Raw genomic sequence first — 113,286 nt, forward strand, 5'->3', positions numbered from 1 at the left:
GTGTGTCCGAGGTCGACGGCGTCGGCGCCCATTTCGATGGCCAGCGCGGCCTCCGAGATCAGGTCGCCCGCGTTGGTGCCGACGATGCAGCAGCCGATGACGCGGTCATCCTCGGGGTCGAAGAGGAGCTTTGTCATGCCTTCGCTGCGGCCGTTGGACAGGGACCGCCCCGATGCGGCCCAGGGGAAGACGCCTTTTTCGTATTTGACGCCCTGGGCCTTGGCCTCGGTTTCGGTGAGCCCGCACCAGGCGACCTCGGGGTCGGTATAGGCGACCGACGGGATGAGCTTCGCGTCGAAGAACCGCTTTTCACCGGCACAGACCTCGGCCGCGACCTTGCCTTCGTGCACCGCCTTGTGCGCCAGCATCGGCTGGCCCACGACGTCGCCGATGGCGAAGATATGGCTGACACCGGTGCGCTGCTGGTTGTCCACGGCGATAAAGCCGCGGTCGTCCACAGCGACCCCCGCCGCCTCGGCGTCGATCAGCTTGCCGTTGGGCTTGCGGCCCACGGCCACCAGCACCTTGTCGAACGTGTCGGTGGATTCTTCGCCCTTGTCGTCCTCGAACGTCACCTTGAGCCCGCCTTTCTGGGCCTCGACGTTCTTGACCTTGGTCTTGAGCAGGATGTTCTCGTACCGGCCCTTGATCCGGGTCATCAGCGGCTTGACCACGTCCTTGTCGGCGCCGGGAATGATCTGGTCCATCAGTTCGACGACCGTGACCTTGGACCCCAGCGCGTCGTAGACGCAGGCCATTTCCAGACCGATGATGCCGCCGCCCAGAACCAGCATCCGTTTCGGGATGTCCTTGAGTTCGAGCGCGCCGGTGCTGTCGATCACCCGCTCGTCGTCATGCGGGATGAAGGGCAGCTCCACCGGCTCGGACCCGGCGGCGATGATGCACTGGTCGAAGCTGACGGTCTTGGTGCCGTCATCGCCCTCGACCTCGATCATGTTGGGGCCGGTGAACTTGCCATAGCCCTGCACGACCTGCACCTTGCGCGCCTTGGCGAGCCCGGAAAGCCCCCCGGTCAGCTGGTTGACGACGCCGTCCTTGAAGTCGCGCAGATCGTCGAGCTTGATCTTGGGCTTGCCGAAGCTGATGCCGTGGCTGCCCATCTCCTCGGCCTCGGTGATGACCTTGGCCACGTGCAAGAGCGCCTTGGACGGGATACAGCCGACGTTGAGGCAGACACCGCCCAGGGAGGGGTACTTTTCAATGAGCACGACGCTCTTGCCCAGATCCGCCGCACGGAAGGCCGCGGTGTAGCCGCCGGGGCCGGAGCCCAGAACGACAACCTCGCCATGCACATCGCCCTTGCCCGACGCGGTGCCCGAGGCGGCCACGGATTTCGGGGCTTCCCTGGGCGCCTCATCGGCCCCTTTCGGCGCCTCCTCGGCCTTGCCGTCATCGGCGTCGGCGCCTTCGAACACCATGATGACCGATCCCTCGGACACGGTGTCGCCTTCGCTGACCTTGATCTCCTTGACCGTCCCGGCGGCGGGCGACGGCACTTCCATCGTCGCCTTGTCGCTTTCAAGCTCGATCAGCGCGTCTTCCTTTTCGACGGTGTCACCGACCGACACGAGGATCGAAACGACCGGCACATCGGTGAAGTCGCCAATGTCAGGTACCTTGATATCCATCTCTATCCCCTCACCACATCAACTTGCGCATGTCGCCGAGCAGCGTCTTGAGCGTCACGCAGAAGCGTGCGGCAAGCGCCCCGTCCACCGCGCGGTGGTCATAGCTCAGCGACAGCGGCTGCATCAGCCGCGGCGCAAACTCCTCGCCGTTCCAGACCGGCGCCATCTTGGACCGCGTCAGGCCCAGGATCGCCACTTCGGGCGCGTTGACGATGGGCGTGAAGGAGGTGCCGCCGATCCCGCCCAGCGACGAGATCGTGAAGGTGGCGCCCTGCATGTCCTTGGACTTCAGCTCGCCATCGCGGGCGGCCTTGCTGAGGCTCATCAGCTCTTTCGAGATCTCCACCAGCCCCTTGCGGTCGGCATCCTTGATCACCGGCACCATCAGGCCGTTGGGCGTGTCCGCCGCGAAGCCGATGTTGTAGAAGTCCTTCCTGATCAGCTTGTCGCCATCGGGGTGGATCGAGCTGTTGAACTCCCAATGCTGCTTGAGCGCCGACACGCTGGCCTTGATCACGAAGGACAGCAGCGTCACGCGGTAGCCGTCCTCCTTGGCCTGGGTGTCCATCTCCTTGCGGTACTTGTCGAGCTCGGTGATGTCCGCCTCGTCATTGTGGGTGACATGCGGGATGTTGAGCCAGGACCGGTGCAGCGCGGGGCCCGAGATCTTCTTGATCCGGGACATTTCCACCTCTTCGACGGGCCCGAACTTCGAGAAGTCCACCGCCGGGATCGGCGGGATGCCCATGCCGCCCGAGACGGCACCGCCGCCCGCCGCCGCCGGAGCGACCTGGGACTTGAGCGCCTTTTCCACGTCCTCGCGCAGGATGCGGCCCTTGCGGCCCGATCCGTTGACCTTGTTCAGATCCACCTCGACCCGGCGGGCATAGGCGCGCACCGACGGGCTGGCATGGACCTTGGAAAAGCCCGCGTCGGTCACCGGCGCAGAGGAGGCCTCGGACTTCGGGGCCTCGGACTTGGCGGCCTGCTCTTTCGGGGCCTCGTCCTTCGGCGCCTCTTTCTTGTCTTCCTTGGCGGGCGCGTCGCCGCCGCCTTCGGCCTCCTCGAAGACCATGATCACGGTGCCCTCGGACACGGTGTCGCCTTCGCTGACCTTGATCTCCTTGACCGTCCCGGCGGCGGGCGACGGCACTTCCATCGTCGCCTTGTCGCTCTCAAGCTCGATCAGCGCATCCTCTTTCGCCACCGTGTCGCCCACGGCCACAAGAATGCTGACCACCGGCACATCACTAAAATCGCCGATATCGGGGACTTTCACGTCTGTTGTCATCTTTTCTGTCTCCTCGTTCCGCGTTCTCAGACCAGGCGCGGGTTCGGCTTGCCGCCGTCGATGTCATATTTGGAAAGGGCTTTTTCGAGGTCCTTCTCGGACACCGTGCCCTCGCGATACAGATCCACCATGGCGGCCGCCGCGATGTGGTTGGCATCCACCTCGAAGAAGCGCCGCAGGTTCACCCGGCTGTCCGAGCGGCCAAAGCCGTCGGTGCCCAGAACCGTGAACCGCCCCGGCACGAAGGCACGGATCTGTTCGCCGTAGGTCTTGATGTAGTCCGTGGCGCAGATCACCGGCCCCTTCACCCCGTCCAGAAGCTGCGTGACATAGGGCACGCGCTCTTCGGCGATGGGGTTGAGCCGGTTGTGCCGCAGACAGTCCTGCCCGTCGCGCGCCAGCTCGTTCAGGCTGGTCGCCGACCAGATGTCCGAAGTGACGCCGAAGTCCTCTTTCAGCATGTCGGCGGCCTTGATCGCCTGCATCAGGATCGTGCCCGACCCCATCAGGTTCACGTGCTTCTTCGCGGGCTTGGCGGTCTTGCGCATCCGGTAGAGGCCCTTGACGATGCCCTCTTCGGCGCCCGTCGGCATTTCGGGGTGCTGATAGTTCTCGTTCATCAGGGTCAGGTAGAAGAACACATCCTCCTGATCGACAAACATCCGCTGCAACCCGTGCTGCACGATCACCGCGACCTCGTAGCTGAAGGTCGGGTCATAGCTGATGCAGTTCGGGATGGTGCTGGCCAGGACGTGGCTGTGCCCGTCCTCGTGCTGCAGACCCTCGCCGTTCAGCGTCGTGCGCCCCGCCGTGCCGCCCAGCATGAAGCCGCGCGCGCGGCTGTCGCCCGCCGCCCAGGCCAGATCGCCGATCCGCTGGAAGCCGAACATCGAGTAATAGATGTAGAACGGGATCATCGGCACGCCGTGGGTGCTGTAAGAGGTCGCCGCCGCGATCCAGTCGGCCATGGCGCCGGCTTCGTTGATGCCCTCCTGCAGGACCTGGCCGTCCTTGCTTTCCTTGTAGAACATCATCTGGTCGGCATCCTGGGGCGTGTAGTTCTGCCCCAGCGGGTTGTAGATGCCCGCCGACCGGAACAGACCCTCCATCCCGAAGGTGCGGCTCTCGTCCGGCACGATCGGCACGACGTTCTTGCCCACCTTCTTGTCCCGCAAGAGCGTGGTCAGGATGCGCACAAACGCCATCGTGGTCGAGATCTCGCGGTCGCCGGTCGATTCCAGCTGGCCCTTGAACGCGCTCAGCGCCGGAATTTCCAGCTTCGGCGCATCGCGCCACTCGCGCTTGGGGAACGCGCCGCCCAGCTCCTTGCGGCGTTCGGTCATATAGGCCTTCTGCGCGTTGTTCAGGCTGACGAAGGGCGCGTTCTTGATATCCGCGTCGTCGACCGGGATCTTGAACCGGTCGCGCATGGCGCGCAGCTGGTCCTCCTGCATCTTCTTCTGCTGGTGGGTGGTGTTCTGCCCCTCGCCCGCGGTGCCCATGCCGTAGCCCTTGACCGTCTTGATCAGCAGGCAGGTCGGCTGGCCCTCGGTCCGGGTGGCGCGCAAAAAGGCGTTGTAGACCTTCTTGGGGTCATGCCCGCCGCGCCGCAGCGCCCAGATCTGATCATCCGTCCAGTCGGCGACCAGCTCGGCCGTCTCGGGGTATTTGCCAAAGAAATGCTCGCGGATATAGGCCCCGTCCTTGGATTTGAACGTCTGGTAATCGCCGTCGATGGTTTCATCCATCAGCTGGCGCAGCTTGCCGCTGGTGTCCTTTTCCAGCAGCTCGTCCCAGCCGCGGCCCCACAGCAGCTTGATCACGTCCCAGCCGGCGCCGCGGAACGCGCCCTCAAGCTCCTGCACGATCTTGGAGTTGCCGCGCACCGGCCCGTCAAGCCGCTGCAGGTTGCAGTTGACCACGAAGATCAGGTTGTCGAGCCCCTCGCGCGCCGCAAGGCTGAGCGCGCCCAGGCTTTCGGGTTCGTCCATCTCGCCGTCGCCCAGGAAACACCAGACCTTGCGGTCGGCCATGTCGATGTGACCGCGGTTGTGCATGTATTTCATGAACCGCGCCTGGTAGATCGCCATCAGCGGCCCCAGCCCCATCGAAACGGTCGGGAACTGCCAGTAATCCGGCATCAGCCAGGGATGCGGATAGGACGACAGCCCGCCGCCGCCCACTTCGGACCGGAACTGTTCCAGCTCTTCCTGGCTGATCCGCCCTTCCATGAACGACCGCGCGTAGATGCCCGGCACCACATGGCCCTGGAAAAACACCAGATCGCCGCCGTGCATGGCCGATTTGGAACGCCAGAAATGGTTCAGCCCCACATCGTAAAGCGCCGCCGAAGAGGCAAAGGACGCGATATGCCCGCCGTATTCGCTGCTCTCCTTGTTGCGCCGCACAACCGTCGCCATCGCGTTCCAGCGGTTGATCGTCCGGATCCGCCACTCGGTCTCGTAATCGCCCGGCATGTCGACCTCGTCATCCGGCGAAATCGTGTTCTGATAGGGCGTCGTGGCCGAAAACGGCAGCAACGCACCCGCAGCACGCGCCTGCTGAACCGCCTTGTCCAACAAAAAATGCGCGCGGTCAGGACCGTCGCGCATAATCACATCCTCAATCGCCTCCTGCCACTCGGCAGACTCAACAGGATCTACATCGTTCTGACTGTCTTTCATGGGCCCTCTTCCCTTCGTCGCGGTGCGCCCATACGGAGCGCGGATTGGTTCAACGGTAAACCATATTCATTTCGGCGCCGGTTCCGGCAGAAGAAATCTTACGATCAAGCGGTTTGGCACGGCCTAACACGGGGGGTGACCCTATGGCAGGTCCACACATGCATAGCCTGTCTGCGCCACGCGCATAGCAAATTAGTTTAACGCTAAGCGTTTTCCAGGCCGCACTCTGACAACTGATAGATTCCTCCCTTTTCACAAGCAGAGCATGTGTGACGCATGGAATGCAAGTAAAGGACAGGAATCTCTGGCAAAACGACCGCGCGGCGGCGCGGTCAGTTGACGGGTTTGCTCAGGGGCACGACGCGCGACTCGTCGCTGGCTTCGAGCTCTTCGAAGTCGAAATTGTCCAGTCTGCGCGCGCGCCGACCGGCCTTGTCGGCGCTGATCTTGATCTCGGCGATGTCCTTGGACGCCTGTCCGAAGTGCCGGTCGAGATTCTCCACCCGGCTGCCCAGCCGGTCCACATCGGCGTAAAGCAGCCCCAGTTCACGGCGAATCGCGCCGGCCTGTTCCTGCATGCGTGCATCCTTGAGGATCGCGCGCATGGTGTTGAGCGTGGCCATGCAGGTGGTGGGCGACACGATCCAGACCCGGGCGGCAAAGCCGTCGCGCACGATCTCGGGAAAATTCGCGTGCAGTTCGGCATAGACCGCCTCGGACGGCAGGAACATCAGCGCCCCGTCGGCGGTCTCGCCGTCGATGATATAGCGCTCGGCGATATCCTTGATGTGCTTGCGCACCGCCAGCCGCAGGGCCTGCGCGGCGCGGTTCAACTGGTCCTGCGTTTCGGCCCGGCGCAGCTGTTCATAGGCCTCGAGCGGGAACTTGCTGTCGATGCAGATCGGCCCCGGCGGGTTCGGCAGGTGAATGAGGCAATCGGCCCGGCGGCTGTTCGACAGCGTCGCCTGCAGAGTATAACTGTCCTTGGGCAGCGCCTTGCCGACGATATCGGTCAGCTGGATCTCGCCAAAGGCGCCGCGGGTCTGCTTGTTCGACAGGATGTCCTGCAACGACAGCACGTCGCCCGAAAGCTTGGTGATATTGGCCTGGGCCTTGTCGATGCTTTCCAACCGCTGTTGCAGATCGCCCAGGGATTGCGCGGTACGCCGGGCCGAACCGTGCAGGTTCTCGGTCATCTGGGATTGCACTTGCGCCAGACGCTGCTCCATCAGCTGCAGCATGGCGGTCTGGCTTTTGGCCTGCGCCTCGCTCACGTGGTGCAGGCCGCCCGCCAGCCGTTCCTGGCCGTCGCCCAGGCCTTTGACCGTCTGCCCCAGCTGGCCGATCTGCGCCGCCAGCGGTTCGGCCATCCGCGCCGCCCGCGCCGTCGCCCGCAGCGACAGGATCAGCAGCAAGAGCACGAGCAGCAACGCCGCCATGCCCGCCAGCGCCAGCATCGTCGCGGGATCGTTCAGGTCAATCGCGGTGTCTCCGATGGTGATCATGTGCGCCCAAACAGTCTTTCGATGTCGCTGAGTTTCAGCTCCACATAGGTGGGCCGCCCGTGGTTGCACTGCCCGGAATGCGGCGTCGCCTCCATCTCGCGCAGGAGGGCGTTCATCTCTTCCGCGCGCATGACCCGGCCCGACCGGATGGAGCCGTGGCAGGCGACGCGGCTGAGGATCGCATCGAGCTTTTCCTGCACCAGCGCGCTTGATCCCTGGTCGGCCAGTTCGTCCAGCACATCGCGCAGCAGCGCTTCGGCATTGACCGGCCCCAGTATCGCGGGGGTTTCGCGCACCGCGATGGCCGATCCGCCGAAGGGTTCGATGCCCAGCCCGATGCGGTAAAGATCGTCCGAGATGTCGAGCAGCCGGGCCTGGTCGTCGGCGCTGAGTTCGACGATTTCGGGGATCAGCAGCGCCTGCGCCGCAACGCCGGTGTCGGCCATCTGGCGTTTGAGCTTTTCATAGACGAGCCGTTCATGTGCGGCGTGCTGATCGACAATCACAACCCCGTCTTCGGTCTGGGCGATGATGTAGTTTTCATGCACCTGGCCCCGGGCCGCGCCCAGCGGGTGGGCCGTCTCCTCAAGCCCTTGCGGGCTTTCCTCGACCGGCTCGACCACCCGCCCGCTGAAGCTCTGCGGCAGATCGGCAAACCCCGGCGCCTGTGCGGCATGGGCCATCTGCCGCGCCGCGGGTCCGGGCCGGTCCATCTGGTAGACACGCGCGCCGGTCGGTTCAGGACGCAACGCGCCCAGCGTCGCATCTGCCAGGGTGCTGGACGCGCGATGCCCGGCCTCGGCCAAAGCATGGCGCAAGGCCGAGACGATCAGCCCGCGCACGATCCCCGGATCGCGGAACCGCACCTCGGATTTTGCCGGATGCACGTTGACGTCGACCCGGTGCGGATCGCAATCGACGAAAAGGGCCACCGCAGGATGCCTGTCGCGGCTCAGGAAATCCGCATAGGCGCCGCGCAACGCTCCGATCAGCAGCTTGTCCTTTACGGGCCGACCGTTGACGAAAAGATGCTGCGCAACGGCCGAGCCGCGCGAGTAGGTCGGCAGGGCCGCAAGGCCGGTCAGCCGGACGCCCTCACGCTCTGCATCGATGGCCAGCGCGTTGTCGACGAATTCGCGCCCCATGACCTGCCCCAGCCGTCCGCGCAGCGCGTCGAAAAGATCGCCGGTCACCGGATCGGCGCGAAAGGTCACGCGACCCTCGCCGCCGCCCGACACGTCGCGCAGGGTGAAGCCGACCGCAGGTTCGGCCATGGCCAGACGGCGCATCACCTCGCCCACGGCCTGGGTTTCGGCCCGGTCGGTGCGCAGGAATTTCAGCCGCGCGGGCGTGGCGTAGAAGAGATCGCGCAGCGTCACCACCGTGCCGGTGCTCAGCGCGGCGGGCCGAACCTTGCCGATCGTGCCGCCATCGACCGCGATTTCGCAGGCGGGCGCGCCCTGCGCACGGCTGCAGATCCTGAGCCGACCGACCGCGCCCAACGACGGCAGCGCCTCGCCCCGAAAGCCGAAGGAGTGGATGTTGAGCAGATCGGCGCCGTCGATCTTGGAGGTGGCATGTCGCGACAGCGCCAGGGGAAGATCCTCGGCGGTCATGCCACAGCCATCATCGGTGACCCGGATCAGGGTCTTGCCCCCATCGGCGATATCGACGCTGACGCGCCGCGCACCCGCGTCGATGGCGTTTTCCACCAGTTCCTTCACCGCTGACGCAGGCCGTTCCACCACCTCGCCCGCGGCGATCCGGTTGACGGCGGCATCATCCAGTTGTCGGATCTGGGGGCGCATATTGGGGGCGTGCGTATTCATACCCCAAGACCTAGCAGGGTGGTCCCGATTCTGAAACGGCAGATTTCGCTTTGGGTCGACCTTGGGCCGCGAAACTCACGCCAGATTTCAGGCGCAACAATAGTTCATTCGTATTAGTGGATATTTACGATTATTGCGTTAGCTATTGATCGACGTCGGATCACACCAAAGGAGACGAACATGCCCGTTCCGCTGATCACCTATGAAACCATCGAAGCCGTTTATGGCGCGCAGTTCGCCCGCGCCTGGTTCACGCCGGTATCGCTCACCCATCGCTAGGTGGGCTTAGCCGCCTGTTGCGGCGGCATACCAGGCACGGATCGCCGCGCGCTCGTCCTCTTCGATGTAGCTCACGTTGGCGGGTGGCATCGCGTGTGTCAGCCCCGCCTGCAGGTAGATGGCGCTTGCATTGGCCACGATCTGCCCGGGCGTGTCGAGCCGCACGCCCTTGGGCGCCCAGAGGATTCCGTCCCAGAACGGTTCCGCCGCATGGCACATCGAACAGCGGCCCATGACGATATCCTGCACATGATCGAACCCTTCGGCCTGGGCAAAGCGCTGCCCCGGGCCACTGGCCATGTCCGCGTCATCGCCGCGGAACATCGGCGCGGTGCTGAGCCACATGATGATCAGGAACAGGATCGCGGTGGCGGCCCAGGTCCAGGTCGGTTCACCTTTGCGGGCGTGCATCGAATTGAAATAGTGCCGGATCGTCACGCCCATCAGGAACACCAGCGACGCGATCAGCCAGTTGTACTGCGACGCAAAGGCCAACGGATAATGATTGCTGAGCATCAGGAAGATCACCGGCAGAGTCAGATAGTTGTTATGGGTCGACCGCTGCTTGGCGATCTTGCCATATTTCGCATCCGGCGTGCGGCCGTTCATCAGATCATCCACGACGATCTTCTGGTTGGGGATGATGATGAAGAAGACGTTGCCCGACATGATCGTCGCGGTGAAGGCGCCAAGGTGCAGCAGCGCCGCGCGGCCCGAGAAGACCGAGGTGTAGAAATAGGCCATCGCCACCAGCACGGCGAACAGTGCGACCATCAGCACGGTCTGGTCAGCGTCGACGAACCACTTGCAAAGCTGGTTGTAGACCACCCAGCCAAACCCTAGCGACGCCAGCGAAATCAGCACCGCCTGCCACTGCGCCAGCGCCATCACCGCAGGGTCGATCAGATAAAATTCCGCGCCCAGGTAATAGACCAGGAACAACAGGGCAAAGCCCGACAGCCAGGTCGAATAGCTTTGCCATTTATGCCAGATCAGCCCGCCGGGCATGTGGTCCGGTGCGACAAGGTACTTCTGGATATGATAGAACCCGCCGCCGTGCACCTGCCATTCCTCGCCATCCGCGCCCGACGCGAGGTTGCGGTCGCGGTGCAGGCCAAGGTCGAGCGCGATGAAGTAGAAGGATGAGCCGATCCAGGCGATGGCGGTGATCACGTGCACCCACCGCACGGCAAATTCCAGCCACGCCCCCATTGCCGCCAGATCGTACATTGCATGCTCCCCTTCCGCAGTTGCGACTACGCTATACGGGCGGGCACTTGTTTGTTAATCCTGCAAAAGCCCAAGCACTTTCAAAAAGCGCCGATAAATCATCATGGCCTACGTAAACAACATCCGCATGTTCCTGCGTGTCTATGAATTGGGCAGCATGTCGGCGGCGGCACGGGACCAGCGCACGTCGCCCGCGGTCGCGTCAAGCCGCATCGCGGAGCTTGAGAAACACCTGGGGGTGCGGCTTTTCAACCGAACCACCCGCGCGCTGCACCCGACAGAGCATGGTCAGCTTTTCTATGACGGCGCGCGCGCCATCGTCGACGCGATCACCTCGGCCGAGGCATCGGTGATGGAGGCGGCGAAGACCCCGCGCGGCACGCTCTTCGTGTCGGCGCCGCTGGTGGTCGGTCGCCGGATCATCGCCCCGGCGATCCCGGAGTTTCGCGCCCAATATCCCGAAATCAACATCCGCCTGCGGCTGTCGGACCGGGTGGTCGATGTGACCGCCGAAGGGCTCGACCTTGCATTCCATCTGGGGCCGCTGTCGGACTCGGACCTCAAGGTGCGGATGATCGCGGATTGTCCGCGTCTGCTGCTTGCCTCGCCCGCCTATGTCGCGCGGCGCGGCTTGCCCGCCGACGGGGCGGCGCTTGTCCGCGACGGGCACGATTGCCTGAACCTGCGGTTTCCCGGGGCGCGCGAATTTCAATGGACCCTGCAAACCGATGACGGACCGCGCCGGTATGAAATTTCGGGGCCCGTCGAATGCGACGACGGTGACGTGCTGACCGACTGGGCGCTGGCGGGGTGCGGCATCGTCATGAAACCCCGGTTCGAGGTCGCAGACCACCTGCAAAGCGGCGCGCTGGTGCCGGTGGCCGAGGCAACGCCGCCCTATGCCACGCAACTGGCCTGCCTCAGCCCGTCTCGCCGGTTCCGCGACCCCAAGGTCCGCCTGTTCAGCGATTACATGATCGCCCGCTGTCGCGAAGATATCGCCGCCGCCTGACCCTTGACCTTCACTTATATTCCATTATCTGAATTTGATTGCAGCGAAAACGGAGGTCGCCATGTTCACCCGCACCAGCCCGTCCCGGGGCCCCAACTCGCCCAGGGTCGACGGATTTTACGACAAGGCCACCGGATCGGTTCAATACGTCGCCAGCGACCCCGCCACCGGCAAGGCGGCATTGATCGACACGGTTCTGGACTTTGATCCGCGCAGCGCCGCGACCGCGACGGACAGCGCGCAGACAGCGCTGGATTTCATCGCAAGCGAAGGTCTGAGCGTGGAGTGGATCCTCGACACCCATCCGCATGCCGACCACATGATGGCGCAGGCCTGGCTGAAGGAGCAGACTGGCGCACCCACCGGCATCGGTGAAAAGGTCCGCGAGATCGCGGCGCTGTGGGAGGATATCTATCACCTGCCGGGCGCCTTCGATCCCGACCGCGACTTTGATCGCCTCTTTGCAGATGGCGACCGGTTCGCGCTGGGATCGCTTGAGGTGCAGGTGATCCTGTCGCCCGGTCACACGCTGGGGTCGGTGACCTATCTGATCGGGGATGCCGCCTTTGTGCACGACACCTTCATGCACGTGGACGTGGGCACCACCCGTGCCGATTTCCCCGGCGGGTCGTCGGCAGAGCTTTATGCCTCCTTGCAACGCCTGCTCAGCCTGCCGGACGACACCCGGCTTTTCGTCGGGCACGACTATCCGCCGGTCGACGACCGCACCGATCCGGCGTGGGAGGCATCGGTCGCCGATCACCGTGCACACAACCCGCATGTCGGCGGCGGCGTTTCCGAGGCCGCGTATTGCAAGCTGCGCGACGAACGCGACGCGACCCTCGCCCTGCCCGACCGGATGCTGCACGCGCTGCAGGTCAACCTGCGCGGCGGTCGTCTGCCAGCGCCAGAGGCCGACGGGCGCAACTATTTCAAGATCCCCGCGAACCACTTCTGAAAGGAATGATCATGCAGACCGAAACCATCGGAACCGCCACGCTGGAAACCTGGACCCCGGAAGAGGTCGCACAGGCGCTGGAGGCGCACGAGATCGTGCTGATCGACGTGCGCACCCCGCAGGAATACATGTTCGAACACATCCCCGGCGCGCTCTTGATGCCGATGGCGTTCTTTGAGCCGGCCAACCTGCCCGGACAAAGCGACAAGCGCATCGTCCTGCACTGCGGGTCGGGCCTGCGCTCTGAAAAGATGGCGCGCATGGCGCTGGAGGCGGGGTTCGAGAAGCTCGCGCATCTGGGCGGTGGCTTTGGCAAATGGAAAGAGGCCAAGCTGCCTTACATGGGCACCGACATGGCCAGCGGCGCACCGAAACGCGTCACGCCCTGACCGACCGGGCGGACAGCGCTTCATCCTCCGGCATGCCGCAACAAAAAACCCGGGCGCGAACGCCCGGGCAGTTGGTCACAAAAGACTGACGGAAGGAGGATAATCAGCCTTTGGAGAAGTCCGGATAGGCCTCCATGCCCAGTTCGGCCATGTCGAGACCGTTGATCTCGGCCTCTTCGCTGACGCGGATGCCCATGGTCGCCTTGAGGATGAACCACACCACGGCGGACACCACGAAGACGAAGATACCGATCGAGATCACGCCGAGCGCCTGGATCGCGAACGAGGTGCCTTCGGTGTAGAACGGCACGGCCAGGGTGCCCCAGATACCGGCGATCAGGTGGACCGGGATGGCGCCGACGACGTCGTCAATCTTCATCTTGTCCAGCATCGGCACGGTGAAGACCACGATGATACCACCGACGGCACCGATCCAGAGCGCGCCGAACAGCGACGGGTCAAGCGGACCCGCGGTGATCGACACCAGACCGGCCAGTGCGCCGTTCAGGGTCATCGTGAGGTCGGGCTTCTTGTACATGACCTGCGTCAGGATCAGCGCCGCGACGGCACCGGCAGCGGCGGCCATGTTGGTGTTGGCAAAGATGCGCGACACATCGGTGATGTCACCCACGGTGCCCGCAGCCAGCTGCGAACCGCCGTTGAAGCCGAACCAGCCCAGCCACAGGATGAACGTGCCCAGCGTGGCGAGTGCAAGGTTCGAACCCGGCATCGGAACGGTGCGGCCATCCTTGTACTTGCCGATCCGCGGACCCAGGATCAGGGCACCGGCGAGGGCTGCAAAGCCACCGGCAGCGTGCACGAGCGTCGAGCCTGCGAAGTCGGAGAAGCCTGCTTCGGACAGCCAGCCGCCGCCCCACTGCCAGGATGCTTCGATCGGGTAGATGAAGCCGGTCAGCACGATCACGAAGATCAGGAACGGCCAAAGCTTGATCCGCTCGGCCAGCGTACCGGACACGATCGACGCGGTGGTCGCGCAGAACATCAGCTGAAAGAAGAAGTCCGACCCGACCGACGCGTAATCCAGCGCCGCCGCAGAGGCATCAAGCCCCACGGGCTCCAGCACGGTGGGCGAGAACAGGATGCCGACATAGCCCGCGATGGTCCAGCCGTCGCCCGGGTACATCAGGTTGAAGCCCACGAGCCAGTACATGATCGCGGCAATCGAAAAGAGCGCGATGTTCTTGGTGAGCTGCATCGTCACGTTCTTGGAGCGCACAAGGCCCGCTTCGAGCATGGCAAAGCCCGCGGCCATCCAGAACACGAGGAAGCCGCCGATCAGGAACAGCAGCGTCGTAAAGATGTACGGATTGATGTCCGGGGCCGCCTCTGCGGCCTCTGCCGCCTCTTGCGCAAGGCCCAGGCTGGGCAGCGCGATCAGTGCCACGGCCGGGGCAAGTGTCTTGAGAAGTTTCATTGTGTCCGAGTCCCTACTCTTATTGCCGCGTTCAAAGCGCGTCTGCGTTGGTTTCGCCGGTCCGCACGCGTACGGCCTGCAGCACATCCAGAACAAAAATCTTGCCGTCGCCGATCTTGCCGGTCTGTGCGGTCTTCGAAATGGTTTCGACGACCTGGTCGGCCATCGACGCCGCCACCACGATTTCCAGCTTGATCTTGGGCACGAAATTCACGGCATATTCAGCGCCGCGGTAGATCTCCGTGTGACCCGATTGCGAGCCGAAGCCCTTGATTTCTGTCACCATCATGCCGCGGACACCGATAGAGGTGAGCGCTTCGCGGACCTCCTCGAGCTTGAACGGCTTGATCGTCGCAATGATGAGTTTCACCTTGGTCCCTTTCGGTTTGGCAGGTCGGGGCCTGCGATCTGTGTGAGCAGGAAGATGCCCAAAGCCCGGAGTTGAAAGGTCAGAAAGCCGAAGTGGGGGGCGTGGAAACCGCCTTGTTGCACAAAATTTGCACAAATCGCCAACAAAGCGCAAAATTTAGGCACAATAAAAAACTGCAAATGCGCGCAACACCGGTCTACAACCGCGCGCAATGGGTTTATTCTGCCGCCAAAGGGCAGAAAGCCGGGCAGAGATAAATGAGTGATTCAGGTCGTGGAAAAGGTCGGCTCGTGGCCGACCGCCGTTATCCCCGCAAAGCAGCAAAGAAACCCGCGCCGAAAAAGCGCAAGGCGACCAAACCGGCCCGCCGCAAGGCCGCTGCGCCCAAGGGTCTCTTCGGGCGGCTTGTGGCCTTCGTGCTGGGCATCTTCGGCTGGATTCTCGCCATTATCTGGCGGCTGACCTGGCGCCTGACGGCTGTGGTGCTGATCCTGTTGGGTTTGGGTGTGGGCTATGTCTATGCCACCCTGCCTGATGTGGCGCAGCTTCTGGACGGGCGCGCGCGCGGTTCGGTCACGCTGCTCGACCGGCGTGGCGACGTCTTTGCCTGGCGTGGCGATCAGTTCGGCGGCGTCGTGACCGCCGACAGCGTGTCGCCCTACCTGCGCGATGCGGTCATCGCGACCGAGGATCGCCGCTTTCACCTGCATCCCGGCATCGATCCCATCGGCATCGCCAGCGCCATCCGCATCAATCTGCGCGAAGGCCGGGGGCCGCTGCAGGGCCATGGCGGGTCGACCATAACCCAGCAGACGGCCAAGCTGCTGTGCCTGGGCGTGGAATTCGACCCCGATGTCTGGGAAACAGAGGCCGAGTATGTGGCCGACTGCCGCCGCACCTCTCTGGTCCGCAAAGGCAAGGAGGCGCTTTATGCGCTGGCGATGGAGGCCAAGTATTCCAAGGACGACATCCTGTCGATCTATCTCAACCGCGCCTACATGGGCGGCGGCGCCTACGGTGCCGAAGCGGCGGCACAACGGTATTTCGGCAAACCCGCCGCCGCCGTCAACGCAGCAGAGGCGGCGATGCTGGCGGGGTTGCTGACAGCGCCGTCGACGCTGGCGCCCACCGGCAACATCGAACGATCGCGCAATCGCGCCGCGACCGTGCTGCGGCTGATGGAGGATCAGGGATACCTCAGCAGCGCCGAAGCCGAGTCGGCGCTCGCGAACCCCGCCACCCTGTCCGACGCGGCAGAGGCCCGCGCCGGGGGATACTTCGCCGACTGGGTGATGGATACGATCCCCGATTTCGCATCGGTGGAATCGCGCCAGGATGTCGAGATTGCGACGACCCTGGATCAGCGCCTGCAGACCGCCGCCGAAGAGGCGATGAAGGTCATCTTTGAAACCAAGGTCAAGGAAGGATCGACCGCCCAGGCGGCCATCGTCGTGATGGGTGCCGATGGCGCCGTGCGGGCCATGGTCGGGGGGCGGAAAACCGGCGTGTCGGGCGTTTTCAACCGCGCGACGCAGGCCAAGCGGCAGACCGGATCGGCGTTCAAACCCTTTGTCTATGCCACGGCGCTGGAACTGGGCTACGGCCCCTACGACACCGTGGTGGACGAACCCTTCTGCATGAACATTCCCGGGTCCGGTCAGTGGTGCCCCGACAACTACACCAACGATTTCGCCGGTCGCATGACCCTGACCACGGCGCTGAAGGATTCGCGCAACATCCCGGCGGTGAAGATCTCCGAAGCTGTGGGGCGCGACCTGGTGCGGCGGGTGGCGGATGATTTCGGCATCAAGTCCGACCTGGCCGACACCCCCGCCCTGGCGCTTGGCGCCTCCGAATCCTCGCTGCTCGAGATGACAGGGGCTTATGCCGGCATCCTGAACGGCGGATCTTCTGTGCGGCCCTACGGCCTGCGTGAACTGCGCATCAAGGGCGATCCCGAACCGATGATCGGCGCGGGCGGCGGCATTGGCGAACGGGTCATCCAGGAAGAGGCGGCCCGCCAACTGATCTTCATGATGGAAAAGGTCGTGTCCGAAGGCACAGGCCGCCGCGCCCGGCTTGACGGACGCGAGGCCGCAGGCAAGACCGGCACCACCCAGGCGGCCCGCGACGCGTGGTTCGTCGGCTTCACTGCCGATTACGTCGCAGGTGTCTGGATGGGCAACGACGACAATTCACCGCTGACCGGCGTCACCGGCGGCGGCCTGCCTGCGGACATCTGGCGCGAGGTGATGGTCCGCGTGCATGACGGCCTGCCCGCCCGACCCCTGCCGATGATCGTACCGCAAAGGCCCCAGCCGACGCCTGCCCCCGCCCCGCAGGCCGCCCAGCAACAGCCGCAGCAACCCCAGCGCCAGCGCCGTCAGGAAGACCCGATCGAGGGCTTCGTGAACCAGCTGCTGCGCGATATCCTGGGCGGAAACTGACAATGCGCGGCCGCGCATGTGCCGCAAATGGTTTGGCAGCTCGCCCGCGATTGGCGTATCACCCTGAAAGGACCTTCCCTTGTCCATCGCTTTGCCGCAGTCCGGGGGCCTTTTTCTGACATGACACAAAATCGCCCCATGACCGGTCTCGAAGAGCTCAAGGCCGCACGCCGCCAAAGCCGCGCCTATTTCTGGTTCGTCGGCATCTTCAGCTTCTTCGTGAACATGCTGATGCTGACCGGCCCGCTTTACATGCTGCAGGTCTATGACCGCGTGCTGGGGTCGCGGTCGGTCGCGACGCTGATCGCGCTGTCGGTCATCGTGGTCTTTCTTTACGGCATGATGGGGCTACTGGACTATGTCCGGGGCCGGGTCATGGGCCGGGTCGCGGCGCGGTTCCAGGCCGCGCTTGACCTGCGGGTCTTCGACGCCGTGCTGCGCCGTGCCGCCGTGAAACCCGATGAGCTGTCGGCGACCGGCCTGCGCGATCTGGAATCGGTGCAGCGGCTGATGTCCTCGCCGGTGCTGATGGCGGTCTTCGACGTGCCCTGGACGCCGGTGTTCCTGTTCGGGATCATGCTTTTTCACCCCTGGTTGGGCTATCTGGCCGTGACCGGGGGCGCTGTTCTGATCGCCATCGCCGTGATCAACCAGATGGTGACCCGCAATCCGGGCCTCAAATCCAACATCGCGACCTTCAAGGCCGAGCAGATCTCTGACCAGATCCGCGGCGAATCCGAGATGGTGCAGGCCATGGGCATGCGCGGCGACGCCTTCCGCCGCTGGGAAGGCGCGCGCCGGGATGCGCTGCGCGGGCAGATCTCCTCGTCGGATCTGCTGGGCAGTTTCACCACGCTGACCCGTACGCTGCGGCTGTTGCTGCAATCGGCGATGCTGGGCTTGGGCGCCTATCTGGTGCTGCTGGGGGAACTGACACCTGGCGCGATGATCGCCGGTTCGATCCTGATGGGCCGCGCGCTGGCCCCGATCGAGCTGGCCATCGGGCAATGGGCCATGGTGCAGCGCGCGCGCAAGGGCTGGGCCAACCTCGCCCAGCTGCTGACCGAGGTTCCGCCCGAGGCACCGCGCACCGACCTGCCCAAACCACAGGCCAAGCTGGACGTGATGCAGCTGACCGTCGTGCCGCCGGGCGAACAGCAGGCGGCACTGCGGCTCGTGAGCTTCCACGTGCTGCCCGGGCAGGCGATCGGGGTGATCGGCCCGTCGGGGGCCGGCAAATCCACGCTCGCGCGGGCGCTGACCGGGGTCTGGCCCCCTGCCGGAGGCAAGATCCGGCTGGATGGCGCGTCGCTGGATCAATACGCGCCGGATGTGCTGGGCAAATACATCGGCTATCTGCCACAGCGGGTGACGCTCTTCGATGGCACCATCGCGGAAAACATCGCCCGCCTGTCATCCCAGCCCGATGCCGCCATGGTTGTCGAGGCGGCCAAGAAGGCCGCGGCGCATGACATGATCCTGAAGCTGCCCGACGGCTATGACACCCGCGTCACCGCAACCGGCGGACGGTTGTCGGGCGGGCAGATGCAGCGCATCGGCCTTGCGCGGGCGATGTACGGCGATCCGATGATCCTGGTGCTGGACGAGCCGAATTCGAACCTCGATAACGAAGGCTCCGAAGCGGTCAACGCCGCGATCCGCACGATGAAGGATCAGGGCCGGTCGGTGCTGATCATGGCGCACCGCCCCGCGGCGATCAAGGAATGCGACATGCTGCTGATGCTGGACGGTGGCAGCCGCGCCGCCTTTGGCCCCAAGGACGAGGTGCTGCGCCAGATGGTCAAGAACCATCATCAGATCCAGACCGCAACCACCCCGGGAGGCGTGCGATGAGCGACCGGTCGGACTTTCCGCTGCGCGGCCCCATGATCTTGGGCCTGGTCACCCTGCTGCTGCTCGTGGGCGGGTTCGGCACCTGGGCCGCGACGACGAACATCTCGGGCGCGATCATCGCGTCGGGGCAGATCGAGGTCGACCAGAACCGGCAGGTGGTTCAGCACCCCGATGGCGGCGTGGTGGCGGAAATCCTGGTCGACGAAGGCGATCTTGTCAGCGCGGGCCAACCGCTCTTGCGGCTTGACCCGAACCTGCTGCAATCAGAATTGACCATTGTCGAAGGACAGTATTTCGAACTGCGCGCCCGTCGCGCCCGGCTGGCGGCGGAACGGGACAATCAGGACAGCATCACCTTTGAAGACGACGTTCTGGAACGGGCTGAAACCGACCCCGAAGTGGCCGAACTGGTCGACGGACAGCGCAACCTCTTCAACGCGCGCCGCGATTCCGTCGCGCGCGAGATCGACCAGCTGGGCAAGCGCAGCCAGCAGATTGCGGATCAGATCACCGGGATCGAGGCGCAGCAGACGGCCCTGACCGAACAGCTGGCCCTGATCGAGGATGAGCTGACCGACCAGCAATCGCTGCTGGACCGGGGCCTTGCACAGGCCAGCCGCGTGTCGGCGCTGCAACGCGAACAGGCGCGGCTTTTGGGCAGTGTCGGAGAGTTGACCGCGCAGAAGGCCCAGGCCGAGGGCCGCGTGACCGAGATCGATATCGAGATCCTCAAGCTCGGCACCCAGCGGCGCGAGGAGGCGATCACAACCCTGCGCGATCTGCAGTACCGCGAACGCGAGCTGGGCGAGCAGCGGCGCGCGCTGCGCGAACGGCTGGCCCGGATGGAAATCACCGCCCCGGTGTCGGGCGTGGTCTACGGTTTGCGGGTCTTCACGCCCCGTTCGGTGATCCGGCCCGCCGATCCGGTGATGTTCCTGGTGCCGCAGGACCGCCCGCTGATCATCGCCGCCGAGGTTCTGCCGATCCACATCGACCAGCTTTTCCTCGACCAGACGGTGTCGCTGCGCTTTCCCGCGCTGGACCAGCGCCAGACGCCCGAACTTTTCGGGCGGGTCGTGCAGATCTCGGCGGATGCGTTTCAGGACGAAAATTCGCAGATCAGCTTCTACCGGGCCGAGATCGTGCTTTCCGAAGGGGAGGTCGACCGCCTGCCCGAAGGCAGCACGCTCATCCCTGGAATGCCGGTCGAGGCGTTCATCCGCACGGCGGACCGCACGCCGCTGGCCTATCTGGTCAAGCCCTTCACCGACTATTTCGCCCGCGCCTTCCGCGAAAGCTGAGGCGAGGACGCCCGCACGGGCGGAAGAGCCGCTCTTCGGCCCCTTGCGGGACCTCCTCGCAGCGCCTAGCGTGGCGGCTGACGCTACTGGAAAGGGCCGCACCATGACACTTGAAATCGAAACCCGACTGACCGAACTGGGGCTGACCCTGCCCGACGCCCCGGCCCCCGCCGCGAACTACGTTCCCTTCGTCGTCAGCGGCAACCTTGTCTATGTCTCGGGCCAGATTTCCAACAGCCCGGACGGGCTGATCAAGGGCAAGCTGGGCGATGACATGTCGGTCGAGGCTGGCGCCGAGGCCGCCAAATCCTGTGCGCTCAGCCTTCTGGCGCAGGTCCGCGTGGCCTGTGCCGGTGACCTCGGGCGGCTCAAGCAGGTGATCAAGCTCACGGGCTTCGTCAACTCCACCCAGGAGTTCACCGACCAGCCCAAGGTCATCAACGGCGCCTCGGACCTGCTGGTCGACATCCTTGGCGATACCGGCCGTCACGCGCGCTCTGCCGTATCGGCGGCCTCGCTGCCCATGGGCGTCGCGGTCGAGATCGAAGGCATCTTCGAGATCGAGTGACATGCCCGCCCTGCCCTCGGCCTTTCTGCGCAGGCCCCTTGCCCACCGGGCCCTGCACGGCCCCGGCGCGCCAGAGAATTCCCGCGCTGCGGTCCGGCGGGCCATCGACGCGGGCTACGGGATCGAGATCGATCTGCAGCTGTCAAGCGACGGCGTCCCAATGGTGTTCCACGACTACGATCTGCGCCGTCTGACCGCCGACACCGGCCCCGTGGCACAGCACAGCGCAGAAGCGCTCGCGGGCATTCCCCTGACCGGCGGGGATGAGGGCATCCCGACGCTCGACGACATCCTGGCGCTCGTGGCGGGCCGTGTACCGCTGCTGATCGAACTCAAGGATCAGGACGGCATTATGGGCGACCGGGTCGGTCGGCTGGAGGCCGCGACGGCCCGTACCCTGGACAGCTATGACGGCCCCGTCGCCGTCATGTCCTTCAACCCCCACAGCGTCGCCGAAATGGCCCGGTTGGCCCCCGGCGTACCGCGCGGACTGACCACATCCGCCTATGACGCCGACAACTGGCAGACCCTTCCGGCCCGGGTTCGAGATCACCTGCGCACCATTCCCGATTACGCACGCACCGGCGCGTCCTTCATCAGCCACGAGGCCGCCGATCTGGACCGCCCGCGCGTTGCCGAGATCAAGGCCCAAGGGGCCGCGATCCTGTGCTGGACCATCCGCAGCGCCGAAGCCGAGGCGACCGCCCGCCGTGTCGCCGACAATATCACGTTTGAGGGTTACGACGCTTGAACCCATCCGGCCAAGGCACAGATAACCCCGTGGAAGGGGCATCCATGATCAGGCCAGACAGCGAATCCACCATTGCCATCAACGTCCTGACCTCGTTGTCGCAGATCGACGCCGCGGAGTGGGACGCCTGCGCCTGTCCCGAGGCGGCGGATGGCGGCCGCCCTCATGATCCGTTCACCACCCACAGGTTCCTGCTGGCGCTGGAACAGTCCGGATCGGTCGGTCCGCGCACCGGCTGGGACCCAAGGTATTTCATTGCCGAGATGGACGGCCAGATCATCGCCTGCGCGCCGCTTTACGCCAAGGGGCACAGCCAGGGCGAATACATTTTCGATCACAACTGGGCGCATGCGCTCGAACACGCGGGCGGGCGCTATTATCCCAAGTTGCAGATCGCCGTACCCTTCACACCGGCGACGGGCAGGCGCTTTCTGACCCGCCCGGGGTTCGAGGCGGTGGGCATGTCGGCGCTGGTGCAGGGGGCCGTGCAACTGGCCGTGGACAACGAACTGTCGTCGCTGCACGTCACCTTCTGCACCGAGGCCGAGGCCGTCGCGGGCGAGAAGATGGGCCTTTTACGGCGCACCACTCAGCAATTCCACTGGGTCAACGAGGATTACGCTGATTTCGACGCCTTCCTTGCCACGCTGAGTTCGCGCAAGCGCAAGGCGATCCGAAAGGAACGCAGGGTTGCGCAGGATTTTGGTGGGCAGATCGAGGTGCTGACCGGCGACGATATCCGTCCCGAGCACTGGGATGCCTTCTGGATCTTCTACCAGGACACCGGCGCGCGCAAATGGGGCAGTCCCTACCTGACCCGACGGTTTTTCGACATCGCGCAGGAAACCCTGCGCGACGATATCGCGTTGATCCTTGCACGGCGCGACGATGCCTATGTCGCAGGGGCGCTCAACCTGATCGGGCGGGACACGCTCTTTGGCCGCTACTGGGGCTGTATCGAAGATCATCCCTGCCTGCACTTCGAGGCGTGCTACTATCAGGCCATCGACCTGGCCATCGCCATGGGCCTCGGCCGGGTCGAGGCCGGCGCGCAGGGCGAACACAAGCTCGCGCGGGGATACCTGCCCGTGCAGACCCATTCGCTGCACTGGATGGCCGACAAGGGCTTTGCCGAAGCGGTCGCGCGCTACCTCGAGGCCGAGCGCGCCGCCGTCGACGAAGACATCGAAATACTGACGGCCTACGGGCCGTTTCGCAAGAACCGTCAGGAGGAACAGCCATGACCGAACACCTGTCCGACACCGCCCGCAAGACCGTGTTGCAGCCGCTTTTCGACAGTGGTTGGGAAATGGTCGACGGGCGCGACGCGATCCACAAGACCTTTGAGTTCGACAATTTCGTCGATGCGTTCAGCTGGATGACCCGCGCCGCGATCTGGGCGGAGAAATGGAACCACCACCCCGAATGGTCAAATGTCTACAAGACGGTCGAGGTGACGCTGACCACCCATGACGTCGACGGGCTGTCGACGCTGGACGCGAAACTGGCGCGGAAGATGGACACGCTTTGACACGGAACGCGGCGGGCCGGGTCGGCCCCCCCCCACCGGGTGAGATTGCGCCCGCGCCCATGGGCGTTGGCCCAAACCGCCCCGGGGTCTTGTTCAAACCGGCGATATTGAGCCGCGAATCGCTGACCATGTAGATGCCATGATCGGCACGCAGTTTCTCGACCATCTCGGGGCTCGTCCCCAGCCGCGAGAACATCCCGCGATGCTGCGCGATGAAGCCGAAGCGGTCCGACCCGGACAGCCGCCGCAGTTCAGCCGCCAGATCCTCGCGCAGGCCCAGCATGGCGTTCCGCATCTCTTCGAGTTCGGCCATCCAATCGGCGCGCAGGGCATCGTCGTTCAGGATCATCGTGACCAGCCGCGCGCCGTGATCCGGCGGAAAGCTGAAGTTCTGCCTGTTGAGGTAATTCAGTGTGCCTTGGTTCAGCTTTTTCGCGCCTTCGTCCTGCGCCACGGCCATCAGCAGCCCCGTGCGTTCGCGGTAAATGCCGAAGTTCTTGGAACAGCTGGCCGCGATCAGGCATTCGGGCAACGACGAGGCCACCAGCCGCGTCGCCTCGGCATCGGCGTCCAGACCGTCGCCAAAGCCTTGGTAGGCGATGTCGATCATCGGCGTCGCGCCGGTCTTCTGCAGCGACGCCACGACCTCTTGCCATTGCGACATGTTGAGGTTGGCACCGGTCGGGTTGTGGCAGCAGCCGTGCAGCAGCACGATGTCGCCCTTGCCCGCCTTGCCGATATCTTCGAGCATCGCGTCGAAGGCAACGCCGCGGGTTTCGTCGTCGAAATAGCGATAGGGCACCATATCGATCCCCATGTGCTTGAGGATCGACAGATGGTTGGGCCAGGTCGGATCGCTGACGAACACCCGCGCGCCGGGGTTAGCCTGCCGGATCATGTCAAATGCCTGCCGCACCGCCCCTGTGCCGCCCGGCGTCGCCGCCGCGGCCACGTTGGCGCGCGGCACCGCGTCGCCCAGCACCAGCGCGACCATCGCATCGGCAAAGCCGGGATCGCCCGCAAGGCCGGTGTAGGCCTTGGTGGTCTCTGCTTCCAGCAGCTGCGCCTCTGCCGCCTTGATGGCGCGCATGATCGGGGTGTTGCCCGACGCGTCCTTGTAGACGCCGACGCCCAAGTCGATCTTGGTGTCGCGCGGATCGTCCTTGTAGGCCTGCATCAGCATCAGGATCTTGTCGGCGGGTTGCTCTTTGAGCGTTTCGAACATCAGGTGTCTCCGGTGGCCACGGGGCCGGTTTCGATGGGAAGGCCGGGGAACATGCCCCATTCGGACCAGGACCCGTCATAAAGCGCGTGATCGGTCTTGCCCATGCGTTCCATGGCAAGGCTGAGGATCGCCGCCGTCACCCCCGATCCGCAGGTGGTGATCGCGGGTTTGGACAGATCGACGCCCGCGTCCTCGAAGACGCGGCGCAGCGCGTCGGGGTCCTTCATGGTGCCGTCGTCGTTCAGAAGGCTGGCGTAGTGCACGTTCTTCGATCCCGGAATGTGCCCGGCGCGCAGCCCTTCGCGCGGCTCGGGCGCATCGCCTCGGAACCGCGCGGCAGAGCGGGCGTCGATAATCTCGGTGTCCTGCAGCTTCGACGCGGCGGACACCTGGGTCACATCCTTCACAAGGCTGTTCTGGCGGCGCACGGTCATGTGCCTGTCGCGCACGACGGGGGGCATATCCTCGACCTCGCGGCCCTCGGCCTGCCATTTCGGCAGACCGCCGTCCAGCACGGCGATATTGTCCTGGCCCATAAGCCGGAAAAGCCACCAGACCCGGGCGGCCGAAAACAGCCCCGCACCATCATAGACCACAACCTGATGACCGTCGCCCACACCCATTGCGCGCAGCCGCGACATGAATTTCTCGACCGGCGGGGCCATGTGCGGCAGGTCCGACCGCTGATCGCTGATGTCGTCCATGTCGAAGAAGCGGGCGCCGGGGATATGCGCCGCGTCGTATTCGGCGCGCGGATCGCGGCCCGCATCGGGCAGGTACCAGCTGGCATCGAGTATCCGCAGATCGGGATCCTTCAGATGTTGGGCCAGCCAGCCGGTCGACACCAGGGTCTTTGGATCGTCTTGAGACATTGCTTCCCCCTCAGCGGTGAACGCCCTGTGCATATGCCCGACGGGCACGGCTGGCAAGGGTCCGAGGGGTCAGCTGTGCTGACGCAAAAGCCGCTGTTTCTGGCGGGACCAGTCGCGTTTGGCCTCGGTTTCACGCTTGTCGTGGTTCTTCTTGCCCTTGGCGATGCCGATCTTGATCTTCGCGACGCCCTTGTGGTTGAAGTACAGCACCAGCGGCACGAGGGTCATGCCCTTGCGCTGCGTGTCGTTCCACAGCCGCGACATTTCCTTGCGATTGACCAGCAGCTTGCGGCGGCGGCGTTCGTCGTGCCCGAACATCGCCTTTTCGTAAGGCGCGATGTAGGAGTTCACGAGCCACAGCTCGCCCTCTTCGACGGCGGCATAGCTTTCGGCGATATTGGCAGAGTTCTCGCGCAGGGATTTGACCTCGGGCCCCTGCAGGACGATGCCGCACTCAAGGTCATCCTCGATGGCATAGTCATAGCGCGCGCGCCGGTTTTCGGCGATTACCTTGTAGTTCGAATCTGTCTTCGGTTTGGCCATGACGGTCTGGTTAGCCCCTGGTGCCTGCGCTGTCCATCACAGATAGGGCAGCCGCCCGCTGGCGAAAAGGGCCGGATCGGCGGCGCAAGCGTGCCATGCATGCGCCCCCCTTGGCAAGGGAGGCGCCTCAGCGTCATTCCTTGGGTACATCGGCATTCCGCCCGGCCAGCACCACGCTGACCGTATAGGCCGCCTGCGGGCTCAGCCCCGCCATGATCGCGGCGGCAGCATCCGCGCGCATACGGCCCAGGAACCCGGCGGCAAACTCCGGGTCCATCTGCTCGAACAGCGCCGCGGCCTGCTTGGGTTTCATGTTGGCATAGACATCCGTGAGCCGGGTCAGGTCATCTTCTGCCGCGGTCTGCGCCAGGGCCAGCGTCGCGCGCAGCTTGTCCTCGGCCGTTGCCATGGCCTCCAGCTTGCGGTCGATCTCCTCTTCGGCGACCGACAGCGCCTGGATACGCACGCGCAGGTCATTTTCGCGCTTCTCCAGCCGCGCCTCGCGGGACTTGAGCGCCTCCAGCATCGGCAGAAGCTCGGCCTCGGTCGTGGCCATCGCCGGGGCGTGGGCCGCGGTGTCGGCAGAGGCCGGCCCGCCGTGTTCCTCGGCCAGCGCCTGACCGGTTTCCGATCCGATCCGCACCAGCGCCGACCCGATCAGCAGCCCGCCGATCAACGCAAGCGATCCGCGCCCGCGCCTGTGCCCGGCGCCGGATTTCCGCAGCCCCCTCATCGTGATGCCGCCCGCTGTGCGCGGCGCACGAACACCGGCTCTGCCGGATCGGGGGCGGCGGCGGGCGGTGCGGGGGGCGGCGTGTCCGGCAGATCGTGCATCGATGCCATCATGAGCTCCAGCCGCTTGGCCACCTGCTCCGCCCGTTCGGTCAGCGCCTGCAGCGATTCGGTGGAGGATGCGGCGGTTTTCTGCGCCGCGCCCAGCGTGCGGGTCATGTCGTCGACCTGCGCCGACAGTACCGCAACGGCGCCGCCAACACCGTTTTCCAGGTCGTTGAACCGCGCCAGCCGCCGGGCCAGAACGAAGCAGTAGAACCCGGCCCCAAGGGCCCCCGCGGCCAGCAGGATATCCGCAATCATCGCCATGTCAGGCACCTCTTTCCGTCATATTCAATTCAGAACGAACTCCATCACCAGCAGGTCGCGCACGCGCCCCTCCCCGGTGACGAGCTGGATGCGCCGCAACATCTGCGCGCGCAGCTTGATCAGGGCCGACGGCGCTTCGAGATCGCGCGGCTCGAGCGCCCGCAGATAGCTGTTGAGCACATCGACAACCCGCGACTGGATGCTCTCGACCTCGCTCAGGTAGGTGCTGGGCACTTCGAGGTCGGCGCGAAAGATCAGATGTTCCTTGCTGGACCCGGGGCCAAGCGACACCACCAGCTGCGGCAGGGCAACAAAGCCGATGTCGGGCAGCGGCGTCACCTCTGGCCCATGCTCGGCCTCGGCATGTGCATCCGCTTCGGCATGGGCGTCGCCACCCAGGCCGGGAATCAGCCCGGACCAGGCCGCGTAAAAGCCGCCGCCACCGCCAAGAACCGCCAGAACGATCCCGGCGATGAGCGGCATTTTCGATGGTTTGCCAATGGCTTCCGGTTCCGTCGCGGTTGCGTCACTCATCCTCGACCCTCTCTGCTGTCGAGCTTTGTTTTAGCCGACAGGAACTAACGGGTTGTTAAGGCTGATGGGCCAAACAGGGCGCCGAGTGTAACGCCAGAACGGCGAAGCGGAGGTGGGTCTTGCAGCAGGTCCTGACGGTTTGGAACAGCCTTGGCGCAAAGCGCCGCATTTGGGTGATCGGCGCCACGGTTGCGGTCTTTGCCGCGGTGCTTGCGATGGCGCGAATCGCGTCCACCCCGAACCTGTCGCTGCTCTACGCGGGCCTCGAACCCGGCGCGGCGGGCGAGGTGGTGAGCGCGCTGGAACAGCGCGGCATCCCCTATGATGTACGCGGCGGTGCCATTTTCGTACCCGCCGCCGATCGTGACAGCCTGCGCCTGACCTTGGCGAGCGAGGGACTGCCTGCCAACTCCGGCCAGGGCTACGAGCTTCTGGATCAGCTTTCGGGCTTTGGCACCACGTCGCAAATGTTCGACGCCGCCTACTGGCGCGCGAAAGAGGGGGAACTGGCCCGCACGATCATCGCCAGCCCGCATATTGCAACCGCGCGAGTGCATATCGCCAATTCCGGCGCCAACCCGTTCCAGCGTGACGTGACGCCCTCGGCCTCGATCTCGGTCAGCACCACCGGCGCGGCGCTGACCCCGCCGCAGGCCCGCGCGCTGCGGTTTCTTGTCGCCTCGGCAGTGCCCGGGCTCGATGCCGCAGAGGTGTCGGTGATCGACGGGCGCGGCGGCCTGATCGGCGGGGACGAGGATGCCACCACCGGCAGCAATGCCGATGACAAGGCGCGGCAGCTGCGCGACCGCGTGCAGCGCCTGGTCGAGGCGCGGGTGGGCCTGGGCAACGCGGTGGTCGAGGTGAGCGTGGACACGGTGACCGAAACCGAATCGATCCTAGAACGCCGCTTCGATCCGGAAAATCGCGTGGTGATCAGCTCGGACACCGCCGAAACCAGCAGCCAGTCGCAGGATACCGGCGGCGGCGACGTCACCGTAGCCTCGAACGTGCCCGACGGCGCCGCCGCAGAAGGCGATAGTTCCAGCAGCCAGAACAGCGAAACCCGCGAGCGGCTGAACTTCGAAGTGTCTGAAACCACGCGGGAAATCACCCGTGCGCCTGGGGCGATCAAACGCCTGACAGTGGCGGTGCTGGTCAACGGCAGCTTCGAGACAGGGGCCGATGGCACGCCGCAATTCGTGCCGATGCCCGATCCGCAGCTCGAGGCGCTTCGCGATCTCGTTGCCTCGGCCGTCGGGTTCGAGGAGACGCGCGGCGACATGATCACCATCCGCTCTATGCCCTTCGAACGTCCCGACGGGCTGGGCACCGAAGCACAGGAGCCGGGGCTTTTCTCCACCGCGCTCGACACCATGGCGCTGATCCAGATGGCGATCCTTGGGGTTGTCGCTCTGATCCTCGGGCTGTTCGTGGTGCGCCCGATCCTGAGCGCGCCGCAGACGGCGGCCTTGCCCGCCCCGACGTCGCTCGACACATCCGGGGCGCTGCCTCCGGCCGCGACCGATGCCCTGACCGGAGAGATCGAACCCGAAGAGGGCTTTGGCAACCTGCCGGTGCTCGCCTCCGCATCGGGGGGCGGGGACAACGTGCTGGCCGATTTCAACACGCCGGTGTCGGACGATCCCGTTGACCGTCTGCGCGGCCTGATCGACCAGCGCCGGGAAGAGACGGTGGAAATCCTGCGCTCCTGGCTTGACGAGTCGGAGGAGGTACGCTGATGGCCCTGCGCGATCTGCTTGAGGATTTCGGCCAGTCCACCCCGCCCGCGACCGCCCCCGGCGGCGCGCCGTTGAACGATGTCGACCTGGAAGGGATCAAGCTTGAATCATTCGAGGACGGGTACAAGGCCGGGTGGGACGACGCGATACGCGCCCAATCCGACGACCGCACGCGCATCGCCAGCGACTTTGCCCAGAACCTGCAGGACCTGTCCTTCACCTATCACGAGGCCTATAGCCATGTGCTGGCCGCGATGACGCCGCTGCTTGATGACATGGTGCACGCGCTGCTGCCCGCGCTCGCCCGCGACGCGCTGGGGCTGCACATAGTCGAACAGCTGCACGCGCAGTCGAGGGCCATAGGCAACCTCAGCGTCGAAATCGTCGTCGCCCCGGAAAACAGGGACGCCGTGAGCGCGCTGCTGACCCGCGACTTCGGTTTCCCGCTCAGCGTCGTGGAAAGCGACACGATCGGCGAAGGCCAGGCCGACATCCGCTTTGGCGCGGTGGAACAACAGGTCGACCTGACCAGCGTCCTGAATGGCATCAACGAAGCCGTCACCGCCTTCACCTTTGATAACGCAAGGAAAACCGCCCATGGATAATGCACCCGATGCCCAGCCTCCGCGCGGCGACAGCAGCGCGCAGCTGACTTCGATCCCGATCGAGATCACCGTGTCCGTCGGGCGCGCCCGGCCCCTGGTCCGCGATCTGCTGCGGCTCGACGAAGGGTCGGTTCTGACGCTCGACAAGCGCGTGGACGACCCGGTGGAGCTTTACGTGGGCGACCGGCTGATCGGCATCGGTGCGCTCGAGGTGATCGAAGGCGACGAGAATGGCCAGCTTGCCGTGCGCATGACCGAAGTCGTCGACAGCCAGTCCGCCTCTTGACCCTGCGCCGCCGCCTTCTTCCGCTGCTGATCCTTGGCCTCGTGGCCGGGGCGGGGCCGGTTGCGGCGCAGGAGTTTTCGCTCGACCTGGGCGGCGACGGGTCGATCACCGCGACCAGCGTGCAGCTGATCGCGCTGATCACGCTGCTCAGCCTCGCGCCCGGCATCGCGATCATGATCACCTGCTTTCCGTTCATCGTGACGGTGCTGGCGATTCTGCGGCAGGCCATCGGGTTGCAACAATCGCCGCCCAACATGCTGATCATCAGCCTGGCACTGTTCCTGACCTACTTCGTGATGGAGCCGGTGTTTCAGGCCGCGTGGGACCAGGGCATTCAGCCCCTCATCAACGAAGAAATCCCCATAGAGGAGGCGTTTACCCTAGGACTGGAGCCGTTTCGCGGCTTCATGGCTGCGCGGACCGATCCAGACACCTTTACCGCCATGGCCGATCTGCGCCCCGATGCCAGTGGCGACCCGCTGGAACCGCAGGCCCCGCTGTCGGTGCTGATCCCGAGCTTTCTGCTGTCGGAAATCAGTCGCGCGTTCCAGATCGGTTTTCTGGTCTTTCTGCCATTCCTGATCATCGACCTGGTCGTTGCGGCGGTGCTGATGTCGATGGGCATGATGATGGTGCCACCCGCCATCGTATCGCTTCCGTTCAAATTGGCGTTCTTCGTCATCGCCGACGGCTGGTCGCTCTTGGCCAGCAGCCTGGTGCGCAGCTATTTCTAACGCGCGAGGGGGCCGGACATCTTCCCGGCCCCCCAAACGTTTCCTAACCCAGAACCTCGGCCACGGCCTTGGCGGTCTTGCCCGCAACCTCGTCGGCTTCGGCCTTGGTCAGGCAGAAGGGCGGCGCGAAGCCCAGGATGTCGCCCTGCGGCATGGCGCGCGCGATCACTCCCTGCTCCAGCAACGCCGCCGCCAGCCGCGCGCCGACCTTGTCGCCCGCGTCAAAGAAGGTGCGGCTGTCGCGGTCCTCCACGAATTCCACCGCGCACAACATGCCTTCGCCGCGAACCTCGCCCACATGGGCATGGGCGCCCACGGCGTCGGCCATGACCTTGTTGAGATAGGCGCCGGTCTCACCGGCATTCTGCACGAGGTTCAACTCGTCGATGAGCTTGAGGTTCGCGACACCCGCCGCGGCACCGATGGGATGGGCCGAATAGGTCCAGCCGTGGCCGATGGGGCCGTTTTCATCCGTGCCCTGCTCAAGCACCTTCCACATCCTGTCGCTGACGATCGACCCCGAGAGCGGCGCATAGGCCGAAGTCAGGCCCTTGGCGATGGTGATCAGATCGGGCTTCAGCCCGTAATGCTCTGACCCGAACATCGTGCCCAGACGGCCAAAACCGGTCACGACCTCGTCGGCGATCAGCAGGATATCGTGTTTCGCAAGCACCTCCTGGATCGCGGCCCAGTAGCCTTCGGGCGGGGGCACGATGCCGCCGGTGCCCAGAACCGGTTCGCCGATGAAGGCGGCGATGGTTTCGGGGCCCTCATCCTCGATCAGCGCCTCAAGTTCGGCGGCGCAATGGGCGACGAAATCCGCCTCGGACATCGCCATGTCGGGCCGCCGGAAGTAATAGGGCGCTTCGGTGTGGATGACCTGGCTCAGCGGCAGATCGAACTTCTTGTGAAAAAGCTCGAGCCCGGTCAGCGACCCGGTCATCAACCCCGACCCGTGATAGCCGCGCCAGCGCGAAATGATCTTTTTCTTCTCGGGGCGGCCCAGGATGTTGTTGTAATACCAGACCAGCTTGATGTTGGTCTCGTTCGCATCCGAACCCGACAGGCCGAAATAGACCTTGGACATATGCGCGGGCGCGCGGTCCATGATCATTTTCGCCAGCGTAATCGACGCCTCGGTCCCGTGGCCGACGTAAGAGTGGTAATAGGCCAGTTCGCGGGCCTGCGTGGCCATCGCCTCGGCAATGTCCTGCCGGCCATAGCCCACGTTGACGCAGTAAAGCCCGGCAAAGGCGTCCAGCATCCGGTTGCCGTCGCGATCTTCGATATGGCAGTTCGTCCCGCCGGTGATCACGCGCTGGGGCAGGTTGCCCCGGGCGAATTCCGCAAGGTGGGTCGAGGGGTGGAAGAAATTCTCACGGTCCCACTGCTCCAGCATATCGTTCTTCAGCATGTCTTGTCCTTTCCGCGGGTCGGCGCGCAGCCATTCCCCGTTCTTTCCTAGAAAACTCTCGCCGCAGGCGCCGGACTTTTCGGCCCGGGCCTTTGGGGGCGTGTGTGGCGCTCAGGCCCAGTCGCGGCACACATACTTGATTTCGGTGAACGCCTCCAAGCCCTGACGCGCGCCTTCGCGGCCCAGGCCCGATTGCTTCATCCCGCCAAAGGGGATTGGCGCGCCGGTGACCTTGGTGCGGTTGACGGCGACCATGCCGAATTGCAGCGCCCGGGCCAGACGGTAAATGCGCCGCGGGTCCATCGTGTGCACATAGGCGACAAGGCCATATTCGCTGTCATTGGCGCGGGCCAGAACCTCGTCCTCGCTGTCGAACGGCACGATGGCCGCGACCGGGCCAAAGGTTTCCTCGCGCAGGATCAGCGCATCGGCGGGAACATCGGCCAGAACCGTCGGTTCATAAAAAAGCGGCCCCAGCGCGTGGCGTTTGCCGCCGCAGACCAGCCGCGCGCCCTTCTCCAGCGCGTCGGCCACGTGCTCCTCCTGCTTGGCGACGGCCTTTTCGTTCATCAGCGGGCCGATCTCGGGATCGTCCATGCCGATGCCCAGAGTCAGCTTCTGCGTGGCGGCGGCGAACTTTTCGACAAAGGCGTCGTAGATGCCACGCTCCACGAAGATGCGGTTCGCGCCCAGGCAATCCTGGCCGGAGGTGGCGAACTTGGCCTTCATCGTCTCGTCGACCGCCTGGTCGAGGTCCGTGTCGCCGAAGACCAGCACCGGCGCGTGTCCGCCCAGTTCCATGATCAGCGATTTCACTGTGCCCGCGCACTGCTGGTACAGCAGCCGCCCGATTTCGGTCGATCCGGTGAAGGACAGCACCCGCACGCGGGCATCCTGCGTCCAGGGCGCGACCACCTCGGGCGCCTGGCCTGTCACGACGTTGAAGACGCCCGGCGGAAAGCCCGCGCGATCGGCAAGTTCGGCCAATGCCAGCGCGGAAAACGGTGTCTCGGCGCTGGGATGCGCGACCACCGTGCAGCCAGCCGCCAGCGCCGCGGCGGCCTTGCGGGTCAGCATGGCGCAGGGAAAGTTCCAGGGGGTGATGAGGGCCGCGACACCCATCGGTTCGCGCCAAAGCTCGACCTCGGCATCTGGCAGATGCGAGGTGACGCCCTCGATGTTCGGACGGCGGGTTTCCTCGGCGTAGAATTCCACGAAATCAGCGGCATAGGTGATCTCGCCCCGCGCTTCGGAAATCGGCTTGCCCTGTTCCAGAACCATGATTCGCGCCAGGTCTTCGCGGTGTTCGATCATCAGGTCGTACCAGCGGCGCAGCAGGCGCGCGCGGTCCTGCGGAAGGGTGGCGGACCAATCGGCAAAGGCGGCCTGCGCCACATCGACGGCACGGGTGGCATCCTTGCCCGAAAGCTGCGCGACCTCGCCCAGCCATTCACCGTCGGCGGGGTTGGTCACGGCAAAGGCCGCGCTGTCGGCGCCGCTGCACCACTTTCCGCCGACATAGGCAAAGCTGCGCACAAGGCGTGCGTCACCAATCTGCGACAGGGGCGTTTTGGGTAGGGTTCGATGGACGGTCATGGGGGTTTCCTCCTTGGCCTGACTGCGGTCAGACTAGGACGCCCTCACCAGAGGGTGAGACCAAATTCACTGCCCCGGGCAGAGGATTCCTCTGCCCCGGCGCGGCTTGCCAGACCATTCCTCTGCCGCGCACCGTTCCCGGCCTTTTCAGTCGTCCAGCAACAGTCCGAGCGGTAGCCCGACCGAGGATTTAACCGGTTTCGTGACGATATAGGTGTAGTACCGCGCCAGCCCGACCCGCGCTTCGAGCAGCGCGTCGATCAGGCGCTGGTAGGCATCGATGTCGCGAGTTACGACCTGCAGAAGGTAATCGAATCCGCCGCCCAGCGCCCAGGCCCAGGTGACCTCTTCATAGCGTTGCACCGCCCGCTCGAAGGCCTGGAAATGCTCGGCCTTGTGGCCCTCAAGCTCGCAGGCGACGAAAACCACCACATGCGGGCCAAAGGCGCGCAGCGACAGGCGCGCACCGTAGCCTTCGATGATTCCCGCGGTTTCGAGCTTTTTCAGACGCTCCCAGCAGGGTGTGGGCGACAATCCCACCTGTTCGGCCAGTTCCGCCTTGGTGATCCGGCCGCGGTGGCTGAGCACACGCAGGATTTCCATATCGCGCGCGTCGAGCTTAAGCATCGGCCAGACGCTCCAGCACATGTGCCGCCATCGCGGTGTCCTGCGCCCCGGTGCCGGTCAGATCGGCAATTGTGATCTGGCGCGGATCGGTGCGGCCCTTCGCCTGCCCGCCGATCACCTGGCCCAGTTCGGCAGGGTCGTCGCCGGTCCAGTCGCCACTTTCCAGCGCAGCGCGCCATTCGCCGCGCAGCCGGACCTGTGCGGCGCTGTCGGCGATGTAAAGATCGGCGCGGGTCAGGCAACGGGGATGCAGTTCGCCCTTGTCGGGGGCATCCGATCCCATCGCCGTGATATGCAGTTCGGGGTGCAGCCAGTCGGCCTGAACCAGCGGCGTGAACGATGGCGTTGTGGTCACGACCAGCTGGCTGCGCTTGACCAGCAGGCGCGGATCGCTGCAAACCTCGGCCTCAACCCCGATGTCCTGCGCCAGATCGGCGGCGCAGCTCGCGGCCTTTTCCAGATCGCGCCCCCAGACCAGCACCCGTTCGAACGGACGCACCAGATGCGCCGCGCGCATCTGCAGCCGCGCCTGCAAGCCGGTGCCGATGACGCCTGCAGTGGTCACCACCTCGGGTGCCAGATGCCGCGCCGCGACCGCCCCGGCAGCGGCGGTCCGCAGGTCGGTCAGGTAGCCGTTGTCCAGAAACACCGCCCGCACCGAGCCATCGAGTGCCGACAGCACGTTGACCATACCGCCCAGGCTGGGCATCCCGCGCGCGGGGTTGTCGAAGAACCCGGTGCTGACCTTCAGCGCGAAGACGTCCAGCCCGGCGATAAAGGCGGTCTTGGCATCCACCTCGGCGTTCAGCATGGGCAATTCCATCGACATGATCGGCGGCATGATCACCCGCCCCTCGGCCAGCGCGACAAAGGCCTGTTCGATCACGTCGACGACGTCCAGATGCAGCGCCACAAGCGCGCGCAGGCGGTCTTCGGACAGCAGAAGCGGTTCAGCGGGCATAGGGCACACCCTTGACGACCAGATCGCCCAGCGTCACGTCGCGCCCCGCCATGACGTCGCCGAACAGCGTCATGTCGACATTGCGCCCGGTGATCACCGTGGCGGCCGGCCCGGTAAGCGTGACCTTGCCCGCCATCAGCGCGGCGATACCCACCACACAGGCGCCTTCGGCGACGATGCGATCCTCGTAGAACAGCACCTGCAGGGCACGGTAGATCTCGTCCTCGGTCACCAGCACGACCTCGTCCAGCAGGTCGCGGCACATCGGAAAGGACAGGCGGTTGTCCGCACCGATGCCGCCGCCCAGGGAATCGGCCAGGCTCGCCACCTCCTCGACCTCGACGGGATGTCCGGCGGCCAGGCTTTGCTGCATCGCCGCCCCCCGGTCCATGCTGATGCCGACGATACGGATGTCGGGGCGAATCGCCTTGGCCGCCCGGGCGATCCCGGCGGCCAGCCCGCCGCCCGAAAGCGGCACCAGCAGCGTGTCGATCTGCGGCTGCGCCGCCATGATCTCAAGCCCGATGGTGCCCTGCCCCGCGATCACGTGCGGATCGTCGAAGGGCGAAATTTCGGCCAGCCCCTCTTCGGCCACCAGCCGCTGGCTTTCGGCCAGCGCCGCGTCCTGCGACCGGCCGACAATCCGGACCTCCGCCCCCAGCGCGCGAATGCCGTCGACCTTGGTCTGCGGCACAAGCTCCGACATGCAGATCACCGCCCGCATTCCCCGCGCCCGCGCGGCAAAGGCCACGCCACGCCCGTGATTGCCGGTTGAACAGCAGGTGACGCCGCGCGTGTCCGCAGGCAGCGCCCGTACCGCATTGAGCGCACCGCGCAGCTTGAACGCGCCAATGGGCTGCATGTTCTCCAGCTTGAGCCAGACCGCATGCCCGAACCGCGCTTCCAGATACGGCGAAGGGATCAGCGGGGTGTGATCCGCCACACCCCGCAGCACTTTGGCTGCGGCAAGAATATCGGCCAGCGTCACGGTCATTCGGATGTTATCCCCCCCCTCGCGTTCCCGGAAACTCTACAGGGACGGGGCGCGCAGTTGCAAACCCCCTTGGGGGTCAGCGGGCCTGTGCCCGCACAATGGCCGGGCACGGCTTCGACTGTCGCTTTCGGGATACCTAATCCCCAAAGCCGCGTCTAACATGGCGGCCATGACAGACCCCAGCCCGCTTGACAGCCGCTATGCCTGGACCCGCCTGGCCATCACCCTGCTGATCGCGGTGATGGGCAATGTCGGCATGTGGGCCATCGTTGTGGTGATGCCCGACGTGGGCACGGAATTCGGCGTCACCCGGGCCGAGGCGGCGCTGCCCTACACCACCACGATGATCGGCTTTGCCCTGGGCAACATGTTCATCGGCCGCGCGGTCGACCGGTTCGGCATCACGTGGTCGCTGATCGGCGCGGCGCTGCTCATCGCGGTGAGCTACGCGCTGGCAGCGCTCAGCCCGTCGATCCTGGTCCTGGCGCTGGTGCAGCTTGGCATCGGCTTTGGCACGGCGTCGTGTTTTGGCCCGCTGATCGCCGACATCTCGCACTGGTTCCAGCGGCGGCGCGGCATCGCCGTGGCCATCGCCGCCTCGGGCAATTACCTCTCGGGGGCGATCTGGCCGGTGCTCCTGGGCTGGCTCGCCGCCGGCGAAGGCTGGCGCTGGATCTATACGGCGCTGGCCATCCTCACGATCCTGACCATGGTGCCGCTGTCGCTGCTGCTGCGTCGCCGGGTGCCCGAGGCCGCGATGCAGGCGTCCGAAGTTTTGCGCGCCGGGCGCGCCCGGGCCACCGGTTTCTCACCACGCCAGCTGATGTGGCTTCTGGGCCTCGCAGGCATCGGCTGCTGCGTCGCGATGTCGATGCCGCAGGTGCATATCGTGTCGCTCTGCGTCGATCTGGGCTACGGCAGCGCGGTCGGCGCGGAAATGCTGTCGCTGATGCTCCTGGGCGGGGTGGTGTCGCGGTTGGTGTCGGGCGCGCTGACCGACCGGCTGGGCGGGGTGCGTACCCTGCTCATCGGGTCGACGCTGCAATGCATCGCGCTCTTCCTCTACCTGCCCGCGGGCGGACTGGTCTCGCTTTATACGGTGAGCCTAATCTTCGGGCTCAGCCAGGGCGGCATCGTCCCCAGCTACGCGGTCATCGTGCGCGAGTACCTGCCCGCGAAAGAGGCAGGCGCCCGCGTCGGTTTCGTGATGATGCTGACGATTGCCGGGATGGCGCTTGGCGGATGGCTCTCCGGGGTGATCTACGATCTGACCGGCAGCTACCAATGGGCCTTCATCAACGGTATCGTCTGGAACAGCGTCAACATCGGCATCATCATCCTGATCCTGCTGCGGGGACAGCGCGCGGGGCGCGCCCCCGGTCCTGTCGCCGCCTGACCCCTTCTTCGGTTTCAAATAACCTCAGAGAGCGCGAGAGACTGGTCTCTCGCATGCCGCAGGCATCCCGGCCTCAGCCCTCTTCATCCACATCCGCCGCAAGGTGCCGTTCGCCGCGGGCGTGAGCCAGCGCGATCTGCCGCTGCCGTTCGCGAAACCGCGCCTTGTCGGCCTCTGTCGTCTGGTCGACACACAGATGGCAGGCCACGCCGTGTTCGTATTCCGGGCGCGTGCGATCCTCTGGCAGGATCGGACGGCGGCAGGCGTGGCAAAGTTCGTGCGGCCCCTCGATCAGACCGTGCCCAACCGACACCCGCCCGTCGAAGACAAAGCAATCGCCGTGCCAGGTGCTCTCGGCCTCCGGCACCTCTTCGAGGTATTTCAGGATTCCGCCCTGCAAGTGATAGACATCCTCGACCCCCTGCCCCAGCAGGTAGTTGGTGGATTTTTCGCAGCGGATCCCACCGGTGCAGAACATCGCGATCCGCTTGTTGTGAAACCGGTGCTTGTTCGCCTCCCACCAGCCGGGAAAGTCGCGAAAGCTCTGGGTCTGCGGATCGACCGCGCCGTCGAAACTGCCGATGGCGACCTCGTAATCGTTGCGCGTGTCGATCACCGCCACATCCGGGCTGCGGATCAGATCGTTCCAGTCCGCGGGCGCCACGTAATTCCCGACCCGGGCGCGCGGATCGACATCCGGCTGGCCCATGGTCACGATCTCTTTCTTCAGCCGCACCTTCATCCGCGCGAACGGCCGCTCGCGCGCGGTCGACCGCTTCCATTCGAGCCCATCGCACCCGGGCAGCGCGCGGACATGTGCCAGCACCGCCCCGATCCCGGCCTCGGGGCCAGCGATGGTGCCGTTGATCCCCTCGCGCGCCAGCAGCAGCGTGCCGGTAACCTTCTGCGCGCGGCACAAGGCAAGCAGCGGCGCACGCAGAGCGGCCGGGTCGTCAAAGCGGGTAAAGTGATAAAGCGCTGCGACAGTTAACAATGTTTCTAACGGCGGTTTGAGGCTTTGTGCAAAACCCAACTAAGCATCATTCCCCAGATTGCCAAGCACACCCCGACCGATGCTTCGTGGCCCAACCGTAGGCCATGGCGCGCCAAGCCATAGGGCAGATTCAAACCGGCCAGTACGATCGCCAGCACAATCGGCACACATACCAGCCATAACAGACCGGCGACGACCACATGCCTGTCCATGAACCCGTAGCGCCAGAGATCGCGCAGCACATTGGCCGAAAGCCATAGAGCGATGACCCAGACCAAAATTTGCCACATGAACATCGCTTCGGTCCAAGTCACTCCAAGCCAATCGGCGCGATAGAAACGCCCACCTTCGCCGCAGGACAGTTCTTGGAAACCGAGCAAAGCATCGGTTGCCTTGCAGCTTGATAGATCGGGTATGTCCGACATGCTCTGGTTCCGGCTGTTTCAGGTGAATTATACGGCATTCGACCAAACGCGAAAAGCACGATGGCCGCGCAGAAAATGCGCGGTTGCGGGCCGCAGGAATTTCCAGTCTGTTGGCTCAGACCAGATTCCATTCGGAGGCTGCCATGCACGCGCTTGTCGTCATCGACGTCCAGAACGATTTCTGCCCCGGCGGGGCGCTTGCCGTAACAGGCGGGGACGAGATCGTGGCCCCGATCAATGCGCTGATGGCCGATTTCGACGCGGTGATCCTGACGCAGGACTGGCACCCGGCGGGGCATTCTTCCTTTGCCAGCCAGCACCCGGGCAAGGCACCGATGGAGATGACCGAGATGCCCTACGGCCCGCAGGTGCTCTGGCCCGATCATTGCGTGCAGGGAACGGACGGCGCGCGTTTTCACCCAGCGCTTGCGACCGACCGCGCCGATCTGATCATCCGCAAGGGCTACAATCCCGCCATCGACAGCTATTCGGCGTTTTTCGAGAACGACCACGAAACCCCGACGGGGCTCGAGGGGTATCTGCGGTCGCGCGGGATCGACAGCCTGACGATGGCAGGCCTTGCCACGGATTTCTGCGTGAACTTCAGCGCGGTGGACGCGGCGGGGCTGGGCTTTGCCGTGACCGTCCGGCAGGATCTCTGCCGTGCCATCGACCTCGGCGGGTCATTGGATGCAGCAAGGGACGGAATGCGGCAGGCGGGGGTGACGCTGACCGATCACTGATCCGCGCTGCGGGCGGCCTTCAACAGGTGATCAAGCGACGAGCCGGGTGCGGGGGCATAATCCGACCGCTTGGCGGTCATCGGCGCGGCCATGACCGGCGCAGGTTCGGCCACGACATCTTGCATCTCGGTCTGCAGCGGCAGCAGGTGCAGCGCCACCCAGCCGATGGCCGCCATCCCGCCCAGCGGCAGGATCAGCCGCATCAGCCCGCCTGCATCCAGGCCTTTCACGCGGCGCCCGACGCCGGCAGGTGGCGGCGTTTCGAGCGCCAGCGGCTGCGTGGTGCCAAGCGTCACCATCAGTTCGCCGATATCAAAGCCGTTCCAGTCCCGGCCTCGCAGATCGAACCGCATCAGATTCTCCTGCAACCGTTTCACGACATCCGTCATGTGATCATCGAACCGCGCATCGAACCGGCCCGCGGGAAAGGCCTGGCCCGAAGCCACGAAGGCAAAACCGCACGCCTCGAAATAGGCGCGCACCTCGGCATCGGCGCCCTTGAGCGCGCGGGCGGTGGCGGGATCGCGGAACTTGGCCACGTAGTTGTTGCGCGCATTGCGGCGGATGCCCGCGATTTCCAGTGCCGCCGCAGTCTTGGGGTCGTCGAACACCGCGTCGGGTGCGATCAACTGGATATCGACATCGTATTTCATGGGGCTCGGGCCGTCCTCCGGGTCTGACTGGCCCTCAGCCTTGCCTGTCGAACCGGCGGAAATACGGTGCACCATGGGCCATTTTGCGGCATCCTTCCCGTCGCGACCCTGTACAGGCCGCAGAAAACATGGTTTCAAAACAAGGCCCAAAGCATGAAGGCTGCCCATGGTCGATATCGCCACCCGCGTCTGGAACCACAAGTGGAAGATCGACCCGATCGTCCGGTCGCTGATCGACACCGATTTCTACAAGCTGCTGATGTGCCAGTCGGTGTTTCGCAACAAGCCCGACACCCAGGTTACCTTCAGCCTGATCAACCGGTCAAAGCACGTGCCGCTGGCCAAGCTCATCGACGAAGGCGAGCTGCGCGAACAGCTTGACCACATCCGCTCGCTGTCGCTGCGGCGGGGCGAATCCACCTGGATGCGCGGCAACACCTTTTACGGCAAGCGCCAGATGTTCCGCCCGGATTTCATGGACTGGTTCGAAAACCTGCGCCTGCCGCCCTACCACCTGGAACGGGTGGGCGATCAGTACGAACTGACCTTCGAAGGCGCCTGGCCCGAGGTCATGTTGTGGGAAATTCCCGCGCTCGCCGTGCTGATGGAACTGCGCGGCCGCGCCGTCCTGAACGAAATGGGTCGGTTCGAACTGCAGGTGCTTTACGCCCGGGCGATGACCAAGCTTTGGGAAAAGGTCGAACGCCTGCGTGGCGTGCCCGACCTTCGGATCGCCGATTTCGGCACCCGTCGGCGGCATTCGTTTCTCTGGCAGGACTGGTGCGTTCAGGCCATGACCGAAGGGCTGGGCGCAGGCTTTGCCGGCACATCGAACTGCCTCATCGCCAAGAACCGCGACCTTGAGGCGATCGGAACCAACGCCCACGAACTGCCCATGGTCTATGCCGCCCTGGCCGAAGACGACGAAGCACTGGCCCGGGCACCCTACGACGTTCTGGCCGATTGGCACGAGGAACACGAAGGCAACCTGCGCATCATCCTGCCCGATACCTTCGGCACCGAGGGCTTTCTGCAGCGCGCGCCCGACTGGCTGGCGGGCTGGACCGGCATCCGCATCGACAGCGGCGATCCCGCCACTGGTGCCGAGGTGGCGATCCGCTGGTGGAAAGAGCGCGGCGAGGATCCGCGCCAGAAGCTGGTGATCTTTTCCGACGGCCTGGACGAGGACAAGATCCTGGAGCTGCACGCACAATTCGCAGGCCGTGTCCGGGTCAGCTTTGGCTGGGGCACGCTTTTGACCAACGATTTCCGGGGATTGACCCCGGACGACCGACTGGCGCCCTTCAGCCTGGTCTGCAAGGCGGTGCAGGCGAACGGCAAGCCCACGGTCAAGCTGTCGGACAACCCCAAAAAGGCGATGGGCCCGCAGGAGCAGATCGACCGCTACAAACAGGTCTTCGACGTCGGATCGCAGCAAAGCTTTGACGTGGTTGTCTGACCGCGGACCGGACCACTCGGGCCCGAAAATCCGCCGCCCGCATTTCCCTTTGCCGCGACACGGGTTAGGTAGGGACTGATTGCAAGCAGGAGGTCCCCGGATGGCACAGGAATACCCCGTCTACGGTCGCATTGACGGCCCCATCGTGATGATCGGCTTCGGCTCGATCGGCAAGGGCACCTGGCCGCTGATCGAACGGCATTTCGACTATGACGCGGACAAGTTCACCGTGATCGAACCCGACAAGGCGCAGGCGAACTTCCTGCGCCAGCACGGGCTGAAGCACATGCAGGTCGCGATCACCCGCGACAACTACCGCGAAGTGCTGGGCGATTTGTTCAAGGACGGCAAGGGGTTCTGCGTGAACCTGTCGGTCGATACCTCGTCGCTGGATCTCATGAAATTCTGCCGCGAACTGGGCGTGCCGTACATCGACACCGTGGTGGAACCCTGGGCGGGCTTCTATTTCGACACCACCGACAATGCCGAGCGGACCAACTATGCCCTGCGCCAGAAGGTGCGCGATGAAAAGGCCGCCAATCCCGGCGGCACCACGGCGGTCAGCTGCTGCGGCGCCAACCCCGGCATGGTCAGCTGGTTCGTGAAAGAGGCGCTTTTGACCCTGGCCAAGGATACCGGCCATGACGTCGCGATGCCGCAGGACCGCACGGACTGGGCCAAACTGATGCAGACGCTGGGGGTCAAGGGCGTGCACATCGCCGAACGCGACACCCAGGCCCGCCGCGTGCCGCGCCCGCGCAACGTGTTCGTCAACACCTGGTCGGTGGAGGGCTTCATCGCCGAAGGCTTCCAGCCCGCCGAACTGGGCTGGGGCACGCATGAAACCTGGTTCCCGGAAAACGGCCATTCCTATGACACCGGCTGTCAGGCCGGGATCTGGCTGGAACGTCCGGGTGCCATCACCCGCGTGCACACCTGGTGCCCGACGCCGGGGCCGCAGTTCGGCTTTCTCGTCACCCACAACGAGGCGATCTCGATCTCGGATTACTACACCGTGGGCGACGCGGGCAGCCCGGAATTCCGCCCGACCTGCCACTATGCCTATCACCCGTCCGACGACGCGGTGCTGTCGCTGCACGAAATGTTCGGCTCCGGCAAGCAGCAGACCAAGCATCACATCCTGACCGAGGACGAGATTGTCGAGGGGATCGACGAACTGGGCGTTCTGCTGTTCGGGCACGAAAAGAACGCGCTCTGGTTCGGTTCGCGCCTGTCGAACGAGGAAACCCGCGACCTGGCCCCCTACCAGAACGCCACCGGCCTGCAGGTCAGCTCGGCCGTGCTGGCGGGCATGGTCTGGGCGCTGGAAAATCCCGATGCGGGCATCGTCGAAACAGACGAGATGGACCACGCCCGTTGCCTAGAGGTGCAGCGCCCTTATCTGGGCCCGGTCGAGGCGCATTACACCGACTGGACTCCCCTGCAGGACCGCTGGGAACATTTCCCCGAGGATATCGACGATTCCGACCCCTGGCTGTTCCGCAACGTGCTGGCGACCTGAGGTCCGCGCAACGCCCGGCCCGGGTCGGGCGTTGCGCGGCGGAAATCTCTGCTTGCCACCAGGCGTTTCCGCCGCCGCCCCGTCGCCGCGCCGACTTGTCGCTTTTCTTGGCCCCGCACCCCCGCTAAAGACGACCGGCAAGGAGACTTTCGATGAACAGCATCGCACCGCAGCCGGGGATCATGGACATCACGCTCTACCAGGGCGGCAAGGCCGCGGTGGAGGGCGTGTCGAACGTCGTCAAGCTCAGCTCGAACGAAAACCCCTTTGGCCCCTCACCGGCGGCACAGGAAGCGGTGCGCCGGTCCGTGCACGAATTGCACCGCTATCCCAGCACCGATCATGCGGGCCTGCGCCAGGCCATCGCCGAGGTGCACGGGCTGGATGCGAACCGGATCATCTGCGGCGTCGGCAGTGACGAGATCATCCACTTCCTTTGCCAGTGCTACGCCGGTCCGGGCGATGAGGTGGTGCATTCGGTGCACGGCTTCGGCATGTATCGGATCAGCGCCATGGCGGCAGGCGCGACGCCGGTCGAGGTGACAGAGCGCGAGCGGGTCACGGATGTCGACGCCTTCCTTGCGGGCTGCTCGGACCGCACCAAGCTCGTCTTCCTGGCCAATCCCAACAACCCCACCGGCACGATGATCGGCATGGCCGAGATCGAGCGGCTGGCCGAAGGTATTCCGCCGAAGGCGATCCTGGTGCTCGACGGCGCATATGCCGAGTACGTGGACGGTTATGACGGTGGCGCGCAGCTGGTCGAGGCGCGCGACAACGTGGTGATGACGCGCACCTTTTCCAAGCTTTACGGCCTGGGCGGTCTGCGCGTCGGCTGGGGCTATGGCCCGCAGGCGATCATCGACGTGCTGAACCGCATTCGCGGCCCCTTCAACCTTTCGGGCACCGCGCTCGCCGCGGCCGAGGCGGCGGTGCGCGACCGCGCGTTTGTCGAAAAATGCCTCGTCGAGAATGCCCGCATGCGCACCTGGCTGGCCGAGGCGTTGGCGGAACACGGGGTGCCTTCGGACACCTCAATGGCGAATTTCATCCTCGCGCGCTTCGGCACCGCAGAAGAGGCCGCGGATTGTGACGCCTACCTGCAAAGCCAGGGTCTGATCGTGCGCCGCGTGGCTGGCTACAAACTGCCGGCGGCCCTGCGGATCACCGTGGGCGACGAATCCTCGTGTCGGCGCGTCGCGCATGCGGTGGGGCAGTTCAAGGCAGGCCAGCGATGAGTGTGATCTACAACAAGGTGGCGCTGGTCGGTCTGGGCCTGATCGCCTCGTCGATGTTCTGGGCGATGAAGCGCCGCGGGCTTGCGGGCACGGTGTCGGGCTTTGCCCGCTCTGCCGAGACCCGCGACACGGCGCGGCGGATCGGGCTGTGCGATACGGTCTGCGACAGCCTTGCCGATGCGGTGAAAGATGCCGATCTGGTGGTGCTGGCTGTGCCGGTGGGCGCCATGGGCGAGGTCGCGGCCGAGATCGCACCGCATCTCAAACCCGGTGCCACTGTGACGGATGTCGGTTCGGTCAAGCGCGCGGTGATCGACAGCGTCGGCCCGCATATCCCCGACGGCGTACATTTCGTGCCCGGCCACCCGCTGGCCGGCACCGAACATTCCGGCCCGGAATCAGGTTTTGCCACCCTTTTCGACAACCGCTGGTGCCTGCTGGTGCCTATGCCGGGGTCGGACCCCGCCGCCGTCGCCACCCTGCGCACGTATTGGGAGGGTCTGGGCTCCTATGTCGACGAGATGGAGGTCGATCATCACGACCTGGTGCTGGCCGTCACCAGCCACGCGCCGCACCTCATTGCCTACACGATGGTGGGGGTCGCGGATGATCTGAACCGCGTGACCGACAGCGAGGTGATCAAGTATTCTGCCACAGGTTTTCGGGATTTCACCCGCATCGCGGCGTCCGATCCGACGATGTGGCGCGATGTGTTCCTGAACAACAAGGACGCGACGCTGGAAATCCTCGGCCGCTTCACCGAAGAGCTTTTTGCCCTGCAACGCGCGATCCGCACCGGTGACGGTGCGCTTCTGCAAGATTATTTTACCCGGACGCGGGCCATCCGGCGTGGTATTATCGAGGCCGGACAGGATACGGATGCGCCGGATTTCGGGCGCGCCAAGGTGGAGAGATAATGCGCGTTGGTCTGTTGGTTCTTGTCCTGTTTTCGCTGATCTCCCCGGCTCTGGCGAAGGCCCCCGAAAGTTCCCTGCGCCCTGTCGCGCGCGCGACCGCGGACGTCGAAACCGCTGCCCCCGCCATCACCGACCGCCTGTCACCGAGCCTGCGCCCGTCGGCGCGCCCCGATGTGTTCGAGGCCGCGCTGGTCGCGAAGCTGGTGCGGCGCATGTCCGGGCTGGAACCCGTCGAACGGGCCGAACCGCTTGAGTTCATGGAGCCGCTTCTGGCCTTTGCGAACGCCACCCCGCGCGCCGTGGCCCGCACCCTGCGCCCGGCCCGCCGCACACCCGAGGTCGTGCAGCGCGCGATGGCGCAGCGCCAGCGCGAAGTGCGCGGATCGGTCTGCGGCGATCCGGCGCTGCAGGGGGATACCGTGGGTTTCGTGCCCGGGCGCATCGGCGCCTGCGGGATACAGGACGCCGTGCGCGTGCGCTCTGTTTCCGGCGTTGGCCTCACGCAGTCCGCGCTGATCGATTGCCGCACGGCCAAGGCTTTGAAACGCTGGGTCAATTCATCGGTCAAGCCAGCGGTCGGATCGCGCGGCGGTGGTCTGGCCCGGTTGCGAGTGGCGGCCCATTACGCCTGCCGGACCCGCAACAACCTGCCCGGCGCAAAGGTGTCGGAGCATGGCAAGGGCCGTGCCATCGACATTTCCGGCCTGATCCTGCGCGACGGCACGGAGATCAGCGTGCTGCGGGGCTGGCGCTCCGAACGGGACAGTCGACTCATGCGGCGTGTTCATGGCCAGGCCTGTGGGATCTTCGGCACCGTGCTGGGGCCCAATTCCGACCGGTTCCACCAGGATCATTTCCATTTCGACACGGCGCGCTATCGCAGCGGATCCTTCTGCCGCTAGGCCGGGTGGCCCGGCGCACCGGGCCTGAGGCATTTCGCGATACACCTGAAGCGCGGAACGCTTCAGGCGGTTTGCATCTGCGTCAGGGTCGGGAAATTTGCATAATCCTTTTCGCCTTGCGCGTACCAGCCGCCCTGCGGTGTCTCGGCCAGCGGCGCGCCCTGGGCGATGCGGTCGACCAGATCCGGATTGGCGATAAAGGCGCGCCCGAAGGCAATCGCCTGCACGCGCCCCTCGCTCAGCAGCCGCGCGCCGTCGGCAACGGTCAGCCCGCCGTTGGCAATGATCGCACCGCTGAAGTTTGGTCGCAGAACGTTCAGAATCTGCGCCTGATCCGGCAGCCCGAACCAGCCGTTGGTATCCGCCGAATGCATGTAGGCGGCGCCCAGTCGGTCCATCTGCCGGGCCAGATACCCGAAGATTTCTGCCGGGTCCGACGGGCGGGCGTTGTTGTAGACGCCGTAGGGCGAGACACGGATGCCGATCCGGTTGGCCGGGACATGCTGGTTCATGGCCTCGAAAATCTCGACCACAAAGCGCGCACGGTTTTCGATGCTGCCGCCATAGCGGTCGTCGCGGGTGTTGAGCCGGTCCGACAGGAACTGGTTGGGCAGATAGCCGTTGGCGGCGTGAATCTCCACACCGTCGAACCCCGCCCGCATCGCGTTGGCCGCCGCCTGCCCGAAATCCTCAACGGTCTGCTGGATCTCCGACAGGGTCATCGCGCGCGACGGCGTCGGGGCGATCTTGACGTAGGCGCCGTTTTCAAGCTTCGCATGCGGTTCGATCTGGCCCAGGTCGTCATTGAGCCCGCTGGGCGACAGCGGATCCCGACCGTTCATCAGATAGCTTGCGGCGACACGGCCACAGTGCCCAAGCTGGCAAAACATGCGCCCGCCCGCGGCATGCACGGCGTCGGTGACTGGCTTCCACGCTTCGACCTGGGCGTCGTTGTAAAGGCCGGGCACCAGTTCGAAGCCGATGCCCTGGTCGTTGGGATAGGTCGCTTCGCTGATGATCAGACCGGTGCCCGCGCGCTGGCGATAATAGTCCGCCATGATCCGGACGGGCACGCCATCGCGGGTCGCGCGGGCGCGCGTGAGCGGTGCCATGATGATGCGGTTCGGCAGGTCCAGGTCGCCGATTGTGACGGGATCAAAGTAGCTGGTCATGGAAGTCTCCGGAGCATGCCAGCCTGCGCGGTTCGGCGAAGGGCCGGGCGGACTGGCGGATATCGATAAAGGTGAAAGGTGCGGTGGCCCGGGGGCGTTGCAGGATGACCAAGCTGCGCCCTCCTCGCTTGACGGTCGTGCCGATCCGGGGATCGGCAGACGATGGCCGCGGGATCATCTATAGGTAAACCGGAACCATCAAGCAACACCCTTGGGTTGTATTGATGGTCGCCGCGACAGGACAAGGGAAAGGCCTCGGCACCGCCGGGCGGCCTTCCGCCTGAAAAATCTCAGCTCCCGGAGATCAGCGCCGACAGCACCGCCTTGGCGCTGTCCGACGCCCAGTCCGCATCGCCGCGCAGGCGGGCGATTTCCTGCCCCTCGGGGTTCAGGATCACCGTGATCGGCAGGCCCAGCACCGCCATCTCGCGCGCAAGCTCCGATTTCGGATCACGGTGCAGCGGCAGGTTGTCGATGCTGATCTCGGGGCGGTCGGGATCGGGTTGTTCAAAAAAGGCCTTCATGCCGGCCGGCGAATTGCGGCCCGTCGCGATGGTCACGACCTCGAAATTGTCGCCGCCCAGCTCTGACTGAAGATCGGACAACATCGGCATTTCCTTGCGGCAGGGCGCGCACCAGGTCGCCCAGAAATTCACCAGCACCCATTTTCCCTGATATTGCGACAGGTTCAGCGGGGCGCCGTCAAAGCTTTGGAAATCGGCGGTGCCTGCGGGCTTTGCCTCGGCAAATACCAGCTTTTTCATGTCGCCGTCGCGCGCGGCCTCGGCGGCGCTGACATCGGCAAGCGCCGGGTTTGCAAGGCAGGCAAGGCCGGTATAGACGAGCGCGAGAAGACTGGGTTTCATTTTGCCTCCGAAGGGCCGATCAAGATGTCTGACACAACCTCGAACCAGATGTGGGGCGGCCGCTTTGCCGCTGGACCGGATGCGATCATGGAGGCGATCAACGCCTCGATCGGGTTCGATCAGCGGTTGGCGGCGCAGGATATCGCCGGGTCAAGGGCCCATGCCGCGATGCTGGGCGCCACGGGCATCCTGGAGGCTAGCGACGTGGAGGCCATTCGGAAAGGGCTGCTCACCGTTTTGTCAGAGATCGAAAGCGGTGAGTTCGGGTTTTCGGCGGCGCTGGAGGACATCCACATGAATGTGGAGGCGCGGCTGAAAGAGCTGATCGGCGCGCCTGCCGGACGGCTGCACACCGGCCGGTCGCGCAACGACCAGGTGGCCACCGATTTCCGCCTGTGGGTGCGCGATCAGCTCGACGCCGCCGAAGCTGGCCTCCTCGCGCTCTTGCACGCGCTCCTCGGACAGGCCGAGGTCGGCGCGGATTGGGTGATGCCGGGTTTCACCCATCTGCAGACCGCACAGCCGGTCACTTGGGGCCATCACATGCTGGCGTACGTCGAAATGTTCGCCCGCGACCTGTCGCGCGTCCGCGACGCGCGTGCCCGTATGAACGAATGCCCGCTGGGGGCGGCGGCGCTGGCCGGCACGTCCTTTCCCATCGACCGGGACATGACGGCGCAGGCGCTGGGATTCGACCGGCCCATGGCCAATTCGCTTGACGCCGTGAGCGACCGCGATTTCGCGCTGGAATTCCTGAGCGTCTCCAGCATTTGCGCCATGCATCTGAGCCGCTTTGCCGAAGAGCTGGTGATCTGGTCGTCGGCGCAGTTCCGCTTTGTCACCCTGTCCGACCGGTTCAGCACCGGGTCGAGCATCATGCCGCAGAAGAAGAACCCCGACGCGGCCGAGCTGATCCGGGCCAAAGTCGGGCGCATCTTCGGGGCCAACGTGGCGCTGATGATGGTGATGAAGGGCCTGCCGCTGGCCTATTCCAAGGACATGCAGGAGGACAAGGAACAGGTCTTTGACGCCGCCGACAACCTGATGCTGGCGCTGGCCGCGATGGAGGGCATGGTGCGCGACATGTCCGCCAACCGCGACCAGCTCGAGGCCGCGGCGGCCAGCGGATTTTCCACCGCCACCGATCTTGCCGATTGGCTTGTCCGCGTTCTCGACCTACCTTTCCGAGAGGCGCATCATGTCACCGGTGCGCTGGTGGCGCTGGCCGAGGGCAAGGGCTGCGACCTGCCGGACCTGAGCCTGGCCGACATGCAGTCGGTCCACGCCGAGATCACCGATGCGGTGTTCGACGTGCTGGGGGTGCAGAATTCGGTGGCCAGCCGCCTGAGCTATGGCGGCACCGCGCCGCAACGGGTGCGTGAACAGGTCGCGCGCTGGAAGGAGATTTTGGGATGAGAATTCTTCTCGTACTGTCGACCCTCGCGCTGGCCGCCTGCGGCGCCGATGGCGAACCTGTCACGCCGAAGGCCCGGGCCGATGTCACGCTCAGCAGCAGCGGCGTGCATCTGGGCGGCGGCCTGTCGGTGCGTCAGGGGCCTGTCACCTTCGGCGTCGGGTTCTAGGCCCCGTGCTGCGCTATCTTTGGCTGGCCCTGGCGATTTGGGGCGCGATCCATCCGATGTACTGGTTCGTGACCTATCTTTCGGCCAACGGCTGGAGCTTCGGCGCGCTGATCGACGCCTGGTATGTCAATGCCTCGACCACCGGGCTGGTCTGGGATCTGACCATCGCCGCGATCACCCTGACCATCTGGATCGTGGCCGAGGTGGCAGTGCGGCGGAACTGGTCGGCGCTGATCGCCATTCCGGCGATCTATTGCATCGGGGTCAGCTGCGGCCTGCCGCTCTACCTGTACCTGCGGTCGCGGCCCATCGCCTAGACCTGCCCACCGCAAGAGTGACGCTTACATCTGGTTCCTGCCCCGGGTCTGCGCTATGCGGGCGGCGCAGAACCAAAGAGGGTGGCATGGATCATTTCCTGTATCGCAACGGCGCGCTTCATGCCGAGGACGTCCCGGTGGCCGAGATTGCCGCCGCTGTTGGCACGCCTTTCTACGTCTATTCCACCGCCACGCTGACCCGGCATTTCCAGCTCTTCGACGAAGCGCTCGACGGAATGGACCATCTGGTCTGCTACGCGATGAAGGCCGCCAGCAATCAGGCGATCCTGCGCACGCTGGCCGATCTGGGCGCCGGGATGGACGTAGTGTCGGGCGGCGAATACGCGCGCGCGCGGGCCGCGGGTGTTCCGGGCGACCGGATCGTGTTTTCTGGCGTCGGCAAGACGCGGGCGGAAATCATACAGGCGCTGGAAGGCGGCATTCGCCAGTTCAACGTCGAGAGCGAACCGGAAATGGCGGTGCTGTCCGAGGTCGCGCATGGTTTGGGCAAGGTCGCGCCGATCACCATCCGGGTCAATCCGGACGTGGATGCGCGCACCCACGCCAAGATCTCGACCGGGAAATCCGAGAACAAATTCGGCATCCCGATCTCGCAAGCGCGCCGGGTCTATGCCGACGCGGCGGCGCTTCCGGGGATCAAGGTCATCGGCATAGACGTGCATATCGGCAGCCAGCTGACCGAGCTTGAGCCGTTCGAGATGGCGTTCCGCAAAGTCGCCGAGCTGACCCAGACGCTGCGCACCGACGGGCACGAAATCACGCGGCTGGACCTGGGCGGCGGCCTTGGCATTCCCTACGCCCGGTCCAACGAGGCACCGCCGCTGCCCGCCGATTTCGGCGCGCTGATCAAGCGCACGGTGGGGCATCTGGGCTGCGAGATCGAGATCGAGCCGGGTCGGCTCATTGCCGGGAACGCGGGGCTGCTGGTCAGCTCGGTCATCTATGTCAAACAGGGCGAGGACCGGCAGTTCCTGATCCTCGACGGCGCGATGAACGATCTGATCCGCCCCGCGATGTACGACGCCTGGCACGACATCGTCGCCGTCGAAGAGCCCGAGCCGGGGCACGAACAGGTGGCCTATGACATCGTCGGGCCGGTCTGCGAATCCGGCGATACCTTCGCCAAGGGGCGGATGATGCCCAAATTGCAGGCAGGGGCGCTGGTCGCCTTCCGGTCGGCAGGGGCATATGGTGCCGTGATGTCGTCCGAGTACAACACCCGGCCCCTCGTGCCCGAAGTTCTGGTGAAAGATGATCACTTTGCGGTCATTCGTCCCCGCCCGACCTTTGACGAAATCATTTCACGCGATACCATCCCTGAATGGTTGTAGGGCATCCTTCCTGCGACTGATCAGCAGGAGAGCCGCATGGCGTCCGACCCGACACTGCCGCAGGACATCCAGACAACGCTGCGCTGGCCGCTGCGCCTGACCCGCTGGGGCATGCTGGCGGAACGGATCGTGCGCTGTTTCTGGCCGCTCTGGTCGGTGCTTTTCCTGGCGCTGGCCGCGCTGATGCTGGGGCTGCAAGACATGGTCCGGGTCGAGGTCGTGTGGGCCGCCGCCGCCGTGGTCGCGCTTGGGGCGCTCGCGGCGCTTGTCTGGGGCGTCCGACGGTTCCGCCTGCCCAGCCGCGAAGGTGCGCTGGCCCGGCTGGACGAAACCATGCGCGGGCGGCCCATTCAGACCAGCCTCGACACCCAGGCGATCGGCGGCGACGATGCCGCGTCGCACGCCGTCTGGCAGGCGCACCAGGCGCGGATGCGCGCCCGGCTGGCCGAGGCGCGCGCGGTCGAGCCTGACCTGCGCGTCGCGCGCAACGATCCCTTCGCCCTGCGTTACGTGGCGCTGACGGCGCTCTGTGTCGCGGTGCTTTTCGGATCGGTCCTGCGGGTCCAGTCCGTCACCGGCATGGGCCCGGGCAACACAGGCCTTGCCACCGGACCGACGTGGGAAGGCTGGATGGAACCGCCCGCCTATACCCGCCTGCCGTCGATCTACCTCAATGACATCACCGACGCGTCCCTCACAGTGCCCGAAGGGGCGCGGATCACCCTGCGACTGTATGGCGAGGTCGGCGCGCTGACCGTCAGCGAAACCGTTTCGGGCAATCCCCTGCCCGACGCGGGCAGCGACGCCGCTGCCGCCACCGCGCAGGAATTCGACGTCACGCAGTCGGGCCGCATCGCCATCGAAGGTGACGGCGGCCGCGCCTGGGACATCGCCATGGCTTCGGACGCGGCCCCCACGGTGTTCCGCGACGGCGATTTCGAGGTGACGTATGATGGCGAGGCGACATTGCCCTTCGCCGCGCAGGACGATTACGCCGTGACCGAAGGCAGCGCGCGCATCACCCTGGCTCTGGATGAGGTCGACCGACGCTATGGCCTGAGCGCCGAGCCCGAGGAACGCGCCGCGATCGAGGTGCCGCTGCCCATGCCCATTTCGGGTGACCGGGCAGATTTCACGGAATCTATGATCGACAACTTTTCCGAACACCCCTGGGCCAACCTGCCGGTGACAATCACCTTGCAGGTCCGCGACGCCGCCGATCAGGAAGGCAGCTCCCAGCCCGAGGTGCTGACCCTGCCGGGGCGGCGCTTTTTCGACCCCATGGCGGCAGCGGTGATCGAACAGCGTCAGGCGCTGCTCTGGAACCGCGACAATGCCCGCAACATCGGGCAAATCCTGCGCGCCGTCGCCAACAGACCCGACGACGTCTTTCGCTCTGCCGTGCATTACCTGCGCCTGCGCACGATCCTGCGGCGGATGGAAAGCTTTGCCAGCTACGGCAACGGCATGACCGATGACCAGCAGATGGAGCTGGCAGAGGCGATGTGGGATTTCGCGCTGCTGCTTGAGGAAGGCAACCTCGAGGATGCGCTGAAACGCCTGCAGCGCGCACAGGACCGCCTGTCCGAGGCGATGAAAAACGGTGCATCCGACGAGGAAATCGCCGAGCTGATGCAGGAACTGCGCGAGGCCACCGACGATTACATGCGCCAGTTGGCCCAGCAGGCACAGCGTGACGCGGAACAGAACCCCGATTCCGAGATGTCGCAGAACCAGCAGGGCATGCAGATGAGCCAGAACGATCTGCAGCGCATGATGGACCGCATTCAGGAACTGATGGAACAGGGCCGCATGGCCGAGGCGCAAGAGGCTTTGGAGCAGCTGCGCGAAATGATGGAGAACATGCAGGTCACCCAGGGCCAGGGACAGGGGCAGCAATCGCCGGGCCAGCAGGCGATGGACGATCTCGCCGAAACCTTGCGCGAACAGCAGGGTCTGTCCGATCAGGCCTTCCGCGACCTGCAGGAACAGTTCAACCCCGGTCAGCAGGACGGCCAGCAAGGGCAACAGGGTCAGCAAGGCCAGCAAGGCCAACAGCAAGGTCAGGGCCAGCAGGGTCAGCGCGACGGCCAAGGCGAGCAAGGCCAGCAGCCGGGCCAAGGCGGCCAGCAGGGCGGCCAAGGCCAGCAGCAGGGTCAGGGACAGGGGCAACCGTCGCTCGAGGACAGCCTTGCCGACCGGCAGCAGGCGCTGCGCAACGAATTGGGCCGCCAGCGCGGCAACCTGCCGGGAGCGGGCACCGAGGAAGGCGACGCCGCGCGCGAGGCGCTCGGCCGCGCCGAGGGCGCGATGGAAGGCGCGGAAGAGGCGTTGCGCAACAACGATCTGGCCGAGGCCATCGACCGCCAGTCCGAAGCGATGGAAGCGCTGCGCGAAGGCATGCGCAATCTGGGCGAGGCGATGGCGCAGCAGCAGGGCGAAAACCAGGGGCAGCAGGGCATGGCCGAAGGCTCCGAACCCGGCCAGCAGCGCGACCCGCTGGGCCGCAATATCGGGTCGAACGGTCAGATCGGATCGGACGAGAACATCCTGCAGGGCGAAGACGTCTACCGCCGCGCGCGCGAACTGCTGGACGAAATTCGCCGCCGGTCCGGCGACGGGGACCGCCCGACCGAAGAGCTGGAATACCTCGAAAGGTTGCTTGAGCGGTTCTGAGGCACCGTCCGGCCCGGCCGGGCCACAGGCGTCAGTCCGGATCGACCTTGCCGCGCAGGGCCTTGACCTCGCCCCGGACCTTTTTGGCCTTCAAGCGCCGTTTCTTCGACCCCAGTGTGGGCCGCGTCGGCACCCGGCGCTTGGGGCGTTCCAGCGCCTGGCGGATCAGCTCTGCCAGTCGGTCGCGGGCGATGTCGCGGTTGCGGGCCTGGCTGCGGGTTTCGTCCACCTGCAGGACCAGCGCGCCTTCCTTGGTCCAGCGCCGCCCGGCCAGCTTGCGCAGGCGGGTCTTGACCGGGGGCGGCAGGTTCGGCGACCGCTCCGCCTCGAACCGCAGTTCCACCGCGCTCGACACCTTGTTGACGTTCTGCCCGCCCGGCCCCGAAGAGCGGATGAACTGTTCGGTCAGTTCCCAGTCTTCGATGGCAATCTTGTCGTTGATCCGCAGCATGCGCTTTCATCCGTTCAAAAAGGGCCGCCCGATACCGGACGGCCCTTCGAGAATTCAGGAGGTGGGGCCGGTTAGGCGCTCACCAATTCGGGGGTCGCGTGACCCGCGGGGCTGCCCTAGGGCGCAATCCTCCGAACTGTTCCGACACCTCTCTCCAATGTTTCTCTCGACACTGGATCACCTCCTTTCAGTTTTGTTGAACTCACCTGAAGGGTGGCACGAGATGCTTGAATCGCAAAACGTTTTTTCCCCTCAGGCCAAAGTTTTTTGCGCCACTGCCCAGGAAACGATCAGCCGGAACGGGATCAGCGCCAGCAGCGCCAGCGCCAGCTTCACGCCCCAGTCGGCCACCGCCAGCGACACCCAGAGCGGCACCACCGGCCCCGCGCCCAGAAGCGGCAGCATCTCGCCCGCCCAGGCAACGTCGTTGCCGGGCTCAAGAAAGCTCAGCGCGCCCGAGAACGCGATGGTGAAGAACAGCGCGGTGTCGACCGAACTGCCCACGAGGGTCGAGGCCAGCGGCGCCCGCCACCAGCGGCCCTGCCGCAGCCGGTCAAAGATCGCCACGTCGAGCATCTGCGCCGTCAGGAAGGCGATCCCGGAGCCGAGGGCAACACGCAAGGTGACCGCCGGATAGGTATAGCCGTCGCCTTGCAGCATGATCTGCGTGCCGATGAGCGAACAGAGGATACCGACGACAAAGCCCGCAAAAACCACGCGGCGCGCGGCGGCAGCCCCGTAAATGCGGTTCATCACATCGGTGACCAGAAAGGCCAGCGGATAGGTAAAGGCGCCCCAGGTCAGCCAGTTGCCGAACAGGAACTGCACGAGGATGTTCGAGGCCAGCACGATGGCGGCCATGGCAAGAATGCCGGGAAGGTGGTGACGTGTCATGGTATATGGCCCGTTTTTGCAAGGTTGCGGGGACTTGGCCCCCGACCATTCGGGGACGCGGGGCGCATACCTGCCCGGCCCGCCCGGCGCAAGTCATTCCGTGACGCTGTATTCCACAATCTCGGTCTGTTGGAGCGGGTTGAAGTTGTCGTCGGCGATCATCGTCAGGCAGATATGCCCGCGGTCATCGCGCCAGACCGATAACCCTTCGAGGTTTCCGTGACGCCCCAGCGGCGTTTCCAGCAGCGTCACCTCGCGGTCCAGCGTCGTGGCGCTCAGGTTGAAGCGGCGTACACGGGTGCGAAAGCCCAGCCCGCCAAAGCTGCGCTCCAGCAGGTAGAACCGGCCATCGGGGCCGATATCGGCCCCCACCGGCAAAAACCCGCCCCGGCGCGGCACCTCGAAGGGCTGGTCCCAGCCGGATTGCCGATACCGCCAGACCGGAAACGCGCGGGTCAGCGCACCAGAGCGCTCGGGAAGGGTATAAAGCCAGCCTCGCGCGTCGATGGCCAGCGCCTCGAGCCCGGAATTGGATTGCAGATCGGCAAAGCCGTCGGCGTGGGGCAGCCGGGCGGCCACGTCGGGGCGGTCGTAGCGCCAGATGCGGTGACGGCCCTCGAAACTCACGTAGATGCGCCCGTCGTCCCGCAGCGCCAGACCTTCGGCATCCGCGGCAGGTCCCTGGACGGGACGGCCTTTGGGGTCGCGCAGCGGTCTCAGGCCGGAATGCTCAAGGCCGGTGATCCGGCCACCCGACCGGACGATCCGGCCCCGGACGATCAGCCCGCGGTCACTGATGGCAACAAAGCGCTGGCCGTCATCCGACAGCTCCAGCCCCGACAGCCCGCCAAGGCGCGGATCCACGGAAGATACCAACGCGCTGCTTTGCAGGCGGGCGATGTCAGCTGTGGCGGGCGCGGCGGCCAGAACCGCCAGACCCAGGGCCAGCGCCGCGCCTACTGCGCGGCCAGAACGTCGGCGCATTGACGCGGCAGATCGGCCAGGGTGATCGCGCGCTTTTTCCGCGGCGGCGGCGCATTGGGATCGCGTGGCTTCGGCGGCGGCGGGTTCAGAATGTTGTTCACCCAGGCCTGCGCATCGGCGCAGCCGTCACCCGGCGGCGGCGGGGCCTGGTCGATACAGCCGCTGGCCCCGCGCGGGCAGGCCAGGCGGACGTGGAAATGATAGTGATGCCCGTACCAGGGCCGGATCTTGCGCAGCCACGACCGGTCGCCGGTCGCATCCTTGCACATCTGCACCTTGGCGCCCGGAAAGACAAAGATGCGCGCGGTGCGCGGGTCCGACGCCGCGGCCTTGAGGATTTCGTGATGTTGCCGGGTCCAGTTGTCGTTGGTGTAGGCGCCATTGGCCCGCCGCAGAGAGATAGAGGAAATCTCTTCGCGCTGCTGGCGGCTCAGCGTCAGGTTCTTGGCTGGGAGCATCCAGATATCGGCATCCAGCCCGATCTGATGGCTGGCATGCCCCGACAGCATCGGCCCGCCGCGCGGCTGGCTGAGGTCGCCGACGTAAAGCCCGTTCCAACCGGGCTGCTGCGCCGCCTTGCGCGAAAGGTCCTGCACGAAGTTGACGGTCGCGGGATGCGCCCAGTTGCGGTTGCGCGAGAGGCGCATCGCCTGCCAGGTCGGCCCGGTTTCGGGCAGTTCCGCCCCCCCGGCCATGCAGCCCTTGGCATAGCTGCCAAAGGGCGCCGGAGATTGTTTGGAACCGGTGTTCTTGTAGCCGAAAAGCTGTTTCGCCTCTTTCGACGACAGCACGCCGGCGCTGTCGCCGACGGTGGGCAGCGGCGCTGTGCTGCCTTTCTTGGGGGCGGGCGCGTCGGACCCACCGCAGGCCGTGAGCGCCAGAACAAGCGCGGTCAGGATCAGGGGACGTTTCATGCTGCTCGATCTCCGTCGGGTTTCACCCAGACTAGCAGAAACAACCCGATCACGAAAAGCCCGATGAGGGGCGCCACGCCGATTTGTTGTGACCCGCTGGCCCACGTGGTGACGCCAATCAGCATCGGCGCGAGGAAAGACGTCGCCTTGCCCGCCAGCGCATAAAGACCGAAGGCCTCGGTCATGCGGTCGGGGTTGGCCTGGCGGACCATCATCGTGCGGCTGGCCGATTGCAGCGCGCCGCCCGCTGCGCCGATGATCGCACCGAAGATGTAAAAAGCGATGTCGGGCGCCGCGGATCCTTCGGCCACCGCAACCCCGAAGACCGACATCGGGCTAACCAGGACAATGCCCACCGCCACCGCGGTCAGCATCAGGATGCAGAAGGTGATCACCGGCTTGGGGCCAAAGCGGCTGTCTGCCTGTCCGCCGATCGCGGCAAAGATCGCGCCGGTGATGATCGCCACGATGCCGAAGACGCCGACATCGACCACACTCCAACCCAGCACCCCGGCGGCATAGATGCCGCCAAAGGCATACATGCCGTTCAGCGCGTCGCGGTAGAACATCGAACTGGCCAGATAGGCGAAAAGCGACGGGCTTTTCGGCAGCTTGCTCAGCGTCTGGCGCAGGTCGGCCATCGCCTTCTTCAGCGCGCCCTTCGGGGCCCTGACCGGCCTCGGGTCGCGCACCCACAGAAAGAACGGCACCATGAAGACGGCGTACCAGAGCGCCGTCAGCGGCCCGACAAAGCGGGTGCCTTCCAACTGCGCCGGATCAAGGCCGAAGAGCGGCGGAATGCCGATCAGCGTGCGCCCGGTCTCTCCGCTTTCGGCAAAGGCCAGAAGCATGATCACCAACGTTATCAGCCCACCCAGATAGCCGAAGGCCCAGCCGTTGCCCGAGAGTTTGCCGATCTGGTCACGCGGGCCCAGGTCGGGCAGCATGGCGTTGGTAAAGATGGTCGCAAACTCCATCCCGATCAGGCCAAGCGCAAAGAAGAACAGCGTGCGGTAAAGATCGAAATCCGTGGGCTGGGCGAACCAGAGCATGGCAGAGCCGATCACGTAAAGCGCCGAAAACCCCCAGATCCAGCGCAGGCGATTGCCGCCGGTATCCGCCAGCGCGCCCAGGATCGGCGCGAGGATTGCGATGATCACACCCGCCGCCCCGATGCCAAGCCCCCAGGCGGTCTGCGCCGCCGTGCCGTCACCCAGCACCCGCGTGACGTAAGGGCCGAAGATGAAGGTCAGAAGCAGCGTGTTGTAGGGCTGACTGGCCCAGTCGAAAAAGAACCAGCCCCAGATACGCTTGCGCGGTGAAGGTTGTGCCATGTCGCCCCCTGTTTGGGGCGATAAGACCCCGCGCATCGCCTGCGCGCAAGGGCCAGATACCGGTCGGGCGCCCGGTTAGTCCTGCATCGGCGGCCAGGGGCGCTGATCCTCGGCGGCGATCCATGTGGCCACCCAGTCCGGCATGTCGGGGCTGACAGCGTCGAAGCCCAGCGCCTTCATCACCCGGTCGGTGCCGACGATGCCGTTCTGGTCGGTCACCGCAGTGCGGAACACCGCATGCGACGAACACGCGCCGTCACGCTTCCACATGCTTTGTTCGATATAGACGAACCGCGAATCCCAGCACAGCAGCCGCGACCGCATGGTGATCCGGTCCATCCCGCGCACCCGGCGGCGGTAGCGGATCACCGCCCCCGCCACGGTCAGACCCCATTTTTCGGTCTTGAGCGTCCTGATCAGTCCGGCCCGGCCCGCCAGCGGAATGCGCCCCAGATCATAAAGCGTCAGCGTCCGCCCGTTGTTGAGCTCGTTCCACATATCCAGGTCCCAGGGCCAGCAGATATGCGTCGACACATGCTCATCCGACAGGCCCAGCGGCGCAGCATTGCGCGACAGCAGCATTTCCTTGAAGAGACGCAGAAAGGGATACATGGCACCGGCTCCTTTTTGGCCCGCTGTCCGGCAAAGCGGTCCCCTGCGTCAACCCCGACCTCGCGGCACTCTTGCCCTTCGGTCGGCCTGTGCTTAGGTCTGTGGCTGTTCAACGACGTAGAGGCCCGCGCGATGCAATCCCTGTTCCAGATACTGATGCTGCTGCTTGACGTGGTGTGGTTCTTCATCATCGCGCATGTGATCATGTCGTGGCTGATCAATTTCCAGGTGCTCAACCTGCGCCAGCCGCTGGTCGCGCAGATCTGGGACGGGCTGAACCGGCTGCTGGAGCCGATTTATTCGCGCATCCGCCAGTTCCTGCCCAACATGGGCGGCATCGACCTTGCCCCTCTGGTCGCGCTGATCGCCGTCTACGCGCTGCGCATCGTGCTGGCCAACAATGCGGGCTTTTTCTACAGCTACTGATCTTTGGGGCCGCGCGAGGCTAGGCCTATTTGACGCGATCCCGCGTGGTCTCTGCTCTTGTTTACCCAATCTTAGTATGAGACTGTCGGGATAAGAGCAGATATAGACAAAACCGACAGGTTGCCCCATGCCCCGCGATCCAGCGAGCGCCGACGCGCTGTTGCGCGACGTCTTCGGATTCGATGCCTTCCGCCCCGGTCAGGGCGAGATTGTCGATGCGGTCGCCGACGGGCAAAACGTGCTCGCGATCATGCCCACGGGCGGCGGCAAATCCCTGTGTTTTCAACTGCCCGCGCTTCTGCGCCCAGGCGTGACGGTTGTCATCTCTCCGCTTATCGCGCTGATGCGCGACCAGGTGCGCGGCCTGCGCGAGGCGGGCGTGGCCGCCGGCGCGCTGACCTCGGGCAATACCGAGGATGAAACCAACGCTGTCTGGGACCAGCTGCATGACGGCACGCTGAAGCTGCTTTACCTCGCTCCGGAACGGCTCGCCTCGGGCGGGACGCAGCGGATGCTGTCGCAGGCAGGTGTCAGCCTTATCGCGGTGGACGAGGCGCATTGCGTCAGCCAGTGGGGCCATGATTTCCGCCCCGATTACCTGCGCATCGGCGAATTGCGCCGCGCGCTGGATGTGCCGCTGGCGGCCTTTACCGCCACTGCCGACGCCGAAACCCAGCAGGAAATCGTCACGCGGCTGTTCGAAGGCCAGCCGCCGCAAACCTTTCTGCGCGGGTTCGACCGACCCAACATTCATCTCGCCTTTGCCGCCAAGAACAATCCGCGCAGCCAGATCCTGAACTTTGCCGCCGCGCGCAAAGGCCAGTCGGGCATCGTCTACTGCGGCACCCGAGCCAAGACCGAAACCCTGGCCCGCGCCCTGGCCGAGGCCGGACATCCCGCCTGCGCCTATCACGGCGGGATGGAGGCCGACGCCCGCCGCCATGTCGAAGAACGGTTCGCCACCGAGGACGGGCTGATTGTCGTGGCCACGGTCGCCTTTGGCATGGGCGTCGACAAGCCCGACATCCGCTGGGTCGCGCATGCCGACCTGCCAAAGAGCATCGAAAGCTATTATCAGGAAATCGGCCGCGCGGGCCGCGACGGCGCGCCTGCCGAAACGCTCACGCTCTACGGGCCCGACGATATCCGCCTGCGCCGGTCCCAGATCGACGAGGGGCTGGCCCCTGCCGACCGGCAGGCCGCCGATCACGGACGGCTGAACGCGCTTTTGGGGTTGGCAGAGGCGCTGGGATGCCGCCGCCAGCAGCTTCTTGGCTATTTCGGTGAAACCCACGAGCCTTGCGGCAATTGCGATCTGTGCGACACCCCGCCCCAGACCTTTGACGGAACATTGGCGGTGCGCAAGGCGCTTTCCGCCGCCCTGCGGACGGGCGAAAGCTTTGGGGCCGGGCACCTCATCGACATTCTGACGGGCACCGCCACTGACAAAGTGAAGGCCCGCAATCACGACGCGCTGCCGACCTTTGCCGTGGGCAAGGATCTTACGCGCCATGAATGGCAGGCGGTGTTCCGGCAAATGATGGGCCGCGACCTGATGCGCCCCGATGCCACCCGCCACGGCGCGCTGGTGATGACCGAAGCCGCAAGGCCGCTGTTGCGCGGCGAGGACAGCATCACCCTGCGCCGCGACACGATGAAGGCGGCAGAGCGCAGGCCCGCCGTCAAGATGATGGTCAGCGAAGAGGACGCGCCGCTTCTTTCGGCGCTCAAGGCCAAGCGCCGCGCTCTGGCCGAGGCAGCGCGGGTTCCGGCCTACGTGATCTTTCCCGACCGGACGCTGATCGAAATGACCGAAGCGCGCCCCGCCACGCTGGACGACATGGCGCGGATCAACGGCGTTGGCGCCAAAAAGCTGGAACGATACGGCGCGGAATTCCTGTCCGTGCTGACCGGCGCGGCGGAAGAGATGCACCCGACCCGCCGCCGCTTTGCGGGAAAGCCGGGCGGCGCCGTCTATGACCGGCTGATGCAGGCCCAGGCCGAGCTTTGCCGGGGCGAGGATGGCACGGAAAAACCGCTCAGCTGCCCCGCGTCGCTGCTGGCGCGTATCGTCGAACGCCGTCCCGACAGCGCCGACCGGCTGGCCCAGTTGCTGGATGACCGTCGCATGGACCGGTTCGGGGCCGCCTTTCTCGAGGTGCTGCAATCCGAAGTCTGACACCGATGCGGCGGGATGCAGAAATTCTGCAAAATCGGTTCCACCCGCGGCCGCATCGCCCTACATCCCGCCCATGTGACTGACGGAGCTTTGACATGCTTGTGGTGATCTCTCCGGCCAAGCGGCTGGACTGGAGCGAACGGGACCTGCCCGCGACCGACCCGGCCTACCAGGCCGACGCGGTGCGGCTGGCCAAAACCGCGCGCAATCTGACGCTGGGCGGGCTGAAGGATCTGATGGGGCTGTCGGACGATCTGGCCCGGCTCAACCGCGACCGGTTCAAGGCCTTTGCCGAGGCGCCAGAGGCCGAGGCCACCCGCCCCGCCGCGCTGGCCTTTGCGGGCGACACCTACATGGGGCTCGAGGCCGCGACCCTCGATGCCGATGAAATGGACTGGGCGCAGGATCATCTGCGCATCCTGTCGGGGCTTTACGGTCTGCTGCGGCCCCGCGATGCGATCCAGCCCTACCGGCTGGAAATGGGGTCGCGGCTCAAGACCCGCCGCGGTGCCACGCTGTACGATTACTGGCGCGACCAGTTGGCAAAGGACCTCAATGCACAGGCCGAGGCGCTGCAAACAGATGTTCTGGTGAACTGCGCCAGCCAGGAATACTTCGGCGCGGTGCCGGAAAAGGCGCTGAAACTGCGGGTGATCACGCCGCAATTCCTTGAGAACAAGGATGGCAAACCCAAGATCGTGAGCTTTTTTGCCAAGCGCGCGCGGGGCGCAATGGCGCGCTACATCGTGCAGCACCGGCTGACCGACCCGGACGATCTGCGCGGGTTCGACAGCGGCGGCTATGCCTATGACGCAGAGCTGAGCACCGAGGACAAACCCGCATTCGTGCGGCCTTACGATCAGGGCTGACCCGACCGGTCACGCGCTCGCCGCGACCGCCGTTTCCTGCGCGGGCCGGTGTTTTTCCACCATGGCGAGAAGGTCCGCCTTGCGCAGCGGCTTGGTCAGGTAATCGTCCAGCCCGGCGGCGATGATCCCGTCGCGATCCCCGGACATGGCATGCGCGGTCACGGCGATGATCGGCACGCGCGGGCCGTCGCCCTCGATCGCGCGGATCTTGCGCGTCGCCTCGTGGCCGTCCATGCCGGGCATCGAGATGTCCATGAAGATCATGTCGGGCCGCGCCTCCTGGTACGCGGCGACCGCCTCGAACCCGTCCCCGGCCAGCCGCAGGTTCAGATCAAGACCGGCGACCATCTTGCGAAAGACCAGCTGGTTGGTGCGGTTGTCCTCGGCCAGAAGGATGTGCAGCGGCGCTGATCGGTCGGGACCGGGCTCGCCCGAGGGGATATCGGACACGGGTGGTTTGGCCAGCGCCTCGATCGCGGCAAAAAGGCTGCGGCGCGGCACGGGTTTTTGCAGGATCGCCTGCACCGTGGCGCGGTCGACCTTGTCTGTCAGCGCCCCGGGCCGCCCGCCAAGCAGCAGGATCGGAAGGCCGTGGCCCAGGCGGCGGATCTGACGCGCCAGCGCGATCCCGTCGCCATCGGGCAGGTCCTGTTCGGTGATCAACAGGTCAGGCGGCTGGGCCATCTGGTCCAGCGCCTCTGCCATGGTCTGGCACTGGGCGACCTCGAACCCCAGCAGGGTCAGATGTCGGGACAGGATGCCACGGCTCGCCCCGAGGTCGTCCACCACAAGGGCGCGGCTCATGCCGTCGGGCAAGCTCAGGTCAGGTGGCACCTCGTTCGGTGCGCCGTCGACCGGCAGATCGACGCGGAAGCCGAAGCACGATCCTTCGCCCACCTGCGAATCGGCCCAGAGCTCACCACCCATCAGATCGATCAGCCTGCGCGTGATCGACAGGCCCAGGCCGGTGCCTTCGAATTGGCGGTTGCGTTCATCCTCGACCTGGTTGAACTCACCAAACACGTGGTCGATCTTGTCCGGGGCGATGCCGATGCCGGTATCCTCGACCGTGAGGTGCAGCGCGATCACCCCATCGTCCTTGGGGTGGCCGGTCACCCGCAGCAGGACGTGGCCGGTGTTGGTGAACTTCACCGCGTTGCCCATGAGGTTGGTGATCGCCTGGCGCAGCCGCCCCCGGTCACCGACGAATCGCGCGGGCAGGAAGATGTCGTAATCCACCAGCAGGGCGATGTCCTTGTCGCGCGCGGTCGGCTGCAGCAGCATCACAATCTCGTGCACCGTGGTTTCCAGATCGAACGGTTCGGGATGCAGGACCAGCTTTTCCGCTTCGATCTTGGAATAGTCGAGCACGTCGTTGATGATGACCAGCAACGCCTCGCCGGAGTTGCGGATGGTCTCTACATAAAGCCGTTGTTCCTCGCTCAGCTCCGCCTCGAGCAGCAGGTCGGCCATGCCGACGACACCGTTCATCGGGGTGCGAATCTCATGGCTCATGTTGGCGAGAAAGGCGGATTTCGCGCGGTTCGCCGATTCGGCCCGGCGGCTGGCGGTTTCCAGGTCGCGCTGGGTTTCCTTCATCGCCGAGATATCCATGCGGATGCCCACGCGCCCGCCGTCCGACGTCGCCTTTTCGAACACCCGTACCCAGCGGCCATCGGCCAGGCGCTGTTCCAGTTCGACCTGCGGACGGCGGTGATGTTCCAGCCGCTCTTCCAGCCACGCCTCCTCGCGGCCCTGCGCATCCAGGTACTGGCCGTTCTTCAACCCGTGTCGCAGGATATCCTCGAAGCTTGCGCCGGGCACGATCGCGTCGCTGCTTTTCGGGTAAAGCGCGCGGTACGGCGCGTTGCACATCAAAAGCCGGTCGTCGGCATCGTAAAGCACGAAACCGTCGGGCATTTCCTGCACCGCCGACCACATCCGCATCAGCTCTGTCATATCGACAGCCAGGGTCACGATGCCGCCATCGGGAGTGCGCCGGTCCTGGATCTTGACGAACTGCCCGGTCCACAGGCGGATGGTTTCAGGCGGGATGACCGGCTCGTCCCAGCGCGCCAGCATCCGCGCGCGCCAGGCCGCACCGGGTTCACCGCGCAGATCGACGATCCCCTCTTCGACCATCATGTCGATCACATGGGCATAGCTGGCGCCTGGGCATATGGTGTCGAGTCCCTCGAAAATCGCCAGATACGACGGGTTGGCCAGTTCCATCAGCCCGTCGGAGTTGAACATGGCAAAGCCGTCGCGAATGGTCTCGAGCGCCTTCCAGAGCTGGCTTTCCACCACCTCGATCTTTTGATGCGCCACGCCCAGTTCGGTCTTCACCCGCTGGTTTTCGGTGCGCACGGTCGCGACCTCGGCCCGGGTTTCGTCGATCTCGTGGCTCAGTTTGCGGGCATGGTGGCCCAGCTTGCGGTTGGCATTGAAAAGCTCCGCCTGCTTGAGCTCCAACAACCGTTCCGCAGCCAGCCGCGCCCGCCGCTCTTCCGCAAGTTTCTGGGCGATGCTCATGCCGCTCTCCCGTGTCGTCGGATCGTCTTGCGGCATCCGGGTGAACATCTGTTTAACCGTGGCCCCGATCAGGCACGCAGCGTCCTTGCCAGCGCCGCGCTGCCCGTGGCACGATAAGCCTATTGCTTTGCCACGAGGTTTTTTCCATGCGCCGCCTGCTGTCCGCCCTTCTGCTTGTCCTGATCTGGGCCCACCCCGCCGCAGCGCAGGACCCCGTTCCGGACCGGCGGCTTGTGGTGACGCGCGATGTGGATTTTTACGGCGCCGATCTGCAGTCGCTTTTCGAAACCACGCTCGAGGCCTGCCAGAACGTCTGCCTGAACAATGCTGCCTGCCAGGCCTTCACCTTCAACCAGCGGTCGCGCGCCTGCTTTCCGAAATCCACGGTCAGCGACCGCCAGCCCTACGAGGGCGCAATTTCGGCGCAGGTCTTCGTCACCGACCCCGAAACCCTGTCGCGCGCGCCCGCCCGCGCCGCCGAACTGGGCTTTCTCCGCCGGGGCGATCTGAATGCCGCACGGGCCGAGGCCGAGGCGCTGGCCGCACGCCACGGCGGCGGGCAATGGACCGTGGATCAGCTTTTGCAGGCCGCGCGGGAACAGGAACAGGCCGGAAACCTGCGCAGCGCGGTTCAGTGGACGGGCGCGGCGCTGGCCCAGACCGACGCGCCGGATCAGTGGATGGAATACGCCCGCCTGTCGGCGGCGTTCGCGGAAACGCTCAACGGGTCCGAACAGCGTCGCTTTCGCGACCGCGCGCGGCTGGCGGCGATCAACGGCTATCTGCGGGCCGGTCCCGCGCCGGTGCGGATCTCTGCGCTGGTCGAACTGGCGCGGGCGCTGGAATCCGCCCGCCGCGGGCCCGAGATGATACCGGCGCTGCGCCTGGCCGAAAGCCTCGGCAGCCGCGCAGACGTGACGGCGCTTCTGGACAACGCCATCGGCAAATACGGTTTTCGGATCGTCGAACACACGGTCGAATCGGACAGCGCCACGCCCCGCATCTGCGCCGAATTCTCGGACCCGCTGGTGCGCGCCGGGGTCGATTATTCCCCCTTTGTGCGCCTGCCCGATCCGCGCCTCGCCGTGCAGTCCGACGATCGCCGCATCTGTGTCGAAGGCGTGAGCCACGGCAGCCGCTACCAGATCACCTTCCGCGCCGGGCTGCCTGCCGCCAGTGGCGAAGAGATGGTCAAGGATGTCACGCTCAACCTCTATGTCCGCGACCGGTCGCCCGCGGTCAGCTTTCCGGGGCGGTCCTACGTGCTGCCCAAGACCGCCGATGCGGGCATTCCGGTACAATCCGTCAATCTCGATACGCTGGACCTGACCCTCCGCCGGGTCAGCGACCGCAACCTGCTGCGCAGCATGCAGGACGATTATTTCGGGCGGCCGCTGTCGCAGTACCAGCAATCCCGCTTCAGCTCTGAAATCGCCGAAGAGGTCTGGACCGGGCAGGGCACCGTCGAAAACCGTCTGAATGCCGATGTGCTGACCCGCCTGCCGCTGGGCGAGGTGATCAGCGATCTGCCCGCCGGGGTCTACACCCTGACCGCTGCCGTGCCAGGGGCCGATCCCTATGACGATCCGGGCGCCACACAGTGGTTCATCCTGACCGATATCGGACTGACCACGCTGCAGGGTACCGACGGGCTGCACGTCTTTGCGCGCGGGCTGTCGGATGCCCGGACGCTCGAGGGGCTGACCGTGACGCTGGTGTCGCAGGCCAACCGCGTGCTGGGCACGGCGCGGACCGATGCGGATGGCGTCGCCCGCTTTGGCGCCGGTCTGACCCGGGGCACCGGCGGTGCCGCGCCCGCGCTGGTGACGGTCGCGGATGCAGAGCGGGATTATGCCTTTCTCTCGCTCACCGATCCAGCCTTTGACCTGTCGGACCGCGGCGTGGCCGGGCGCGAACCCAGCCCCGCCATCGACGCGTTTCTGGCCACCGATCGCGGCGCTTACCGCGCTGGTGAGGTGATCCACGCCACGGCGCTGATGCGCGACGCGCAGGCCGCCGCGGTGACCGACCTGCCGGTGACGGCGGTGCTGAGCCGCCCGGACGGGGTCGAACACAGCCGCACCTTGTCCACGAGCGGACAGGCGGGCGGGCATGTCTTCGACCTGCCTCTTGCCCCGTCGGTGCCGCGCGGCACATGGCGGCTGGCGGTTTATGCCGACCCGGACGCCGCCCCGCTGGCCGACCGCACCCTGCTGGTCGAGGATTTCGTGCCGGAAAAGATCGACTTTGACCTGACCCTGCCCGAGGGGCCGATCCGCCCGCAATCGCCGCCCCTGCTCGAAGTCGCGGCGCGCTACCTTTTTGGCGCGCCCGGCGCCGACTTGCCGATCGAAGGCGAGGTGCGGCTTGTGCCGCGCCGCACGCTCGACGCCTTTCCAGGCTACCGGTTCGGCCGGTTCGATGACGAGGTCGACACCCGCACCAACGGCCTGACCGGCGAGCGGCGCACCGATGCCGACGGCCGCGCGCAGATTGACCTGCCGCTGCCCGCCTCAGACCTTACCGGCACACCGTTCGAGATGACGGCGACGCTGCGCCTGTCCGAGGGGTCGGGCCGCCCCATCGAACGCAGCATCACCCGCCCCGTCGTACCCACAGGCCCGATGATCGGGATCAAGCCGCTGTTTGACGGCGTGGTCGCGGAAAACACTGAAGCGGCGTTCGAACTGATCGCGCTTGGCCCCGATCTGGCTCCTGCGCCGATGCAGGTGACCTGGACGCTGAACCGGATTACCACGCGCTACCAGTGGTATCAGCTTTACGGCAACTGGGACTGGGAACCGGTCTCAACCCGCAGCCGCGTCGCGGGCGGTACGGCCGCCTTGGGCGGCGATCCGGTGCAGATCGCGGCCCCGGTGGAATGGGGCCGGTACGAACTGGTGGTGGAACGCGCCGAGGGTGACTATGTCGCCTCCTCGGTCGACCTCTACGCGGGCTGGTACGCGCCCGCCGATGCCTCGGCCACGCCCGACACTCTGGAACTGTCGCTCGACGCCGAAGCCTATGCGCCCGGCGACACCGCGACGCTGCGCGTCGTGCCGCACTACGCGGGCAAGGCGCTGGTGACGGTGCTGGCCAACCGCGTGATCGCCATGCAGGCGGTCGAGGTGACGGAGGGAGAGAACCACATCCCGCTCGAAGTGACCGATGAATGGGGTGCCGGGGCCTATGTGACCGCGCAAGTGATCCGACCGATGAACGTCGCTGCGGGCCAGAACCCCGCACGCAGCCTGGGCCTGGCCCATGCCGCCATCGACCCCGGCGACAAACAGTTGACCGTCAGCCTCATGGCGCCCGATACTTCGCAACCGCGCGGACCGCTGGAGGCGATGCTGCGGGTGGACGGTCTGGCCGAGGGCGACACCGGCTACGCCACCGTCGCCGCCGTCGATCTGGGCATTCTCAACCTCACCGGCTTCGACAGCCCCGATCCATCGGCGCATTATTTCGGCCAGCGTCGGCTGGGTGTCGAGATCCGCGATGTCTATGGTCGGCTCATCGACGGGATGAACGGCGCGATGGGCCAGATCCGGTCGGGCGGCGACGCCGGGGCGGTCATGCGCCTGCAATCACCGCCACCTACGGAAAAGCTGGTCGCGTTCTTTTCCGGCCCGGTCACCATCGGCGCGGACGGCACGGCAACGGTCCGGTTCGACATTCCCGAATTCAACGGCACCGTGCGGCTGATGGCCGTCGCCTGGTCCGACACCGGGGTGGGGCAGGCCGAAGCCGACGTGCTGGTGCGCGATCCGGTCGTCGTCAGCGCGTCGCTGCCGCGCTTCCTTGCCCCCGGCGATACCTCGCGCCTGCTGCTTGAGATCGTGCATGCCAGCGGGCCTTCGGGCCAGATGGGTCTTGAGGTCAGCGCCGAAGGTCTGCGCGTCGGCACCGCCAGCCTGCCCGGCACCTTCGACCTGGGTGAGGGCGCGACCTACCGTATCAGCCTGCCCGTCGCGGCGGACGATGTCGGCGATCACAGCCTGCAGATCGCCCTGATCACGCCCGACGGCACCCGGCTGGAAAAGACACTGACGCTGGGCGTGCGCGCCAACGATCCGGCGATTTCGGTCACGCGGCGGTTCGCGCTTTCCCCCGGCCAGACCTTCACGCTGGATGCGGAGGTGTTCGACGGGCTGCGCACCGACACCGCCACGGCGCTGCTGTCGGCCGGGCCGCTGGCGCGCTTCGATGCGCCGGGGCTCTTGGCCTCGCTCGACCGCTATCCCTACGGCTGCACCGAACAGGTCACGTCGCAGGCGATGCCGTTGCTGTACCTGTCGTCCGTGGCCGAGGCGATTGGGCTGGGCGAGACCGAGCGTATGGCCACGCGGATCGACCAGGCGATCACGCGGATCCTGACCCGGCAGGCGGCGAACGGCGCATTCGGGCTGTGGCGCGCGGATTCGGGCGACTTCTGGCTCGACGCCTATGTCACCGATTTCCTGAGCCGCGCCCGTACCGCCGGGCATCCGGTGCCCGACCTCGCGTTTGACACGGCCATGGACAACCTGCGCAACCGCATCTCCTATGCCGCCGATTTCGACGACGGGGGCGAGGATATCGCCTACGCGCTGATGGTGCTGGCGCGCGAAGGTCAGGCCGCCATGGGCGATCTGCGCTACTATGTCGACACCAAGGCCGACGATTTCGGCACGCCGCTGGCGATGGCGCAGATGGGCGCGGCGCTGGCGCAATACGGCGATCAGACCCGCGCCGACCTGATGTTCGCCAAGGCCGCCGCCCGCATGTCGGGCCAGTTGCGGGACGAAGCGCCGGTCTGGCGCGCCGATTACGGTACGTCGCTGCGCGATGCCGCGGGGCTTTTGTCGCTGGCGGTGGAAAGCGGGTCCGGCGTGGTGGACGGGTCGGTCCTGACCGCGCGCATCGCCAGTGCCGACCGCCCCCTGTCGACCCAGGAACAAAGCTGGGCGCTGCTGGCGGCACATGCGATGGTGCAGGACCCGACGGTGTCGGGGCTGAGCGTCGATGGCGCGCCGGTGTCGGGCCCGTTCGTGCGGCGGCTGGCGGGCGATGCCCTCATCCCGCAGGCGATCACCAACACCAGTTCCAGCCCCGCCGATATCACGCTGACCACCCTTGGCGTGCCCGAGGTGCCCGCCCCGCCGGGCGGCTACGGCTATGCGATCAAACGGGAATATTTCACAATGGAGGGTGACCCGGTATCCGACACCATCCGCCAGGGCGACCGGCTGGTCACCGTGCTGACCGTACGCCCGGCCGAGGAGACCGGCGCGCGGCTGATGATTGACGACCCCCTGCCCGCAGGCTTCGAGATCGACAATCCCAACCTGCTGCGCGCGGGCGATATCCGGGCGCTCGACTGGCTCAGGACCGCCGACGCGGACTACAGCGAGTTCCGCAGCGACCGGTTCCTGACGGCGGTCGACTGGCGCGGCACCGAACCGCTGCGGCTGGCCTATGTCGTGCGCGCGGTCAGCCCCGGCACGTTCCACCACCCCGCCGCGTTGGTCGAGGATATGTACCGCCCGCAATACCGTGCCCGGACCGATACGAGCCGGATCACGATCCAGCCATGACCACCGATACCGTGGCCACGGTGCATTGGCGCGCGCTGGATCGGATGGGCGAAGATACCTGCCGCCTGACCCGGCTCGATACCGGGTGGATGCTGGTCGGCCACGCGCGGTTCAGCGAAGGCGGCAGCTGGTCGGCGCTGGATTACGTGGTGCGCTGTGATGGCGATTGGGGCACCACCAGCGCCGATATCACCGGCCTGCACGACGATGAAAAGGTGGCGCTGCACGTGCTGCACCTGGGACGCGACTGGACGGTGAACGGCACGCCGCAACCACAGCTCGACGGGGCCATCGACATCGACCTGGGCTTTACCCCCGCCACCAACCTCATGCCCCTGCGTCGCTTGCCCGACGTCGGCCGGATGCCAGTGCGCGCTGCCTGGTTGCGCGACCCGGCGTCGCCGCTGGAACCGCTGGATCAGACCTACACCCGCGCGCGCGGCGGGCTGGTGCAGTATCACTCCGTCCAGACCGGATACGAGACGCATCTGAAGGTCGATGCCCACGGCTTTGTCACCCACTACCCCGACCTTTGGGAACTCGCGCATGCGCCCTGAGCGCTGGCTGTTGGCGCTGGTCCTGCTGCTTTGGACCGGTGCCATGGCCCGCGACGGGCTGGACAGGTGGGTGGACGCGACCGTGCTGCCGCCGCTGGTGCACGACACCGCGACCGAGGTGCGCGACCGCAACGGCACGCTCCTACGCGCCTACAAGGTTCCCGGCGATTACTGGCGCATGGCCGTGACCCCGGACCGGGTCGATCCGCTGTTCTTCGACATGCTTCTGGCCTACGAGGACAAGCGCTTTCACCAGCATCGCGGCATCGACCCCTGGGCGATGGCGCGGGCGGGCTGGCAGGCGCTGGGGCATCGCGAAATCGTGTCGGGTGCCTCGACCCTCACCATGCAGGTGGCGCGCCTGCTCGAGGATGGGCCGACCGGGCAATGGTCGGGCAAGCTGCGGCAGATGCGGCTGGCCCTGGCGCTGGAGCGGCAGCTGGACAAGCAGCAGATCCTGCAGATCTATCTTCTGCTGGCCCCTTACGGTGGCAATATCGAAGGGCTGCGCGCCGCATCGCTGTCATACTTCGGCAAGGAACCGCTGCGCCTCACCCCGGCGCAGGCCGCGCTGCTGGTGGCGTTGCCGCAATCGCCAGAACTGCGTCGCCCCGACCGGGCGCCCGATATAGCCCGCGCCGCGCGGGACCGGGTGCTGGCCCGGATGGCGGGGGCCGGCGTGATCACGGCAGAGGCAGCAAGGGCCGCCTTGCGCGACCCGTCGCCCGACCGCCGGGTGCCGATGCCGATGCTGGCCCCGCACCTTGCCGACCGAGCGTCGGCAGAAGGGCCGGGGCGGCACGATCTGACCGTGGATGCCGACCTGCAGGCCCGGCTCGAGGCGCTGGCCCGACGCGCAATGACGGGGCGCGATCCGCGCCTGTCGCTGGCCATCCTCCTGGCCGACCACCAAACCGGTGAGGTTCTGGCCTCTGTCGGCTCTCCCTCCTACGACCTCGGCGCCGGTCAGGGCTTCATCGACATGACGAAGGCGTTACGCTCACCCGGGTCGACGCTGAAGCCACTGGTCTACGGGCTGGCCTTCGACCGCGGGCTGGCGCATCCGCAAACCCTGATCGCGGACACGCCGGTGCAATTCGGCAGCTACGCGCCACAAAATTTCGATGGCCGGTTTCGCGGCGAGCTGTCGGTGGCCCGCGCCCTGCAGCTGTCTCTCAACATCCCCGTGGTGCGCCTGACCGAGGCGCTGGGGCCCGCGCATCTGATGGCGGCCCTGCGCACCACCGGGGCCCGGCCGGAGCTTGCGGCAGGCGCGCCGGGTCTGGCGATCAGCCTGGGCGGAGTCGGGCTGACGCTCGAGGACCTGACCACAAGCTACGCGATGCTGGCGCAATTGGGCCGCGCGCAGCCGTTGCGCTGGCGGCGGGACGAGCCAAAGCCGACAGCCGCTCGCATCCTGTCGCCCCGCGCGGCGTGGTCGGTCGGGCATGTGCTGGCCGGGATCACCCCGCCGCCCGCCGCCGGGCCGCGCGGGCGCGTCGCTTTCAAGACCGGCACGTCCTACGGGCACCGCGATGCGCTGGCACTTGGGTTCGACGGGCGGCACGTGGCAGGCATCTGGATGGGGCGGCCCGACGGCACGCCGGTGCCCGGGGCCTTTGGCGGCGAGCTAGCCGCGCCGCTGCTGTTCGAGGTGTTGGGCCAGGTGCGCCACACCCCCCTGCCCGCGCCGCCCGCCGACACGCTGATGGTCAGCCACGCGCATCTGCCGCAGGCGCTGAAACGCTTTCGCGGCCCGGGCGACACGAGCCAGCAGGCACTGCGCCTGACCTTTCCGCCCGACCGCGCGCGCCTGACAGCGGGACAGGGTGTGCCGATCAAGCTGCGCGACGGCACGCCGCCCTACACTGTGCTGGCCAACGGCGCGGTGATCGCCGCCAACCAGCACCGCCCGGCTTTTACCCTGCCGTTGTCGGAGCCGGGGTTTTCCACCCTGTCGGTGATCGACGCGAAGGGCCGCGCGGCGCGCGTTTCGGTCGAACTGCGCTGAACGTCAAAGCCGTTCGATGGCCAGCGCGATGCCTTGCCCGCCGCCGATGCACATGGTGATCAACGCGCGCGTGCCGCCGGTTCGCTCAAGCTCGTAAAGCGCCTTGACCGTCAGGATCGCGCCCGTCGCGCCCACCGGATGCCCCAGCGCGATGGCCCCGCCATTGGGGTTTACCTTCGCCGGGTCCAGTCCCAGCGCCTTGTTCACCGCCAGCGCCTGCGCCGCAAAAGCCTCGTTGCTTTCGATCACGTCGAAATCCCCGGCGCTGAGGCCGGTCTTTTGCATCAGCGACTCGACCGCCGGAATGGGGCCGATGCCCATCACCTCGGGCCGTACCCCGGCATGGGCATAGCCCAGAACTCGTGCGCGGGGCTTGAGCCCGGCCCCCTCGGCCGCTCCGGCGCGGGCAAAGACCAATGCCGCGGCACCGTCGTTGATGCCGCTGGCATTGCCCGCCGTGACGCTGCCGTCCTTCTTGAAGACCGGCTTCAGCCCGGCAAGCTTTTCCAGGCTGGTCTGCTTTGGGTGTTCATCCGTGTCGAAGGCCACGGTGTCGCGCTTCACCCGTACCTCCACCGGCACGATCTGGTCGGCGAACCGGCCCTCGGCAATCGCCTTGGCGGCGCGTTCCTGACTTTCCATGGCAAAGGCATCCTGCGCCTCGCGGCTGATGTCATGCTCACCCGAGACATTCTCGGCCGTGACGCCCATGTGCCCGGTGCCGAACGGGCAGTTGAGCGCGCCCAGCATCATGTCGAGCGTCTTGACGTCGCCCATCTTGGCGCCCCAGCGCTGGTCCGGGATGATGAAGGGCGAGCGCGACATGCACTCCGCCCCGCCCGCCACCGCGAACTCCGCATCGCCCAGCATCAGCGACTGCACCGCCGACACGATGGCCTGCGCGCCCGATCCGCACAGGCGGTTGACGTTCATCGCGGGCGTTGTGTCGGGAATCCCTGCGTCCATCGCCGCCACGCGGCTCAGGTACATGTCGCGCGGTTCGGTGTTGATGACATGGCCAAAGACGACGTGGCCGATCTGGCCGCCCTCGACGCCTGCACGCTCGAGCGCGGCCTTGGTGACGGCGGCGCCCAGCGCGATGGGCGGTGTGGCGGCAAGGCTGCCGCCGAAGGTGCCGATGGCGGTGCGCGCGCCGCTCAGGATGACGATATCGTCGGACATTGTGATCTCCTCGGGTCTGTTCGGCGCAACTATGCGCAGGCCGCTCCGCAATGTCAGCCCCTACGTTCCGTCAGGCGATGGACGGGCGTGGCGCATTGACAGGCCCGGCGCGTGCAGGGCATCACATCCCATATGACGGATGATGCCGACGATATCCTGCAACGCCTGCCCACCCGCCTGAAAGAGGCGCGGCGTGCGCAGGGGCTGTCTCTCGATGCGGTGGCCAAGCTTTCGGGGGTGTCCCGGTCGATGGTCAGCCAGATCGAACGCGGATCGTCGTCGCCCACCATCGCGACGCTGTGGAACCTCACGCGGGCGTTGCAGGTGGATTTCGCGGGCCTTCTGGACGGCGCGCAAGCGGCGGCGCAGATCGAGGTGCTGCGCGGAACTGAGGTGCCGACCATCGACAACCGCGGCACCACCTGCCGGTTGCGCATCCTGTCGCCGCCCGAAGATGCAGGGCGGCACGAGGTTTACGAAGTGCTGTTGGGCGCGGGCGGCGCGCTGCTGAGCGATCCGCACCGGCGGGGCGCCCGCGAACACCTGACGGTGATCGACGGGCAGGTATCGGTCAGCTCGGCCGAGAGCCGCGTGACCCTCACCGCGGGGGATACGGCCCGCTATGCCGCAGACGTGCCGCATGGCATCCGTGCCGAAGAGGGGCCCGCGCGGGCGTTCCTGGTGGTGCAGGACGCCTGAGGCGCTGGATATTACGGCGGCGTATCCGCAATGCTGGAAAAATTCCGTTTAGATGGATTTCCGGTATTTCGGAATGCCGTCCGCTATGCTAACAACCACGCAAGCGGTGCGCGACTCGGAGGATGACATGACACAGGCTTTTCTGACCCAGGTGACCGATACCCTTCGCGCGATCGAAGAGGACGGGCTGACCAAGACCGAACGCCCGCTGACCTCGCCCCAGGGCGCGCGGATCACCGTGGGGGGCAAGGGCATGCTGAACCTCTGCGCCAACAACTACCTTGGGCTGGCCGACCACCCGCGGCTGATCGCGGCGGCCAAGGATGCGATGGACAATCTGGGCTACGGCATGGCCAGCGTCCGGTTCATCTGCGGCACGCAAGAGCTGCACAGGCAGCTGGAGCAAAAGCTCGCAGCATTTCTGGGCAAGGATGACAGCATCCTTTTCGCCGCCTGTTTCGATGCCAATGCCGCGGTGTTCGAACCGCTGCTGGGGCCCGAGGATGCCATCATCAGCGACAGCCTGAACCACGCGTCGATCATCGACGGGGTGCGGCTATGCAAGGCCAAGCGCTATCGCTACGCCAATGCCGACATGGAAGACCTCGAGGCGCAGCTGAAACAGGCGCGCGCGGACGGGGCGCGGCATGTCATGATCGCCACGGACGGCGTGTTTTCCATGGATGGCTACCTGGCCCCGCTGCCCGAAATCGTGGCGTTGGCCGAAAAATACGAGGCGCTGACCATGGTGGACGATTGCCACGCCACCGGCTTCATGGGCCACACGGGCGCGGGTATGCCCCAGCATTTTGGCGTCGACGTGGACATTCTGACCGGCACGCTGGGCAAGGCCCTGGGCGGGGCCATCGGCGGCTATATCGCCGGGCCGCAGCCGGTGATCGACCTGCTGCGCCAGCGCGCGCGGCCCTACCTTTTCTCGAACGCCTTGCCGCCTGCCGTGGTCGCGGCGGGGATCGAGGTGCTGGACCTGATCGCCGAGGGCGACGCGCTGCGGGCGCGCCTGTTCGAGAATGCCGCCCACTGGCGGGCCGGGCTGGAAAAGCTGGGGTTCGAGGTGCTGCCGGGCGAACATCCGATCATCCCGGTGATGACCCATGACGCGCCGCGTGCGCAGACCATGGCGCGGGGGCTGTTTGACGAAGGTATCTATGTGTCGGGCTTTTTCTATCCGGTCGTGCCCAAGGGCCGCGCCCGCATCCGCACGCAGATGAACGCCGCGCTCACACGCGATGATCTGGACACCGCCCTTGCCGCCTTTGGCACCGTGGGCAAAGCCACCGGAGTGATCTGACATGCACAACGATATGAAAGCCCTTGTGAAGGCCGAACCGCGCGAAGGGCTCTGGATGCAGCGCGCACCGGTGCCCGAGATCGGACCCGAGGACGTGCTGATCAAGGTCACAAAGACCGGCATCTGCGGCACCGATGTCCACATCTGGAACTGGGACGACTGGGCGCAACGCACCGTCCCGGTCCCGCTGATCACCGGGCACGAGTTCGCGGGCGAGATTGTCGAGCTTGGCCGCGCCGTCGAGGGGCTGGAACTGGGTCAGCGCTGTTCGGGCGAGGGGCACCTCATCGGCAAGACCTCGCGCCAGAGTCGGGCGGGCAAGTTCCACCTGGACCCTGCGACGCGCGGAATCGGGGTCAACGAACAGGGCGCCTTTGCTCAATACCTGAGGCTGCCCGCCTTCAACGTCGTGCCGCTGCCCGATGCCATAGACGACGAGATCGGCGCGATCCTCGACCCGCTGGGCAATGCAGTGCACACCGCGCTGAGTTTCGACCTGGTGGGCGAGGACGTGCTGATCACCGGCGCGGGGCCGATCGGGATCATGGCCGCTGCCGTTGCCCGGCACGTGGGCGCGCGGCATGTTGTGATCACCGATGTGAACTCCGAACGGCTGGCCCTGGCCGCCCGAGTGGCGGACGTTGTTCCGGTCAATGTGGCGCAGGTAGATCTGGCCGAGGTCATTCCGCGCCTCAAGATGAAGCAAGGCTTTGACGTTGGCCTCGAGATGTCGGGCAATCAGCGCGCGCTTGATCAGATGGTCGAGGCGCTTGTGATGGGCGGGCGCATCGCGCTCTTGGGCATCCCGCCCGGCAAGTCGCCGGTGGACTGGAGCCGCATCGTCTTCAAGGCAATCACGCTCAAGGGCGTCTATGGCCGCGAGATTTTCGAGACCTGGTACAAGATGATCGCGATGCTGGAAAACGGGCTGGATGTGCGCGGCGTGATCACCCACCGCTTTGGCGTCGACGATTTCGCCGAAGGGTTTGCCGCGATGCGCGGCGGATCAAGCGGCAAGGTGGTGCTGGACTGGACCGGCGCCTGACGGCGCTGCGTCAGGGCCGCCCGCGCGGTGCGCCCAGCCCGGACCGGGGCGTGCCGCCCGGGAAATGCCGCAGGGTCAGAAGCGCCAGAAGCCTGCGCCAGCGCACCGCGCTGCGGGGGCGTGGCGCGGCCAGCCCCGGCATCGCACGGGCAGACGCCAGATGCGGCCCGCGATCGACATAGTCGGGCAGGATGGCGTCGCCGGGCGGAATCGGAGATTTTTGGCTCATGCGGGCAGGGTGCCAGCAATCGGTTGACGCTTGATTAACGCAGCCCCGTCGAATCGATCAATCCAGTGCCGCGCTGCGCGTCGTCTCCATCTGCGATCCTTCCAGCACCTTGACCTCGCGCTGCGGGAAGGGAATCGAGATGTCGTTGGCCTGGAAGGCATCCCAAAGCGCCAGATAGACGTTGCCGCGAATATTGGTCAGTCCGCCCGTGGGGTCGCGGATCCAGAAGCGCAGGATGTAGTCCACCGAACTGTCGCCAAACCCCACGATGTGACAGACCGGCGGGCGGTCCTTGAGCACCCGCGCCGTGCCTGCGGCGGCCTCGATGGCGATCTTGCGGACCTTGTGCGGGTCGTCGCCGTAAGCGGTGCCGAAATAGATGTCGAGCCGGACAAAATCGTTCGAATGCGACCAGTTCACCACCTGTCCGGTGATCAGATCCTCGTTCGGGATCAGGTATTCCTTGCCGTCGCGGGTGGTGATCGACACGTAGCGGGCGCCAAGGCTGTTGATCCAGCCGAAGGTTTCGCCAAGGCTGATCACGTCGCCGGGCTTGATCGACTTGTCGAGCAGGATGATGATCCCCGACACCAGGTTCGACACCACCTTTTGCAGACCGAAGCCCAGGCCCACACCGATCGCCCCCGACAGGACCGCAAGCCCGGTCAGATCGACCCCGACCAGCCGCAGCCCGACAAAGAAGGCAGCGCCGTAAAGGAACACCTGCAGGAACTTTATCGCCAGCACCTGCATCGACGGGCTGATGTCGTCATTGCGGCGGATGCGGGCGGAACTGGTGGTGGCCAGGAACCGCGCCCCGATGATCAGCACCGCCACCGTGACCGCCGCCTGCACCGCCAGCCACATGGTCAGGCGGGTTTCGCCGATGTTGACGGCCATGTTTTCAAGGACGTTCCGCGCCTCGCTGGTGAGGTTCAGAATGTGCAGCGTCACCCAGATCCAGGCGCCATAGCGCACGACAGAGCGCAGCAGCGGGTTGCCGATCAGACGGGTGGCAAAGGCGATGAAAAGCCACGCGGTCGCCAGGTTGGCGATGATCACCAGAAGATAGGAGCGTGAGGGCCAGGTGATCGCCTGCATGATCCAGGCGAGGATCCATATGAGGATGACGAAAAGCACCATCCGCAGACGCCGGCGCAGGATCAGCAGAACCCGCAGCCGCCATTTGGGCCAACCTTCGCGCGTGCGCATCCAGTCGTGCAACCTGGGCCGCAGCACGGCGGCCAAACCCCAGGCCACCAGGAAAACCGCAAGCGCCATCACCAGCTGGTAGGCGTTCCAGGGCCGCATCAGCCCGTTCAGAAACACCTCGCCCCGGGCCAGCAGCATCAGCGCGATTTCCTGCAATTGCTCCAGCGGCGGAAGGTCGGTTTCTTCGGGGTTCATGCGGCGGCCCTATGGTGGATCAAAGGCAGCGTCGCATTGCTAAGGGGTCCACGCAAGCACCCTTGACCGGGCTCAGCGCAGCAGCGCACCCGCAACAACCGGGCCTGCGCCGACATCGCCCGCGACCACGGACACCCCCGCCACGATCAGGATCGCCATCAGGGCGAGGTTGAGTAGATTGAGCTTGCTGGGCATCGCCATCTCCGGTTCGCAGTTTCGGATATGGGATGGGCCGGTGCCGGCATCAAACCCCGGTGCGCGTTTGTCGCAGGCGGCCCGGCCCCGCCCGCCCGGCACAGCGCCCTTGATAGATGGGGGCCGACGCTGTATCTGCCCGGTCATGACACCGGTTTTCGACATCGACGACCGCGCCCGGCTGCGCGAACGCTTTTTCGGCGCAACGCACACCGTGCTGGCCCGACTATAACTGCGCCCGTCCGCGCCCGGTTCGGCGCGCGGTATCGTCTGTCTGCTGAACACCCACGGAATTAGCAAGGGAGAGGACGCATGTCCCCCAAAACGCTCTATGACAAGATCTGGGATGCCCATGTCGCGCACGAAGCCGACGATGGCACCTGCCTTCTGTATATCGACCGCCACCTCGTGCACGAGGTGACCAGCCCGCAGGCCTTCGAAGGCCTGCGCATGGCGGGCCGCACCGTCCGCGCGCCGGACAAGACCATCGCCGTGCCCGATCACAACGTCCCCACGACCGTCGACCGCGCCAAGGGGATCGAGAACGAGGAATCCCGCATCCAGGTCGAGGCGCTGGACCGCAACGCCAAGGAAACCGGCATCCATTATTACCCGGTGTCGGATGTCCGTCAGGGCATCGTTCATATCGTCGGACCCGAACAGGGCTGGACCCTGCCCGGCATGACCGTGGTCTGCGGCGACAGCCACACCGCGACGCACGGCGCGTTTGGCGCGCTGGCGCACGGCATCGGCACCTCGGAAGTCGAACACGTGCTGGCGACGCAGACGCTGATCCAGAAGAAATCCAAGAACATGAAGGTCGAGATCACCGGCAAGCTGGCCCCGGGCGTGACCGCCAAGGACATCACCCTGTCGGTGATCGGCGAAACCGGCACCGCGGGCGGCACCGGCTATGTCATCGAATACTGCGGTGAGGCGATCCGCGATCTGTCGATGGAAGGCCGCATGACGGTCTGCAACATGGCCATCGAGGGCGGCGCCCGCGCCGGTCTGATCGCGCCGGACGAAAAGACCTTTGCCTATGTCCAGGGTCGCCCGCATGCGCCCAAGGGTGCGCAATGGGAAGCGGCGATGGACTGGTGGAAGACGCTTTATTCCGATGACGACGCGCATTGGGACAAGGTGGTGACGATCCGCGGAGAGGATATCGCGCCTGTGGTCACCTGGGGCACCTCGCCCGAGGACGTGCTGCCGATCACCGCAAGCGTGCCGATGCCCGAGAGTTTCAAGGGCGGCAAGGTCGACGCGGCGAAGCGCGCGCTCGACTACATGGGGCTGACCGGCGGCACGCCGCTCTCCGAGATCGAGATCGACACCGTGTTCATCGGCTCCTGCACCAACGGCCGGATCGAGGATCTGCGCGCCGCGGCCGCGATCCTCAAGGGCAAGAAGATCAAGGACGGCCTGCGCGCGATGGTCGTGCCCGGTTCCGGTCTCGTGCGCGCCCAGGCCGAAGAGGAAGGGCTGGCGGATATCTTCAAGGACGCCGGGTTCGAATGGCGCATGGCGGGCTGCTCCATGTGCCTGGCGATGAACCCCGACCAGCTCAGCCCCGGCGAACGTTGTGCGGCCACGTCGAACCGCAACTTCGAAGGCCGCCAAGGCCGCGGGGGCCGGACGCACCTGATGTCGCCCGCCATGGCAGCCGCCGCCGCGGTGACCGGGCGGCTGACCGACGTGCGCGAGATGATGTAACCGGCGCGCTCCTCAAGCCCTTGCGGACTTTCCTCGCGAGGAGGGCCGCAAGGGCCGAGGAGCAGCGCCCGTCAGGAGACGGAAAATGGAAAAGTTCGACAAACTCAGCGGCATCGCCGCGCCGCTGCCGATCATCAATGTCGACACAGACATGATCATCCCCAAGCAGTTCCTGAAGACGATCAAGCGCTCGGGCCTCGGCGTGAACCTCTTCGACGAGATGCGCTATGATGACGACCGCAACGAAATCCCCGATTTCGTGCTGAACAAGCCGCAATATCGCGACGCGCAAATCCTGGTCGCGGGCGACAACTTCGGATGCGGCTCGTCCCGTGAACACGCCCCTTGGGCGATCAAGGATTTCGGCATTTCCTGCGTCATCGCGCCCAGCTTTGCCGATATCTTCTACAACAACTGCTTCAAGAACGGCATCCTGCCGATCGCCCTCCCGCAAGAGCAGGTGGATGTCCTGATGAAGGACGCCGAAAAAGGCGCCAACGCCCGGATCGAGATCGACCTCGACGCGCAGACCATCACCTCCTCCGATGGTGAGGTGTTCACCTTCGACGTGGACCCCTTCAAGAAGCATTGTCTGATGAACGGCCTCGACGATATCGGTCTGACCATGGAAAAGTCCGCATCCATCGACACGTTCGAAGCACAGGCGGCCCAAGCCCGTCCCTGGGTCTGAACGCCAGGCGTGTCGGTCGGACCACCGGTCGGCGCGCCAGACGAAACTGGATCAGCCTGCCTTGCGCAGTTCGCTCTCGCTCTTGAGCACCTCGTCGCCATCCTCCTGAACGATGCGGTAGGCCGGTTCCTCCTCTGACGCGTTGCGCGTCACCTCCGATCCCTTGATCTTTAGGGTGATCTTCTGGGTATAGACCTTTTGCACCTCGCCCTGCCCGGTGCCGTTGCCCCAGTCCCATGCGACGGTGTCGCCTTCCTCATATGCCATAGTCTGCGCTCCGTTATCCGACGCCGATCAACGCGGGCCGGTCCGGCGGGGTTCCGCGCGGTGACAGGCGGGACTTTGCCGATGGGCCACGGGGATCGCGCGAAAAATCCTCGCGCTTGCCGCTTTGGGCCGGATCAACTCCGGTGAACGCACCGCAGAAACGGGCCAATCTGCGACCAAGGCCCGACAGCGAGCCGGACACGCACACCGGCGTGCGTTTCCGCGCCCCTTGAGCCACTTCAACAGCCGCCCACAACATATTGGGATCACTCACAAGGCTGCCCCATTTCTGATCTCAAGTTGATGCAATCCGGCACCATGTTCTCCCTTATCTCGCCCCAAACCTTCGCGATTGTTTCCCCTGTGCTTGAGCCGTCAGAGGAAAGAAGGCAAGAATTGGGCAAGAATGAGGCAACGCGCCACAATCGGCGCTGGCAAGTTGGAACAAGGTCGCGGCAGAGTACCGTTTCCGTCCGATTTGAAGGGGTAGTGTAACCGTGATCACCCGCATGATCAGCGCTGGCGTGCGCGCCTTCTTGGTGTCGATGCTGATCGCATTGCCCGCGCTGATGTTGCCCGGCGTGGCGCCCGACACGACCCAGATAATCGCCCTGTTGTCGTTGCTTGCCGCTCTGCTGACCTTTGTCGAATACGTCAGCAGCTATCCCAGCCTGATCGAATTCCGCGATGCACCGCCTTTCAACCGCATGCGCTTCATCGCGCTGTTGACCACGATCCTGATGCTGACGCTGGTCAGCCGGGGCAGCACCGACCCGTCGGCCCTGACAGACGCTGTGACCGGCTTTGGCGCGCAGGTCGGCGCGATGCTCGACTTCCCGTTCTCGCCCGTGCGGCTGATGCTGCTGATCCTGCCCCAGGATGCGCCCCTTGCGTTGCAAGAAACGCTGCGCATCCATGCGGGACTGGCCTATATGATCGCGACCTCCAGCACCGTGGTCGTCTATCTGCTGATCCGCTACCTGGTCTGGCCGCTCCGCAACGGGGCGTTCAATTTCTGGGTGAACCTGCCGCTTTTCGACCCGACGGCGGGGGGCGACGTGCTCTACCGGCTGCGCCGGGACGCCAACATTAACGTGGCATTAGGTTTTCTGCTGCCATTCTTGATCCCGGCAGTGCTCAAGGCTGCTTCGGAACTGATGAACCCGATCGGCTTTGCCGATCCGCAGACGATGATCTGGACGATAACCTCATGGGCCTTTCTGCCGGCCAGCCTGATCATGCGCGGCGTGGCGTTGCTGCGCATCGCCGACCTGATCGAGGAAAAGCGCCGCCGCGCCTATGCGCAGGCGGAATTGCAGATCGCCTGATCCTTGCGGTCCTGTGCCTGGCGGTCAGCCTTGCGCTGAGCTTTGCCGCGCGCGCCGAAACCCTGCGCATCGCCACCTGGCACGCGCCCCTGGTCCGCGACGGGCCGGGTGTTCTGCTGCGCGATCTGTTGCGGGCGGATGATGCAGAGCTTCAGGCCGTACAAAGCACCATCGTCCGCATCGACCCCGATGTGCTGCTGCTCACCAGCATCGACTACGACCACGGTCTTGCCGCGCTGAGCGCCCTGCGCGACGGGCTGGCCCAAAGCGGCGCGGACTATCCCCATCTTTTTGCGCTGCGGCCCAACACCGGCCTGCCGACGGGCCGCGATCTGGATGGCGACGGGCGGCTGGGCCTGCCGCGCGATGCGCAAGGCTATGGCCGGTTTTCCGGACAGGGCGGCATGGCGATCCTGTCGCGGCTGGAGATTGACCGCGAAAACGTGCGGAACTTTTCCACGCTGCTCTGGCGCGACCTGCCGGGCAGCCTGATCGCATCGGACGATCCCGGCGGCGACGTGCAGCGCCTGTCGTCCGCGGGCCACTGGCTGGTGCCGTTGCACCGCCCCGGGGGCGCCACTCTGTCGGTCACCGCATTTCACGCAACGCCGCCGGTCTTTGACGGGCCCGAGGATCGCAACGGGCGCCGCAATGCCGACGAGGTGCGGTTCTGGACCGCGTTCCTGGACGGCGGGTTCGGGGCGGTGACAAGCGATATCGTGGTAATGGGCAATGCCAATCTCGACCCGGTGGCAGGTGATGGACGCAGCGCGGCGATCCGTGATCTGCTGGCCCATCCGGCGCTGCAGGACCCGTTGCCGGGCCGGCCCACCGCCGACTGGCCCCAGGTCGGGCCCCTGCGGGTCAGCTATGTCCTGCCGGGCGCCGCGTTGACGGTAACCGATGCAGGCCTGTCCGAACCGGTCGGGCCGCACCGCATGGTCTGGGTCGATATCACGCTGCCACCCTGAGCTTGTCGGGTGCCAACACCTGGGCCAACGGCGCCAGCGCTTGCGACAGCGCCTCTTCGACCGGTGTGACGGGCAGGCTCCGCAAGACCTCTGCCGCGGCTAGGCGGTGCGGCATCGACCAGAGATACCGCATTTCGCGTAGGTGCCGCGCCAGGGGCCAGACCGGCGATGCCAGCTGCAGCGGCAGCCAAGACATCTGGCGCAGCGTCAGGCCACGGCCCAGCGCGGCTTCGGCGGCGCGGTGCAGGTCCCGTCCGGTGAGAGTGTAGCCCTGGAACGGCACATCGGCAAATGTCGGCAGGGTGCTGCGGTGCCGCGCCAGATGTTCGGCCGCCTCGGCCAGATCGGGCAGCCAGGCCCAGGCGTGGGGCACATCCAGCGGGCCGGGATAGCTGAACCCGCCCCGGGCCACCCCTGCGGCGATTACCCGGTCGAACCAATTGCCCGAGACCTGATTGTCGATAAAATCGCCCGCCCGCAGGACAATCGTGCGCAGGCCCGCGCTGCGATAGGCCGACTCCATCTCGCGGCGGATGCGGCCCAGCGGATTGTCGGCCCGGTGCGGCGTGGCCGCGCCCAGAACCTCGGGCGCGGTGGCGCCGTAGACATAGACGTTGCCGGGGATCAGAACCGTGGCGCCCGACGCCTGCGCCGCGTCGATCACCGCGCGTGTCAGCGTCGGCACCTCGGCCTGCCAGCGGTCGTAGGGCGGGTTCCAGCCGTTCACGATCACATCTGCCCCGCGCGCCGCCAACGCCAGATCGTCGGTCGCCCGGTCGAACATTCGCAGGCGCCAGCCCCGGTTCCAGAAGACCTCGGCCACGTGGCGCCCGAACCGGCCGCTGCTCCCAAGGATAAGTACTGTTCCAGTCATCGAAAGACCTCCTCTGCAAATCCCAACCTCAGACTGCGGCATTCAAATTCAGCTGGGAATTGCCTGAATGCGCAGATCGTGTATTCATAAATGAATGAAGAAGCCGCTCTCGACCCTTGACTGGACCTTGATACAGACCTTTCTGACCGTGGCCGATACAGGGTCGCTGTCCGAGGCGGCGCGCAGCCTCGGCACCAGCCAGCCCACCGTCGGGCGGCAGATCCGGCAGATCGAAGACACGCTTGAGGTCACGCTGTTTCACCGCCAGCCGCGCGGGCTGAAGCTGACCGAAACCGGCAGCGCGCTGGTCCCGCATGCCCGCGCCATGGCCGAAGGCGCGCTGGCGCTGGGGCTGACGGCGGCGGGCCGGTCGGACCGGCTGTCGGGGCCGGTGCGGATCACCGCCAGCGTCTTTACCGCCCAGCACCTGCTGCCGCCGATCATCGCCCATATCCGCCGCACCGAACCCGAAATCAGTATCGACCTCGTGCCCACCGACACCGTCGAAAACCTGCTTTATCGAGAGGCTGACATCGCCGTGCGCATGTACCGCACCGAACAGCTCGACATCCTGACCAAGCATATCTGCGACATTCCGCTAGGCATCTATGCGGCACGGTCCTACCTCGACCGCGCGGGTCGGCCCGACACCCCCGACGCGCTGTGGACCATGGACCTGGTCGGGTACGACCGGTCCGACATGATGTTGCGCGGCATGCGGGATGTCGGACTCGAGGCCACGCGCGACTGGTTCGCGACCCGCTGCGACCATCACGGTGTCTATTGGGAACTGGTGCGCGCGGGCTGCGGCATCGGTTTTGCGCAATGCCGGGTCGCCGATGCCGACCCGCTGGTCGAGCGGCTTTTTCCCGAAATGCCACTTCCGACCCTGCCGCTGTGGCTGGCCGCGCACGAGGCGATGCGCCAGACCCCGCGCATCCGCAGGGTATGGGACCTGCTGGACGACGGCCTGCACGCGGCCCTTGCCGACAGCGTTTCTTGACGCCGGGTGCGGCGCGCAGTACCCGGTGCGGAACGGATTTTGACCAAAGGACACCCGCACATGAGCACCCCCTCGCTTCTTATCCTGCCCGGCGACGGCATCGGCCCCGAGGTCATGACCGAAGTGCGCAAGGTCATCGACTGGTTCGCCGCGAAACGCGACATGGCCTTCGACGTGAGCGAGGATCTGGTCGGCGGTTGCGCCTATGACAAGCACGGCACACCGCTGCATGACGACACGATGGCCAAGGCGCATGAGGTCGACGCCGTCCTGCTGGGCGCCGTCGGCGGGCCGAAATACGACACGCTCGATTTCAGCGTGAAGCCCGAGCGCGGCCTGCTGCGCCTGCGCAAGGAAATGGACCTCTACGCCAACCTGCGTCCGGCCCAGTGCTTTGACGCGTTGGCGGATTTCTCGTCGCTGAAGAAGGATGTCGTGGCGGGGCTCGACATCATGATCATCCGCGAACTGACCTCGGGCGTCTATTTCGGTGAGCCGCGCGGGATCATCAAGGAAGGCAACGAACGCGTCGGCATCAACACCCAGCGCTATACGGAATCCGAGATCGAGCGTGTGGCGCGCTCGGGCTTCGAGATGGCGCGCAAGCGCGGCAACAAGCTGTGCTCGATGGAAAAGGCCAACGTGATGGAATCGGGCGTGCTTTGGCGCGAGGTCGTGCAGAAGATCGGCGACACCGAATACCCGGATGTCGAGCTGAGCCATATGTACGCCGATGCCGGCGCCATGCAGCTGACCCGCTGGCCCAAGCAGTTCGACGTGATCGTGACCGACAACCTTTTCGGCGATCTGCTGTCCGATCTGGCGGCGATGCTGACCGGCAGCCTGGGCATGCTGCCCTCGGCCAGCCTTGGCGCGCCGATGGCCAATGGCCGGCCCAAGGCGCTGTACGAACCGGTGCACGGCTCCGCCCCCGACATCGCCGGTCAGGGCAAGGCCAACCCCATCGCCTGTATCCTGAGCTTTGCCATGGCGCTGCGCTATTCCTTCGACAAGGGGGATGAGGCGACGCGATTGGAGGAAGCGGTCAACGCGGTCCTGGCCAAGGGCTACCGCACCGCCGATCTGCTGGGCGAAGAAGGGCGCAGCCCGGTCAGCACGTCCGAGATGGGCGACGCCATCGTCGCGGCGCTCGACGCCTCGCTCTGACACCGCCGCCCACCGGGCGCATCGCTGCATTGCAGAAATGGCAAGGGTTCCGCCCTTGCCATTTTTCGTGTCCGGGCGTTTAGCTGCTCGCGAATTCCACCATCCGAATCTGCGGGGCCGTCATGGGACCGAATGCCAAGGGCGCCCTGCTGGCGCTGCTTTCCTTTGGGCTTTACGCCACCCACGATCTGATCGTGAAGGGCCTTGGCGCGACCTACAGCCCGTTCCAGATCGTTTTCTTTTCGGTCCTCTTCAGCTTTCCGCTGGTTGTCGGGATGCTGATCAGCGATTCGCGGCCCGGCCATCTTCGACCCAATCATCCGTGGTGGACCGCGCTTCGCACCGTGGCGGCGGTCACCACGGCGGCGGCGGCGTTCTATGCGTTTTCCAACCTGCCGCTGGCGCAGGTCTATGCGATCATCTTTGCTGCACCGCTGATCATCACCATCCTGTCGATCCCGATCCTGGGCGAACAGGTGCGCCTGCGCCGCTGGATGGCAGTAATCATGGGCCTTGGCGGTGTGATCGTGGTTCTGCGCCCCGGTGTCACACAGTTCGACCTGGCACATCTGGCCGCCTTGGTGGCGGCCTTCGGGTCGGCGCTTGCCTCGATCATCGTGCGCAAGATCGGCAATGACGAACGGCCCGAGGTTCTGGTGCTGTATCCGATGCTCACCAATTTCGTGGTGATGGGGGCGCTGACGGCCTTTGTCTATGTGCCCATGCCGCTTGAGCATCTGGCGCTGAACGCAACGATGGCGGTGCTGGGGTTTGCCGCGTCGATGATCATCATCTACGCCTACAAGGCCGCCGAGGCGGTGATCGTCGCCCCGATGCAGTATTCGCAGATCCTGTGGGCCGTGGTTTTCGGGGCGGCGTTCTTTGACGAATGGCCCGACCGCGTGACGCTGGCCGGGGCCGCGATCATCATCGCCAGCGGTGTCTATATCGTGCTGCGCGAAGGCAGCGGAGGGGCGTCGGAAAACACGCCCGTGCTGCAGAACCGCGGCCGCTATGAAACCGGTACGCTGCCCCGGGTCAGCACGCTCTTGCGCCTCCGCAAGGACCGCAGCAAAGCGCAGTCGTGACCCCTTGCCAAAGGCCGCGCAACGGGCTATCCCGCCCGCCACGGTCGGAGTGTAGCGCAGCCTGGTAGCGCACCTGCTTCGGGAGCAGGGGGTCGGAGGTTCGAATCCTCTCACTCCGACCAATTTTTCCCTGAGATCCTGCTCTGCATATTCGTCGTGTGCGCTCGCCAGACCGCGGGATGGCGATCCGACACCCGTGCGACGCACTTAATCCCCGCACCCCCGCGCGCCGCATCTGCGTCTTGCTGTCGTCTGACAATCGCCAGCCCGGGGGGCGGTCTGGCGATCGCGCGGCGGCCTTTGGCCGCTGTCCGCGCGGGGGCTACGCGCGGCAACCGGCGCGCCCGTCAAGTCGCCCCCTGATCCGCCAGCCAGACAATCTGATGCGCGGCCAGCGTCACCCCGGTGCGCACGTGATAGGCTTCGCCGCTGATCAGGTCGGTCAGGCGCGGTGCCGTGGCGATAAATCGGTCGGCATGGATCTCCTGCGGCTGATCGGCAAAATTCGCCAGTACGCAGACCTCCTGCCCCCCACCCCGCCGCAGGTAGCCCAGCACATGCGGGTTTCCGGTGTCGAACCCTTCGATGGCATTGCCTGCCAGACCCGGCGCCGCCTGCCGCGCGGCGATCAGCCTTTGCATCCCGGCAAAGATTCGGCCCGCGTCGGTGTCGGGATCGTGCCGCTGGTCATAAAGCGCATCAGGCCGGAACGGGCGGCCAACCCAGCGCGTGTCCTTGGCCTGGCCTGCCCGGCTGGCATAGCCGTGATCGTTCAACTGCCCCACCTCGTCCCCCAGCGACAGAAGCGGAATGCCGCCTGCGGAAAACGCGATGCCGTAGAGCAGCAGCATCCGGTCGATCCCGCCCGCATCCCCGGCTTCGACCCCGGTCAGTGATGCGGTGGTGCCGCAAACCCGGCAATCGCCGGTGCGCGGGTTGAACTGGAACGGCACGCCGCGGGCGAAACTTCCATCGAACTGGTTGGTGTAGAATGCGTTCAGGAACCGCCGGTGATCGAACCCCATGATGTCGAGCTCGGCCGCATCCTCGTCCGCAAAGGTCCAGCCGATATCGTCATGGCTGCGCACATAATTGACCCAGGCGCAGTCGCCATTGATCGGCTGGCGCCGCCGGATCGCCTGGTCCAGCAGTTCGACCTTGCGGGTCGCCAGCGCCTCCCAACTCAGCGCCATGAGCAGCGGATTGTACGAGATCGGGCATTCCTCTGGGTCGATGTAGGACACGACCTCGTCGGGGTGCACGATTGCTTCGGATTTGAACAGAAGCGACGGCGCCGCCATCCGGCACACGGCGTTGAACGCGCGCAGCAGCAAATGCGCCTCTGGCAGGCTTTCACAGGGCGTGCCGAGCCGTTTCCAGATAAAAGCGACGGCATCCATGCGGATAAGGTCAACGCCCTGATTGGCCAGCGCCAGCATCTCGCCCGCCATGGCGCAGAACACCGCCGGGTTGGAATAGTTCAGATCCCACTGGAAAGAATGAAAGGTCGACCAGATCCAGCGCCCGTCCTCCATCTGGATGAAGGCACCGGGGTGATCGTCAGGAAAAACCTCGCGCACCGTGCGTTCGAACGCATCGGGCATGCGCCGGTCCTCGAAAATCCAGTAGTAATCGGAATAGTCCGGGTCGCCCGCCGCCGCCTTCTGCGCCCACATGTGTTCGTTCGAGGTGTGGTTGAACACGAAGTCCACCACCAGTGAAATGCCCGATTCGCGCAGTTCCGTCGCCAGCGCGCGCAGGTCGGCCATGGTGCCCAGATCGGACCGCACCTCGCGATAGCTCGACACCGCATAGCCGCCGTCGGAGTTTTCCTTGGGGCAGTCGAAGAGCGGCATCAGGTGCAGATAGGTGATGCCCAATTCGTTGAGGTAGGGCACATGCTTCTTAAGCCCCTGAAGATCGCCCGCGTAGCGATCCACATAGCAGAAGGCACCCAGCATCTTATTCGACTGGAACCAGTCCGGCTGCGCCTCGCGCGCGGCATCCAGCGCCTTGAGATCCTCCGGGCGGTCACGCCAGGACGTCAGCGCAAGGGCGATCAGATCGGCCAGGTGGTCGAGACAGCGGTCGTGGTCGCCGTAAAGCGTCGCGAAAAGCTCGAAAAGGCGCGGAAACTGCGCGTCGAACCGCGCCATGAAGGCCTGCCCGGCGTCGTCGTCAACACCGATGCCGCGCGCCGCCAGGGCGGACAAAACATAGCTGCGCGCCGCGCGCTGCTGCTGTGACGAAGAAAGCATGAAGACCCCTTTTCCGCTGTTTCCGGGCAAAGTGTCGTCCAGAACCCGGGCAAGCGCAAACCGGAATGCCAGGCGTCGGTGCCGCGGCCCGGCATGTCGCGTGCCGACATTGACGCGGTGGCGGCTGCCGGTTCAGGCTGCGGGCCACACACCTTGAGGACCGAAAGGAATGTCATGGCCGCCATCGGCTTTATCGGGACAGGCCACATCGCCGCCCCCATGGCCCGCGCGCTGGCGCGCGCCGGGCACAGCGTCACCGTGTCAGAGCGTAACGCCGATGTGGCAGACGCTTTGGTCGGGGCCGGGCTGGGCATCGCCAAGGCCGCGAACCAGCAGGTTGTCGATGCCAGCGACACGGTTTTCCTGTGCCTACGCCCGGCGGTCTGGAACTCCGTCGTGACACCGCTTTCATTTCGCAGCCAACAGCAGATCGTTTCGGTGATGGCGGGCGTCGCGCTCGATGACATCGCCGCGACCTGCGCGCCGGTCACGCGGATCTCGGCCACGATCCCCTATGGCTATATCGAAAACGGCGGCTGCCCGCTCCCCGTCGGGGGGGAGCCAAGCGCCGTGCAGGCGCTGTTCGGCGATCGCAACCCCGTCCTGCCACAGCGGTCCGAGGCCGCGTTGAATGTGCATTTCGCCGCCTCCACCATGACCAGCGCCGCCCTTGGGCAGTTGATCGCGGCGACCGAGTGGCTGGCCGATCAGACCGGCGACGCCGACGCGGCAGAGGTTTACGTGGCCAACCTTGTGTCGGGCTTCCTTGCCTCTCTGCCGAAGGACGCGGCGGGCGGGCTGGCCCGCGAACGCGCGGCGCTGGCCACGCCCGACACGCTCAATCTGCAGATGGTCGAGGGGCTGCGCGACGCGGGTGCCTTTGACAGCCTTGGCCCGGTGCTGAGCGCCATCCTGGCCAGCATGGACCCCCCCGAGAATGCCTGAGCATCCTCAGGCCTTGGCGGCCAGGTCCCGCAGGATCGGACAGTCCGGCCGGTTGTCCCCGGCACAGGCATCGACCAGTTCCGACAGGGTCGCGCGCATGGATTGCAGCTGCGCGATCTTTTCGTCGATCTTGCCCAGGTGATCCAGCGCCACGGCCTTTACATCTGCCGACGCGCGCCCTTCATCGGCGTAAAGCGCCAGCAGGGTGCGGCAATCCTCGATCGTGAACCCCAGCGCCCGCGCGCGTTGCAGGAACGCCAGCCGATGCAGATCGGGTTCGCGAAAGGCACGGTACCCGTTGGGATCGCGCCCGGGCGTGATCAGCCCGATATCCTCGTAATAACGGATCGTCTTGGCGGGCAGGCCCGCGCGTTTGGCAACCTCTCCGATGTTCATGCCGTCCTGACCTCTGCGTGCGGGGCCTCTTCTGGTGTGGATTCTGACAGCACCGGCCGCAGTCCACGCAGCCGCAGCGCGTTGTTGACCACAAAGACCGACGACAGTGCCATCGCCCCCGCGGCCAGCATCGGCGACAACAACAGCCCGGTCGCGGGATAAAGCACCCCAGCCGCAACCGGAATCAGCGCAACGTTGTATCCGAATGCCCAGAACAGGTTCTGCCGGATGTTGCGCAGCACCGCGGCCGAAACATGCCGCGCATTGACCGCGCCCACCGGATCGCCCGACACCAGCACCACGTCCGCCGCTTCGATGGCGATGTCGCTGCCGGTGCCGATGGCCAGGCCCACATCCGCCGCCGCGAGCGCCGGCGCATCGTTGATGCCGTCGCCGGTAAAGGCGACCGGCCCGTGACGCGCCTGCAGCCGCTCGATGGCGGCGACCTTTTCATCGGGGCGCACCTCGGCCTCGATCTCGTCGATGCCCAGCGTCTTTGCCACCGCCTGTGCCGCGGCGCGGGTGTCGCCGGTGATCATCGCGACCTTAACCCCCGACTTGTGCAGCGTCGCCACTGCATCTCGACTGCTGGCCTTGACGCGGTCGGCCACGGCAAAGGCCGCTGCGATCCGCCCACCCTGCGCCACCAGAACCGGCGTCTGCCCGGCCGCGGCAAAGCGTTGCAAGGTCTCCTCAAGCACAGTGATGTCGATGTCTTGCGCCCGCATCAGCCGCGCGGTGCCGACCAGAACGACCTGCCCTTCGACCTTTGCGCGCAAGCCGTCGCCGGGCAGCGCCTCGACACTCTCGGCCTGCGACAGCGGCCCGGTGGCCGCACGTTCAAGCGCCCGCGCGATGGGATGTTCCGACCGTCCTTCCGCCGCCGCGGCAAGGCGCAGAACCGCATCCGGCTCGAACCCCGGCGCGGCCACCGCATCGACCAGCAAGGGCTTGCCCAGCGTCAGCGTGCCGGTCTTGTCAAAGGCCATCACCTTCACATCCGCGAGCCGCTGGAGCGCGTCGCCCTTGCGGAAGAGCACACCCATTTCCGCCGCGCGCCCGGTGCCCACCATGACCGAGGTCGGCGTCGCCAGCCCCATCGCACAGGGGCAGGCGATGATCAGCACCGACACGCCCGCGACCAGCGCGAATCCCAGCGCCGGATCGGGCCCGAATGCCAACCAGAGCGCCACGGTCAGCGCGGCGATGCCGATGACCGCAGGCACGAACCACAACACCACGCGGTCGGCCAGCGCCTGGATCGGCAGCTTGGCGCCTTGCGCGTCCTGCACCATGGCCACGATCCGCGCCAGCATCGTGTCGCGGCCCACCGCCGTTGCGCGATAGACCAGCGCACCCGATCCATTCACCGTGCCGCCGGTGACGGCCGCACCTTCGGCCTTTTCCACCGGGACGGGTTCGCCGGTGATCATACTTTCATCGACGTAACTGCTTCCGTTCAGCACCTCGCCGTCGACGGCCAACGCCTCGCCCGGGCGCACGTGCAGGGTGTCGCCCACCCGCACCTGATCGACGGGCACCTCGACGATCTCGCCGTCGCGGTCCACCCGGGCGGTGTCGGGCCGCAGCGACATCAGCTTGCGGATCGCCGCACCGGTGCGGCCCTTGGCCCGCGCTTCCAACCAGCGGCCCAGCAGGATCAGGGTCACGATCACCGCCGCCGATTCGTAATAGACGGCGCGCGCCTCGGCCGGAACCAGGCCGGGTGCGATCAGCACTAGCGTGGAATAGCCCCAGGCCGCCAGCGTCCCCAGCGCCACAAGCGAATTCATATCCGGCGTGGCCCGCGCCAGCAGCGGCAGGCCAAGGCGCAGGAACCGCCTTCCGGGCCCGAACAGCACGGCCGACACAAGCGCGAACTGCAGCCACCACCAGCCTTGCTGACCCAGCAGGTCCACGGTCGCGTGATGCACCGGCGGAAAGAGGTGCCCGCCCATTTCCAGCAGAAAGACCGGAAGCGTCAGCGCCGCCGCGATCCAGAGGTCACGGCTGAGGACGCGACGTTCTTCGGCATGCGGATCCTCGACCTCGGGCCCTGCATCCCCGGCTTGCGCGTCATAGCCGATCCCGCGCACCACCTGGGCCAGATCCTCGGCGCTCGCGGCCCCCCGCAGCACCTGAACCTGCGCGCTTTGGGTGGCCAGGTTCACATGCGCGGAAAGCACCCCGGGTTCCGCCAAAAGCGCGCGCTCCACACGGCCCGTGCAGGACGCGCAACTCATCCCGTCGATCTTCAGGGTGAACTTGTCCTCTGCCGCCGGATACCCGGCCTCGGCCAGGGCATCGCGCAAGGCCGCAGGCGTCACGTCGCCTGTCACCTGCCCGGTGGCGCTGGCCAGATTGACGCTGGCCTTTGCCACACCCGGCACCGCCGCCAGCGCACGTTCCGCGCGACCGGCGCAGCCGGCGCAGGACATGCCAGTGATCTCGAACCGCTGACTCCGTTCCGCCATGACGCACCTTTCCCCTCACGAGATAACCTTCTGTCAGGAATATAGGGCTTCCAGTTACGGGAAGGTCAAGGGCAGCTGCGTTAACCCTGCCCGGTCTCTGCCGCGATCTGCGCGCGGGATTTGCGCGCCCGTTCGGTCGCGGACTTGAGCTGTCCGCAGGCGGCCATGATATCCTCGCCCCGCGGCGTGCGGATGGGCGAGGCATAACCGGCCTTGTAGATGATGTCGGCAAAGGCTTCGATCCGCGCCCAGTCCGACCGCTGATAAGGCGCGCCGGGCCATTCGTTGAAGGGGATCAGGTTGATCTTGGCGGGAATCCCGCTGATCAGCTTGACCAGCCGCCGGGCATCGGCATCGCTGTCATTCACATCCTTCAGCATCACGTATTCAAAGGTGATCCGCTCGGAATTGCTGGCCTTCGGATACTCCCGCAAGGCATCCAGCAGCGTCGCGATGTTCCAGCGCTTGTTGATCGGCACCAACTTGTCGCGCACCTCGTCAGTGGTGGCGTGAAAGGACACCGCCAGCAGACAGCCGATTTCCTCGGCGGTCTTGGCAATCTCGGGCACCACACCGCTGGTGGACAGGGTGATGCGGCGGCGCGACAGCGAAATGCCCTCGCCATCCATGGCGATCTTCATCGCGTCGCGCACGTTTTCAAAGTTGTAAAGCGGCTCGCCCATGCCCATCAGCACGACGTTGGACAAAAGACGCGGCCCGCTGTCGCCGGTGCCGGTGCCCGGTTCGGGCCATTCGCCCAGATCGTCGCGGGCCAGCATGATCTGCCCGACGATTTCGCCCGCCGTCAGGTTGCGCACCAGCTTTTGCGTGCCGGTGTGGCAGAACGAACAGGTCAGAGTACAGCCCACCTGAGAGGAGATGCACAAGGTGCCGCGGTCGGTTTCGGGGATATAGACCACCTCGACCTCGTGCCCGCCCGCGATCCGCACCAGGTACTTGCGGGTACCATCCGCGGACACCTGCCGCGACACGACCTCGGGCAGGGAGATGGTGAAATGCCGGGCCAGGGTGGCACGGAAATCCTTGGACAGGTTCGTCATCGCGGCAAAGTCGCGCACGCCCCAGTGATAAAGCCACTGCCAGATCTGGTTGACCCGCATCTTGACCTGCTTGTCGGGCGTGCCCACGGCGCGCAGCGCCTCGGCCAGCGCCGGACGGGTCAACCCGACAAGGTTCACCGGCCCCTCGGCCATCTTGCGCGGGATCGTCAGCACATCCTGGGTGATCGGTGCGGAAACGCTCATCGTGTCACATCCTTTATCGAAGCGCGTTGCATATAGGATTCGCGCGCCCTTGCCAAAAGCAAAAAGACCGGCAGCGCGCGCCGGTCCTGTCTTCTCTGGTTCGAAAATACCTCGGGGGTCCGGGGGCAGCGCCCCCGGGGTCACCGGCCTAGCTGGTCGAACAGCGCTTTTCGGCATCCTCGACCGCCGCCGTGAAGCCCAGCAGCGAAAACGTGTCCTTGGTCTGCGTGCCACGGCTCGACCGCGCGGTCAGGATGGCATTGGCCCCGCGCTTCATCGCCGTGACGATCTTGGCATCATCGGCGGGGGTCGCGGGCCAGGCCCATTCACCCTCGGTGAAAAGCTCGAACTCGGTGCCGCCGATATTGACGTTCACGGTGGATGCGTCCGCGAAGGGATAGCCGCCGGTAAAGGCCAACTGGCCCTGCACCTCGGCCCCGGGGCGATAGAACACCATCAGCAGGATTTCACCCCGCGTCACCGCGACCACGCGCCCGTCCTTGGTGTTGACGCTTTCCTTATAGGTCGTCACCGCCCAGCATTCGCGCGGATCGGTGCCTTCGAAAACCGACCAGTCGGTCATGGCATCCACGCGGTTGGTGCTTGCTTCCTGCGCGGTGGCCACCGCACAGGTCATCACCAGCGCCGCAACGGCCCCGGACATCACGCGTCCAAGAAATGAATTCATACGTCCAGCCTCCAGCTGTCCTCAGCCTCAATTCGGTGGTTGCGTCCTTCGTGGTCCGGCTTATCCTGCCGCGCAACCGGTTTCTCTCGACCCGGGCAGAATAGCCTGAAAATCCGGGCCGATAAAACCCCAATTGGCAGATTATCGCTCAGATGTGAGGACCCGCATGGCCATCGCCCCAGCCCCCATTGCCGAAATTCGCCGTGGGCCCTTTATAGAGAGCATTCACTGCGGTCACGCGGTGATCTGCGATGCCTCGGGCGGGGTGATTGCGGCCTGGGGCGATCCGGAGGCGGTGGTGCTGCCGCGCAGCTCGGCCAAGATGATCCAGGCGCTGCCGCTGATCACCTCGGGCGCGGCCGACAGGTTCGGCCTGACCGATGCGCAGCTTGCGCTCGCCTGTGCCTCGCATCAGGGGGCGACGCTGCATACCGACGCGGTGACGCGCTGGCTGGGCGATCTCGGTCTGGACGACGATGCCCTGCGCTGCGGCCCAGAGGTCAGCCGCGATCCGGAGGTGGCCAGGACGATGATCCGCGAGGGGGCAGAGCCCTGTCAGGTCCACAACAACTGCTCCGGCAAGCATGCCGGCTTCCTGACGCTGAACCGGCATCTGGGCGGCGAGGCCGAATACATCAACCCCGATCATCCCGTTCAGGTCGCCTGCCGCGCCGCGACCGAGGACGTGACACAGGAGGACAGCCCCGGCTACGGAATCGACGGTTGTTCCGCGCCCAACTTCGCCACCACCATGCACGGCATGGCCCGCGCCATGGCGTATTTTGCCAGCGCCCACAGCCGCGGCGACAGCCAAAGCGCCGCCGCCACGCGGCTGGTGCAGGCGATGTATGCCCATCCCGTGCTGGTCGCGGGCGAAGGCCGCGCCTGCACGCGGCTGATGCGCGCGGTGACAGAGCCTGTGGCGCTCAAGACCGGAGCGGAGGGGTTTTTCGTGGCGATCCTGCCAGAGCGGCAGATCGGTATCGCCGTCAAGGCCGCGGATGGCGCGACGCGGGCCGCCGAATGCGCCATCGCGGCGCTGCTTGTCCGGCTGGGCGCGGCCCAGGCCGGGCATCCGGACGTCGCGGCCTTCCTCACCCCCGTCCTGCGTAACCGGCGCGACATCGCGGTGGGCGAGATCAGACCGGCACCGGGCCTTCTGTCCTGACGGCGCGGACCGGCTTCGAGCCCCGTTATCGCGCCACGAAATCTGACTTCGCGTACCCCTGCAGGTACAGCAGCGCTGTCAGATCGCCGTGGTTGATCCGCAGATCACATTCCACCTGCACCGACGGTTTCGCATGCAGCGCCACGCCAGTGCCCGCAAGCGTCAGCATGCCCAGATCGTTGGCCCCGTCCCCGACCGCCAGCACATCCGCAGCAGTGAGGCCCAGCCGCGCGGTGATCTCTTCCAGCGCCTGCACCTTGGCGGCACGGCCCAGGATGGGCTTTTCCACCTCTCCGGTAAGCCGACCGCCCGCGACGAGCAATGTATTGGCCCGGTGTTCATCAAAGCCCAGCCGCGCCGCAATGGCAGCGGTGAAAGCGGTAAAGCCACCCGACACCAGCGCCGCATAGGCGCCGTGCGCCTTCATCGTGGCCAGCAGTTCCGGGCCGCCGGGCATCAGCGTGATGCGGCGTTCCAGCACATCGCCGATCACGGACTCGGGCAGGTCTTTCAGAAGCCCCACCCGTTCGGTCAGCGCGCCGTCGAAATCAAGCTCGCCGTTCATGGCGCGGGCGGTGATGTCCTTGACCCGGTCGCCGACCCCTGCGGCATCGGCCAGTTCGTCGATGCATTCCTGCTGGATCATCGTGCTGTCCATATCCGCAAGCAGCATGGCCTTGCGCCGCGACTCGACCGGCTGCACCGCCAGATCGACGCCCATGCCCTGGACGTCTTCCCACACCTGCCAGCGATTCGCGGGCACCTCGGGCAGGACGAATTCCGCCGCCTCATCCGGTGACAGCCAGACGATATCGCCGCCGCCCCAGGCGTTGCGCAGGCTGTCGGTCAACGCGGGGTCCAGCCCGCCGGGCCGTGCGATCAGGGTTACGATGAACATGGGTCAGGTTTCCGATGATGGTCAGGGATGTCGCGATTGCGCGCTCAAGCGGCGCAATACCGCCATTTTCCGGATTGTGGAACCGGGAATTGGGGCGTATGTCCGGCGGTGGGACACCCCTCCCCAACGAGGGGCGCTTATCTGGAAGGGTAGCATCATGGCTATTGCACAACCGGCCGCGCGGCCGGCAAATCCGCGTTTTTCCTCTGGCCCCTGCGCCAAACCCCCCGCATTCGATCTGAACAAACTGTCCGACGCGGCCCTGGGCCGGTCGCATCGCGCCGCTGTCGGCAAGGCCAAGCTCAAGACCGCCATCGACGGCACGCGCGAGATCTTGGGCATCCCCGACGATTACCGCATCGGCATCGTGCCCGCCTCGGACACCGGAGCGGTGGAAATGGCGATGTGGTCGCTGCTGGGCGAACGCCCCGCGACGATGGTCGCCTGGGAAAGCTTTGGCGCGGGCTGGGTCTCGGACGTGGTCAAGCAGCTGAAGATCGAGGCCGAAGTAAAGACTGCGGAGTATGGCCAGATCGTCGACATGGCGGCAGTGGATTACGACACCGACGTCGTCTTTACCTGGAATGGCACGACCAGCGGCGTGCGCATGCCGCATGGCGACATGATCCCGGCGGATCGCGCGGGCCTGACCATCTGCGACGCGACTAGCGCCGCCTTTGCGCAGGACCTGCCCTGGGACAAGCTGGATGTGACCACCTTCAGTTGGCAAAAGGTGCTGGGCGGCGAAGCGGCACATGGCATGATCGTACTCAGCCCCCGGGCTGTCGAGCGTCTTGAGAATTACACCCCCGCCTGGCCGCTGCCCAAGATCTTTCGCATGACCAAGGGCGGCAAGCTGATCGAAGGCATCTTTGTCGGCGAGACAATCAACACGCCCTCCATGCTCGCGGTCGAGGATTACCTGCTGGCGCTGGACTGGGCACGCTCGGTCGGCGGGCTCAAGAGTCTGATGGACCGCGCCAATGCCAATGCGCAGGCCATCTGGAATTTCTGCGAGGCCAACGACTGGATCGCCAACCTGGCCGAGGATCCGGCCACGCGGTCGAACACCTCGGTCTGCCTCAAGTTCACCGATGCGCGCATCACCGATGGCGCGGCGTTCGCCAAGGCCGTGGCCAAGCGGCTGGAGGCGGAAGGTGTGGCGCTGGATGTGGGTGCCTACCGTGATGCACCGGCAGGTCTGCGCATCTGGTGCGGCGGCACGGTCGAGACGGCGGACATCGAGGCGATGCTGCCTTGGCTCGACTGGGCCTTTCACGCCGAGATTGCAGCCCAGGCCGACGCCGCCTGATCGCACACCCTGACCGCCCGGCGCGACGCCGTTTTCCTCAAGGAAAACGGTCCGGAATTCTCAAGAATTTCGGGTGCCCGGCGAACCCTTCTTTCGTTTCATCAAAGGACCAACAGAATGGCCCCCCGTGTACTCATCTCCGACAAACTCTCTGACGCCGCCGTGCAAATCTTCAAGGATCGCGGCATCGACGTCGATTTCCAGCCCGATCTGGGCAAGGACAAGGACAAACTGGCCGAGGTGATCGGCCAGTATGACGGCCTCGCCATCCGCAGCGCCACCAAGGTCACAGAAAAGATTCTGGAGGCCGCGCCCAATCTTAAGGTCATCGGCCGCGCGGGCATCGGCGTCGACAATGTCGACCGCGACGCGGCCTCGAAGAAAGGCGTGATCGTGATGAACACGCCCTTCGGCAACATGATCACCACGGCCGAACATGCCATCGCGATGATGTTCGCCGTGGCGCGGCAAATCCCCGAAGCCAGCGCCTCGACACATGCGGGCAAGTGGGAAAAGTCGAAATTCATGGGGGTCGAACTGACCGGCAAGACGCTGGGCGTCATCGGCGCGGGCAACATCGGCGGCATCGTCTGCGATCGCGCGCGCGGTCTCAAGATGAAGGTGGTGGCCTACGATCCCTTCCTCAGCAAGGAAAAGGCCGAGAAGATGGGCGTCGAGAAGGTCGAGCTTGACGCGCTGCTGAGCCGGGCGGATTTCATCACCCTGCATGTGCCGCTGACCGACCAGACCCGCAACATCCTGAGCCGCGAAAACCTGGAAAAGACCAAGAAGGGCGTGCGCATCATCAACTGCGCGCGCGGCGGCCTGGTGGATGAACAGGCGCTGGCCGATCTGCTGACCTCCGGCCAGGTCGCGGGCGCGGCGTTCGACGTCTTTGCCGAAGAACCCGCGAAGGAAAATCCTCTCTTCAACCTGCCCAACGTGGTCTGCACCCCGCACCTGGGCGCCGCCACGACCGAAGCGCAGGAAAACGTCGCCCTGCAGGTGGCTGAACAGATGTCGAACTACCTGCTGACCGGCGCGGTGGAAAACGCGCTCAACATGCCGTCGGTCACCGCCGAAGAGGCCAAGGTCATGGGCCCCTGGATCAAGCTGTCCGATCACCTGGGCAGCTTCATCGGCCAGATGACGGACGAGCCGATCAAGGCCATCAACATCCTTTACGACGGGTCTGTCGCGCAGATGAACCTCGCGGCGCTGAACTGTTCGGTGATCGCGGGCATCATGAAGCGCGCCAACCCGGATGTGAACATGGTCAGCGCCCCGGTGATCGCCGAGGAACGCGGGATCAAGATCAGCACCACCAACCAGCACAAGTCCGGCGCCTTTGACGGCTACATCAAGGTCACGGTCGTCACGGCAGAGCGTGAGCGGTCGATCGCGGGCACGGTGTTCAGCGATGGCAAACCGCGGTTCATCCAGATCAAGGGCATCAACATCGATGCCGAGATCGGGGAGCACATGCTTTACACCACGAACGAGGACGTGCCCGGCATCATCGGCACCCTGGGCATGACCATGGGCGAAAACGGAGTCAACATCGCGAACTTCACCCTTGGCCGGTCAGCCGCGAAGGGCGAGGCGATTGCCCTGCTTTACGTGGACGACGTGGTGCCCGCGAAGGTGATCGCCAAGCTTGAAGGCACCGGGATGTTCCAGCAGGTCAAGCCGCTGCAGTTCGACGTGGCCTGACGCGGCGCTGCACCGTGAGCGGCGAACAAGGGGGGCGCTGCCCCCCTTTTTTGATCCTGGCCTAACTTTGGTACGCAGTGCGCGCCCCTTCCTCACCTTTTGGCCACCTGCTGCGCGCGCGTCAGCGCCGGGGGTCGCGCAGGACGACCGCCAGAAATGTCAGCATCGACAAAAGCGTCAGAAGCGAGCCGATCTTGGCCAGCGTCTCGCCGGTTTCCAGGATTGCAAAGACGATGCCAGGCACGATCAGCACAAGGCCGACAACTGCCAGAGCGAAATGCGCCTTGGGCAGCCAGCCATCCATGGCACCGGGCACAAGATGATAGTAAAAGGCAAAGATCGCCATACTGACCCAGCCCAGCAGGTTCAGATGGGCATGGGCCGGTGCCAGGACGTGATCGCCGCTGGCGGACATCTGAATGCCCCATCCCATGCCAATGATGACCGAGATCACGCCGATCACGAGAAATCCGAATGAAATACCCTTCATGTTTCTTTCCTTCTTCCAGGTGTATGAGGTTCGCCGCCCATCGGCGGGCCGGTGAATTCAAGCTGATAGCGCGCTGCGACCTCGCAGATGCGCGGCATGTCCTGCGGGATGCGGCACCCTTCGCTGGCCATTTCGGAAAAGAAGCCTTCGAACCCGCCCGGCGTCAGGATCGTCAGATGTCGCGCCGGGGTGTGGCCCACGGCGCGAAAGCTGTGTTCCTGGCCACGGGGCACGAAAACCGTCTGCCCGGGACCGCGATGCAGGGTCCGACCATCGAGCCAGAACTGCCAATCGCCGCTTAGCAGGACAAAGGTTTCGTCGGCATCGTGATGAACATGCCGGGGCGGGCCGCTGCCCGCTGGGCTGACGGTGTCAAGTATCGACATCGCACCCCCCGTCGCGTCGGTGGACAGAATCGTCCGGTATTGCACGCCCTGCCATTCCAGGGCGTCAGGACCAAGAATGTTGCGAGACATGAAAGAGCGGCTCCTTCGGGTGACTATGCGGGCCAGGCGGCCCCCTGAAAGCGGGTGATCCTGGGCAGGGATTTCTTACCAACACACTGGCACGACAAAGTTCATATCGAAAATAGATAGATTATATGATATCTATCAATCTCATGAATTTTTCTAGTTTCGACCTCAACCTGCTGCGCGTGCTTGATGCGCTTTTGACGACCGGATCGACAACCGAGGCAGGGCAGCGCATCGGGCTGTCCCAACCCGCCGTTTCGGCGGCCCTGTCGCGGTTGCGCCACGCGCTGGACGATCCGCTGTTCGTGCGTCAGGGTCGGCAATTGGTTGCCACCGATTTCGCGCGCTCTCTGCACGACCCGCTACGCCGCATTCTGGACGAGACAGAGGCGCTGCTGTCCGGTGGCGCGCGGTTCGACCCGGCCACCGCAAGCGCCCGCTTCAAGATATCCGGCAGCGACTTCTTTGCCGAATTGCTGATTCCGGACCTGGCGGAACGGGTGTCGCGGATGGCTCCGGGCATCACTGTGCAACTGGTCGATCTCGTGCCCGACGGTTTTATCGACAGGCTCCAGCAGCACGAAATTGACCTGGCCTTGCTGCCCGAAACCGACTTTCCCGACTGGATTGATCACCGGCGGCTGTTTCATTCCAGCTTTTCCACCATCGCACGTGCCGGGCATCCCCGGCTGCGACACGCCGGGCTGTCGCCGGGCGACACCATTCCGATCGACCTTTTCTGCGATCTTCAGCACGTGATCTTTTCACAGCAGGGCAACTTTCGCGCCATGGGCGATGCCGCGCTGGCCAAAGTCGGGCGCGAACGCCGTGTCGGCGTGACGATGCCGGTCTTTGCGGGGGTCTGCAACGCCGTGTCACGCAGCGACATGGTGGCGCTGGTCCCGCATCAGATGGCCCTCAGCATGGCACCCCGACTGGGGCTGGAGCTTTACCAGGCACCAATGTCGCTGCCGGTGGTGGCAATTGCCATGGTCTGGCACCGGCGCACCAGCCGCAACCCCATCCATATCTGGCTGCGCGACCAGATCGCGGCGCTGATGGAACCGCTCGACCGGGTTGCGCCCAAAGCCACCATCGGCGAGGGTTGAGCGATGGCACTCCAACCGATCTTTGCCGTCGGCGACATCCACGGCCAGCCCGACATGCTGCGCGCGGCGCTTGACCTGATCGACGCCGATGCCGATACGGGCGCGCCAGTGGTGTTTCTGGGCGACTACGTTGATCGCGGGCCGGACAGCCGCGCGGTGCTGGACATTCTGGCAAATGGGCTGGCCGAGGGGCGGCCATGGATCACGCTGCTGGGCAATCACGACCGCTACATGCGGAATTTCCTGAACGGCAGCGGCCCGCAATATCCCGAACGGCTGGGCTGGCTTCACCCAAACATCGGCGGCCGGACGACGCTGGAATCCTATGGCGTGGATGTGGGCGACCGTCGCACCGAAGAGGCGATCCGCCGCGATGCGATGCAGGCTGTGCCCGCGGCACACCGCGCGTTCCTGGACAGGCTGCGGACGATGCACCTGACGGAGGACCAGATTTTCGCGCATGCAGGCATCCGCCCGGGCGTGCCGCTGGATCAGCAGGAAGAGCATGACCTGATCTGGATCCGCGATCCGTTCCTGATGGACACCCGCGATCACGGCCGACTGGTCGTGCACGGGCATACGCCGCAGCAGGGCCCAGTGCATCTCGGCAACCGGCTGAACCTGGACGGCGGCGCAGGCTTTGGCCGACCGCTCAGCGCGGCAGTGCTGCGCGGTCGCGACGCCTGGCTTTTGGGCAAGGGCGGCCGCATCAAGCTGTAGGGTCCGCCCTGCTACGGCACTGGCCTCAGTCGTAGCTGAGCGCCGTCGCCTTGCCGCGGAACACCGTATAGGCCAGCGCCGTATAAAGGATGATCATAGGAAGCACGAAGCACGTGCCGATCAGGATGATGAACAGGCTCTCTGGCGCGCTGGCAGATTCGTAGATGGTCAGCCGATCCGGCACCACATAGGGATAGAACGAATAGGCCATGCCCGCGAACCCCAAGACAAAGATGCCGATGGTCACCACGAACGGCACCCAGCAATGACGATCCTCCTCCGCAGGCAGCTTTTGCAACTTGTTCCAGAGGAAAAGCACCAACCCACCGGTCAGGATCGGCAGCGGCAGGAGCCAGAGCATTTCAGGCAGCACGAACCATTTGTCGAAGATGCGCGCACTGACCAGCGGCGAGCCCAGTGAAATCGCCCCCATTCCCAGAACGACGCCCCAGATGCCGCCCTTGGCCCAGCCAACGGCCTTTTTCTGCAACGCGCCTTCGGATTTCATGATGAGCCACGTCGCCCCGATAAACGAGTAGGCCACCGTCAGGAACACCGCCGTGACAAGGGCAAACAGCAAATGAAAGAACGTGTAGTCCAGCCCCATCACGTACATTCCCAGCATGAACCCCTGGCTCAGCGAGGACATGAGACTGCCCGCAAAGAACGCGTGGTTCCAAAGCGGTTTCCACCGCTTCGGCGCCTTGGCCCGGTATTCGAACGCGACCCCCCGCAGGATCAGCCCGATCAGCAGGATCGCGACCGGCAGATAAAGCGCCGTCAGGATCACCCCATGCGCGGTGGGAAAGGCCACCAGAAGGATACCGATCGCCAGCACCAGCCAGGTTTCATTGGCATCCCAGAATGGCCCGATCGAGGCGACCATGCGGTCCTGCTCGGCATCGTCGGCAAAGGGGAACAGGACCCCTACGCCCAGATCAAACCCGTCAAGCACGACGTAGATCAGGATACTCAGCCCCATGAGCGCGCCAAAGGCGAAGGGCAACCAGACATCGGGGGGGCCGAAAAGATCCATAACGACCTACTCCGCTGGAACTGAGGCAGCCCGGGCGGCCGCCTGACCGGACGCCGCGCGTTCCCGCACCGGATCGCCCTGCGCCTGTTTGCGCGCAAGATAGAAAAGCACGCTGATGTAGATGCCCAGCAGCAGCACATAGACCACCAGATAGGCGATCAGCGTCGTGGCCACCATTCCGGCAGCCACCGGTCCAACCGCGTCTTGGGTGGTCAGCACGCCCTGCACAAGCCAGGGCTGACGCCCGATTTCGGTCGTGTACCAACCGGCCAACGTCGCGACCCAGCCGGAAAACGCCATCGGGACCAACGCGTAAAGTAGCGGCTTGGGCAGGCCCTCAACGCCCCGCCGCTTGCGCCACATCAAAGCGACCGCCGCCCAGCTGAGCACCAACATGGCAAGCCCGGTGGCGACCATGATCCGGAAGCTGAAGAAGATCGGCGTAACCGGCGGGTGCAGCACGGTGCCGTCTTCGGCGACGAAATCGTTCAGCCCCGGCACCACGCCATCGGCGCTGTGCTTGAGAATCAGCGACGCCCCGTTGGGAATCGCGATCTCGAAATCATTCTCGCGTGTTTCCTCGTTTGGCAGGGCGAACAGGACCAGCGGCACGTTGCTTTGCGTTTCCCAGTTCGCCTCCATCGCGGCGACCTTTTGCGGCTGGTATTCCAGCGTGTTGAGCCCGTGCATGTCGCCCGCCACGATCTGCACCGGCGTGATCAGCGCCCCCATCCAGAGCGAGGTGACAAGCGCCGCGCGCACCGACGCGCAGCGGTCGCCCAACAACCAGCGGAACGCCGACAGACCGGCGATCAGGAACGCCACGGTCAGCCCGCTGGCCAGCAGCATGTGCACCAGCCGGTAGGGCATCGACGGGTTGAAGATGATCGCCATCCAGTCGGTCGCATGCGCCACCCCGTCCCGCATCTCGAACCCCACGGGGGTGTGCATCCAGGAATTCAGCACGATGATCCAGAAGGCGGACATGCTGGTGCCGAAGGCGACAAGGAAGGTCGCCGTGGTGTGCAACCAGCTGGGCACCCGGCTGAACCCGAACAGCATGATGCCAAGGAACACCGCCTCAAGGAAAAAGGCGGTCATCACTTCGTACGCCAGCAGCGGCCCGGCGATGTTGCCGACGGCTTCCATGAAGCCCGGCCAGTTGGTGCCGAACTGGAACGACATGGTGATGCCCGACACCACCCCCATGGCAAAGGACAGGGCAAAGACCTTGACCCAGAACTGGTAGGCCTTCATCCATTTCGCGTCATCGGTGGCGGCGAACCGCAGCTTGAAGAAAAGCAGAACCCAGCCCAACGCAATGGTGATCGTCGGAAAGAGGATGTGAAACGAGATGTTGGCGCCGAATTGGATGCGCGACAGCAAAAGAGTGTCCATGAGCCATGCCTCCGAAAAATTTCTGCCGGTAGGGAACCGGCTGACGGGGGGGTGTTCGTTCAGACATCATATAAGCCGAAAGGTCGACCTGTCGCGGCCCTGCGACAGCTGATCACATCCGGCCCCCACCCAAGCATCGGTTGATTCCGGCGCTCGTTTCCACCACGATGGTGGATAGCACATTTTTTGCCCGCCTGCCCCGGTGGCAACGGCGCGTATTCGCTGTGCCAGATGAACTGACCATTTCGCCCGCCAAATGGGCGAAAAGACGGACAATTCCCTGCCGACCCCGATCAATCAATTCAAATTTGCGTTCTTCCCGTGCTACGCTTGGTCATTCTGCGTAGCCGCATGCGCAGTTCACGAGAATGGAGAAAAGCATGTCCGGAAAATTCGTTGTCGGCTTCGATGACAGCTCTCCCGCCAGGCGCGCCCTGGATTTTGCCCTTGATAAGGCCAAGAAAACCGGGGGGACGATCATTGTCGCGCATGTGATGGAATGGTCGCCCTACAGCTTTCTGACACCCGAAGAGCTGGAAGAGCGTCACAAGCGCCGCAAGGAAGAGATCAAGCGCGCCGAAACGGCGGTGATGGGCGCGGTGACCGAAAAGCTGCAGAAAAGTGGCGTCACCTTCGAAACGGTGATCAAATACGGCCATATCGCTGAAAAACTGTGCGATATCGCCAAAGAGCATGGTGCCACGCAAATGGTGGTCGGTCGGGATGGCAATTCCGCGCTGGTCAGCCGGGTCTTCGGATCGGTCGCGGGCACGCTTGTGCAGATCGCACCGGTGCCCTGCACCATCGTGCCGTGATCCGACGGCCCATCAGAAACAAAAGAACAGGGATTTATTCATGCACTCTCAGACACGCATAGGGCTGGTCGCCCTCGTTCTGGCGCTGCTCGGCGCAGTTCCGGCGCGGGCCCAGGGCATCGACCAAGCCATCAATCAGGCCTTTGCCGATTATACCGGCTGGTACGTGAGCTTTATCTTCGCCCCGGTTCCGGGCACCAACTTTTCATGGATCGCGCTTTGGCTGGTGGTCGCCGCGCTGATCTTCACCTTCTATTTCGGCTTTATCCAGTTCAAGGGCTTCATGCACTCCATCAAGCTGGTCAAAGGCGACTATTCCGACCCCAACGACGCGGGCGAAGTAAGCCATTTCCAGGCGCTGGCGACGGCGCTGTCGGGCACGGTGGGCCTTGGCAACATCGCCGGTGTGGCGGTGGCCGTGGGCATCGGTGGGCCGGGCGCGACCTTCTGGATGATCGTCGCCGGCCTCTTCGGCATGGCGACCAAGTTCACCGAATGTACGCTGGGCGTGAAGTACCGCAACGAATATCCCGATGGCTCCGTCTCGGGAGGTCCGATGTACTACATGACCAAGGGGTTCGCCGAGCGCGGGCTCAAGGGCGGTGGCATCTTTGCGATCCTGTTCTGCATCTTCACCATCCTCGGCGCCCTTGGCGGCGGCAACATGTTCCAGTCGAACCAGGCACATGCGCAGCTGGCGGGCGTGCTGGGTGACTATCCCGGCTGGATCACCGGTGTCATTCTGGCGGGCGTGACCTTTGCCGTCATCGTCGGCGGCCTCAAGTCCATCGCACGGGTGACCGAAAAGGTCGTGCCGTTCATGGGCATCTTCTACGTCATCGTGTCGCTGCTTATCCTGATCATGAACTACGACATGATCGGCTGGGCCTTCGGGCAGATCTTCGTCGGCGCGTTCACCGGCCTCGGTGTCGTGGGCGGCTTTACCGGCGCGCTGATCCAGGGCTTCCGCCGCGCCGCGTTCTCGAACGAGGCGGGCATCGGGTCGGCGGCCATCGCCCACTCTGCGGTCCGCACCAAGGAGCCCGTGACCGAAGGCTATGTCGCCCTGCTCGAGCCGTTCATCGACACGGTGGTGATCTGCACCATGACCGCGCTGGTCATCGTGATCTCGGGCGTGCTGAACGTCGACCCGGACACCGGTCTCTACATCTGGAACGCCGAGGCGGGCCGGATCTCGACCGAGGGTGAGGTTGCCGGCGTGGCGCTGACCTCTGCCGCCTATGCGCGGGCGCTGCCGTGGTTCCCGGTGCTGCTGGCGATTGCGGTGGTGCTCTTTGCCTTCTCGACGATGATCAGCTGGTCCTACTACGGGCTGAAGGCCTGGACCTACCTCTTTGGCGAGGGCAAGGCGAAAGAGACCACGTTCAAGGTGATCTTCTGCGTCTTCATCGTGATCGGGGCCGCGGCGAACCTTGGGCCGGTGATCGACTTCTCGGACGCCATGCTGTTCTCGATGGCGATCGTGAACATCATCGCGCTCTACCTGCTGATGCCGATCGTCAAGCGCGAGCTTGGCAGCTACGTGTCGCGACTGAAGTCGGGCGAGATCAAGAAGTTCAACTGATCAAGTGACGACGCCAAAGGAAAGGGCCGGGACTGTCCCGGCCCTTTTCGTTTGCTCCGATGGCGGCCTGTTCGGGCCGGAGGAGGTGCCGCTCCTCAAGCCCTAGCGGGCTTTCCTCGCCTCAATCCAGCTCTTCCGGCAGCGCCAGGTTCAGGATGATCGACAGCGCCGCTGCGGGCAGCAAGCCGCTGGTCAGCAGGATCTGAAGCGTGCGCGGCATATGCTGCAGCGCATCGGGCACCAGTTGCAGGCCCAGACCCACCGACAGCGACACCGCAAAGATCACCATGTTGCGGCGGTTCCAGACCACCTCGGACAGCATGTTGACGCCAGCCGCACAGACCATGCCGAACATCACGATCACGCCGCCGCCCAGCACGTTGATCGGCACCGTCGATACCGCCGCGCCGATCTTGGGCACCAGGCCGCAGAGGATCAGGAAGATCGCACCGATAGTGACCACGTGGCGGCTCATGACACCGGTCATCGAGATCAGGCCGACGTTCTGGCTGAAGCTGGTGTTGGGCAAGCCGCCAAAGATCCCGGCGATGGCGGTGCCCAGGCCGTCGGCGAAGGTGGCGCCCGCCACCTCCTTGTCGGTCGCCTCGCGGCCCGCGCCGCCCTTGGTGATGCCCGACACGTCGCCCACGGTTTCGATGGCCGAGATCACCGCCATGAAGCACATGCCGATGATGATCGCCGCGTTGAATTCGATCCCCCAGCGGAACGGATCAGGCAGGGCAAAGCTGGCTGCCCGGCCGACATTGCCGAAATTCACCTGTCCCATGGCCAGCGCCACCACGTAGCCCGCAATCAGGCCGATCAGCACCGCCGCCACCGACATCAGCCCGCGGGTAAAGAACTTGATCGCCAACGTCACGACCACCACGGTCAGCGCCGGAATCCACATCGCCAGCGTGCCGAAATCCTCGGACCCGATCTTGGGCACGCCGCCCGCGGCGTACTGGATGCCGACCTTGACCAGCGCCAGGCCGATCATCAGCACGATCAGCCCGGTCACGAGAGGCGGCAGGGCAAAGCGGATGCGTCCCACGAAGGTGCCGATGAAAAAGTGGAAGATGCCGCCGATCACCACGCCGGTCATCAGACCGGCCAGCCCCGCGACACCCTGCCCAGCCACCGCCGGGATCATGATCGGCAGAAAGGCAAAGCTGGTGCCCTGCACGATGGGCAGCCGCGCGCCTACCGGCCCGATACCGATCGTCTGGATCAGCGTTGCCACACCGGCAAACAGCATCGACATCTGGATCATGTAGATCATCTGCGGAAAATCCGCGCTGTCCGATCCAAAACCGAAGCCCGCCGCCCCCGCGACGATGATCGCCGGGGTGACGTTGCTGGCGAACATCGCCAGCACGTGCTGGATGCCCAGCGGCACGGCCTTGGCCAAAGGCGGGGTATAATTCGGATCCGCGAGCTGCGCGGGCGTGCCGATACTTGCGTCTGTCATGTCTGTCGTCCCTTTGTTGGTTGTTCCGCCGCCTTCGGTCGTGCGGTCGGTTCACGAAATGGGCTCAGGGCCCGAAAATGCGGATGGGCGGGTCAAGCCGCACCTCTTCGAGGTTCGGCGTGTCGCCGATGCGATCAATCACAGCAAAAAGGCCGGGCGCCGCCAGCGGGGTCAACACGCCATGCCAGGTGCCGCGATGGAAATTCACGCATTGGCCCGGATTTGCTAGAAAAGCATGCAGCTTTCCGGGCACGGCCCCGGGTGCGGCCACCACCACCAGCCACGGGTTCTGGTGCAGCGGCACAAAGGCCTGAGAGCCGTCGGGGTGCCGTTCCACAAGGTCGCAGGTATAGGGCAGGCTGCGCGGCGTGGCATCGAACAGGCTAAGCCCGGCGCGCCCATCGGGGCCGAAATCCAGCTGCGCGCGGTCGTGAAAACGCCCGCACATGCCTGCGTTGATGATCTTGTCGGGCGCGCCCGCCGCCTCGAGCACATCGCCAAAGGGCGCAAAGGCGGCGGCGGTCAGGGGGCGGGCGGTAAGATCCTGCATCGTCATTCCACCGCGTAGACCGACGGGTCACGCGGCAGCATCGCGCCGCGGACACTGCGGTTCTGCACCGGGACGCCACCCAGCGCCAGCGACGGATGCCGATTGACGTCCTTGTAAAGCAGATAACGGAATGGCTCGTCCCCCGTGGCGATGCAGGCCTGCGGGCAGAAGGCGCGCAGCCACATGAAATCGCCGGGCCCGACATCGACCCAGTCGGTGTTCAGCAGGTATCGCGCCGTGCCCTGCAGCACGTAGAGTCCGTGTTCCATCACGTGGGTTTCCGCGAAGGGAATGCGCCCACCGGGCTGGAAGGTGACGATATTGGCATGCATGTCGTGGCGCAGGTCCAGCGGGTCGACGAACCGCTGCGTCGCCCAGACGCCGTTGGTGCCCGGCATTTCAACCGGTGGAATTTCGCTGTCGTGCGTCACCTTCGAATCCGGCGGCTGCTGCCCGTCCAGCCAGGTGTAGCGCTTGCGGATCCAGTGAATGCCGCAGGGTTTTTCCGACACGTTCCACAAGGTCCAGACCGCCGCGGGCGGGATATAGGCATAGCTGCCCGGCACCAGATCGTAGTTGTCGCGTCCGATTTTCAGCCGGACCTCGCCAAAGGCCACGAACAGGACCGCCTGCGCATCCTTGTCCGGTTCCGGCTCGGAACTGCCCCCGCCCGGCGCCACCTCGATCGCGTATTGCGCAAAGGTTTCGGCAAAGCCGGTCATCGGGCGCGCGAGGATCCAGGCGCGGGTCTGCACCCATCCGGGCAGAAAGCTGGTGACGATGTCGCGCATACAGATCGCCGGGATCACCGCATAGCTTTCGCGAAAGACCGCCGTGCCTTCGGGGTTGTCCTGCTGCGTCGGCAGCCCGCCGGGCGGAAAGGCATAGCTCATAGCATATCCTCCAGCCGCAGTCGGGCGATGCGTTCGACCTGCGCGCAGGCGGTGGCGAATTCCGTCGCCGTGTCATTGGCGATCCGCGCCTCAAAGGCCGCAAGGATGCCCGCCTTGTCGTGATCGCGCACCGCGATGATGAAGGGAAAGCCGTGCTTGGCCACATAAGCCTCGTTCAGCTCGGTGAACCGCGCACGCTCGGCATCGGTCAGCGCGTCCAGCCCGGCGCTGGACTGCTCGGCAGTCGACTCGGCCGTCAGCCGCTTGGCCGCGGCAAGCTTCCCCGCAAGGTCCGGATGCGCGGTCAGAACGCCCATGCGCTCCACGTCCGAGGCAGAGCGGAACATGCGCGCCAGCGCGTTGTGCACCCCCGCGGCGCAGTCATGCGCGGGGCCCAGTTCCAGGCCGTGCGCCCGCTCTGCGATCCAGGGGGAATGTTCGAACACCCCGCCAAAGCGCGCGACAAAGGTGGCCCGGTCCATCTGGCTGGGCCGCTCTTTCGCCACCGCCGGATGCGTCCGGGCCCAGTGTTCGGCGATGTCGATGCGGCGCGGCCACCAGACGCCGTCGTGTTTCTGGATGTG

General features: G+C 65.5%; 100 protein-coding genes, 1 tRNA gene and 1 pseudogene (1 of these 102 only partly in view). 51 read left to right on the forward strand and 51 right to left on the reverse strand.

The annotated features are described in order from the left end of the window. The 6 genes from lpdA to ACOXXX_RS15365 form a co-directional block, all read right to left on the reverse strand. A partial coding sequence (gene lpdA, locus ACOXXX_RS15340; protein ID WP_422827482.1) for a dihydrolipoyl dehydrogenase occupies positions 1-1,649 on the reverse strand: 1,649 nt, incomplete at its 3' end. Positions 1,650-1,659: 10 nt separating this feature from the next. Further along, positions 1,660-2,940, reverse strand: coding sequence for a dihydrolipoyllysine-residue acetyltransferase (gene aceF / locus ACOXXX_RS15345; RefSeq protein ID WP_422827483.1), 1,281 nt, complete (start codon positions 2,938-2,940; stop codon positions 1,660-1,662). Between the two features lie 26 nt (positions 2,941-2,966). Beyond that, entirely contained in the window at positions 2,967-5,624 is a 2,658-nt protein-coding gene (gene aceE, locus ACOXXX_RS15350) for a pyruvate dehydrogenase (acetyl-transferring), homodimeric type (RefSeq protein WP_422827484.1), read from the reverse strand. Between the two features lie 332 nt (positions 5,625-5,956). Continuing rightward, entirely contained in the window at positions 5,957-7,129 is a 1,173-nt protein-coding gene (locus ACOXXX_RS15355) for a DNA recombination protein RmuC (RefSeq protein WP_422827485.1), read from the reverse strand. Beyond that, the gene (mutL, locus tag ACOXXX_RS15360; protein ID WP_422827486.1) at positions 7,126-8,937 is read right to left on the reverse strand and encodes a DNA mismatch repair endonuclease MutL; all 1,812 of its coding nucleotides are present in this window, start codon (positions 8,935-8,937) and stop codon (positions 7,126-7,128) included. Before mutL ends, ACOXXX_RS15355 begins: the two co-directional genes overlap by 4 nt. 306 nt (positions 8,938-9,243) lie before the next feature. Beyond that, positions 9,244-10,467, reverse strand: coding sequence for a urate hydroxylase PuuD (locus ACOXXX_RS15365; RefSeq protein WP_422827487.1), 1,224 nt, complete (start codon positions 10,465-10,467; stop codon positions 9,244-9,246). Between the two features lie 103 nt (positions 10,468-10,570). Between ACOXXX_RS15365 and ACOXXX_RS15370 the strand changes: the two genes are divergently transcribed. The 3 genes from ACOXXX_RS15370 to ACOXXX_RS15380 all read left to right on the forward strand — a co-directional run bounded on the left by ACOXXX_RS15370 (position 10,571) and on the right by ACOXXX_RS15380 (position 12,826). Beyond that, positions 10,571-11,479, forward strand: coding sequence for a LysR substrate-binding domain-containing protein (locus ACOXXX_RS15370; RefSeq protein ID WP_422827488.1), 909 nt, complete (start codon positions 10,571-10,573; stop codon positions 11,477-11,479). 61 nt (positions 11,480-11,540) lie between these two features. After that, entirely contained in the window at positions 11,541-12,437 is an 897-nt protein-coding gene (locus tag ACOXXX_RS15375; RefSeq protein WP_422827489.1) for an MBL fold metallo-hydrolase, read from the forward strand. 11 nt (positions 12,438-12,448) lie between these two features. Continuing rightward, the gene (locus ACOXXX_RS15380) at positions 12,449-12,826 is read left to right on the forward strand and encodes a rhodanese-like domain-containing protein (RefSeq protein WP_422827490.1); all 378 of its coding nucleotides are present in this window, start codon (positions 12,449-12,451) and stop codon (positions 12,824-12,826) included. A gap of 103 nt (positions 12,827-12,929) precedes the next feature. On the opposite strand, the gene ACOXXX_RS15385 is transcribed toward ACOXXX_RS15380, so the two are convergent. Together ACOXXX_RS15385 and ACOXXX_RS15390 are read right to left on the reverse strand one after the other, a co-directional pair. Next, positions 12,930-14,261, reverse strand: coding sequence for an ammonium transporter (locus ACOXXX_RS15385; protein ID WP_422827491.1), 1,332 nt, complete (start codon positions 14,259-14,261; stop codon positions 12,930-12,932). 31 nt (positions 14,262-14,292) lie between these two features. After that, positions 14,293-14,631 carry a P-II family nitrogen regulator gene (locus tag ACOXXX_RS15390; RefSeq protein WP_422827492.1) on the reverse strand — a complete coding sequence of 113 codons (339 nt, stop codon included), beginning with the start codon at positions 14,629-14,631 and terminating at the stop codon, positions 14,293-14,295. 257 nt (positions 14,632-14,888) lie between these two features. Here ACOXXX_RS15390 and ACOXXX_RS15395 point away from each other — a divergent pair, with 257 nt between their 5' ends. The 7 genes from ACOXXX_RS15395 (at position 14,889) to ACOXXX_RS15425 (ending at position 23,083) form a co-directional block, all read left to right on the forward strand. Further along, entirely contained in the window at positions 14,889-17,078 is a 2,190-nt protein-coding gene (locus ACOXXX_RS15395) for a transglycosylase domain-containing protein (protein WP_422827493.1), read from the forward strand. Between the two features lie 138 nt (positions 17,079-17,216). After that, positions 17,217-18,932, forward strand: coding sequence for a type I secretion system permease/ATPase (locus ACOXXX_RS15400; RefSeq protein WP_422827494.1), 1,716 nt, complete (start codon positions 17,217-17,219; stop codon positions 18,930-18,932). Continuing rightward, positions 18,929-20,233 carry an HlyD family type I secretion periplasmic adaptor subunit gene (locus ACOXXX_RS15405; RefSeq protein ID WP_422827495.1) on the forward strand — a complete coding sequence of 435 codons (1,305 nt, stop codon included), beginning with the start codon at positions 18,929-18,931 and terminating at the stop codon, positions 20,231-20,233. Before ACOXXX_RS15400 ends, ACOXXX_RS15405 begins: the two co-directional genes overlap by 4 nt. 103 nt (positions 20,234-20,336) lie before the next feature. Further along, the gene (locus tag ACOXXX_RS15410; protein ID WP_422827496.1) at positions 20,337-20,801 is read left to right on the forward strand and encodes a RidA family protein; all 465 of its coding nucleotides are present in this window, start codon (positions 20,337-20,339) and stop codon (positions 20,799-20,801) included. A gap of 1 nt (position 20,802) precedes the next feature. Next, positions 20,803-21,552 (forward strand): glycerophosphodiester phosphodiesterase family protein, encoded by a 750-nt coding sequence (locus tag ACOXXX_RS15415; protein ID WP_422827497.1) that lies wholly within the window; start codon positions 20,803-20,805, stop codon positions 21,550-21,552. A gap of 44 nt (positions 21,553-21,596) precedes the next feature. Then, entirely contained in the window at positions 21,597-22,796 is a 1,200-nt protein-coding gene (locus ACOXXX_RS15420; RefSeq protein ID WP_422827498.1) for a GNAT family N-acetyltransferase, read from the forward strand. Beyond that, a complete protein-coding gene (locus tag ACOXXX_RS15425; protein WP_422827499.1) occupies positions 22,793-23,083 on the forward strand; it encodes a 4a-hydroxytetrahydrobiopterin dehydratase in 291 nt (96 codons plus the stop codon). The genes ACOXXX_RS15420 and ACOXXX_RS15425 overlap by 4 nt, the downstream gene beginning before the upstream one ends. Positions 23,084-23,174: 91 nt before the next feature. Here the strand turns inward: ACOXXX_RS15425 and ACOXXX_RS15430 are convergent. The 6 genes and pseudogenes from ACOXXX_RS15430 to ACOXXX_RS15455 form a co-directional block, all read right to left on the reverse strand. Beyond that, positions 23,175-24,308: pseudogene (locus ACOXXX_RS15430) on the reverse strand (aromatic amino acid transaminase); the annotation flags it as partial. Then, the gene (gene sseA / locus ACOXXX_RS15435) at positions 24,308-25,180 is read right to left on the reverse strand and encodes a 3-mercaptopyruvate sulfurtransferase (protein ID WP_422827500.1); all 873 of its coding nucleotides are present in this window, start codon (positions 25,178-25,180) and stop codon (positions 24,308-24,310) included. The gene sseA and the pseudogene ACOXXX_RS15430, both read right to left, overlap by 1 nt. 69 nt (positions 25,181-25,249) lie before the next feature. After that, a complete protein-coding gene (gene smpB / locus ACOXXX_RS15440) occupies positions 25,250-25,723 on the reverse strand; it encodes an SsrA-binding protein SmpB (RefSeq protein WP_422827501.1) in 474 nt (157 codons plus the stop codon). A gap of 133 nt (positions 25,724-25,856) precedes the next feature. Next, a complete protein-coding gene (locus tag ACOXXX_RS15445) occupies positions 25,857-26,456 on the reverse strand; it encodes a MotE family protein (RefSeq protein ID WP_422827502.1) in 600 nt (199 codons plus the stop codon). After that, a complete protein-coding gene (locus ACOXXX_RS15450; protein WP_422827503.1) occupies positions 26,453-26,824 on the reverse strand; it encodes a DUF6468 domain-containing protein in 372 nt (123 codons plus the stop codon). Before ACOXXX_RS15450 ends, ACOXXX_RS15445 begins: the two co-directional genes overlap by 4 nt. Positions 26,825-26,848: 24 nt before the next feature. Then, a complete protein-coding gene (locus ACOXXX_RS15455) occupies positions 26,849-27,358 on the reverse strand; it encodes a flagellar basal body-associated FliL family protein (protein WP_422827504.1) in 510 nt (169 codons plus the stop codon). Between the two features lie 119 nt (positions 27,359-27,477). On the opposite strand from ACOXXX_RS15455, the gene fliF reads away from it, so the two are divergent. The 4 genes from fliF to fliP are packed head-to-tail and all read left to right on the forward strand — an operon-like array spanning position 27,478 to position 30,722. Then, positions 27,478-29,097, forward strand: a complete 1,620-nt coding sequence (gene fliF, locus ACOXXX_RS15460; RefSeq protein WP_422827505.1) for a flagellar basal-body MS-ring/collar protein FliF — start codon at positions 27,478-27,480, stop codon at positions 29,095-29,097. Then, a complete protein-coding gene (locus ACOXXX_RS15465) occupies positions 29,097-29,702 on the forward strand; it encodes an ABC transporter ATP-binding protein (RefSeq protein WP_422827506.1) in 606 nt (201 codons plus the stop codon). Before fliF ends, ACOXXX_RS15465 begins: the two co-directional genes overlap by 1 nt. Continuing rightward, positions 29,695-29,988: a FliM/FliN family flagellar motor switch protein gene (locus ACOXXX_RS15470; RefSeq protein ID WP_422827507.1), complete on the forward strand. Its 294-nt coding sequence runs from the start codon at positions 29,695-29,697 to the stop codon at positions 29,986-29,988. The genes ACOXXX_RS15465 and ACOXXX_RS15470 overlap by 8 nt, the downstream gene beginning before the upstream one ends. Then, positions 29,985-30,722 (forward strand): flagellar type III secretion system pore protein FliP, encoded by a 738-nt coding sequence (fliP, locus tag ACOXXX_RS15475; RefSeq protein ID WP_422827508.1) that lies wholly within the window; start codon positions 29,985-29,987, stop codon positions 30,720-30,722. The genes ACOXXX_RS15470 and fliP overlap by 4 nt, the downstream gene beginning before the upstream one ends. A gap of 43 nt (positions 30,723-30,765) precedes the next feature. Here the strand turns inward: fliP and ACOXXX_RS15480 are convergent, their stop codons facing one another. The 5 genes from ACOXXX_RS15480 to eutB form a co-directional block, all read right to left on the reverse strand. Next, the gene (locus tag ACOXXX_RS15480; protein WP_422827509.1) at positions 30,766-32,136 is read right to left on the reverse strand and encodes an aspartate aminotransferase family protein; all 1,371 of its coding nucleotides are present in this window, start codon (positions 32,134-32,136) and stop codon (positions 30,766-30,768) included. A 111-nt stretch (positions 32,137-32,247) separates the two neighbouring features. Next, on the reverse strand, positions 32,248-33,732 hold the full coding sequence (locus ACOXXX_RS15485; RefSeq protein WP_422827510.1) for an NAD-dependent succinate-semialdehyde dehydrogenase: 1,485 nt from the start codon (positions 33,730-33,732) through the stop codon (positions 32,248-32,250). 147 nt (positions 33,733-33,879) lie between these two features. Continuing rightward, on the reverse strand, positions 33,880-34,359 hold the full coding sequence (locus ACOXXX_RS15490) for an Lrp/AsnC family transcriptional regulator (RefSeq protein ID WP_422827511.1): 480 nt from the start codon (positions 34,357-34,359) through the stop codon (positions 33,880-33,882). Next, entirely contained in the window at positions 34,352-35,320 is a 969-nt protein-coding gene (locus tag ACOXXX_RS15495) for an ornithine cyclodeaminase family protein (RefSeq protein ID WP_422827512.1), read from the reverse strand. The genes ACOXXX_RS15490 and ACOXXX_RS15495 overlap by 8 nt, the downstream gene beginning before the upstream one ends. Continuing rightward, positions 35,310-36,314, reverse strand: a complete 1,005-nt coding sequence (gene eutB / locus ACOXXX_RS15500; protein ID WP_422827513.1) for a hydroxyectoine utilization dehydratase EutB — start codon at positions 36,312-36,314, stop codon at positions 35,310-35,312. The genes ACOXXX_RS15495 and eutB overlap by 11 nt, the downstream gene beginning before the upstream one ends. A gap of 169 nt (positions 36,315-36,483) precedes the next feature. Between eutB and ACOXXX_RS15505 the strand changes: the two genes are divergently transcribed. Next, complete coding sequence (locus ACOXXX_RS15505) at positions 36,484-37,710, forward strand: MFS transporter (protein ID WP_422827514.1); 1,227 nt, start codon at positions 36,484-36,486, stop codon at positions 37,708-37,710. 73 nt (positions 37,711-37,783) lie between these two features. Here the strand turns inward: ACOXXX_RS15505 and ACOXXX_RS15510 are convergent, their stop codons facing one another. Together ACOXXX_RS15510 and ACOXXX_RS15515 are read right to left on the reverse strand one after the other, a co-directional pair. Then, a complete protein-coding gene (locus ACOXXX_RS15510) occupies positions 37,784-38,704 on the reverse strand; it encodes a rhodanese-related sulfurtransferase (RefSeq protein WP_422827515.1) in 921 nt (306 codons plus the stop codon). A gap of 5 nt (positions 38,705-38,709) precedes the next feature. Beyond that, a complete protein-coding gene (locus ACOXXX_RS15515; protein ID WP_422827516.1) occupies positions 38,710-39,129 on the reverse strand; it encodes a hypothetical protein in 420 nt (139 codons plus the stop codon). 143 nt (positions 39,130-39,272) lie between these two features. Between ACOXXX_RS15515 and pncA the strand changes: the two genes are divergently transcribed. Further along, a complete protein-coding gene (pncA, locus tag ACOXXX_RS15520) occupies positions 39,273-39,872 on the forward strand; it encodes a bifunctional nicotinamidase/pyrazinamidase (protein ID WP_422827517.1) in 600 nt (199 codons plus the stop codon). Here pncA and ACOXXX_RS15525 read toward each other — a convergent pair. Beyond that, positions 39,866-40,525 carry a hypothetical protein gene (locus ACOXXX_RS15525; RefSeq protein ID WP_422827518.1) on the reverse strand — a complete coding sequence of 220 codons (660 nt, stop codon included), beginning with the start codon at positions 40,523-40,525 and terminating at the stop codon, positions 39,866-39,868. The two genes, pncA and ACOXXX_RS15525, sit on opposite strands and share 7 nt — an antisense overlap. 166 nt (positions 40,526-40,691) lie before the next feature. Between ACOXXX_RS15525 and pncB the strand changes: the two genes are divergently transcribed. From pncB to ACOXXX_RS15550, 5 genes are all read left to right on the forward strand, one after another. Then, positions 40,692-41,984 carry a nicotinate phosphoribosyltransferase gene (gene pncB, locus ACOXXX_RS15530; protein ID WP_422827519.1) on the forward strand — a complete coding sequence of 431 codons (1,293 nt, stop codon included), beginning with the start codon at positions 40,692-40,694 and terminating at the stop codon, positions 41,982-41,984. 100 nt (positions 41,985-42,084) lie between these two features. Continuing rightward, positions 42,085-43,506 (forward strand): homospermidine synthase, encoded by a 1,422-nt coding sequence (locus ACOXXX_RS15535; protein ID WP_422827520.1) that lies wholly within the window; start codon positions 42,085-42,087, stop codon positions 43,504-43,506. A gap of 152 nt (positions 43,507-43,658) precedes the next feature. Next, complete coding sequence (hisC, locus tag ACOXXX_RS15540; protein ID WP_422827521.1) at positions 43,659-44,744, forward strand: histidinol-phosphate transaminase; 1,086 nt, start codon at positions 43,659-43,661, stop codon at positions 44,742-44,744. After that, the gene (locus ACOXXX_RS15545) at positions 44,741-45,661 is read left to right on the forward strand and encodes a prephenate/arogenate dehydrogenase family protein (protein ID WP_422827522.1); all 921 of its coding nucleotides are present in this window, start codon (positions 44,741-44,743) and stop codon (positions 45,659-45,661) included. The genes hisC and ACOXXX_RS15545 overlap by 4 nt, the downstream gene beginning before the upstream one ends. Continuing rightward, complete coding sequence (locus ACOXXX_RS15550) at positions 45,661-46,563, forward strand: extensin family protein (RefSeq protein WP_422827523.1); 903 nt, start codon at positions 45,661-45,663, stop codon at positions 46,561-46,563. The genes ACOXXX_RS15545 and ACOXXX_RS15550 overlap by 1 nt, the downstream gene beginning before the upstream one ends. Before the next feature lie 62 nt (positions 46,564-46,625). Here ACOXXX_RS15550 and ACOXXX_RS15555 read toward each other — a convergent pair whose 3' ends face one another. Both ACOXXX_RS15555 and ACOXXX_RS15560 read right to left on the reverse strand, forming a co-directional pair. Next, positions 46,626-47,735, reverse strand: a complete 1,110-nt coding sequence (locus tag ACOXXX_RS15555; RefSeq protein WP_422827524.1) for an alkene reductase — start codon at positions 47,733-47,735, stop codon at positions 46,626-46,628. 290 nt (positions 47,736-48,025) lie between these two features. Further along, complete coding sequence (locus ACOXXX_RS15560; protein ID WP_422827525.1) at positions 48,026-48,601, reverse strand: TlpA family protein disulfide reductase; 576 nt, start codon at positions 48,599-48,601, stop codon at positions 48,026-48,028. 24 nt (positions 48,602-48,625) lie between these two features. On the opposite strand from ACOXXX_RS15560, the gene argH reads away from it, so the two are divergent. The 5 genes from argH (at position 48,626) to ACOXXX_RS15585 (ending at position 54,529) form a co-directional block, all read left to right on the forward strand. Further along, positions 48,626-50,017 carry an argininosuccinate lyase gene (gene argH, locus ACOXXX_RS15565; protein WP_422827526.1) on the forward strand — a complete coding sequence of 464 codons (1,392 nt, stop codon included), beginning with the start codon at positions 48,626-48,628 and terminating at the stop codon, positions 50,015-50,017. Beyond that, entirely contained in the window at positions 50,014-50,184 is a 171-nt protein-coding gene (locus tag ACOXXX_RS15570; RefSeq protein WP_422827527.1) for a hypothetical protein, read from the forward strand. Before argH ends, ACOXXX_RS15570 begins: the two co-directional genes overlap by 4 nt. Positions 50,185-50,189: 5 nt before the next feature. Next, a complete protein-coding gene (locus ACOXXX_RS15575) occupies positions 50,190-50,501 on the forward strand; it encodes a DUF2834 domain-containing protein (protein ID WP_422827528.1) in 312 nt (103 codons plus the stop codon). A gap of 86 nt (positions 50,502-50,587) precedes the next feature. Beyond that, positions 50,588-51,853, forward strand: coding sequence for a diaminopimelate decarboxylase (gene lysA, locus ACOXXX_RS15580; protein ID WP_422827529.1), 1,266 nt, complete (start codon positions 50,588-50,590; stop codon positions 51,851-51,853). Between the two features lie 36 nt (positions 51,854-51,889). Further along, positions 51,890-54,529, forward strand: a complete 2,640-nt coding sequence (locus ACOXXX_RS15585) for a TIGR02302 family protein (RefSeq protein WP_422827530.1) — start codon at positions 51,890-51,892, stop codon at positions 54,527-54,529. 31 nt (positions 54,530-54,560) lie between these two features. Here the strand turns inward: ACOXXX_RS15585 and arfB are convergent, their stop codons facing one another. The 6 genes from arfB to ACOXXX_RS15615 all read right to left on the reverse strand — a co-directional run bounded on the left by arfB (position 54,561) and on the right by ACOXXX_RS15615 (position 59,718). Beyond that, on the reverse strand, positions 54,561-54,980 hold the full coding sequence (gene arfB / locus ACOXXX_RS15590; protein WP_422827531.1) for an alternative ribosome rescue aminoacyl-tRNA hydrolase ArfB: 420 nt from the start codon (positions 54,978-54,980) through the stop codon (positions 54,561-54,563). A gap of 252 nt (positions 54,981-55,232) precedes the next feature. Next, positions 55,233-55,874, reverse strand: coding sequence for a queuosine precursor transporter (locus ACOXXX_RS15595; RefSeq protein WP_422827532.1), 642 nt, complete (start codon positions 55,872-55,874; stop codon positions 55,233-55,235). Between the two features lie 93 nt (positions 55,875-55,967). Continuing rightward, entirely contained in the window at positions 55,968-56,858 is an 891-nt protein-coding gene (locus ACOXXX_RS15600) for an esterase-like activity of phytase family protein (RefSeq protein WP_422827533.1), read from the reverse strand. Next, positions 56,831-57,772, reverse strand: a complete 942-nt coding sequence (gene mepA, locus ACOXXX_RS15605) for a penicillin-insensitive murein endopeptidase (RefSeq protein WP_422827534.1) — start codon at positions 57,770-57,772, stop codon at positions 56,831-56,833. Before mepA ends, ACOXXX_RS15600 begins: the two co-directional genes overlap by 28 nt. Continuing rightward, positions 57,769-59,106: an MFS transporter gene (locus ACOXXX_RS15610; RefSeq protein ID WP_422827535.1), complete on the reverse strand. Its 1,338-nt coding sequence runs from the start codon at positions 59,104-59,106 to the stop codon at positions 57,769-57,771. Before ACOXXX_RS15610 ends, mepA begins: the two co-directional genes overlap by 4 nt. A gap of 75 nt (positions 59,107-59,181) precedes the next feature. Then, positions 59,182-59,718, reverse strand: coding sequence for an acyl-CoA thioesterase (locus tag ACOXXX_RS15615; RefSeq protein WP_422827536.1), 537 nt, complete (start codon positions 59,716-59,718; stop codon positions 59,182-59,184). Between the two features lie 132 nt (positions 59,719-59,850). Here ACOXXX_RS15615 and ACOXXX_RS15620 point away from each other — a divergent pair, with 132 nt between their 5' ends. The 3 genes from ACOXXX_RS15620 (at position 59,851) to yaaA (ending at position 63,192) form a co-directional block, all read left to right on the forward strand. Next, positions 59,851-60,144, forward strand: a complete 294-nt coding sequence (locus ACOXXX_RS15620) for a YggT family protein (RefSeq protein WP_422827537.1) — start codon at positions 59,851-59,853, stop codon at positions 60,142-60,144. Positions 60,145-60,271: 127 nt separating this feature from the next. After that, a complete protein-coding gene (gene recQ, locus ACOXXX_RS15625; RefSeq protein ID WP_422827538.1) occupies positions 60,272-62,323 on the forward strand; it encodes a DNA helicase RecQ in 2,052 nt (683 codons plus the stop codon). A gap of 95 nt (positions 62,324-62,418) precedes the next feature. Further along, positions 62,419-63,192: a peroxide stress protein YaaA gene (gene yaaA, locus ACOXXX_RS15630; protein ID WP_422827539.1), complete on the forward strand. Its 774-nt coding sequence runs from the start codon at positions 62,419-62,421 to the stop codon at positions 63,190-63,192. Positions 63,193-63,201: 9 nt separating this feature from the next. Here yaaA and ACOXXX_RS15635 read toward each other — a convergent pair whose 3' ends face one another. Beyond that, positions 63,202-65,724: a response regulator gene (locus ACOXXX_RS15635; RefSeq protein ID WP_422827540.1), complete on the reverse strand. Its 2,523-nt coding sequence runs from the start codon at positions 65,722-65,724 to the stop codon at positions 63,202-63,204. A 146-nt stretch (positions 65,725-65,870) separates the two neighbouring features. Here ACOXXX_RS15635 and ACOXXX_RS15640 point away from each other — a divergent pair, with 146 nt between their 5' ends. Genes ACOXXX_RS15640 through pbpC form a run of 3 tightly spaced genes read left to right on the forward strand, consistent with a single transcriptional unit; the run spans position 65,871 to position 73,871 of the window. Continuing rightward, positions 65,871-71,303 (forward strand): alpha-2-macroglobulin family protein, encoded by a 5,433-nt coding sequence (locus tag ACOXXX_RS15640; protein ID WP_422827541.1) that lies wholly within the window; start codon positions 65,871-65,873, stop codon positions 71,301-71,303. Beyond that, positions 71,300-71,860, forward strand: coding sequence for a putative glycolipid-binding domain-containing protein (locus ACOXXX_RS15645; protein ID WP_422827542.1), 561 nt, complete (start codon positions 71,300-71,302; stop codon positions 71,858-71,860). The genes ACOXXX_RS15640 and ACOXXX_RS15645 overlap by 4 nt, the downstream gene beginning before the upstream one ends. After that, complete coding sequence (pbpC, locus tag ACOXXX_RS15650) at positions 71,850-73,871, forward strand: penicillin-binding protein 1C (RefSeq protein WP_422827543.1); 2,022 nt, start codon at positions 71,850-71,852, stop codon at positions 73,869-73,871. Before ACOXXX_RS15645 ends, pbpC begins: the two co-directional genes overlap by 11 nt. A 3-nt stretch (positions 73,872-73,874) precedes the next feature. Here pbpC and ACOXXX_RS15655 read toward each other — a convergent pair whose 3' ends face one another. Next, the gene (locus tag ACOXXX_RS15655; protein ID WP_422827544.1) at positions 73,875-75,053 is read right to left on the reverse strand and encodes an acetyl-CoA C-acyltransferase family protein; all 1,179 of its coding nucleotides are present in this window, start codon (positions 75,051-75,053) and stop codon (positions 73,875-73,877) included. A 132-nt stretch (positions 75,054-75,185) separates the two neighbouring features. Between ACOXXX_RS15655 and ACOXXX_RS15660 the strand changes: the two genes are divergently transcribed. The 3 genes from ACOXXX_RS15660 (at position 75,186) to tdh (ending at position 78,109) form a co-directional block, all read left to right on the forward strand. Then, positions 75,186-75,752 carry a helix-turn-helix domain-containing protein gene (locus ACOXXX_RS15660; RefSeq protein WP_422827545.1) on the forward strand — a complete coding sequence of 189 codons (567 nt, stop codon included), beginning with the start codon at positions 75,186-75,188 and terminating at the stop codon, positions 75,750-75,752. Positions 75,753-75,879: 127 nt separating this feature from the next. Further along, positions 75,880-77,064 (forward strand): glycine C-acetyltransferase, encoded by a 1,185-nt coding sequence (locus ACOXXX_RS15665; protein ID WP_422827546.1) that lies wholly within the window; start codon positions 75,880-75,882, stop codon positions 77,062-77,064. A 1-nt stretch (position 77,065) separates the two neighbouring features. Further along, on the forward strand, positions 77,066-78,109 hold the full coding sequence (tdh, locus tag ACOXXX_RS15670; protein WP_422827547.1) for an L-threonine 3-dehydrogenase: 1,044 nt from the start codon (positions 77,066-77,068) through the stop codon (positions 78,107-78,109). A gap of 10 nt (positions 78,110-78,119) precedes the next feature. Here tdh and ACOXXX_RS15675 read toward each other — a convergent pair whose 3' ends face one another. The 3 genes from ACOXXX_RS15675 to ACOXXX_RS15685 form a co-directional block, all read right to left on the reverse strand. Further along, the gene (locus tag ACOXXX_RS15675) at positions 78,120-78,338 is read right to left on the reverse strand and encodes a hypothetical protein (RefSeq protein WP_422827548.1); all 219 of its coding nucleotides are present in this window, start codon (positions 78,336-78,338) and stop codon (positions 78,120-78,122) included. Between the two features lie 57 nt (positions 78,339-78,395). After that, on the reverse strand, positions 78,396-79,745 hold the full coding sequence (locus ACOXXX_RS15680; RefSeq protein WP_422827549.1) for a mechanosensitive ion channel family protein: 1,350 nt from the start codon (positions 79,743-79,745) through the stop codon (positions 78,396-78,398). A 72-nt stretch (positions 79,746-79,817) separates the two neighbouring features. Next, positions 79,818-79,940 carry a hypothetical protein gene (locus ACOXXX_RS15685; RefSeq protein WP_422827550.1) on the reverse strand — a complete coding sequence of 41 codons (123 nt, stop codon included), beginning with the start codon at positions 79,938-79,940 and terminating at the stop codon, positions 79,818-79,820. 312 nt (positions 79,941-80,252) lie between these two features. On the opposite strand from ACOXXX_RS15685, the gene leuC reads away from it, so the two are divergent. Next, a complete protein-coding gene (gene leuC / locus ACOXXX_RS15690) occupies positions 80,253-81,656 on the forward strand; it encodes a 3-isopropylmalate dehydratase large subunit (RefSeq protein ID WP_422827551.1) in 1,404 nt (467 codons plus the stop codon). A gap of 85 nt (positions 81,657-81,741) precedes the next feature. Then, positions 81,742-82,347 carry a 3-isopropylmalate dehydratase small subunit gene (leuD, locus tag ACOXXX_RS15695; RefSeq protein WP_422827552.1) on the forward strand — a complete coding sequence of 202 codons (606 nt, stop codon included), beginning with the start codon at positions 81,742-81,744 and terminating at the stop codon, positions 82,345-82,347. A 51-nt stretch (positions 82,348-82,398) separates the two neighbouring features. On the opposite strand, the gene ACOXXX_RS15700 is transcribed toward leuD, so the two are convergent. Continuing rightward, positions 82,399-82,614, reverse strand: a complete 216-nt coding sequence (locus tag ACOXXX_RS15700; protein ID WP_422827553.1) for a DUF2945 domain-containing protein — start codon at positions 82,612-82,614, stop codon at positions 82,399-82,401. Positions 82,615-83,111: 497 nt separating this feature from the next. Between ACOXXX_RS15700 and ACOXXX_RS15705 the strand changes: the two genes are divergently transcribed. Both ACOXXX_RS15705 and ACOXXX_RS15710 read left to right on the forward strand, forming a co-directional pair. Then, complete coding sequence (locus ACOXXX_RS15705; RefSeq protein ID WP_422827554.1) at positions 83,112-83,942, forward strand: hypothetical protein; 831 nt, start codon at positions 83,112-83,114, stop codon at positions 83,940-83,942. Next, the gene (locus tag ACOXXX_RS15710) at positions 83,825-84,913 is read left to right on the forward strand and encodes an endonuclease/exonuclease/phosphatase family protein (RefSeq protein WP_422827555.1); all 1,089 of its coding nucleotides are present in this window, start codon (positions 83,825-83,827) and stop codon (positions 84,911-84,913) included. The genes ACOXXX_RS15705 and ACOXXX_RS15710 overlap by 118 nt, the downstream gene beginning before the upstream one ends. On the opposite strand, the gene ACOXXX_RS15715 is transcribed toward ACOXXX_RS15710, so the two are convergent. Then, the gene (locus ACOXXX_RS15715; protein WP_422827556.1) at positions 84,897-85,787 is read right to left on the reverse strand and encodes an epimerase; all 891 of its coding nucleotides are present in this window, start codon (positions 85,785-85,787) and stop codon (positions 84,897-84,899) included. The genes ACOXXX_RS15710 and ACOXXX_RS15715 overlap by 17 nt on opposite strands. Positions 85,788-85,881: 94 nt before the next feature. On the opposite strand from ACOXXX_RS15715, the gene ACOXXX_RS15720 reads away from it, so the two are divergent. The 4 genes from ACOXXX_RS15720 (at position 85,882) to ACOXXX_RS15735 (ending at position 89,167) form a co-directional block, all read left to right on the forward strand. Next, positions 85,882-86,790, forward strand: coding sequence for a LysR family transcriptional regulator (locus ACOXXX_RS15720; RefSeq protein WP_422827557.1), 909 nt, complete (start codon positions 85,882-85,884; stop codon positions 86,788-86,790). A 60-nt stretch (positions 86,791-86,850) separates the two neighbouring features. Further along, positions 86,851-87,957 carry a 3-isopropylmalate dehydrogenase gene (leuB, locus tag ACOXXX_RS15725; RefSeq protein WP_422827558.1) on the forward strand — a complete coding sequence of 369 codons (1,107 nt, stop codon included), beginning with the start codon at positions 86,851-86,853 and terminating at the stop codon, positions 87,955-87,957. A 122-nt stretch (positions 87,958-88,079) separates the two neighbouring features. Beyond that, on the forward strand, positions 88,080-89,045 hold the full coding sequence (locus ACOXXX_RS15730; RefSeq protein ID WP_422827559.1) for a DMT family transporter: 966 nt from the start codon (positions 88,080-88,082) through the stop codon (positions 89,043-89,045). Between the two features lie 45 nt (positions 89,046-89,090). Further along, a tRNA-Pro gene (locus ACOXXX_RS15735) sits at positions 89,091-89,167 on the forward strand. Positions 89,168-89,392: 225 nt separating this feature from the next. Here ACOXXX_RS15735 and ACOXXX_RS15740 read toward each other — a convergent pair. Beyond that, entirely contained in the window at positions 89,393-91,303 is a 1,911-nt protein-coding gene (locus ACOXXX_RS15740; protein ID WP_422827560.1) for an alpha-amylase family glycosyl hydrolase, read from the reverse strand. Positions 91,304-91,477: 174 nt separating this feature from the next. On the opposite strand from ACOXXX_RS15740, the gene ACOXXX_RS15745 reads away from it, so the two are divergent. After that, positions 91,478-92,248: an NAD(P)-binding domain-containing protein gene (locus tag ACOXXX_RS15745; RefSeq protein ID WP_422827561.1), complete on the forward strand. Its 771-nt coding sequence runs from the start codon at positions 91,478-91,480 to the stop codon at positions 92,246-92,248. Between the two features lie 6 nt (positions 92,249-92,254). Here ACOXXX_RS15745 and cueR read toward each other — a convergent pair whose 3' ends face one another. From cueR to ACOXXX_RS15765, 4 genes are all read right to left on the reverse strand, one after another. Then, the gene (gene cueR, locus ACOXXX_RS15750; protein ID WP_422827562.1) at positions 92,255-92,644 is read right to left on the reverse strand and encodes a Cu(I)-responsive transcriptional regulator; all 390 of its coding nucleotides are present in this window, start codon (positions 92,642-92,644) and stop codon (positions 92,255-92,257) included. Then, positions 92,641-95,118 (reverse strand): heavy metal translocating P-type ATPase, encoded by a 2,478-nt coding sequence (locus tag ACOXXX_RS15755; RefSeq protein WP_422827563.1) that lies wholly within the window; start codon positions 95,116-95,118, stop codon positions 92,641-92,643. The genes cueR and ACOXXX_RS15755 overlap by 4 nt, the downstream gene beginning before the upstream one ends. An 80-nt stretch (positions 95,119-95,198) precedes the next feature. Next, positions 95,199-96,383, reverse strand: a complete 1,185-nt coding sequence (gene rlmN, locus ACOXXX_RS15760) for a 23S rRNA (adenine(2503)-C(2))-methyltransferase RlmN (protein WP_422827564.1) — start codon at positions 96,381-96,383, stop codon at positions 95,199-95,201. A gap of 148 nt (positions 96,384-96,531) precedes the next feature. After that, a complete protein-coding gene (locus ACOXXX_RS15765; protein ID WP_422827565.1) occupies positions 96,532-97,071 on the reverse strand; it encodes an invasion associated locus B family protein in 540 nt (179 codons plus the stop codon). A 166-nt stretch (positions 97,072-97,237) separates the two neighbouring features. Between ACOXXX_RS15765 and ACOXXX_RS15770 the strand changes: the two genes are divergently transcribed. Beyond that, positions 97,238-98,239 carry an asparaginase gene (locus ACOXXX_RS15770; protein WP_422827566.1) on the forward strand — a complete coding sequence of 334 codons (1,002 nt, stop codon included), beginning with the start codon at positions 97,238-97,240 and terminating at the stop codon, positions 98,237-98,239. A 25-nt stretch (positions 98,240-98,264) separates the two neighbouring features. On the opposite strand, the gene serB is transcribed toward ACOXXX_RS15770, so the two are convergent. Continuing rightward, on the reverse strand, positions 98,265-99,137 hold the full coding sequence (gene serB, locus ACOXXX_RS15775; protein WP_422827567.1) for a phosphoserine phosphatase SerB: 873 nt from the start codon (positions 99,135-99,137) through the stop codon (positions 98,265-98,267). Between the two features lie 157 nt (positions 99,138-99,294). On the opposite strand from serB, the gene ACOXXX_RS15780 reads away from it, so the two are divergent. Then, on the forward strand, positions 99,295-100,449 hold the full coding sequence (locus ACOXXX_RS15780) for a phosphoserine transaminase (RefSeq protein ID WP_422827568.1): 1,155 nt from the start codon (positions 99,295-99,297) through the stop codon (positions 100,447-100,449). Between the two features lie 117 nt (positions 100,450-100,566). Continuing rightward, the gene (gene serA, locus ACOXXX_RS15785) at positions 100,567-102,162 is read left to right on the forward strand and encodes a phosphoglycerate dehydrogenase (protein WP_422827569.1); all 1,596 of its coding nucleotides are present in this window, start codon (positions 100,567-100,569) and stop codon (positions 102,160-102,162) included. A 121-nt stretch (positions 102,163-102,283) separates the two neighbouring features. Here serA and ACOXXX_RS15790 read toward each other — a convergent pair whose 3' ends face one another. Together ACOXXX_RS15790 and ACOXXX_RS15795 are read right to left on the reverse strand one after the other, a co-directional pair. Next, complete coding sequence (locus ACOXXX_RS15790; RefSeq protein ID WP_422827570.1) at positions 102,284-102,652, reverse strand: hypothetical protein; 369 nt, start codon at positions 102,650-102,652, stop codon at positions 102,284-102,286. Next, the gene (locus ACOXXX_RS15795) at positions 102,649-103,128 is read right to left on the reverse strand and encodes a cupin domain-containing protein (protein WP_422827571.1); all 480 of its coding nucleotides are present in this window, start codon (positions 103,126-103,128) and stop codon (positions 102,649-102,651) included. Before ACOXXX_RS15795 ends, ACOXXX_RS15790 begins: the two co-directional genes overlap by 4 nt. Before the next feature lie 143 nt (positions 103,129-103,271). Here ACOXXX_RS15795 and ACOXXX_RS15800 point away from each other — a divergent pair, with 143 nt between their 5' ends. Then, positions 103,272-104,234 carry a LysR family transcriptional regulator gene (locus ACOXXX_RS15800; RefSeq protein ID WP_422827572.1) on the forward strand — a complete coding sequence of 321 codons (963 nt, stop codon included), beginning with the start codon at positions 103,272-103,274 and terminating at the stop codon, positions 104,232-104,234. 3 nt (positions 104,235-104,237) lie between these two features. Further along, positions 104,238-104,954: a metallophosphoesterase gene (locus ACOXXX_RS15805; RefSeq protein WP_422827573.1), complete on the forward strand. Its 717-nt coding sequence runs from the start codon at positions 104,238-104,240 to the stop codon at positions 104,952-104,954. Between the two features lie 25 nt (positions 104,955-104,979). Here the strand turns inward: ACOXXX_RS15805 and ACOXXX_RS15810 are convergent, their stop codons facing one another. Next, the gene (locus ACOXXX_RS15810) at positions 104,980-105,990 is read right to left on the reverse strand and encodes a cytochrome d ubiquinol oxidase subunit II (RefSeq protein WP_422827574.1); all 1,011 of its coding nucleotides are present in this window, start codon (positions 105,988-105,990) and stop codon (positions 104,980-104,982) included. Between the two features lie 6 nt (positions 105,991-105,996). Next, positions 105,997-107,388 (reverse strand): cytochrome ubiquinol oxidase subunit I, encoded by a 1,392-nt coding sequence (locus tag ACOXXX_RS15815; RefSeq protein WP_422827575.1) that lies wholly within the window; start codon positions 107,386-107,388, stop codon positions 105,997-105,999. 380 nt (positions 107,389-107,768) lie between these two features. Here ACOXXX_RS15815 and ACOXXX_RS15820 point away from each other — a divergent pair, with 380 nt between their 5' ends. Together ACOXXX_RS15820 and ACOXXX_RS15825 are read left to right on the forward strand one after the other, a co-directional pair. Next, positions 107,769-108,203, forward strand: a complete 435-nt coding sequence (locus ACOXXX_RS15820; protein ID WP_422827576.1) for a universal stress protein — start codon at positions 107,769-107,771, stop codon at positions 108,201-108,203. 40 nt (positions 108,204-108,243) lie between these two features. Beyond that, a complete protein-coding gene (locus ACOXXX_RS15825; RefSeq protein ID WP_422827577.1) occupies positions 108,244-109,788 on the forward strand; it encodes an alanine/glycine:cation symporter family protein in 1,545 nt (514 codons plus the stop codon). Between the two features lie 121 nt (positions 109,789-109,909). Here the strand turns inward: ACOXXX_RS15825 and ACOXXX_RS15830 are convergent, their stop codons facing one another. The 4 genes from ACOXXX_RS15830 to puuE all read right to left on the reverse strand — a co-directional run. Then, positions 109,910-111,259 carry a uracil-xanthine permease family protein gene (locus ACOXXX_RS15830; RefSeq protein ID WP_422827578.1) on the reverse strand — a complete coding sequence of 450 codons (1,350 nt, stop codon included), beginning with the start codon at positions 111,257-111,259 and terminating at the stop codon, positions 109,910-109,912. A 64-nt stretch (positions 111,260-111,323) separates the two neighbouring features. Beyond that, the gene (locus ACOXXX_RS15835) at positions 111,324-111,809 is read right to left on the reverse strand and encodes an ureidoglycolate lyase (RefSeq protein WP_422827579.1); all 486 of its coding nucleotides are present in this window, start codon (positions 111,807-111,809) and stop codon (positions 111,324-111,326) included. Positions 111,810-111,811: 2 nt separating this feature from the next. Further along, positions 111,812-112,702: a bifunctional allantoicase/(S)-ureidoglycine aminohydrolase gene (locus tag ACOXXX_RS15840; RefSeq protein WP_422827580.1), complete on the reverse strand. Its 891-nt coding sequence runs from the start codon at positions 112,700-112,702 to the stop codon at positions 111,812-111,814. Beyond that, positions 112,699-113,286, reverse strand: partial view of an allantoinase PuuE gene (gene puuE, locus ACOXXX_RS15845; RefSeq protein ID WP_422827581.1) — the 3' end only. The gene runs 825 nt beyond the window's last position; only the last 588 of its 1,413 coding nucleotides appear in the window; the start codon falls outside the window, past its right edge; the stop codon is at positions 112,699-112,701. The genes ACOXXX_RS15840 and puuE overlap by 4 nt, the downstream gene beginning before the upstream one ends.

It is taken from the genome of Thalassococcus sp. BH17M4-6, from assembly GCF_049323015.1.
Classification (GTDB): Bacteria; Pseudomonadota; Alphaproteobacteria; order Rhodobacterales; family Rhodobacteraceae; genus Puniceibacterium.

Excerpts from the sequence above, each read along its gene's own strand:
- aceF (WP_422827483.1), bottom strand. The coding sequence starts at position 2,940 with ATGACAACAGACGTGAAAGTCCCCGATATCGGCGATTTTAGTGATGTG.
- aceE (WP_422827484.1), bottom strand. The coding sequence starts at position 5,624 with ATGAAAGACAGTCAGAACGATGTAGATCCTGTTGAGTCTGCCGAGTGG.
- ACOXXX_RS15355 (WP_422827485.1), bottom strand. The coding sequence starts at position 7,129 with ATGATCACCATCGGAGACACCGCGATTGACCTGAACGATCCCGCGACG.
- mutL (WP_422827486.1), bottom strand. The coding sequence starts at position 8,937 with ATGCGCCCCCAGATCCGACAACTGGATGATGCCGCCGTCAACCGGATC.
- ACOXXX_RS15365 (WP_422827487.1), bottom strand. The coding sequence starts at position 10,467 with ATGTACGATCTGGCGGCAATGGGGGCGTGGCTGGAATTTGCCGTGCGG.
- ACOXXX_RS15370 (WP_422827488.1), top strand. The coding sequence starts at position 10,571 with ATGGCCTACGTAAACAACATCCGCATGTTCCTGCGTGTCTATGAATTG.
- ACOXXX_RS15375 (WP_422827489.1), top strand. The coding sequence starts at position 11,541 with ATGTTCACCCGCACCAGCCCGTCCCGGGGCCCCAACTCGCCCAGGGTC.
- ACOXXX_RS15380 (WP_422827490.1), top strand. The coding sequence starts at position 12,449 with ATGCAGACCGAAACCATCGGAACCGCCACGCTGGAAACCTGGACCCCG.
- ACOXXX_RS15385 (WP_422827491.1), bottom strand. The coding sequence starts at position 14,261 with ATGAAACTTCTCAAGACACTTGCCCCGGCCGTGGCACTGATCGCGCTG.
- ACOXXX_RS15395 (WP_422827493.1), top strand. The coding sequence starts at position 14,889 with ATGAGTGATTCAGGTCGTGGAAAAGGTCGGCTCGTGGCCGACCGCCGT.
- ACOXXX_RS15400 (WP_422827494.1), top strand. The coding sequence starts at position 17,217 with ATGACCGGTCTCGAAGAGCTCAAGGCCGCACGCCGCCAAAGCCGCGCC.
- ACOXXX_RS15405 (WP_422827495.1), top strand. The coding sequence starts at position 18,929 with ATGAGCGACCGGTCGGACTTTCCGCTGCGCGGCCCCATGATCTTGGGC.
- ACOXXX_RS15410 (WP_422827496.1), top strand. The coding sequence starts at position 20,337 with ATGACACTTGAAATCGAAACCCGACTGACCGAACTGGGGCTGACCCTG.
- ACOXXX_RS15415 (WP_422827497.1), top strand. The coding sequence starts at position 20,803 with ATGCCCGCCCTGCCCTCGGCCTTTCTGCGCAGGCCCCTTGCCCACCGG.
- ACOXXX_RS15420 (WP_422827498.1), top strand. The coding sequence starts at position 21,597 with ATGATCAGGCCAGACAGCGAATCCACCATTGCCATCAACGTCCTGACC.
- ACOXXX_RS15425 (WP_422827499.1), top strand. The coding sequence starts at position 22,793 with ATGACCGAACACCTGTCCGACACCGCCCGCAAGACCGTGTTGCAGCCG.
- sseA (WP_422827500.1), bottom strand. The coding sequence starts at position 25,180 with ATGTCTCAAGACGATCCAAAGACCCTGGTGTCGACCGGCTGGCTGGCC.
- smpB (WP_422827501.1), bottom strand. The coding sequence starts at position 25,723 with ATGGCCAAACCGAAGACAGATTCGAACTACAAGGTAATCGCCGAAAAC.
- ACOXXX_RS15445 (WP_422827502.1), bottom strand. The coding sequence starts at position 26,456 with ATGAGGGGGCTGCGGAAATCCGGCGCCGGGCACAGGCGCGGGCGCGGA.
- ACOXXX_RS15450 (WP_422827503.1), bottom strand. The coding sequence starts at position 26,824 with ATGGCGATGATTGCGGATATCCTGCTGGCCGCGGGGGCCCTTGGGGCC.
- ACOXXX_RS15455 (WP_422827504.1), bottom strand. The coding sequence starts at position 27,358 with ATGAGTGACGCAACCGCGACGGAACCGGAAGCCATTGGCAAACCATCG.
- ACOXXX_RS15465 (WP_422827506.1), top strand. The coding sequence starts at position 29,097 with ATGGCCCTGCGCGATCTGCTTGAGGATTTCGGCCAGTCCACCCCGCCC.
- ACOXXX_RS15470 (WP_422827507.1), top strand. The coding sequence starts at position 29,695 with ATGGATAATGCACCCGATGCCCAGCCTCCGCGCGGCGACAGCAGCGCG.
- ACOXXX_RS15480 (WP_422827509.1), bottom strand. The coding sequence starts at position 32,136 with ATGCTGAAGAACGATATGCTGGAGCAGTGGGACCGTGAGAATTTCTTC.
- ACOXXX_RS15485 (WP_422827510.1), bottom strand. The coding sequence starts at position 33,732 with ATGACCGTCCATCGAACCCTACCCAAAACGCCCCTGTCGCAGATTGGT.
- ACOXXX_RS15490 (WP_422827511.1), bottom strand. The coding sequence starts at position 34,359 with ATGCTTAAGCTCGACGCGCGCGATATGGAAATCCTGCGTGTGCTCAGC.
- ACOXXX_RS15495 (WP_422827512.1), bottom strand. The coding sequence starts at position 35,320 with ATGCCCGCTGAACCGCTTCTGCTGTCCGAAGACCGCCTGCGCGCGCTT.
- eutB (WP_422827513.1), bottom strand. The coding sequence starts at position 36,314 with ATGACCGTGACGCTGGCCGATATTCTTGCCGCAGCCAAAGTGCTGCGG.
- ACOXXX_RS15505 (WP_422827514.1), top strand. The coding sequence starts at position 36,484 with ATGACAGACCCCAGCCCGCTTGACAGCCGCTATGCCTGGACCCGCCTG.
- ACOXXX_RS15515 (WP_422827516.1), bottom strand. The coding sequence starts at position 39,129 with ATGTCGGACATACCCGATCTATCAAGCTGCAAGGCAACCGATGCTTTG.
- pncA (WP_422827517.1), top strand. The coding sequence starts at position 39,273 with ATGCACGCGCTTGTCGTCATCGACGTCCAGAACGATTTCTGCCCCGGC.
- ACOXXX_RS15525 (WP_422827518.1), bottom strand. The coding sequence starts at position 40,525 with ATGAAATACGATGTCGATATCCAGTTGATCGCACCCGACGCGGTGTTC.
- pncB (WP_422827519.1), top strand. The coding sequence starts at position 40,692 with ATGGTCGATATCGCCACCCGCGTCTGGAACCACAAGTGGAAGATCGAC.
- ACOXXX_RS15535 (WP_422827520.1), top strand. The coding sequence starts at position 42,085 with ATGGCACAGGAATACCCCGTCTACGGTCGCATTGACGGCCCCATCGTG.
- hisC (WP_422827521.1), top strand. The coding sequence starts at position 43,659 with ATGAACAGCATCGCACCGCAGCCGGGGATCATGGACATCACGCTCTAC.
- ACOXXX_RS15545 (WP_422827522.1), top strand. The coding sequence starts at position 44,741 with ATGAGTGTGATCTACAACAAGGTGGCGCTGGTCGGTCTGGGCCTGATC.
- ACOXXX_RS15550 (WP_422827523.1), top strand. The coding sequence starts at position 45,661 with ATGCGCGTTGGTCTGTTGGTTCTTGTCCTGTTTTCGCTGATCTCCCCG.
- ACOXXX_RS15555 (WP_422827524.1), bottom strand. The coding sequence starts at position 47,735 with ATGACCAGCTACTTTGATCCCGTCACAATCGGCGACCTGGACCTGCCG.
- ACOXXX_RS15560 (WP_422827525.1), bottom strand. The coding sequence starts at position 48,601 with ATGAAACCCAGTCTTCTCGCGCTCGTCTATACCGGCCTTGCCTGCCTT.
- argH (WP_422827526.1), top strand. The coding sequence starts at position 48,626 with ATGTCTGACACAACCTCGAACCAGATGTGGGGCGGCCGCTTTGCCGCT.
- ACOXXX_RS15570 (WP_422827527.1), top strand. The coding sequence starts at position 50,014 with ATGAGAATTCTTCTCGTACTGTCGACCCTCGCGCTGGCCGCCTGCGGC.
- lysA (WP_422827529.1), top strand. The coding sequence starts at position 50,588 with ATGGATCATTTCCTGTATCGCAACGGCGCGCTTCATGCCGAGGACGTC.
- ACOXXX_RS15585 (WP_422827530.1), top strand. The coding sequence starts at position 51,890 with ATGGCGTCCGACCCGACACTGCCGCAGGACATCCAGACAACGCTGCGC.
- arfB (WP_422827531.1), bottom strand. The coding sequence starts at position 54,980 with ATGCTGCGGATCAACGACAAGATTGCCATCGAAGACTGGGAACTGACC.
- ACOXXX_RS15595 (WP_422827532.1), bottom strand. The coding sequence starts at position 55,874 with ATGACACGTCACCACCTTCCCGGCATTCTTGCCATGGCCGCCATCGTG.
- ACOXXX_RS15600 (WP_422827533.1), bottom strand. The coding sequence starts at position 56,858 with ATGCGCCGACGTTCTGGCCGCGCAGTAGGCGCGGCGCTGGCCCTGGGT.
- mepA (WP_422827534.1), bottom strand. The coding sequence starts at position 57,772 with ATGAAACGTCCCCTGATCCTGACCGCGCTTGTTCTGGCGCTCACGGCC.
- ACOXXX_RS15610 (WP_422827535.1), bottom strand. The coding sequence starts at position 59,106 with ATGGCACAACCTTCACCGCGCAAGCGTATCTGGGGCTGGTTCTTTTTC.
- ACOXXX_RS15615 (WP_422827536.1), bottom strand. The coding sequence starts at position 59,718 with ATGTATCCCTTTCTGCGTCTCTTCAAGGAAATGCTGCTGTCGCGCAAT.
- ACOXXX_RS15620 (WP_422827537.1), top strand. The coding sequence starts at position 59,851 with ATGCAATCCCTGTTCCAGATACTGATGCTGCTGCTTGACGTGGTGTGG.
- recQ (WP_422827538.1), top strand. The coding sequence starts at position 60,272 with ATGCCCCGCGATCCAGCGAGCGCCGACGCGCTGTTGCGCGACGTCTTC.
- yaaA (WP_422827539.1), top strand. The coding sequence starts at position 62,419 with ATGCTTGTGGTGATCTCTCCGGCCAAGCGGCTGGACTGGAGCGAACGG.
- ACOXXX_RS15635 (WP_422827540.1), bottom strand. The coding sequence starts at position 65,724 with ATGAGCATCGCCCAGAAACTTGCGGAAGAGCGGCGGGCGCGGCTGGCT.
- ACOXXX_RS15640 (WP_422827541.1), top strand. The coding sequence starts at position 65,871 with ATGCGCCGCCTGCTGTCCGCCCTTCTGCTTGTCCTGATCTGGGCCCAC.
- ACOXXX_RS15645 (WP_422827542.1), top strand. The coding sequence starts at position 71,300 with ATGACCACCGATACCGTGGCCACGGTGCATTGGCGCGCGCTGGATCGG.
- pbpC (WP_422827543.1), top strand. The coding sequence starts at position 71,850 with ATGCGCCCTGAGCGCTGGCTGTTGGCGCTGGTCCTGCTGCTTTGGACC.
- ACOXXX_RS15655 (WP_422827544.1), bottom strand. The coding sequence starts at position 75,053 with ATGTCCGACGATATCGTCATCCTGAGCGGCGCGCGCACCGCCATCGGC.
- ACOXXX_RS15660 (WP_422827545.1), top strand. The coding sequence starts at position 75,186 with ATGACGGATGATGCCGACGATATCCTGCAACGCCTGCCCACCCGCCTG.
- ACOXXX_RS15665 (WP_422827546.1), top strand. The coding sequence starts at position 75,880 with ATGACACAGGCTTTTCTGACCCAGGTGACCGATACCCTTCGCGCGATC.
- tdh (WP_422827547.1), top strand. The coding sequence starts at position 77,066 with ATGCACAACGATATGAAAGCCCTTGTGAAGGCCGAACCGCGCGAAGGG.
- ACOXXX_RS15675 (WP_422827548.1), bottom strand. The coding sequence starts at position 78,338 with ATGAGCCAAAAATCTCCGATTCCGCCCGGCGACGCCATCCTGCCCGAC.
- ACOXXX_RS15680 (WP_422827549.1), bottom strand. The coding sequence starts at position 79,745 with ATGAACCCCGAAGAAACCGACCTTCCGCCGCTGGAGCAATTGCAGGAA.
- ACOXXX_RS15685 (WP_422827550.1), bottom strand. The coding sequence starts at position 79,940 with ATGCCCAGCAAGCTCAATCTACTCAACCTCGCCCTGATGGCGATCCTG.
- leuC (WP_422827551.1), top strand. The coding sequence starts at position 80,253 with ATGTCCCCCAAAACGCTCTATGACAAGATCTGGGATGCCCATGTCGCG.
- leuD (WP_422827552.1), top strand. The coding sequence starts at position 81,742 with ATGGAAAAGTTCGACAAACTCAGCGGCATCGCCGCGCCGCTGCCGATC.
- ACOXXX_RS15700 (WP_422827553.1), bottom strand. The coding sequence starts at position 82,614 with ATGGCATATGAGGAAGGCGACACCGTCGCATGGGACTGGGGCAACGGC.
- ACOXXX_RS15710 (WP_422827555.1), top strand. The coding sequence starts at position 83,825 with ATGGGCCTTTCTGCCGGCCAGCCTGATCATGCGCGGCGTGGCGTTGCT.
- ACOXXX_RS15715 (WP_422827556.1), bottom strand. The coding sequence starts at position 85,787 with ATGACTGGAACAGTACTTATCCTTGGGAGCAGCGGCCGGTTCGGGCGC.
- ACOXXX_RS15720 (WP_422827557.1), top strand. The coding sequence starts at position 85,882 with ATGAAGAAGCCGCTCTCGACCCTTGACTGGACCTTGATACAGACCTTT.
- leuB (WP_422827558.1), top strand. The coding sequence starts at position 86,851 with ATGAGCACCCCCTCGCTTCTTATCCTGCCCGGCGACGGCATCGGCCCC.
- ACOXXX_RS15730 (WP_422827559.1), top strand. The coding sequence starts at position 88,080 with ATGGGACCGAATGCCAAGGGCGCCCTGCTGGCGCTGCTTTCCTTTGGG.
- ACOXXX_RS15740 (WP_422827560.1), bottom strand. The coding sequence starts at position 91,303 with ATGCTTTCTTCGTCACAGCAGCAGCGCGCGGCGCGCAGCTATGTTTTG.
- ACOXXX_RS15745 (WP_422827561.1), top strand. The coding sequence starts at position 91,478 with ATGGCCGCCATCGGCTTTATCGGGACAGGCCACATCGCCGCCCCCATG.
- cueR (WP_422827562.1), bottom strand. The coding sequence starts at position 92,644 with ATGAACATCGGAGAGGTTGCCAAACGCGCGGGCCTGCCCGCCAAGACG.
- ACOXXX_RS15755 (WP_422827563.1), bottom strand. The coding sequence starts at position 95,118 with ATGGCGGAACGGAGTCAGCGGTTCGAGATCACTGGCATGTCCTGCGCC.
- rlmN (WP_422827564.1), bottom strand. The coding sequence starts at position 96,383 with ATGAGCGTTTCCGCACCGATCACCCAGGATGTGCTGACGATCCCGCGC.
- ACOXXX_RS15765 (WP_422827565.1), bottom strand. The coding sequence starts at position 97,071 with ATGAATTCATTTCTTGGACGCGTGATGTCCGGGGCCGTTGCGGCGCTG.
- ACOXXX_RS15770 (WP_422827566.1), top strand. The coding sequence starts at position 97,238 with ATGGCCATCGCCCCAGCCCCCATTGCCGAAATTCGCCGTGGGCCCTTT.
- serB (WP_422827567.1), bottom strand. The coding sequence starts at position 99,137 with ATGTTCATCGTAACCCTGATCGCACGGCCCGGCGGGCTGGACCCCGCG.
- ACOXXX_RS15780 (WP_422827568.1), top strand. The coding sequence starts at position 99,295 with ATGGCTATTGCACAACCGGCCGCGCGGCCGGCAAATCCGCGTTTTTCC.
- serA (WP_422827569.1), top strand. The coding sequence starts at position 100,567 with ATGGCCCCCCGTGTACTCATCTCCGACAAACTCTCTGACGCCGCCGTG.
- ACOXXX_RS15790 (WP_422827570.1), bottom strand. The coding sequence starts at position 102,652 with ATGAAGGGTATTTCATTCGGATTTCTCGTGATCGGCGTGATCTCGGTC.
- ACOXXX_RS15795 (WP_422827571.1), bottom strand. The coding sequence starts at position 103,128 with ATGTCTCGCAACATTCTTGGTCCTGACGCCCTGGAATGGCAGGGCGTG.
- ACOXXX_RS15800 (WP_422827572.1), top strand. The coding sequence starts at position 103,272 with ATGAATTTTTCTAGTTTCGACCTCAACCTGCTGCGCGTGCTTGATGCG.
- ACOXXX_RS15805 (WP_422827573.1), top strand. The coding sequence starts at position 104,238 with ATGGCACTCCAACCGATCTTTGCCGTCGGCGACATCCACGGCCAGCCC.
- ACOXXX_RS15810 (WP_422827574.1), bottom strand. The coding sequence starts at position 105,990 with ATGGATCTTTTCGGCCCCCCCGATGTCTGGTTGCCCTTCGCCTTTGGC.
- ACOXXX_RS15815 (WP_422827575.1), bottom strand. The coding sequence starts at position 107,388 with ATGGACACTCTTTTGCTGTCGCGCATCCAATTCGGCGCCAACATCTCG.
- ACOXXX_RS15820 (WP_422827576.1), top strand. The coding sequence starts at position 107,769 with ATGTCCGGAAAATTCGTTGTCGGCTTCGATGACAGCTCTCCCGCCAGG.
- ACOXXX_RS15825 (WP_422827577.1), top strand. The coding sequence starts at position 108,244 with ATGCACTCTCAGACACGCATAGGGCTGGTCGCCCTCGTTCTGGCGCTG.
- ACOXXX_RS15830 (WP_422827578.1), bottom strand. The coding sequence starts at position 111,259 with ATGACAGACGCAAGTATCGGCACGCCCGCGCAGCTCGCGGATCCGAAT.
- ACOXXX_RS15835 (WP_422827579.1), bottom strand. The coding sequence starts at position 111,809 with ATGCAGGATCTTACCGCCCGCCCCCTGACCGCCGCCGCCTTTGCGCCC.
- ACOXXX_RS15840 (WP_422827580.1), bottom strand. The coding sequence starts at position 112,702 with ATGAGCTATGCCTTTCCGCCCGGCGGGCTGCCGACGCAGCAGGACAAC.